At 47.9% G+C, this 84,120-nt stretch carries 75 protein-coding genes; 43 read left to right on the forward strand and 32 right to left on the reverse strand.

Annotated elements, in window-relative coordinates; genetic code table 11:
• Positions 1-91 (forward strand): IS3 family transposase (locus tag ACO0KV_RS09475; RefSeq protein WP_423042293.1); only part of this gene is annotated, 91 nt, incomplete at its 5' end.
• A 181-nt stretch (positions 92-272) separates the two neighbouring features.
• Here ACO0KV_RS09475 and ruvB read toward each other — a convergent pair.
• The 9 genes from ruvB to tyrS all read right to left on the reverse strand — a co-directional run bounded on the left by ruvB (position 273) and on the right by tyrS (position 8,509).
• On the reverse strand, positions 273-1,328 hold the full coding sequence (gene ruvB, locus ACO0KV_RS09480; RefSeq protein ID WP_423042164.1) for a Holliday junction branch migration DNA helicase RuvB: 1,056 nt from the start codon (positions 1,326-1,328) through the stop codon (positions 273-275).
• A gap of 3 nt (positions 1,329-1,331) precedes the next feature.
• Positions 1,332-1,913, reverse strand: a complete 582-nt coding sequence (ruvA, locus tag ACO0KV_RS09485; protein ID WP_423042166.1) for a Holliday junction branch migration protein RuvA — start codon at positions 1,911-1,913, stop codon at positions 1,332-1,334.
• Positions 1,914-2,023: 110 nt separating this feature from the next.
• Complete coding sequence (gene ruvC / locus ACO0KV_RS09490; protein ID WP_423042168.1) at positions 2,024-2,566, reverse strand: crossover junction endodeoxyribonuclease RuvC; 543 nt, start codon at positions 2,564-2,566, stop codon at positions 2,024-2,026.
• 248 nt (positions 2,567-2,814) lie between these two features.
• A complete protein-coding gene (purH, locus tag ACO0KV_RS09495; protein ID WP_423042170.1) occupies positions 2,815-4,380 on the reverse strand; it encodes a bifunctional phosphoribosylaminoimidazolecarboxamide formyltransferase/IMP cyclohydrolase in 1,566 nt (521 codons plus the stop codon).
• A 73-nt stretch (positions 4,381-4,453) separates the two neighbouring features.
• The gene (locus tag ACO0KV_RS09500) at positions 4,454-4,687 is read right to left on the reverse strand and encodes a helix-turn-helix domain-containing protein (RefSeq protein WP_423014534.1); all 234 of its coding nucleotides are present in this window, start codon (positions 4,685-4,687) and stop codon (positions 4,454-4,456) included.
• A gap of 122 nt (positions 4,688-4,809) precedes the next feature.
• Positions 4,810-5,820: a tRNA dihydrouridine synthase DusB gene (gene dusB, locus ACO0KV_RS09505; protein ID WP_423042172.1), complete on the reverse strand. Its 1,011-nt coding sequence runs from the start codon at positions 5,818-5,820 to the stop codon at positions 4,810-4,812.
• Positions 5,821-6,112: 292 nt separating this feature from the next.
• Positions 6,113-6,763 (reverse strand): histidine phosphatase family protein, encoded by a 651-nt coding sequence (locus tag ACO0KV_RS09510; protein ID WP_423042174.1) that lies wholly within the window; start codon positions 6,761-6,763, stop codon positions 6,113-6,115.
• Positions 6,764-6,785: 22 nt separating this feature from the next.
• Positions 6,786-7,262, reverse strand: coding sequence for a D-aminoacyl-tRNA deacylase (gene dtd / locus ACO0KV_RS09515; protein WP_423042176.1), 477 nt, complete (start codon positions 7,260-7,262; stop codon positions 6,786-6,788).
• Positions 7,259-8,509 (reverse strand): tyrosine--tRNA ligase, encoded by a 1,251-nt coding sequence (gene tyrS, locus ACO0KV_RS09520; RefSeq protein ID WP_423042178.1) that lies wholly within the window; start codon positions 8,507-8,509, stop codon positions 7,259-7,261. The genes dtd and tyrS overlap by 4 nt, the downstream gene beginning before the upstream one ends.
• A gap of 291 nt (positions 8,510-8,800) precedes the next feature.
• On the opposite strand from tyrS, the gene ACO0KV_RS09525 reads away from it, so the two are divergent.
• From ACO0KV_RS09525 to ACO0KV_RS09540, 4 genes are all read left to right on the forward strand, one after another.
• Positions 8,801-10,168 carry a peptidoglycan DD-metalloendopeptidase family protein gene (locus ACO0KV_RS09525; protein WP_423042180.1) on the forward strand — a complete coding sequence of 456 codons (1,368 nt, stop codon included), beginning with the start codon at positions 8,801-8,803 and terminating at the stop codon, positions 10,166-10,168.
• Between the two features lie 61 nt (positions 10,169-10,229).
• Positions 10,230-11,378: an anhydro-N-acetylmuramic acid kinase gene (locus ACO0KV_RS09530; protein WP_423042295.1), complete on the forward strand. Its 1,149-nt coding sequence runs from the start codon at positions 10,230-10,232 to the stop codon at positions 11,376-11,378.
• Between the two features lie 98 nt (positions 11,379-11,476).
• Positions 11,477-12,127 carry a DsbA family protein gene (locus tag ACO0KV_RS09535; protein ID WP_423042182.1) on the forward strand — a complete coding sequence of 217 codons (651 nt, stop codon included), beginning with the start codon at positions 11,477-11,479 and terminating at the stop codon, positions 12,125-12,127.
• Positions 12,128-12,160: 33 nt separating this feature from the next.
• Positions 12,161-13,084: an aldo/keto reductase gene (locus ACO0KV_RS09540; RefSeq protein ID WP_423042184.1), complete on the forward strand. Its 924-nt coding sequence runs from the start codon at positions 12,161-12,163 to the stop codon at positions 13,082-13,084.
• 43 nt (positions 13,085-13,127) lie between these two features.
• Here the strand turns inward: ACO0KV_RS09540 and trhA are convergent, their stop codons facing one another.
• Positions 13,128-13,742: a PAQR family membrane homeostasis protein TrhA gene (gene trhA / locus ACO0KV_RS09545; protein WP_423042186.1), complete on the reverse strand. Its 615-nt coding sequence runs from the start codon at positions 13,740-13,742 to the stop codon at positions 13,128-13,130.
• Positions 13,743-13,794: 52 nt separating this feature from the next.
• On the reverse strand, positions 13,795-14,694 hold the full coding sequence (locus ACO0KV_RS09550; RefSeq protein WP_423042188.1) for a LysR substrate-binding domain-containing protein: 900 nt from the start codon (positions 14,692-14,694) through the stop codon (positions 13,795-13,797).
• 472 nt (positions 14,695-15,166) lie between these two features.
• Between ACO0KV_RS09550 and ACO0KV_RS09555 the strand changes: the two genes are divergently transcribed.
• Positions 15,167-15,718 (forward strand): cob(I)yrinic acid a,c-diamide adenosyltransferase, encoded by a 552-nt coding sequence (locus ACO0KV_RS09555; RefSeq protein WP_423042190.1) that lies wholly within the window; start codon positions 15,167-15,169, stop codon positions 15,716-15,718.
• Between the two features lie 19 nt (positions 15,719-15,737).
• On the opposite strand, the gene ACO0KV_RS09560 is transcribed toward ACO0KV_RS09555, so the two are convergent.
• Complete coding sequence (locus ACO0KV_RS09560; RefSeq protein WP_423042192.1) at positions 15,738-16,244, reverse strand: DciA family protein; 507 nt, start codon at positions 16,242-16,244, stop codon at positions 15,738-15,740.
• A gap of 70 nt (positions 16,245-16,314) precedes the next feature.
• On the opposite strand from ACO0KV_RS09560, the gene ACO0KV_RS09565 reads away from it, so the two are divergent.
• Positions 16,315-17,277 carry a M23 family metallopeptidase gene (locus ACO0KV_RS09565; protein ID WP_423042194.1) on the forward strand — a complete coding sequence of 321 codons (963 nt, stop codon included), beginning with the start codon at positions 16,315-16,317 and terminating at the stop codon, positions 17,275-17,277.
• A gap of 20 nt (positions 17,278-17,297) precedes the next feature.
• Here the strand turns inward: ACO0KV_RS09565 and ACO0KV_RS09570 are convergent, their stop codons facing one another.
• The gene (locus ACO0KV_RS09570) at positions 17,298-17,444 is read right to left on the reverse strand and encodes a hypothetical protein (RefSeq protein WP_423042196.1); all 147 of its coding nucleotides are present in this window, start codon (positions 17,442-17,444) and stop codon (positions 17,298-17,300) included.
• Between the two features lie 3 nt (positions 17,445-17,447).
• Here ACO0KV_RS09570 and secA point away from each other — a divergent pair, with 3 nt between their 5' ends.
• The 8 genes from secA to ACO0KV_RS09610 all read left to right on the forward strand — a co-directional run bounded on the left by secA (position 17,448) and on the right by ACO0KV_RS09610 (position 28,168).
• Positions 17,448-20,207 (forward strand): preprotein translocase subunit SecA, encoded by a 2,760-nt coding sequence (gene secA, locus ACO0KV_RS09575; protein ID WP_423042198.1) that lies wholly within the window; start codon positions 17,448-17,450, stop codon positions 20,205-20,207.
• A gap of 280 nt (positions 20,208-20,487) precedes the next feature.
• On the forward strand, positions 20,488-21,726 hold the full coding sequence (gene argJ / locus ACO0KV_RS09580; protein ID WP_423042200.1) for a bifunctional glutamate N-acetyltransferase/amino-acid acetyltransferase ArgJ: 1,239 nt from the start codon (positions 20,488-20,490) through the stop codon (positions 21,724-21,726).
• A 24-nt stretch (positions 21,727-21,750) separates the two neighbouring features.
• Positions 21,751-22,629 carry an ATP-binding protein gene (locus ACO0KV_RS09585; RefSeq protein ID WP_423042202.1) on the forward strand — a complete coding sequence of 293 codons (879 nt, stop codon included), beginning with the start codon at positions 21,751-21,753 and terminating at the stop codon, positions 22,627-22,629.
• Positions 22,622-23,056: an NUDIX domain-containing protein gene (locus ACO0KV_RS09590; RefSeq protein ID WP_423042204.1), complete on the forward strand. Its 435-nt coding sequence runs from the start codon at positions 22,622-22,624 to the stop codon at positions 23,054-23,056. Before ACO0KV_RS09585 ends, ACO0KV_RS09590 begins: the two co-directional genes overlap by 8 nt.
• Positions 23,057-23,505: 449 nt before the next feature.
• Complete coding sequence (alr, locus tag ACO0KV_RS09595; RefSeq protein ID WP_423042206.1) at positions 23,506-24,624, forward strand: alanine racemase; 1,119 nt, start codon at positions 23,506-23,508, stop codon at positions 24,622-24,624.
• 67 nt (positions 24,625-24,691) lie between these two features.
• Positions 24,692-25,984, forward strand: coding sequence for a D-amino acid dehydrogenase (locus ACO0KV_RS09600; protein WP_423042208.1), 1,293 nt, complete (start codon positions 24,692-24,694; stop codon positions 25,982-25,984).
• Entirely contained in the window at positions 25,981-26,556 is a 576-nt protein-coding gene (locus tag ACO0KV_RS09605; protein ID WP_423042210.1) for a hypothetical protein, read from the forward strand. The genes ACO0KV_RS09600 and ACO0KV_RS09605 overlap by 4 nt, the downstream gene beginning before the upstream one ends.
• Before the next feature lie 52 nt (positions 26,557-26,608).
• On the forward strand, positions 26,609-28,168 hold the full coding sequence (locus tag ACO0KV_RS09610) for a sigma-54-dependent transcriptional regulator (RefSeq protein WP_423042212.1): 1,560 nt from the start codon (positions 26,609-26,611) through the stop codon (positions 28,166-28,168).
• Between the two features lie 16 nt (positions 28,169-28,184).
• Here the strand turns inward: ACO0KV_RS09610 and ACO0KV_RS09615 are convergent, their stop codons facing one another.
• The 7 genes from ACO0KV_RS09615 to ispB all read right to left on the reverse strand — a co-directional run bounded on the left by ACO0KV_RS09615 (position 28,185) and on the right by ispB (position 35,045).
• Entirely contained in the window at positions 28,185-28,367 is a 183-nt protein-coding gene (locus ACO0KV_RS09615) for a DNA gyrase inhibitor YacG (protein ID WP_423042214.1), read from the reverse strand.
• Between the two features lie 18 nt (positions 28,368-28,385).
• Positions 28,386-29,141, reverse strand: a complete 756-nt coding sequence (gene zapD, locus ACO0KV_RS09620) for a cell division protein ZapD (RefSeq protein ID WP_423042216.1) — start codon at positions 29,139-29,141, stop codon at positions 28,386-28,388.
• A 143-nt stretch (positions 29,142-29,284) separates the two neighbouring features.
• The gene (coaE, locus tag ACO0KV_RS09625; RefSeq protein WP_423042218.1) at positions 29,285-29,926 is read right to left on the reverse strand and encodes a dephospho-CoA kinase; all 642 of its coding nucleotides are present in this window, start codon (positions 29,924-29,926) and stop codon (positions 29,285-29,287) included.
• Entirely contained in the window at positions 29,926-30,789 is an 864-nt protein-coding gene (locus tag ACO0KV_RS09630) for a prepilin peptidase (RefSeq protein WP_423042220.1), read from the reverse strand. The genes coaE and ACO0KV_RS09630 overlap by 1 nt, the downstream gene beginning before the upstream one ends.
• Positions 30,789-32,015, reverse strand: a complete 1,227-nt coding sequence (locus tag ACO0KV_RS09635; RefSeq protein ID WP_423042222.1) for a type II secretion system F family protein — start codon at positions 32,013-32,015, stop codon at positions 30,789-30,791. The genes ACO0KV_RS09630 and ACO0KV_RS09635 overlap by 1 nt, the downstream gene beginning before the upstream one ends.
• A gap of 15 nt (positions 32,016-32,030) precedes the next feature.
• Positions 32,031-33,758 carry a type IV-A pilus assembly ATPase PilB gene (gene pilB / locus ACO0KV_RS09640; RefSeq protein WP_423042224.1) on the reverse strand — a complete coding sequence of 576 codons (1,728 nt, stop codon included), beginning with the start codon at positions 33,756-33,758 and terminating at the stop codon, positions 32,031-32,033.
• Between the two features lie 306 nt (positions 33,759-34,064).
• Complete coding sequence (gene ispB, locus ACO0KV_RS09645) at positions 34,065-35,045, reverse strand: octaprenyl diphosphate synthase (protein WP_423042226.1); 981 nt, start codon at positions 35,043-35,045, stop codon at positions 34,065-34,067.
• A 276-nt stretch (positions 35,046-35,321) separates the two neighbouring features.
• On the opposite strand from ispB, the gene rplU reads away from it, so the two are divergent.
• The 4 genes from rplU (at position 35,322) to proB (ending at position 38,682) form a co-directional block, all read left to right on the forward strand.
• Entirely contained in the window at positions 35,322-35,633 is a 312-nt protein-coding gene (rplU, locus tag ACO0KV_RS09650; protein ID WP_186911318.1) for a 50S ribosomal protein L21, read from the forward strand.
• A gap of 44 nt (positions 35,634-35,677) precedes the next feature.
• Positions 35,678-35,935 (forward strand): 50S ribosomal protein L27, encoded by a 258-nt coding sequence (gene rpmA / locus ACO0KV_RS09655; protein ID WP_186911319.1) that lies wholly within the window; start codon positions 35,678-35,680, stop codon positions 35,933-35,935.
• 265 nt (positions 35,936-36,200) lie between these two features.
• A complete protein-coding gene (obgE, locus tag ACO0KV_RS09660) occupies positions 36,201-37,313 on the forward strand; it encodes a GTPase ObgE (protein WP_422991098.1) in 1,113 nt (370 codons plus the stop codon).
• A 250-nt stretch (positions 37,314-37,563) separates the two neighbouring features.
• Complete coding sequence (gene proB / locus ACO0KV_RS09665) at positions 37,564-38,682, forward strand: glutamate 5-kinase (protein ID WP_423042228.1); 1,119 nt, start codon at positions 37,564-37,566, stop codon at positions 38,680-38,682.
• A 98-nt stretch (positions 38,683-38,780) separates the two neighbouring features.
• Here proB and ACO0KV_RS09670 read toward each other — a convergent pair whose 3' ends face one another.
• Positions 38,781-39,350: a CNP1-like family protein gene (locus ACO0KV_RS09670; protein WP_423042230.1), complete on the reverse strand. Its 570-nt coding sequence runs from the start codon at positions 39,348-39,350 to the stop codon at positions 38,781-38,783.
• A 3-nt stretch (positions 39,351-39,353) separates the two neighbouring features.
• Positions 39,354-39,929 (reverse strand): RNA pyrophosphohydrolase, encoded by a 576-nt coding sequence (locus ACO0KV_RS09675; protein ID WP_423042232.1) that lies wholly within the window; start codon positions 39,927-39,929, stop codon positions 39,354-39,356.
• 225 nt (positions 39,930-40,154) lie between these two features.
• On the opposite strand from ACO0KV_RS09675, the gene ACO0KV_RS09680 reads away from it, so the two are divergent.
• The 4 genes from ACO0KV_RS09680 to ACO0KV_RS09695 all read left to right on the forward strand — a co-directional run bounded on the left by ACO0KV_RS09680 (position 40,155) and on the right by ACO0KV_RS09695 (position 43,414).
• Positions 40,155-41,894, forward strand: coding sequence for a proline--tRNA ligase (locus tag ACO0KV_RS09680; RefSeq protein ID WP_423042234.1), 1,740 nt, complete (start codon positions 40,155-40,157; stop codon positions 41,892-41,894).
• A 252-nt stretch (positions 41,895-42,146) separates the two neighbouring features.
• Entirely contained in the window at positions 42,147-42,734 is a 588-nt protein-coding gene (locus ACO0KV_RS09685) for a lytic transglycosylase domain-containing protein (protein WP_423042297.1), read from the forward strand.
• Positions 42,731-42,991 carry a hypothetical protein gene (locus ACO0KV_RS09690; protein WP_423042235.1) on the forward strand — a complete coding sequence of 87 codons (261 nt, stop codon included), beginning with the start codon at positions 42,731-42,733 and terminating at the stop codon, positions 42,989-42,991. The genes ACO0KV_RS09685 and ACO0KV_RS09690 overlap by 4 nt, the downstream gene beginning before the upstream one ends.
• A gap of 132 nt (positions 42,992-43,123) precedes the next feature.
• The gene (locus ACO0KV_RS09695) at positions 43,124-43,414 is read left to right on the forward strand and encodes a hypothetical protein (RefSeq protein WP_423042237.1); all 291 of its coding nucleotides are present in this window, start codon (positions 43,124-43,126) and stop codon (positions 43,412-43,414) included.
• A gap of 191 nt (positions 43,415-43,605) precedes the next feature.
• On the opposite strand, the gene ACO0KV_RS09700 is transcribed toward ACO0KV_RS09695, so the two are convergent.
• Positions 43,606-43,986, reverse strand: a complete 381-nt coding sequence (locus ACO0KV_RS09700) for an SWIB/MDM2 domain-containing protein (protein WP_423042239.1) — start codon at positions 43,984-43,986, stop codon at positions 43,606-43,608.
• Between the two features lie 248 nt (positions 43,987-44,234).
• Complete coding sequence (gene ffh, locus ACO0KV_RS09705; protein WP_423042241.1) at positions 44,235-45,602, reverse strand: signal recognition particle protein; 1,368 nt, start codon at positions 45,600-45,602, stop codon at positions 44,235-44,237.
• 390 nt (positions 45,603-45,992) lie between these two features.
• Here ffh and ACO0KV_RS09710 point away from each other — a divergent pair, with 390 nt between their 5' ends.
• From ACO0KV_RS09710 to ACO0KV_RS09725, 4 genes are all read left to right on the forward strand, one after another.
• A complete protein-coding gene (locus ACO0KV_RS09710; protein ID WP_423042243.1) occupies positions 45,993-46,982 on the forward strand; it encodes an ABC transporter substrate-binding protein in 990 nt (329 codons plus the stop codon).
• 68 nt (positions 46,983-47,050) lie between these two features.
• Positions 47,051-47,869, forward strand: coding sequence for an ABC transporter permease (locus ACO0KV_RS09715; RefSeq protein ID WP_423042245.1), 819 nt, complete (start codon positions 47,051-47,053; stop codon positions 47,867-47,869).
• A 4-nt stretch (positions 47,870-47,873) separates the two neighbouring features.
• Positions 47,874-48,677 (forward strand): ABC transporter ATP-binding protein, encoded by an 804-nt coding sequence (locus ACO0KV_RS09720; RefSeq protein ID WP_423042299.1) that lies wholly within the window; start codon positions 47,874-47,876, stop codon positions 48,675-48,677.
• A gap of 472 nt (positions 48,678-49,149) precedes the next feature.
• Entirely contained in the window at positions 49,150-49,569 is a 420-nt protein-coding gene (locus ACO0KV_RS09725; protein ID WP_423042247.1) for a flagellar protein FlaG, read from the forward strand.
• 106 nt (positions 49,570-49,675) lie between these two features.
• Here the strand turns inward: ACO0KV_RS09725 and ACO0KV_RS09730 are convergent, their stop codons facing one another.
• Genes ACO0KV_RS09730 through ACO0KV_RS09740 form a run of 3 tightly spaced genes read right to left on the reverse strand, consistent with a single transcriptional unit; the run spans position 49,676 to position 53,977 of the window.
• Entirely contained in the window at positions 49,676-51,178 is a 1,503-nt protein-coding gene (locus ACO0KV_RS09730) for a hypothetical protein (protein WP_423042249.1), read from the reverse strand.
• Entirely contained in the window at positions 51,175-52,425 is a 1,251-nt protein-coding gene (locus ACO0KV_RS09735) for an ATP-grasp domain-containing protein (protein ID WP_423042251.1), read from the reverse strand. Before ACO0KV_RS09735 ends, ACO0KV_RS09730 begins: the two co-directional genes overlap by 4 nt.
• Before the next feature lie 31 nt (positions 52,426-52,456).
• Positions 52,457-53,977, reverse strand: a complete 1,521-nt coding sequence (locus ACO0KV_RS09740) for a pyridoxal phosphate-dependent decarboxylase family protein (protein WP_423042253.1) — start codon at positions 53,975-53,977, stop codon at positions 52,457-52,459.
• 358 nt (positions 53,978-54,335) lie between these two features.
• On the opposite strand from ACO0KV_RS09740, the gene ACO0KV_RS09745 reads away from it, so the two are divergent.
• Positions 54,336-54,683, forward strand: a complete 348-nt coding sequence (locus ACO0KV_RS09745; RefSeq protein ID WP_423042255.1) for a GlpM family protein — start codon at positions 54,336-54,338, stop codon at positions 54,681-54,683.
• A 75-nt stretch (positions 54,684-54,758) separates the two neighbouring features.
• On the opposite strand, the gene ACO0KV_RS09750 is transcribed toward ACO0KV_RS09745, so the two are convergent.
• The gene (locus tag ACO0KV_RS09750) at positions 54,759-56,921 is read right to left on the reverse strand and encodes a S46 family peptidase (RefSeq protein WP_423042257.1); all 2,163 of its coding nucleotides are present in this window, start codon (positions 56,919-56,921) and stop codon (positions 54,759-54,761) included.
• A 329-nt stretch (positions 56,922-57,250) separates the two neighbouring features.
• Here ACO0KV_RS09750 and ACO0KV_RS09755 point away from each other — a divergent pair, with 329 nt between their 5' ends.
• The 7 genes from ACO0KV_RS09755 (at position 57,251) to ACO0KV_RS09785 (ending at position 66,532) form a co-directional block, all read left to right on the forward strand.
• A complete protein-coding gene (locus ACO0KV_RS09755; RefSeq protein ID WP_423042259.1) occupies positions 57,251-58,060 on the forward strand; it encodes a cytochrome C assembly family protein in 810 nt (269 codons plus the stop codon).
• Positions 58,057-58,305: a PP0621 family protein gene (locus ACO0KV_RS09760; protein ID WP_423042261.1), complete on the forward strand. Its 249-nt coding sequence runs from the start codon at positions 58,057-58,059 to the stop codon at positions 58,303-58,305. The genes ACO0KV_RS09755 and ACO0KV_RS09760 overlap by 4 nt, the downstream gene beginning before the upstream one ends.
• A gap of 21 nt (positions 58,306-58,326) precedes the next feature.
• Positions 58,327-60,078, forward strand: a complete 1,752-nt coding sequence (locus tag ACO0KV_RS09765; protein WP_423042263.1) for a sensor histidine kinase — start codon at positions 58,327-58,329, stop codon at positions 60,076-60,078.
• 2 nt (positions 60,079-60,080) lie between these two features.
• Positions 60,081-61,577: a sigma-54-dependent transcriptional regulator gene (locus tag ACO0KV_RS09770; protein WP_423042301.1), complete on the forward strand. Its 1,497-nt coding sequence runs from the start codon at positions 60,081-60,083 to the stop codon at positions 61,575-61,577.
• A 593-nt stretch (positions 61,578-62,170) separates the two neighbouring features.
• A complete protein-coding gene (locus ACO0KV_RS09775; RefSeq protein WP_423042265.1) occupies positions 62,171-65,089 on the forward strand; it encodes a ribonucleoside-diphosphate reductase subunit alpha in 2,919 nt (972 codons plus the stop codon).
• A gap of 120 nt (positions 65,090-65,209) precedes the next feature.
• Positions 65,210-66,322, forward strand: a complete 1,113-nt coding sequence (locus tag ACO0KV_RS09780; RefSeq protein ID WP_423042267.1) for a ribonucleotide-diphosphate reductase subunit beta — start codon at positions 65,210-65,212, stop codon at positions 66,320-66,322.
• An 87-nt stretch (positions 66,323-66,409) separates the two neighbouring features.
• Positions 66,410-66,532: a hypothetical protein gene (locus ACO0KV_RS09785; protein WP_423042269.1), complete on the forward strand. Its 123-nt coding sequence runs from the start codon at positions 66,410-66,412 to the stop codon at positions 66,530-66,532.
• A 176-nt stretch (positions 66,533-66,708) separates the two neighbouring features.
• On the opposite strand, the gene ACO0KV_RS09790 is transcribed toward ACO0KV_RS09785, so the two are convergent.
• Positions 66,709-67,710, reverse strand: coding sequence for a hypothetical protein (locus ACO0KV_RS09790; protein ID WP_423042271.1), 1,002 nt, complete (start codon positions 67,708-67,710; stop codon positions 66,709-66,711).
• 28 nt (positions 67,711-67,738) lie between these two features.
• On the opposite strand from ACO0KV_RS09790, the gene ACO0KV_RS09795 reads away from it, so the two are divergent.
• Entirely contained in the window at positions 67,739-68,299 is a 561-nt protein-coding gene (locus ACO0KV_RS09795; protein WP_423042273.1) for a YggT family protein, read from the forward strand.
• Positions 68,300-68,306: 7 nt separating this feature from the next.
• Here the strand turns inward: ACO0KV_RS09795 and ACO0KV_RS09800 are convergent, their stop codons facing one another.
• Positions 68,307-69,314, reverse strand: a complete 1,008-nt coding sequence (locus tag ACO0KV_RS09800) for a LacI family DNA-binding transcriptional regulator (RefSeq protein WP_423042275.1) — start codon at positions 69,312-69,314, stop codon at positions 68,307-68,309.
• A gap of 191 nt (positions 69,315-69,505) precedes the next feature.
• Between ACO0KV_RS09800 and ACO0KV_RS09805 the strand changes: the two genes are divergently transcribed.
• Positions 69,506-70,780 carry an amidohydrolase family protein gene (locus tag ACO0KV_RS09805; RefSeq protein WP_423042277.1) on the forward strand — a complete coding sequence of 425 codons (1,275 nt, stop codon included), beginning with the start codon at positions 69,506-69,508 and terminating at the stop codon, positions 70,778-70,780.
• Between the two features lie 131 nt (positions 70,781-70,911).
• On the opposite strand, the gene hemL is transcribed toward ACO0KV_RS09805, so the two are convergent.
• Positions 70,912-72,192 (reverse strand): glutamate-1-semialdehyde 2,1-aminomutase, encoded by a 1,281-nt coding sequence (hemL, locus tag ACO0KV_RS09810; protein WP_423042279.1) that lies wholly within the window; start codon positions 72,190-72,192, stop codon positions 70,912-70,914.
• 130 nt (positions 72,193-72,322) lie between these two features.
• Complete coding sequence (gene thiD / locus ACO0KV_RS09815; RefSeq protein ID WP_423042281.1) at positions 72,323-73,138, reverse strand: bifunctional hydroxymethylpyrimidine kinase/phosphomethylpyrimidine kinase; 816 nt, start codon at positions 73,136-73,138, stop codon at positions 72,323-72,325.
• A 164-nt stretch (positions 73,139-73,302) separates the two neighbouring features.
• On the opposite strand from thiD, the gene ACO0KV_RS09820 reads away from it, so the two are divergent.
• The 6 genes from ACO0KV_RS09820 (at position 73,303) to ACO0KV_RS09845 (ending at position 83,945) form a co-directional block, all read left to right on the forward strand.
• On the forward strand, positions 73,303-73,455 hold the full coding sequence (locus ACO0KV_RS09820) for a rubredoxin (RefSeq protein WP_423042303.1): 153 nt from the start codon (positions 73,303-73,305) through the stop codon (positions 73,453-73,455).
• A 118-nt stretch (positions 73,456-73,573) separates the two neighbouring features.
• Positions 73,574-73,975 (forward strand): response regulator, encoded by a 402-nt coding sequence (locus ACO0KV_RS09825; protein WP_423042283.1) that lies wholly within the window; start codon positions 73,574-73,576, stop codon positions 73,973-73,975.
• A 27-nt stretch (positions 73,976-74,002) separates the two neighbouring features.
• Positions 74,003-74,368, forward strand: coding sequence for a response regulator transcription factor (locus ACO0KV_RS09830; RefSeq protein WP_423042285.1), 366 nt, complete (start codon positions 74,003-74,005; stop codon positions 74,366-74,368).
• A 77-nt stretch (positions 74,369-74,445) separates the two neighbouring features.
• Positions 74,446-75,030 carry a chemotaxis protein CheW gene (locus ACO0KV_RS09835; RefSeq protein WP_423042287.1) on the forward strand — a complete coding sequence of 195 codons (585 nt, stop codon included), beginning with the start codon at positions 74,446-74,448 and terminating at the stop codon, positions 75,028-75,030.
• A gap of 56 nt (positions 75,031-75,086) precedes the next feature.
• Positions 75,087-77,420: a methyl-accepting chemotaxis protein gene (locus ACO0KV_RS09840; RefSeq protein WP_423042289.1), complete on the forward strand. Its 2,334-nt coding sequence runs from the start codon at positions 75,087-75,089 to the stop codon at positions 77,418-77,420.
• Positions 77,421-77,510: 90 nt separating this feature from the next.
• Positions 77,511-83,945: an Hpt domain-containing protein gene (locus ACO0KV_RS09845; RefSeq protein ID WP_423042291.1), complete on the forward strand. Its 6,435-nt coding sequence runs from the start codon at positions 77,511-77,513 to the stop codon at positions 83,943-83,945.
• Positions 83,946-84,120: the final 175 nt, after the last annotated feature.

Raw genomic sequence — 84,120 nt, forward strand, 5'->3', positions numbered from 1 at the left:
CTATATTCGATACTATAATCATGACCGCATCAAAATGAAATTAAAAGGGCTGAGTCCTGTGCAATACAGAAATCAGCCCTTAGTAGCATAGCAATTAAACTGTCCAACTAAATGGGGTCAGTTCATTCGGGTGCTTTTTTTTTGGACTTTTTTTGACTTCCTTTAGATTTTTATTGGAGTTACTATCAAGTCTTGCTAGTGCCAGACCGTGCAGTGATAAGACCTGCTAGCTAGGTCAACGCATTGATCTGGCTAGCGATAGACGAGTATCGTTAATCGCTTGTATTCGCGGTATTTGGCGGCGAAATGCCGAAGTGTTCGTAGGCAAGCGTGGTCGCAATCCGACCGCGTGGCGTACGTTGCAGGTAGCCTTGTTGGATCAGATAGGGCTCGAGCACATCTTCAATCGTGTCGCGTTCTTCGCCGATCGCAGCGGCAACGTTGTCTAAGCCGACCGGACCGCCGCCAAATTTAAACAAAATCGCTTCCAGTAGCTTTCTGTCCATCAGATCAAAGCCAACTGTGTCGACGTCTAACATTTTCAATGCGGCATCGGCGATGGCTTTGGTGATATCCCCATTCCCTTTAACCTCTGCGTAGTCTCTGACGCGGCGCAACAAACGGTTAGCTATTCGTGGCGTACCACGTGCGCGGTTTGCGATTTCACGGGCACCATCTTCGTGGATAGGTGCATTAAGTAACGAGGCGGAACGCGTGACGATACGCGTCAATTGCTCAGGGGTATAAAACTCTAGGCGGGCAACAATACCAAAACGATCCCGTAATGGATTGGTCAGCATCCCAGCGCGCGTCGTCGCGCCGACCAGCGTGAAAGGTTGTAAATCGAGTTTAACTGAACGGGCGGCTGGCCCCTCGCCGATCATAATATCGATCTGATAATCTTCCAGCGCGGGATATAAGATTTCTTCCACAACAGGTGACAAACGATGTATTTCATCGATAAACAGGACATCGTTTGCTTCTAAATTCGTGAGCAAGGCAGCCAGATCACCGGCGCGTTCCAACACCGGACCTGATGTCTGGCGAAGATTGACGCCCATTTCGCGGGCAATAATATGTGCCAATGTGGTTTTACCCAGACCAGGCGGCCCGAATAATAAGGTGTGATCGAGCGCTTCTTTACGCTGGCGTGCTGCGGTGATAAAAATTTCTAGCTGCGCACGGATTTTTTCTTGTCCGACATATTCATCCAGTTGCTTGGGACGCAGTGCGCGCTCTATTGCTTCTTCATTGGACGACACGGGTGTCGCCGAGATAATCCGGGTCTCGGTGACTTCAGAAAACAGATTATCGGTTTGGATGCTCATCGCTTACCCTTTTGACAGTGCTTTAAGAGCCAGTTTGATACCATCAGACACACCGCTACCGGCTGGCACGGACTTCATTGCAATGGCAGCTTCTTTCTCGGAATATCCGAGTGCTAACAAGGCATTTAAAATATCACCGCTATGATCGCCAGCAACGATGGCAGCACTTGCGCTGAACAGGTCTGGCCCCAATTTTCCTTTGAGTTCCAGCAACAGGCGTTCTGCCGTTTTTTTACCGATTCCTGGAATGCGTGTCAATCGGCCTGCTTCTTGTAAGGTAATCGCTTGCGATAAGTCCGCAACGGACATCCCGGATAGGATCGCCAGCGCAGTTCGGGAACCAACACCACTGATCTTAATTAACTGACGAAATGTTGCCCGTTCTTCTGCGCTACCGAAGCCAAACAGCACATGGGCATCTTCACGAATCGCTAAATGCGTCAACAGGGCAACCTTTTCACCAAGCGGCGGTAAATTGTAGAAAGTGCTCATGGGCACATCGACTTCATAACCGACACCTTGGCAATCAATGAGTAATTGCGGAGGATTTTTTTCGAGGAGCGTGCCTGCAATGCGACCAATCATGAGACGGCTTTCATACTGTATGAATAAACAGTGATAATAAACGATTCTCTTGAACTTGACGAGAATCATTGTGACCTTGATGTTGACGGTTTTACGATCGACTTAGCCAATTAGCCGATCAAGCGCCCACCTTTGACACGTAGACCTTTTTTCGCTAGCTCCGGAGCAATCGCACTGAGCGTCGCTAAAGCCTCGCCGCTATGTGCGTGACAGATTGCGACACCTAGGGCATCCGCCGCATCAGGACTGGGCTTGCCTGAAAGCTTCAACAGGCGTTGCACCATATCCTGTACCTGCTCTTTCTTTGCTCGGCCATGACCAACAACCCCTTGTTTCACTTGGAGGGCCGTGTATTCAGCCACTGACAAGTCAGCTCCAACCAATGCACAAATCGCCGCGCCGCGTGCTTGCCCCAGTAACAAGGTTGACTGTGGATTTACGTTCACGAATACGATCTCAATGGCCGCACAGTCAGGTCTGTAAGTGCTAACAACTTCCGAAACGCTGGCAAGGATGGTTTTAAGACGCGCCGGTAACGAGCCTTCGGCTGTTTTGATTGTGCCCGAAGCAATGTAGGTAAGCTGATTACCTTGTTTTTGAATGACGCCAAAACCGGTGGTACGTAAGCCGGGGTCTATGCCGAGAATTTTCATTGTAGGTATTTTTTCCAGCGTGGGCTGGATGTTGGGGAGTGTGATGCGATGGGGGAATGATAGCCCAAACTTGGGTGCTCGGGCGGTTTAGTAGGGAGGGGGCTGCCGGCCTCGGTTTGTCATTCCTCTGCTTGCGGGGATCAAGCGGATTTCTTCAATTAATTCAGTGAGAAATATCATCAACACAAAAAAATGGCCCCCAATATTGACTGGGGGCCATTGCTTACCGGATTCGCTGACTTCGCAGATTAATGACGGAAGTGACGTGTGCCTGTATAGACCATAACAACGCCGCGTTCATCGGCTGCGTCAATGACTTCCTGGTCGCGCATAGAGCCGCCTGGGTGGATAACGCAGGTGGCACCTGCGTCAACAACCACGTCGAGGCCATCGCGGAACGGGAAGAACGCGTCAGACGCTACAGCGGAACCTGCCAGTGTCAGGCCTGCGTTTTGTGCTTTGATGGATGCAATGCGTGCCGAGTCGATACGGCTCATCTGGCCTGCGCCAACGCCCAAGGTCATGCCATTGCCGCAGAACACGATCGCATTGGATTTGACGTACTTGGCAACGCGCCATGCAAACATCATGTCCGCCATTTGTTGTGGCGTTGGTTGTAGTTTCGATACTACGCGCAGTTCTTCTTGCAGAACGTTTTTAGCATCGGGGGCTTGTACCAGCAGACCACCACCAACGCGTTTTACGTCGTATTGATTGACGGCGTTACCCAACGAAATTTCTAGCAAACGCACGTTTTGCTTTGCTGCAAAAATTGCTTTTGCTTCGGCAGTGAAACTTGGTGCGATCAGGACTTCAACAAACTGTTTAGCAACGATTTCAGCTGCTTTGCCATCGAGTTCACGGTTGAAAGCGATGATGCCGCCGAAGGCAGAAGTTGGATCGGTCTGCAGCGCTTTGCTGTACGCTTCAAAAGGTGTAGCGCCCAGAGCAACGCCGCATGGGTTCGCATGTTTGACAATTACGCAAGCGGATTCGTTGAATGACTTCACACATTCCCATGCTGCATCCGCGTCGGCGATATTGTTATAAGATAGTTCTTTACCTTGCAATTGCTTGTAGTTTGCCAATGCGCCGTCAATTGTTTTCAAATCACGGTAGAAGGCTGCGGATTGATGTGGGTTTTCACCGTAACGCATTTCTTGCACTTTTTCAAAATGCAGATTCAGTGTTTGTGGGTAAGCGCTACGTGTGGTGTGGGCTTTATCTTCGCCGAGGCTAGTCAGATAGTTCGTGATTGCACCGTCATACTGCGCTGTGTGGGCAAATACTTTTTTAGCTAACGTAAATTTAGTATCGTAGCTGACAACATTGTTGTTGGCTTTCATTTCAGCCAGGACAATGGCGTAATCGCTAGGGTCAACAATGACGGTCACGTCTTTGTGATTTTTAGCTGAGGAACGCAACATGGTCGGGCCACCGATATCGATGTTTTCGATCGCATCTTCCAGTGAGCATTCTGCTTTAGCAACAGTTTGCTGGAATGGATATAAATTCACCACCACCATGTCAATGGTTGGGATGCCATGTTGTTCGAGCGCAGCGACATGCTCCGGAAAATCACGACGTGCCAGAATGCCGCCATGTACTTTGGGATGCAATGTTTTGACGCGGCCATCGAGCATTTCAGGAAAGCCGGTGTAATCGGCAACTTCAGTCACTGCAAGGCCATTGTCAGCCAGTAATTTAGCTGTCCCGCCAGTGGACAGTAACTTGACACCGAGTGCCGACAATTCACGTGCAAAATCGAGCACACCAGTCTTGTCTGAGACGGATATGAGGGCTTGTTTGATCATGATGAGAATGAAAGAGTAAGGAAATCGGTGTCAGGAAAAGACATATCTATGCGATGAATCGGCTTAAAGCAAATTACAGCAAACCGTGATGCTGCAATTTCTTGCGCAAGGTATTGCGGTTAATGCCTAACATGTCGGCGGCCTGGGATTGGTTGCTGTCAGCGCGCGTCATGACCATTTCAAGCATTGGTTTTTCTACGGCTAAAACGACCATATCGTAAATGTTGGATGCAGGTTGTTCACCCAGATCACGGAAATATTTTTCCAGATTTTTGTGGACGGCGTCTTGGATGCTATCTTTGCTCATATTTTTATTGTCACTATGTGGTTATGCAGGGCAGCGAAAAAGTCCGTGGTCTTCGGACGATCTGGCGCCATTGTTGTTATGCATTGTTGTTACGGTCTTGCTTCGGTGTTACAACGAGTGCACTAGGCGGCCATTTTTTCTTCAAAGGGGCGGTATTGTAACCGTTCCCCAGCCATACGATCAAAAAAATGACTTACCGCAGCTAATTGCTCGTCGCAAGAGGTCAGTAAATTCATCTGCTGTCGGAATTCCTCACCGCCGACGAGATCCTGTACGTACCAGCCAATGTGTTTGCGCGCTGTACGGACACCAAGATACTCACCGTAAAACATGTAATGCTCTTTTAAATGACTATCCATCAGGTGCCTGACTTCACTGATCAGGGGCGGAGGTAAGTGTTCACCTGTTCGTAGGTAATGGTCGATTTCCCGGAAAATCCACGGTCGACCCTGGGCAGCGCGCCCTATCATGATGGCATCAGCGCCAGTATATTGCAAAACGTATTTGGCTTTTTCTGGCGTCGTAATGTCACCATTGGCAACAACCGGAATATTGACAGCAGCTTTGACGGCTGCAATCGTGTCGTATTCTGCATCGCCTTTGTAGCCATCGGCACGAGTGCGCCCGTGGAGTGTCAACATTTGTATGCCTGCTGTTTCTGCCATGCGTGCAATGTTGAGTGCATTTTTATTGGCACGATCCCAGCCGGTACGAAACTTCAGTGTTACCGGCACATCGACTGCTCGTACGACCGCATCAAGAATTTGTCCGACGAGACTTTCGTGTTGCAAGAGGGCGGACCCACACCAGGCATTACACACTTTTTTGACCGGACAACCCATATTGATATCGATGATTTGCGCACCTTTATCAACATTGAATTTAGCGCAATCAGCCAACATGACCGGATCAGCGCCAGCAATTTGCACCGCCTTCGGCTCCATTTCACCTTCGTGGTTGGTGCGTCGGGTCGATTTTTCGGTTTCCCACAGTTTAGGATTTGAGGCTGCCATTTCAGAAACAGCATAGCCCGCACCTAATTCTTTGCATAATTGCCGAAATGGCCGATCTGTTACGCCAGCCATAGGAGCAACAAAAATATTATTACGCAAGACGTAGGGACCGATTTGCACGATGAGGATCTGGGGAAATTTGGAGAAGCGCTATTCTACCTGAAACTTGCCTAAATAATTGGCAAAATTCTCGACGGTTGGTAGGAATATTTATTTCTATCAATTGTTATTTTTGATAGGTTTAGACTTGCAATTCTAGATATTTTTTAAAATGTATGTATTGATAGGTTTTTACCGTGATGCAAACAACGTATTTTTAAAAAGTGAATCTTTAAAATTGATTCATTAAACATAGTAGGTTGATGATGAGAGAATGCCAGGTGCGAAGTTGGCTTTCTTTATGTGGCATTCTTTATTTATTTTGATTAATTTCATCGATCGCATCCGCGTCCAGATGCGCAATATCTCCCCATGAAATCAATTGCAGCTGACCATCGACATACGCAAAACGATTAATGCTGGCGTTATAAATTGTCACTTCTCGTGGTGCCTCTAAAGGCAGATCTTTGGCTGCACGGTACGCACATTCCAACACGCCGCCATGCGCAACAATCGCTATTTTTTTTCCGGCAAATTGCTTTGCATAATGGTCGATATGTGTGATGACACGCAGATGGAACTGACGTACCGTTTCGCCTTTATTTTCGCCTAGAGGAAACTCTGCATCAGGATCATGGGATTTCCACGCCGCATGTTCAACGGGAAACAGATGCGGCAGGTCGCTATAAAGCTGCCCCTCAAAGCCACCGAAACAACGTTCACGTAAGCCTGCATCGAGGCGTGTATTGACGCCCTGCAAACGGGCAATCTCACCAGCGGTCTGCACTGCCCGTTGTAGGTCACTCGAGATGACGGCATCTACTCTTTCATTTTGCAGTGCATAAGCAAGGGCTTTTGCCTGACGGGTACCTTCGGCGTTGAGAGGAATGTCCAGATGACCTTGCAGGCGTCTGACCGCATTCCAGGCTGTTTCGCCGTGGCGTATTAATAGAATTTCTGTCATGAGAAGATGTTGTTGGTGCGACTTAGGCTGTTGATTGAGGGGGGAGCGACGGCACCGGCCGTTTAGTTTCTAGCCAGAAGGTTACTGGACCATCATTGGTCAGTGAGACTTTCATCTCCGCGCCAAAGCGACCGCTGGCAACCGTTGAATGCTGGCGTTGCGCTTGCCGGAGGAAGTAGTCGAACAGTTCTTTGGCGACAGCAGGTGGAGCTGCCGGCGTGAACGAGGGACGAGTGCCGGAGTTGGTATCTGCAGCAAGTGTAAATTGCGGTACCAGCAATAAGCCACCGCTGGTGTCTTTGATGCTCAGGTTCATTTTACCCGCGGCATCTGAAAACACGCGATAGCTGAGCAGTTTGGTCAATAACGCATCCGCTTCTTTTTCAGTGTCGCCGCGTTCAGCGCAGACCAGTACCATTAAACCAGCATCGACCGCACCGATGGTGATTCCATCGACAACGACACTGGCCTGAGTCACACGTTGTAATAAGGCGATCATGCTGCCAATGTCACGCGAGCAAATTTACGCTTGCCGACTTGTAGCACAAATGTACCTGCATCAAGCTTTAAGCCCTTGTCGCTGATGACGTTACCATCAACACGGACGCCACCTTGCTCAACCATCCGCAGCGCTTCGGAGGTGGATGCACACAAATTAGCTTGTTTGAGTAATTGTGCAACACCTACCGGTGCACCATTGAGGCTGACTTCTGGAATATCGTCAGGAATGCCACCTTTAGACCGATTCACGAAATCCGCTAGGGCATCGTCGCCAGCTTGTTTGCTATGGAAGCGCGCCACAATTTCTTGTGCCAGTGCGACTTTGATATCGCGTGGATTTTGTCCTTCAGCGACTGCTTTTTTGTAGCCTGCGATTTGTTCGATCGAAGTGAACGATAACAAGTCGTAGTATTTCCACATCATTTCATCAGAGATACTCATTACCTTGGCAAACATGGTGTTGGCAGGCTCTGTGATGGCGATGTAGTTATTTTTCGACTTAGACATTTTTTCAACGCCGTCCAGACCTTCCAGCAATGGCATGGTCAGAATACATTGCTGTTCTTGTCCATAATCTTTTTGTAACTCGCGGCCGACCAGCAGGTTGAATTTCTGGTCGGTGCCCCCAAGTTCCAGATCAGCGCGCAATGCCACCGAATCGTAACCTTGCATTAATGGATATAAAAATTCATGAACAGAAATCGGTGTGCCAGCTTTAAAGCGTTTGGTGAAGTCATCTCGTTCCATCATACGGGCGACCGTATATTTGGACGACAGTTGGATCATGCCGCGCGCGCCGAGTGGGTCGCACCATTCAGAGTTGTAGCGGATTTCTGTTTTTGCAGCATCCAGCACCAGACTGGCTTGCTTGAAATAGGTCTGGGCGTTGGCTTCGATCTGTTCGCGGGTCAGCGGTGGACGTGTGGCGTTACGACCAGATGGGTCGCCAATCATGGAGGTAAAATCGCCGATCAGGAAAATCACGGTATGGCCCAGATCTTGCAACTGCCGCATCTTGTTGAGAACAACGGTGTGGCCTAAGTGCAAATCTGGTGCAGTGGGATCCAGACCAAGCTTGATGCGCAAAGGCTTGCCAGATTGTTCACTACGTGCGAGTTTTTGGGCAAATTCAGATTCAATGAGTAATTCGTCAACACCGCGTTTCGTTACTGCAAGTGCATGTAGAACCGCGTCAGAAAGTGGCAGTAACGCCGGGGAGGAATTGGAATTTTGTACAGAAGTCATATTTTATTTGCATCACATTTTTTGTAACACCGCTGGTCAGGGTTCATATTCTGAATCGATAATCAGCGTTTGCCAAATTCTGGGTGTTGGTTTAATTGATGGGACTACGCTAAGTTGTTTTATAATCCCGTCTTTGTTTGTCACCGATGTGTGCTTCTCTATGTATAGAACTGCACCATCAACTGGTGGTCATCATCATGTGTTGAATGCGATGTCGCGGACATTGCACCACAAACCATCACGACAGCAACCACGAATTTTCGATTAAAACAGTTAATTTTAACTTATTGCATGCGTCCATTAGATAAATTCCTTCATTTCGCTTCTGGTAGAAGGCAGCTTTTCGGATCCAGTCGCGTTTCACGTGCGGTTTCCCTCTCTGCTCTTTTCTTTGCCGTTTGTGCAATTGGCGCCGCTGCCGTTGCGCCGTTGGCACCAGATGCTGCAGATTTACCAATCAAAAAACTCACTCAAGAACTGCCATTGCCAAAGCTTGACGAGCAGATCGCAGCCATTGAAGACACTGAACAGCATTTTGTTCGTGAAGAAACGGTGCGCCGTGGCGATACCCTCAGCGCCTTATTGTTACGATTGGGTGTTGAAGATTCAGACGCTGATAAATTTATCAAGACTGACAGTGTTGCCCGTAGCTTGTTGCAATTGCGCACGGATAAAGCAGTTCGTGTCAAAACCAATGACGAAGGGGAGCTCGAGTGGTTGCAGACCACGGTCGTTGATGGCAATGATAAGACAGCCCGTACCATAGAAATTACCCGCGACGCGAATGGCCATTTTAAGGCCGTTGATGCTGAAGCCAACCTAGAGCGCCGTGTTGAGATGGCCTCTGGAAATATTGTTTCTTCTTTGTTTGCTGCGACTGATGATGCCAATATTCCGGATAGTATTGCATCTCAGATTATTAGTATGTTTGAAACAAACATCGATTTCCGTAAGCTGCAGCGCGGGGATCAGTTCAATGTGGTCTATGAGAGCTTTTGGCAAAATGGTCAAAAAGTAAAAACAGGTCGCGTGTTGGCAGGTGAATTCACCAATGCTGGCAAACCGTATCAAGCCGTATGGTTTGACGAGGCGGGCGGTCAGGGTGGCTACTACACTTTTGATGGTAAATCACTCAAAAAAGCATTTTTGAAATCGCCGTTAGCGTTTACACGTATTTCCTCTGGTTTTTCCATGCGTTTGCATCCGATTTCTGGACAATGGAAGCAGCATAAGGGTGTCGACTTTGCTGCAGCGTTGGGTACGCCAATTCGTGCGACGGCCGACGGTGTTGTGGATTCTGCCGCGATGAGCAGTGGTTATGGCAATCTTGTCGTGATTAAACACTGGGGTGGTTACAGCACTGCTTATGCACACATGATGCGTTTTGCTCCTGGTATCCATAAGGGCTCTCATGTGTCCCAAGGCGAAGTGATCGGTTTTGTTGGTATGACTGGCTGGTCAACAGGGCCGCACGTACATTACGAGTTCCGTGTCAATAATGATGCCCGTGATCCGTTGTCTGTGGTGGTGCCAAATGTACAGGCGTTATCTAACACCGAGTTGCCACGCTTTAAGGCTGTTGCCAGCGATATGCATCATCGTTTTGATTTGCTACGTCCGGAACGTCTGGCGCAAAATAGCAAACCTGCTGCCAGTTAAGTAGCCCCCCATTATTGATGGCCGAACAGCATGTTCGGCCTTTTTTATTTGAGCTGTAATGATGCACACTGAAAAATCTACGCCACTGAGCGCAGCACAAATTCCGGTCTACATAGGTATGATGTCAGGCACAAGTCTTGATGGTGTCGACGGGGTATTGGTACGCTTGCCTGTCACCCAGGGCGATACGATGGAGTTACTTGCTTCTGCGTATATCCCCTTTAGCGAAGAGTTGCGTCGTCAGGCGTTGCAATTACAGCAGCCAGGGGAGAATGAAATTCATCATGAGGCGCTGCTGGCTAACGCTTTGGCTCACTCTTATACCACCTGCACTTCGGCATTATTATCAAACTATCCTCATCTTGCAGTACGTGCCATCGGTGTTCATGGGCAAACAATCCGCCACCGTCCTGAACTGGGCTTTACGCGACAGACAAATAATCCGGCCTTGCTGGCTGAATTAACATCGATTGATGTGATCGCAGATTTTCGTAGCCGCGATGTGGCTGCTGGTGGGCAAGGCGCACCGTTGGTGCCAGCGTTTCATCGGGCAATATTTGGTCATTCTGGACAATGCCGTGTCGTTGTCAATATAGGTGGGATCAGCAATATCAGCATACTTGCAGCGGATGGCGCGACCACTGGGTTTGATACCGGACCCGGCAATGTGTTGATGGATTACTGGATTCAGAAGCATCAGGGTGTTAGTTACGATGCCGATGGCGCCTGGGCTGCGCTAGGACAGGTGAATGAGGCATTGCTGAGTCGGTTGATGTCGGAATCCTTTTTGCTTTTACCACCACCTAAAAGTACCGGTCGTGATTTGTTCCATGCTGACTGGCTACAACGGCATCTCCAGCAATTTTCATCAATGAATGCCGTCGATGTGCAGGCCACTTTGTGTGCGTTCACTGCGCACAGTCTGGCGCTGGCAATCATGAGCAATGTGCCACAGACAGAGATGGTCTATGTATGTGGTGGTGGCGCTTACAACGCGACGCTGATGCGTATGCTACAAGGTGCATTGAGAGCAGAAGCGTCTGACGCCGAAGTGCAAAGTACGGCACAATTAGGGGTAGCGCCAGAACACGTGGAAGCATTAGCCTTCGCCTGGCTGGCGCAACAGTTTTGTTTGCGTCAGGCGGGCAACCTGCCAGAAGTGACAGGTGCTAAAGGCTTGCGCATTCTCGGGGCTTTGTATCCTGCCTAAATCAATATCATTACGGTTGTCATTGCGTCGGGCAAGATCACGCGTGGAATACAGTTACACAGATACGCAGCCCGATCATCATTCCATTGAAAGAATCTATGTCTCATTTTATTTATATCGCTGATCCCATGTGTTCATGGTGCTATGGCTTTGGGCCAAAATTAACGATGCTATTGAGTGATATACCCGATGCAAGCTTGGAAGTCGTTGTTGGTGGTCTGCGGGCTTACAATCAGCAAATCATGGAGGACGCACAACGAACGATGATTCGCGGTCATTGGCAACACGTTGCAGAAGCGAGTGGTTTGCCTTTTTCAGATGTCGGCATGACACAACCTGGTTTTATTTACGACACTGAACCAGCGTGCCGCGCGGTAGTCGCCACAAAGATCATTGCAGATCATCTGAGCGGACAACAATTGCTACAGGTATTTCATGCGATTCAAGATGCTTTTTATGCCAAGGGACAGGATATTACGCAGACATCTGTATTGGCTGGGGTCGTTGCGAACACGCTCAATCACATCGATGGTCACGATAGCTTTGATCAAGAGAGTTTTATTGAAACCTTTATGTCCCCACAATGTATGGCCGATACACGTGCTGAATTTGAACAGTGTCAGCGCTGGGGGATCCGCGGTTTTCCGGGATTGTTGATCGTGCATAATGAGGCATTACACATGATTGCCGCTGGCTACACCAAAGTGACAGAGCTACGCGCCGCGATCCATCACGTATTAAGTAATTAGTATTCAAAAAAATAATCAAAATAACGGATTTCTATGATTCATTCATCACTTGTATCCCGCATTCAAATCGCGCCGCAAGGACCGGAGTTTTCGCGTATTGTCCTCGGCTTATGGCGCTTGGCTGACTGGCGCATGTCGCCGCAGGAGCGTGTTACTTTTCTTAAACAGGCACTCGAACTGGGTATCACGACTATTGATCAAGCGGATATCTATGGTGATTATCAAAGCGAGACTCTGTTAGGTGAGGCGTTACAGCTTGCTCCTGAGTTGCGTGACAAATTGCAGTTCGTCAGCAAGTGCGGAATCAAACTGATCTCCACAGCGCGACCTGCACATAGGATACAGCACTACGACACGAGCCGTGCTCACATCATTGCCTCAGCAGAGAATTCCTTGCGCTCGATGCGGATCGAACAACTCGATGTGTTGCTAATTCATCGCCCAGATCCATTGATGAATGCCGACGAAATGGCAGAAGCATTCGAGCATCTGCAACAGAGCGGCAAGGTCAGGTATTTTGGTGTCTCGAACTTTACACCAGCACAATTTGAGCTGCTGGCAGCGCGTTTCCCGTTAGTGACAAATCAGGTTGAGCTATCCTTGTTGCATTTGCCACCGTTGCATGATGGTACGCTGGATTTATGTCAAAAATTACGCATCGCACCGATGATTTGGTCGGCGCTCGGAGGCGGTGATTTGTTCCGTGAATCAGCGACGACAGATCCACAAGTTCTGCGCGTCAGAGAAGTATTGAATGCGTTGTCCGCTGAACTGAATTTGCCAGCGAGTACGATTGCCTTATCGTGGATATTGCAACACCCGTCTCATCCGCTCGTACTGACGGGCTCAGGACGTATCGCTGCGTTGAAAGAAGCTGCTTTAGCCTGCCAGCACACGCTGTCTCGCGAGCACTGGTTCCGTCTGTGGTGTGCATCCGCAGGCAAAGGTGTCGATTGATATTTTGAAATTCGTCGGGCAGCCATTGAGCTGCCCTGACGATTTAAGCGACGTAAAACAAGACGGCGAAATACTGGCACATGCTGCCGGCAAGGACAAACAAATGCCAGATGCCGTGTCCGTGTTTCAGTTTCTCATCTGTCGCATAAAAAATAATACCAACAGTATAAAATACGCCACCGAGTGCCAGCCAGATAAATCCATTTTGCAATATCGCCATTAACGGCACGATCACCGCAACCGCGAGCCAGCCCATAATCACATAGATCGCTAGCGACATCCAACGCGCGCCTTTGGCGAACAAAATTTCCTGTACGATACCAATAACAGCCAAGCCCCATTCTAGCCCAAAGATGACCCACCCAGAATGTTCGCGCAGCGTGACTAAAGTGAATGGCGTATAGCTACCGGCGATCAGTAAGTAGATCGCACAGTGGTCTAGCTTTTGGAACACATTCTTCGCTTTGCCGCGTAGGCTGTGATACAGCGCAGAAATGGCATACAGCAAAAACAGCATCGCACCGTAAATACTGAAACTCACGATCTTCCAAGGATCGCCAAGGCGTGCACCAACTGTGATCAGTACCGCTGCGCCACCAATTGCTAGTGCAGCGCCAGCGAGATGGCTGATGCTATTGAATTTTTCTCCGTAATACATAAAACACCTAACATTTTTTTCATTGATGCCCTCCGTAATTTGGAATGAGGACTTATGGCTGAGAATACGTTGTCTGGAAGGTAGACTGCATCCAGTTGATAAATATTTCTACTTCACGACGTAAGACAGGCTGTGCTTCGTGCACGAGATGATAAGCGTGAGGCGGCGTTGCTAATTGAGTATCAAATAATCGCACTACTTCGCCAGACTTGATCATGTCTTCCGCAAAATGTTGTCGGGTTAAGCCGACCCCATGTCCATGCTTAATCGCTTCAAGCAACAAGCCCAGATCATCAATACGTAAGCCGTTGGCTGGTTCTGGCCAATCTAGTCCAGCAACGTCAAACCAAGGTTGCCATGGTTCTAGGGCTGAGCGCAGTAGGTTGGCATGTCGCAAATCTGCTGGCGTTTTGATCGGTGCAATCGTTTTTAAATATGCGGGACTTGCCACCGCAAAGCTTGGCTCAACAAACAGTTTCTTTGTGACCAGATTGGGATATTCGCCAGCGCCAAAACGGACTTCCACATCACTTTCTGACAGACTCAGATCGTAGAGCGGCACAAACAAGTAGACTTCAATTTCAATGTCGGGATACTTGGTGGAAAAATCTGCCAGGCGAGGCATAAACATATAGCGTGCAAATGTTGGCGGTAACGTGACTTTCACGCGCATCTGGTTTTGAGTAATTTTGTTTGGCAATGGAAAATCAGACAGGGTTCGGAGGGCATTCCTGACGACATCAAGGTAGCGGCGTCCGAATTCGGTCAAGGTCACACTGCGTCCCTCGCGCACAAATACACGTTCACACAAATGTTCTTCCAGCAGACGGATACGGTGCGATAGGGCGGAAGGGGTAATACAAAGTTCTTCAGCAGCGATTGCAAAAGAACCAAAACGTGCAGCTGCTTCAAAGGCGGAGAGCGCATGTACTGGGGGAAGTCTTGTTGCCATTCTTAGTCCTGATTTTATGCTTTATTATTACCTGATTTGCCTAAAAGCAATCATTTACTGGGGTTTATTCATGTTTTTTGCACCCATTGCGTAGCCTGGTGGCTATGTCTAGATTTATCAGAAAAGCCATCTTGTGAATGACGTAATCAATGCTTGGGTAGGGATATGTTTTTGTGCTTTATCGGGAGTCGCCGACAAGAGCACCAAGAAATTGCCGCCACCGACGTTACCGATGATATGCCATATGATAGCTTGATTTGGCCTGAGAATCGCTGTTTCCTTAGTATCTTGTGTTAAACATTCTTTTGTTCCGTACGTGTTTGGTGTGCCTTGGCAATAGATACATTGATCATTGCTTGGTGTCGCAGCTTTGTCACTTCGTCTCTTTTTAACTGGCTGATTCTGACTAGGGTTAGTGCATTGAGTTGGTTTTTGCCTTATGCTCAACGACTTCTTTTAATTGAAAATGATTATGGGTAATCGACTCTCAAAAATAGCGACACGCACCGGTGATGCGGGTACGACCGGACTCGGCGACGGCAGTCGGGTGGATAAAGATGCATTGCGTGTACACGCGATGGGTGATGTAGATGAACTCAATTCGCAGATTGGTGTGTTGTTGTGCGAAGCGTTGCCACCAACAATGAAGCATGAATTGGCGTCGATACAACATGATTTGTTTGATATGGGCGGTGAATTGTGTATTCCTGGCTATACCATGATTACTGATGCGCAGGTCGCACGACTAGACGCGTTGTTAGAGAAATATAACGCCGATTTGCCACCGCTTAAAGACTTCATTTTGCCTGGAGGCTCTCGGGCGGCAGCGATTGCCCATGTGTGTCGTACTGTGTGTCGCCGCGCCGAGCGTGCGATTGTCAGCGTGGGTAAAAGCGAGCCAATCAATGACCATCCACGCCAGTACATGAACCGCCTGTCAGACTTGTTGTTTGTACTTTCGAGGGTGCTCAACCGCGTCGATGGCGGTAATGACGTTTTATGGGAAAAAGACCGTAGCCGTTGATATTGAATGACGTTTGGGCTTAGTTGTCAGTGCCCGAATGTCGCTGAAGTAAGCGCATCAGTGCCGCGCGCAAGTCGGCATTTTGCGCGTTGTTTTCGATATTCTTTTCCAGATTACTCAATGCCTGTAGTGCCGTTTTGGGGATTGATAATTGTTTTACTGGTAATGGTTTTTCGATAACACGCTTCACTTGTACTTTGATGCGGATTGCGTTAATCTGCCAGCCTCGTTGCTGTAATTGTAATTGTAATTTTGGACATTGTTGCTTGAGTTTAGTTGCAATTGCCGCATTGGCCGCGCCTAGTACCAGTTCGCCGTCGGCGACTTGCATCACTTCACAGTATTCGAAAAGTGAAGAGAAGATTGTTTCGCAATCTTTCTGCAAGGCTAAATTACGCTGAATCGCTGGGAGCAGAGGAGCAAGTTTGTCGTTTGCGCGTAAAAAATCACTCGCGCCGCTAGCCATTGACACGGCGCGGCCACGTTTAATATGAATACGATGTGGGGGTGGTAATGATGCAGACATGGCGCACACATTACCACAAAGCGCGTATTTTCACGCAGGTTAAACACGCCATTCCAGAGGGAAATGACAGATGCAGATTATCTTGATGCATTCTCGCTTTACCCAGGCTAAATCGGTCACATTATCGACCCGTCATGTCTTGGTCGCAGTCATCGGGTTTATTATTTTGATGGCCATCAGTGGCGCACTGATGGCGACGTTAACGTTGCGCTTGGCAAGTTCTGATTTGCCCATTCTCCGCAATATTCTGCCAACGACTGTTCCCTCACCAATCTCTGGTGATCTTAATGCCAAAGACCGTTATGTGAAAGAAAACCTCACTACGATGGCTGTGAAGTTGGGTGAGATGCAGGCGCAGCTCATGCGACTCGATGCCTTGGGCGAGCGGGTGCAAGGCTTGGCTGGCGTGAAGCCGGAGGAATTCAATTTCAAAGACGCACCGGGCCGAGGCGGGCCTGAAATCACGACGGCACCATCGCATGAATTGAATATGTCTGAATTGCAGTCGGCGTTGGATGCGTTTCAAAAAGATGTTGACCATCGGTCTGACTATTTGAATGTCGTTGAGACCAATTTGATGAGTTTTAAGATTCAATCAAAATTGTTGCCTACAAGTCAACCAGTTAACGTTGCTTACAATGCATCTGGATTTGGCTGGCGTCTCGATCCGTTTACAGGTCATAGTGCTTTCCATGAAGGGATTGATTTTCCTGCGCCAACGGGTACGCCGATTGTCGCGGCGGCGGGTGGTGTCGTGATCGCTGCTGAATTCCACCCGCAGTTTGGCAATATGATAGAGATTGACCATGGTGGCGATCTGATTACGCGCTACGCTCACACGTCTAAAGTCTATGTCAAACTGGGTGATATCGTTAAGCGTGGTCAGCACATCGCTGATATTGGTTCAACGGGCCGCTCGACTGGCGCGCATCTGCATTTTGAGGTCAGGATCAAAGATGTCCCTCAAGATCCGAATAAGTTTCTCACCGCTGGCGCTAATCAAGCCAAACTTGCCGCACTTAAGCAAAAATAAGCTTGTTTTTACTTAATTAGTCACCAAATCACCAATGCTGTAGGGATTTGATCAGGCTTTTCATGGTGAAGACCGAACAGCATGGTAAAATCGTGAGTTATCCTATATTGTTGCTGTGCAAGCAATTTTTTGCCGCGGCGTTTTTCAGAATTTAACTTTCCGTTCATAGCATGTCATTCCTGACCAAGATATTCGGCAGCCGTAATCAACGGCTTTTGAAGCAATACCAAAAGACGGTGCGTGAGATCAACGCATTGGAACCCCAGCTGGAAACTTTGTCAGACGAGGCTTTGCAAGCTAAGACTGCTGAATTTAAAGCACGTGTGGCTGAAGGAGCAACGCTCGATAGTATATTGGTAGAAGCCTTTGCAGTTTGTCGCGAGGCCAGTAAACGCGTGCTGAAAATGCGTCACTTTGACGTTCAGATGATCGGCGGTATGGTTTTGCACTACGGCAAAATCGCTGAAATGGGGACCGGTGAGGGTAAAACCCTGATGGGTACTCTGCCAATCTACCTCAATGCCCTGTCTGGTAAGGGTGTGCACGTGGTGACGGTCAATGATTACCTGGCAGAACGCGATGCGGAATGGATGGGACGTTTGTATGCCTGGCTGGGGCTGACAACAGGGATTAATCTGTCGCAACTCGACCATGACTCTAAACAAGTCGCGTATGGCTCTGATATTACGTACGGCACAAATAACGAATTCGGTTTTGATTACCTGCGCGACAACATGGTTTTTGAAGCCAAAGACCGCGTCCAGCGTGGTCTTAACTTTGCTGTGGTCGATGAAGTTGACTCGATTCTGATCGATGAAGCGCGTACGCCGTTGATTATTTCTGGTCAGGCTGAAAACCACACCGAGTTGTATTACAAAATCAACGAAGTACCGAAACTGCTGACATTGCAGATCGGCGAAGAAACACCAGATGGCACGGGCAAGATAGAAGTGCCTGGTGATTACACCAAAGATGAAAAAGCTCATCAGGTCTTATTGACAGAGGCTGGTCACGAAAAAGCAGAGAAAATCCTGACGCAAATGGGCTTATTGCCTGAAGGTGCGTCTTTGTATGACCCTGCGCATATCACCTTGATTCATCACTTATATGCCGCTTTGCGCGCACATGCTCTGTATTTCAAAGACCAGCACTATGTTGTGCTGAACGATGAAATTGTCATTGTTGATGAATTTACTGGTCGTATGATGACGGGTCGCCGCTGGTCTGATGGCTTGCATCAGGCCGTGGAAGCCAAAGAAGGCGTGCGGATTCAAAACGAAAACCAGACACTGGCTTCGATTACTTTCCAGAACTACTTCCGTATGTACTCCCGTTTGTCGGGCATGACTGGTACAGCGGATACCGAAGCGTATGAGTTCCAGGAAATTTATGGCTTGGAAACTGTCGTCATTCCACCAAATCGTCCTTCACAGCGTAAAGACCGTCAAGATCAGGTCTACAAATCCGCTGAAGAAAAATATGGCGCGATGTTGAAAGACATTCAGGATTGTTTTGAGCGTGGTCAGCCAGTATTGGTTGGTACGACATCGATCGAAAATTCTGAGTTATTGTCTGGCATTTTGACTAAAGCAAACTTGCCACACAACGTGCTCAATGCAAAACAACACGCTCGTGAAGCGGAAATTATTGCGCAGGCAGGTCGTCCTCAGGCAATTACTATTGCAACGAACATGGCTGGTCGCGGTACCGACATTGTGTTGGGTGGTAACGTTGCTAAGCAGGTACAACTGATCGAAGCAAACGATGCATTGACTGAAGTTGATCAAGCGGCACAATCACAGAAATTGCGCGACGAATGGGCATCATTGCACGATCACGTCGTACAGGCAGGTGGTTTGCACATCATTGGTACTGAACGTCACGAATCACGCCGTGTTGATAATCAATTGCGTGGTCGTTCTGGTCGTCAGGGGGATCCTGGTTCGAGCCGCTTCTACTTGTCACTTGATGATCAGTTGCTGCGTATTTTTGCTGGTGATCGCGTTCGCGCCATCATGGACCGACTCAAAATGCCAGAAGGTGAGCCAATTGAAGCAGGTATTGTTTCTCGCTCCATCGAATCTGCGCAGCGCAAAGTAGAAGCACGTAACTTCGATATCCGTAAGCAACTGCTGGAATACGATGACGTCGCTAATGATCAGCGCAAAGTGATTTACCAGCAACGTAATGAATTGCTTGAGGCGCATGATATGACGGAACTGATGTCATCGCTGCGTCACGGTATGTTTGCCGATCTCGTCCATATCCATGTGCCACAAGAATCAGTTGAAGAGCAATGGGACCTTCCTGGCTTAGAAAAAGTATTGTCGGCAGAGTGGAACATCGATTTGCCGTTAGTTAATATGGCGGCCTCAGAACCAAGTCTGACTGGCGAAGACATTCTGGAGCGTGTACAGCAAGCCGTGAATCTGGCGTACGAAGCGAAGGTGGCGATTGTTGGTAAAGAATCGTTTGCAGGGTTCGAGCGTAGTGTCATGCTGCAGAGCATTGATACCCACTGGCGTGAACATCTGGCTGCATTGGATCATTTACGTCAGGGTATCCACTTACGCGGTTATGCTCAGAAAAATCCTAAGCAAGAATACAAACGTGAAGCGTTTGAATTGTTTGCACAAATGCTCGATATGATCAAAAACGACGTGGTGCGTACGGTCGTTACAGTGCGTATCCAATCACGTGAAGAAATTGAAGCTGTTGAAGAGCAAATGGCTTTGCCCCAAGTTGAAAACGTTCATTTCCAACATGCTGACTTTGATGCAACTGCATCTCCAGAAGAAATCATGGCGCCAGCGGCATTTAATGCCACTGAACAGCCTGAACTGAGTTACGCATTGAAGGTTGGTCGCAATGATCCTTGCCCCTGTGGAAGCGGTAAGAAATTTAAACAATGTCACGGTAAGCTTGCTTAACGTTCATTAACGTGAAGATATGAAAGGGGGGAAGAAATTCCTCCCTTTTTTTATCTGAATTCCAGATTTTGCGCGATATTGTTGAACGTGTTGTTGCTGCATCTTGTGTGTTATTCATCATAGAGTCGGCCTCGCCTCGGATCGCCAGCGATCCGGCTGGACTTATCATGGCAGGAAAGTGTCCTTGCGCCAGTCTTCAATATTTTTCGTTTCAGGGGTAATCGCGTTGCAACAAAAATGTCCTACAATGGCGGCTTGATTTCAACGCAAGGAAGTTACCATGGCCGTCAATTCCCCACTCCCTGTCGCTGCTGATTTAAAACCAGTTGCCGGTATTCGTCTTGGCTATGCTGAGGCAGGTATTCGCAAAGCGAATCGTAAAGATGTATTGGTCATGGAGTTAGCTCCTACTGCCACTGTTTCCGGTGTATTTACGACTAACCGTTTCTGCGCAGCACCGGTGCAGGTATGCAAAGCGCATCTTGATGGTTTGCACATGGCCGCGGGTCCGATCCGCGCACTGGTTGTCAATACAGGGAATGCCAATGCTGGTACGGGTGATGCAGGATTGGCCGCCGCCAATGCAACTTGTGCGGCACTGGCTGAATTGCTGGGTTGTGAAGCCTCACAGATTTTGCCATTCTCAACGGGTGTGATCTTGGAGCCTTTACCAGTTGATCGCTTAGTGGCTGGGTTGCCACAGGCAATTGCCAACCTCAAAGAAGATAACTGGTTCTTCGCCGCCGAGTCCATTATGACCACGGATACGCAGCCTAAAGCCGCATCGGTGACATTACAAGTTGGTAACCACAGCGTAACAATGACGGGTATCAGTAAGGGCGCTGGCATGATCAAACCAAACATGGCAACCATGCTTGGTTATCTGGCACTGGATGCCAAAGTTGCCCAGCCAGTGCTGGATCACCTGATCAAGCAAGCTGCAGATAAATCATTTAACTGCATCACAATTGACGGCGACACATCAACCAATGATTCGTTCATGTTGATTGCAACCGGTGCTGGTACGCTGGAAGTGAATGAGATTGATTCTCCTGAGTATGAGATTCTCGCCAAAGCGGTCATCGATTTATCGCAAAAGCTGGCGCACATGATTATCCGCGATGGCGAAGGTGCAACGAAATTTATTTCTATCGCCGTAGAGCAAGGGCGTGATTTGGAAGAATGCCGCAAGATCGCGTATTCGATCGCGCATTCACCCTTGGTGAAAACAGCATTTTTCGCTTCTGACCCAAATCTTGGGCGCATTCTCGCGGCGATAGGTTACGCTGGCGTGACGGATCTAGATGTCAGCAAACTCGATCTTTACCTAGATGATGTATTGGTCGCCAAACATGGTGGACGTAACCCAGAGTACCGTGAAGAAGATGGTCAGCGCGTCATGAAGCAAAGCGAGATCACCATCCGCGTTAAACTTGGCCGTGGCGACGTGGAAACAACGGTATGGACATGCGATTTGTCACATGATTATGTAACAATTAACGCGGATTACCGTTCCTGATTGAATGATTTGAAGTAGACAACTATGACCCAGCTTGATCAATTTTTAGCACGTGCGGAACACGTTCTGACTCGTTTAGAAGCCTTGTTGCCAGGATCGATTGCAGCGCCAGATTGGCAGCTGGGGTATGCTTTTCGTTGGCGCAAACGCGGTGGGCAGGGATATTTGCAGGTGGTGCGCCATGCTTCGATGATTAGCTTGGACGATCTGCATAACATTGGTCCACAAAAAAAACAGATTGAACAAAATACGCTGCAATTTGTACACGGTAAGCCCGCTAATAATGTGTTACTGACAGGTGCCAGAGGGACAGGTAAATCCTCGCTGATCAAAGCCTGTCTGAATCAGTTTAGTGAGCAAGGTTTGCGCTTAATCGAAGTGGATAAGGCGGATCTGGCAGATTTGCCAGATATCGTTGATCTGGTGGCAGAACGTCCGGAACGTTTCATTATTTTCTGTGACGATCTCTCGTTTGAAGAAGGCGAAGCCGGCTACAAAGCCCTGAAAGTCGCGCTGGATGGCAGTATTGCCGCACAATCAGACAATGTCTTGATTTATGCGACCTCTAATCGTCGTCATCTGATGCCTGAAAAAATGTCCGACAATGCTAGCTATCATCATGCAGATGATGGTGACCTCCATCCCGGTGAGACGGTGGAAGAAAAAATTTCTCTCTCTGAGCGGTTCGGTTTGTGGGTATCGTTTTATCCATTTAAACAAGATGATTATCTCGATATCGTCAGCCATTGGTTACGTAGTTTTTCGTGTAACGATGAACAGATTGCTGCGGCCCGCGCTGATGCATTACGTTGGGCGCTGCAACGTGGTTCCCGTTCGGGTCGGGTGGCGTGGCAGTTTGCGCGTGACTATGCCGGAAAATTAATGGACATCCATCATGCCTGAGGTCGCCGCAAAAAATATTCAACCGGTGGATGTGGCTGTCGGTATTCTGATGAAACCAAATGGCAATGTTCTTCTTGGTCAACGCCCAGCAGGTAAACCCTATGAAGGATATTGGGAATTTCCTGGTGGTAAAGTTGAAGCAGGCGAGGCAATTGTTGATGCGCTCAAGCGTGAATTTGTCGAAGAACTTGGGATTCAGATCATCAGTGCTGAACCGTGGTGTGGGGTAGAGCATATCTACCCGCATGCGCATGTCCGCTTGCATTTTTACATTAGCCGCGATTGGGAAGGCGAACCGCAAAGCCTCGAAGGTCAGGCTTTCGCGTGGCAAGGTGACGTTGGCGTCACGCCTTTGTTGCCAGCGACAATTCCTTTGTTGGAGTGGCTTGGATTGTTACAAAATGATGTCAGTAACGTGCCCCTCTAGTACCGTCAATTGCTCTTTGGTGAAAATTAGTCATACCAACCTGATACCTCCTCTCGGATAGTGGCATCTGTGCTGCACTTTAGCGTGCTTTTGCTGCTGTCAACTCAGATTATTTTGTGTATTGTTAACGCAACTCCCTCCGTAGTTCTACTTATTGCCGGATGCTTTTCGGGCTGAGACTATCCTTGTTCATTTTAAAAATGTTATGTATTAAAAACGATACAGTGTATTATTTTAAATACACCGTTCATTTTTCAATACGCTGTAGAGGGAATACTCGGTAATTGAAGGTCGTGCTGTAAATTTGCCTGTATCGAATTCCATACAGCTTATGAGCGGTCATGGATTCTTTTTTTGTAAGTCATTGAATTTGCTTAATAAATATTAGTGGCACGGGCATTGCTAAGGGAAAGGAAACTTTTCTCTATAGCGATGGAGTGCTAAAAACTATGCAACAACTAGCAGAAAGAACCGGCGCTGTCCTGCGGATTGACTTGCAGGCCGTTCGATACAACTACCGATTACTGCGACATCGCCTGGGCTCGGCTCAGTGCGGCGCGGCAGTGAAGGCCGACGGCTATGGTCTGGGGGCAGAGCCCGTAGCAAAAGTGCTGTACCAGGAAGGCTGCAGACACTTTTTTGTGGCCCATCTTGAAGAGGCCATTGCCTTGCGCCCTGCGCTGCCGATCGACGCGCATCTGATTGTGATGCACGGTTCCCCTGTCGGCTGTGAGTCTGAATTCATTACCCATGGCTGTATGCCAGTATTGAATAGTCTTCAGCAAATTGAGGATTGGGCAGCTTTGGCCGCGCAGCGACAACAGCGCTTACCAGCGATTGTTCAAGTCGATACCGGTATGGCGCGCATGGGTTTATCCTCGCACGAGATTCAGATCTTGCAAAGCAATCCGGCGTTGTGTGCTGGAATCGATGTGCAGTATGTCATGAGTCATCTGGCTTGCGCTGAAGATCAGACCAATCCGATGAATCGTCAGCAGTTGGATACGTTTAATGCCTTGCGCGCTTTGTTTCCCGGAAGTAAAGCAAGTCTGGCAAATTCGGCTGGTATTTTTTTGGGTAGTGAATTTCATTTTGATCTGGCACGCCCTGGTGCTGCGCTCTATGGCGTTGCTCCAGTGGCAGGACAGGAAAATCCTTTACGTGCCGTTGCTCACTTGCAGGGGCGCTTGATCCAGACCCGCGAAATTCCAGCGGGAACGGGGGTTGGTTATGGTTCGACCTGGCGCAGTAAAGAAACGAGTCGCATAGCAACGATTGCTGTTGGCTATGCTGATGGTTGGTTACGTAGTTTAAGTAACCGTGGGGTGGCGCATATTGCAGGATTTGCAGCACCAATGGTGGGGAATGTTTCTATGGATACCATTACTCTGGATGTGAGCAATATCGCTCCAGTGTATTTGCAACCAGGCACATTCGTTGATCTGATATCGGCAACCAATACAGTGGATGACGTCGCTGCGAAAGCGAACACCATTGGTTACGAAATTCTGACCAGTTTGGGTACCCGTTATTATCGCGAGTACACAGACATCGCCCAAGCGACTTAGCCGTAGCTTAAGAAGACACCTACATCAATCACCAGCATATTCAGATCAAGCATTCAGGAGAATTAAAATGAAAGTTATCCTACTCGGCGCAGGCGTTATCGGAACAGCATCCGCTTACTTTTTAGCAAAAGCAGGTCACGAAGTGACCGTCATTGAACGTCAACCAGGTGCAGCGCTGGAGACGAGCTACGGCAACGCCGGCGAAGTCTCACCAGGCTACTCTGCACCATGGGCAGGCCCAGGCGTACCACTTAAAGCAATCAAATGGCTGATGATGAAGCACAGCCCATTGGCTATTCGTCCTACTTTTGATCTCAATACATGGCGTTGGGTAATGCAGATGCTGATGAACTGCACGACGGCACGCTATGAAACAAACAAAGGACGTATGCTGCGTATGGCTGAGTACAGCCGCGATGTATTACAGCAATTGCGTGCCGACACCGGCATTTCGTATGATGAACGTACTCAAGGTACCTTGCAGTTGTTCCGTAATCAGGCGCAACTTGATGGCGCCCAAGCTGATATCGACATTTTGAAGCGCTATGACGTTCCTTACCAAACCTTAGACAAAGCAGGCTGCTTGAAGGTGGAACCAGCGTTGAAGAACGTGCAAGACAAATTTGTTGGTGCTTTACTTTTGCCTGGTGATGAAACAGGCGATTGTTTCAAATTTACGCAGAACCTTGCCAAACTTGCTGAAGGTCTTGGCGTGACATTTAAATATGGCGTCAGCATTGAGCGATTAGTGCGCGAAGGCGACACCATTACTTCTGTGATTACATCAGAGGGCGAAATGAAAGCGGATCGCTACGTCTTGGCCTTAGGTAGTTATTCCCCAATCGTCTTGCGTGAACTGGGTATTAAAATTCCTGTTTACCCAATCAAAGGCTACTCAATTACTGTACCGATTACCGATGCACAACGGGCACCGGAATCAACCGTGATGGATGAAACTTACAAAGTGGCAATCACACGTCTCGGTGACCGCATCCGCGTAGGCGGCACCGCCGAAATCACAGGTTACAACCTGGATTTACGCAAAGATCGCCGCGACACCTTGGAATTCTCAGTCACTGATTTGTTCCCCGGTGGCGGCGATGTGAGCAAGGCTGAATTCTGGACTGGATTGCGTCCTATGACGCCAGACGGCACGCCCGTAGTCGGCCCTACCCCTTATCGTAATTTATTCCTCAACACAGGTCATGGCACGTTAGGTTGGACTATGGCTTGTGGTTCTGGACAATTCATTGCGGATCTTGTTTCAGGCAAGCGTCCGGCAATTTCTACTGAAGGTTTATTTATGGATCGATATGGCAGCATTAATCGTCCAGTCATTGTCCCCAAGGAGTTGGCATGAGCCAGTTTGAACAGTTGCTATCCTCAACCCAAGTATTTGCAGATGCGAATCTGAATACCCGTTTTTACGCCGCCATCGAAATTTTGGCGCAGACCATGATGGTGATGCCACGTGCGGCGACGGTCAGTAGTCTGGCGGCTGCAACCGGCAAAACACCGCGTCTGATTCGCTCCATCCTGACCACCTTAAGTAAAGATGGGCTGGTTGGGCGCGACGTGAAAGAAAAAGATGCTTGGCATTGCCGTGATTGCAACGGCTTTATTACTTTAGCTGATGTGTACCGCTGCTTTGCTGATGCAGAAGAACGCGCATTGGCTAAGGCGGCAAAACAGAATGCTGTGGCGATTGAAGAGAATGCCAATGAGACCGAGGAAGTGGATGTGAATCCATCCCGTAGCTCAAGTCAGCACAGCGTTGATTTGCTGATGATGCAAGTTAAAATGACGGTCAATCGGGCTGTTGTGCAACAGTTGCAGCAGTTTGATCTGAGTCGTTTGCGCGGTCTGGCGACGACGGCTGCTTTCCGTAGCCAATATGCGCGTCCACGTGGTTATATTCCAGAGCCTTACTAATGTTGAAACGCACCACTTAACAACGCCACACTAAGTCAAATAAAGTCACTTAATGCGCATCAATATTCAGTTCAAGGACCGCGTTGGCATCGCGCATGAGATTTTAGCCGTACTGGCCAAGCGTGGGTTAAACGTGGTAGCGGTCGAGGTCGATCCACCGCACATTTATATTGATAGTCCTGAGCTGCTGGAATACATGCTGCCCGACCTGCAGGAGGATTGCCGCAAGGTCAAAGGGGTGGGTAATATACAGGTGCTCGATGTGCTTCCTGGTATTCGCCGCCGCTTGCATCTTGACACGGTCATGGCTGCGATGGAAGACCCAGTATTGGCGATTGATGGTAGTGGTCGCATCATGATTGCTAACGCCGCTGCATCAGCGGTAGCAGGCACCGATGATGCTACCTTGTGCAGTCTGACCTTGAGTCAGATTCTGGATGATCCAGAGATTGAGCGTGAACTGATCGACGCTGGTTTCCGCCTTCCTAGCCGAGAAGTTACGTTGAAGGGCGAGCCGTTTTTTATGGAAGTGACGCCAGTCTCAGAACCTCTCATCCTTGAATTAGCTCCATCGGGGCGCTCAGTTGGTGCTGTCTTAAGCTTTCATACGCCGGCGCGGATTGGTGGCCGTTTGCACGCTTTACAGAACTCGGCGGGTAATGGGTTTGAACTCATTATTGGCGAGTCAGAACAAATTCGTTCCTTAAAAATTAAAGCAGCCCGCGTCGCTGTCGTTGATGCCCCGCTACTCATTACTGGCGAAACAGGTACAGGTAAGGAACTGCTTGCGCAAGCCTGCCATGGTATGAGTCCCCGAGCAAATGCCCCCTTTCTTGAACTGAACTGCGCTGCCTTGCCAGAAAGTTTGGCTGAGAGTGAATTATTTGGTTATATGTCGGGCGCATTTACTGGCGCGCAACGCGGCGGTAAGCCAGGCTTGTTTGAAATGGCGGACGGTGGTACGGTGTTCCTTGATGAAATCGGAGAGATGTCGCTGTACTTACAAGCGAAACTGTTGCGATTCTTGAATGACGGTAAATTCCGACGCATTGGCGGCGATAAAGAAATCAAGGTCAATGTGCGCATTATCAGCGCCACGCACCGCAATTTAAGAAAAATGGTGCAAGAGGGTTTATTTCGCGAAGATTTGTTCTATCGCTTAAATGTGCTGCATCTGGAAGTGCCCGCATTGCGTGACCGTCCTGATGATATTTTGCCTCTGGCTCGCCATTTTATTGAGCGTGCATGTACGCAATCACAAAAACCGGTGTGTCGCCTGAACTCATCTGCTTGTGCTGTACTGGTATCGAACCGCTGGCCAGGTAATGTGCGACAACTGCAGAACGTGATCTTTCGCGCTATTACCATGTCAGATCAGCGCGTTCTTGATGCTGCGGATCTGGATTGGGCAGAGGGCAGCATCAGTGCAGACGAAGTCAATCTCGACACCACCGAAAATTGGGAATTGTCAGTCAATGCTTTTGAGCAATCCTTGCTGGAGCGACTCTATCCGCAATATCCATCAAGCCGCAAACTCGCGGCAAGGTTACAAACATCGCACTCGATGATTGCAACAAAACTACGTAAATATGGAATTCCGGCCAAGCGTTAAAGCACTTGTTCAGAGCTTAATGCAGCTCTTCGCCTTCAGGATCTTCAGGTAGATTGACTGCTGGAATCGTGTATTTTTCTTCTGCCCAAGCACCCAAATCAATTTGCTTGCAGCGGTCAGAGCAAAATGGACGATAACGGTTTTCAGTCGTCCACTCGACTTTGTTTTGACAAGTAGGACAGTTTACAAAGGTAGCCATGTTCAGGTGTTTCAGAGGTCAGAAATTACAGAGGGTCAGATCAAACGGGATGTCATTTTCAAACGCTTTGGGTTTCATATCGCCATCCTGCGACATATAACGTATCCACAACATATATTTGTTGGCTGAAATTTCTGGAATAGCGCCTAGTTCACGATTTACACCGACACGCAATAACTGATAAACCTTGCCTTGTAGCATTTGTTGGTAACTACCTGCTTGCGCGATGACCTTCGTTGTCGAGCCTGATTCGCGCAGCAAACGCAGAACGACATTGATAGCATCAAACAAGGGAGCAATCGGGGCAAACCATGCAGAAATATCGGCAAAGCGTTTTTCTGCTGAGTTTTTCTGCCAGGCATAATAACTTGGTAGATCAAACTCGCACGCACCACCAGGAATAATCGTGCGGCCGCGAATACTCATTAGCCATTCGTTATCACGGATATTTTGTCCAGTTTTTCCAGTACAGGCGATCAGCGAGGTACTGGCGCGATCAACGTCTTCCAGCACTTTATCGAGCATTTCCGCTTGAACGTTCGGATTCGATTTAAAACCAATGAGGGTGTGTTTCTGACGTTCTAGTTCTTGCAATAAATCAGATTTAAGGTCAGCACGACCTGCCACTTCCAACATTTCGAAAATGGTTGCGAGTGCAACATGATGTTGCAGCGGATCGGATTGATGGAGGAAAAATGTAAATTTTTCATACAGGTCTTCCAACCGCAGAAGCGTGCGAATACGCTCGTTGAAAGGGTATTCGTAAACAATCAAAATAGTGTCCCTGTTTTAAATTTGTTCAAATCTGAACTTCACATGATTCTGAACCATACGCTTGAAAATTACAAACATCATGTAAAGTTTTTTTGTCTCTGACGTGTTAAAAGCAGATCGATCAACCCTTTAGAGGCTGATATTCATTGTTCAGCCGAAATCGTCATGTTCTTGGCTAGCTTGAGGTATTGCTCATGCAGTTCCTTGACCCGCTGTTTGACAACACTCAGATCTGCTTCATTTTCGATAATATCATCCGCGGCGGCAAGACGTTGCTCTCTGCTTGCTTGTGCCCGCATGATAGACTGAACTTGTTCGAGGCTTAAGTTATTTCTTTTCATGACCCTAGTAATCTGAGTCTCCTCCATGCAATCGACAACGGCGATGCGGTTGACGCGCTGGCGCCAGTTCCCTGACTCGACCAGCAAGGGTACCGCGAAAATCGCATAGGGACTGCTTGCGTCGGCAGCTTGTTTTTCACATTGTTGACGTATCAGCGGGTGCAGAATCTGTTCCAGCTTTTTTTTGGCTTTGCTGTCATTAAAAACTAGTTCACGCATCCAGCTTCGGTTCATGGCACCCGTTTCGGCAATGGCCGCATTACCGAACGTCTGACGAATAGCGGGGATAGCTAATCCCTCGGGAGTGGTCAACTGGTGTGCGATGGCATCGGTATCAATGATCGCAATCCCTAATTGCTGAAACATATCTGTGACTGTGGTTTTACCGCTGCCGATACCTCCTGTCAGGCCAATCGCAAATGGCGAAGAGCGATGCGAAGACATCAGATATAACCCAGATATAGTTGCGTTAATTGCTTTCCCCAGATCAGCGCGATCAACCCTGCACCGGCGAGGTAAGGGCCGAATGGTAATGGTGTATCTTTACCCAATTTAGCGAGCACTATCATCGTTAGTCCGACGGCTGCACCAACGATAGAGGAGAGCAAGATAATGACTGGCAACATGCTCCATCCCATCCATGCACCCAGCGCCGCCAATAGTTTAAAATCGCCATACCCCATGCCTTCTTTACCAGCGATCAGCTTGAATGCCCAATAAATTGACCACAAGGATACATAACCGAAGGCTGCACCAATGACAGCCGATGGCAAAGAAGAGAACGTGCCGTTAAGATTGACCAGCAAACCCAGCCACATCAGACTCAGTGTCAAGTCATCTGGCAACAGATGCGTATCTGCGTCGATCATGGTCAAGGCAATCAGCATAAAGCCAAAAACCATGGCAGACAGACCCGCGATACCGCTTCCAAAATGCCAAATCATACTCGCCGAGAGAAAGCCAGTAGCCAGTTCGACTAATGGGTAGCGGATAGAAATAGGTGCCTTACAACCACGGCATTTACCGCCAATTGCTAGATAGCTAATGACAGGAATGTTTTCCATGGCGCTGATCTGATGCCCACAATGGGGGCATGCCGAGCGGGGGATAACGAGATTGTATGGCGTTGTATGAGGTAGCTCTTTTCCTGTTTCATGGGCAACAAAATTTTCAGCTTCATGTTGCATCATCTTCGGAAGCCGATAAATCACAACATTTAAAAAGCTACCAATCAGCAACCCGAAAATCCCAAAAATGATCGTACAAAAGGTGTTTTCGGGTAGCTTTAAAAAAAGTTCCTGTAGCATCAGACAACGGATCCTAATTTAAAAATTGGCAAATACATCGCCACAACCAAGCCACCGATGACCACACCCAAGATGACCATGATGAGTGGTTCCATTAAACTCGAGAGTGACGCGACTGCTTCATCGACTTCTTCTTCATAAAAATCAGCTACTTTACCCAGCATGCTGTCGAGGGCACCAGACTCTTCACCGATGGCAACCATTTGCGTCACCATGTTCGGAAATAAATTCGTGTTTTGCATAGCAACAGTGAGGCTGGTACCTGTGCTGACCTCTGTCTGAATTTTAATGGTGGCATCCAGATACACGGCATTGCCCGAGGCGCCGCCAACAGAATCAAGAGACTCTACCAACGGTACACCCGCCGCAAACATGGTCGACAGTGTTCTGGTCCAGCGGGCAATCGTCGCTTTTCTGATGATGGCGCCAAAAATAGGTAATTGCAGCAAAATACGGTCCATCGCACGTTGCATTTCTAGCGAGCGCCGCCATGTCTGAAAGAAGAAGTACAACGCACCAAAAATCGACCCAAAAATCAGATACCAGTAACTGACGACAAAATCAGAAATGGCCATCACAACCAGGGTGGGCGCTGGTAAATCAGCACCAAAGCTGGAAAAAACCTGTTTAAATGCAGGTACCACGAAAATCATAATCACAGCGGTAACCGCAAACGCGACAGAAAGAATGGCAATCGGATAGGTCAGCGCCGATTTGATTTTCTTTTTAATAGCGAGCGTTTTTTCTTTATATATCGCAAGACGGGTCAGTAAGTCTTCGAGAATACCCGCTTGTTCACCAGCGCCGACTAGGTTGCAAAAAAGTGGATCAAAATAGAGCGGGAACTTACGGAAGGCCTGATTCAGACTGGTACCGGTTTCTACGTCACCACGGATATCCTGCAACAATTTTGAAACAGAGGGGTTGGCATTGCCTTTTGCCACAATATCGAAAGATTGTAAAAGCGGTACACCAGCTTTCATCATGGTCGCTAATTGGCGCGTGAACAAGGTGATGTCAGCATCAGTGATCTTTTTCCCTGAGCTGTAACTCTTTTTCTTCAGTTTGGTCACCAGAATACCCTGGCGACGTAACGTGGCGTTTACAATCGCCTCACCGCCGGCCCGTAGCTCACCCTGCACCGTTTTGCCAAATTTATCTTTACCTTCCCAAGCATAGATTACTTCTTTTACTGGTTTGATGGTCTTGGCGGAATTAGTTGCCATGTGACTGCTCTCCGATTATTCGTTGGTACATCCAAGTACTTCTTCTAGGCTGGTGAGGCCTTGTTTAACTTTCATCAGACCTGACTGGCGTAGGTTCCTGACGCCGTCGCGCTGTGCTTGCTCTTCAATTTCCATTGCACTACCGCTGGCGAGAATGATGCGTTCGATAGCGTTAGTGATGGGCATGAGCTGATAAATACCAACCCGACCTTTGTATCCATTACCACTGCAACGTTCACAGCCGACTGGTTCATAAGGTTTCCAGCTACCATCAAGCTCTTCTTCTTTAAAACCAGCCTGAATGAGAACTTCATCCAGAATTTCTGCGGGACGCTTGCAACTACACAGGCGGCGGGCCAGCCTTTGTGCGGTAATCAAAATCACTGATGATGCAATGTTAAACGGTAACACGCCCATGTTCATTAAGCGTGTCAGGGTAGAAGGTGCATCGTTGGTATGTAAAGTTGAAAATACCATGTGACCTGTTTGCGCCGCTTTGATAGCGATATCTGCTGTTTCAAGATCACGAATCTCACCGACCATGATCACGTCAGGATCTTGACGCAAAAATGACTTTAGTGCAACGGCAAACGTTAAGCCAGCTTTATCGTTAACGTTAACTTGGTTCACCCCTGGCAAGTTAATCTCTGCCGGATCTTCCGCCGTTGAGATATTGATGCCTGGCTTATTGATCACGTTGAGGCAGGTGTAAAGTGATACCGTTTTACCAGAACCGGTAGGCCCGGTAACGAGTACCATGCCGTAAGGACGCTGGATCGCGTTTAACAAAATTTCTTTCTGATCCGCATCGTAACCAAGTGCATCAATACCCATTTGTGCTTGCGATCCATCAAGGATACGCATAACGATTTTTTCGCCAAATAGAGTTGGTAATGTGCTGACACGAAAATCGATCGATTTTTTTGCGTTCAGTTGCAGCTTCATACGACCGTCTTGAGGTACGCGCTTCTCTGAAATATCTAATTTTGAGATAACCTTGATTCGCGACGACAGCTTGTCTTTGATGGCTAACGGCGGTTGGGCTATTTCGCGCAGTTCACCGTCAACTCGGAAACGGATTCGGTAGAATTTTTCAAATGGTTCAAAATGCAGATCGGATGCGCCCATGTTAATCGCGTCAATCAGCATTTTTTGCAGAAATTTGACGATCGGGGCGTCATCGACCTCATTTGCCTGCGCATCGGCAGCCGCTTGACCGGTATCGTCTTCTTTGAACTCAAATTCGAAATCATCGCCAGCCAGGTCGTTGAGGCTTTGCTCCGATGTTTTGCTGATTTTTTCGAGTAACTTGGTCAGAATGTCATGTTGGACCATGACCAGTTCAATCGCCAGATTCGTCTGAAATTTGACCTGATCAATGGCAGAATTATTGGTCGGATCAGAAACAGCCAGTGTCAGCTTGTTCCCTTTCTTGGCGATTGGCACCATGCGTTGCGACTGCATCAGTTTCTGGTCAACCAGTTTTTCCGGTAGATTGCTCTCGTCGATGGCGCTCAGATCCAAGAGTGGATAGCCGAATGTTTCTGAACAAAAACTAGCAAGATCGCGTGCAGTAATGAACTCGCTCAGCAGTAGGCTATCGATGAAGGGTAGCTTTTCTGTTTGTGCTTTTTTCAAAGCAATGTCGGCTTGCGCATGATTGAGCATATTGCCTTGCATCAGGGCGCGGGCTAGTCCAGAGGTCAAAACGGGTGATGCAGAAGGTGGTGGGGCTGCTGACATAGTGACTCTAAGTGAAGGTTGCCAAAACAATCGTTGCTTCGCGATAATGCAACTGATGGGGGACTTTGTAAAGATATCCTACTTTTTTTTACATGTTCATACACTTCACGAAAAAGAATGTTGTCTTTATCTCTGCAATGGATACATTTTTTTATCCAGTCAACATCTTGACATGGTATGGCTGATGGTGGAGTGCGTCAATGACACTGTACTGAACGCATAATTGAGAACATTAGTACATGTGATGAGACAAATGAAGACTCCCGGCGCCATATGAAATGCGGCCGGAAGTGATTGAAAATAATTTTAGTGATTGCGGTGAACGGCAAAGTGGCTTAGCGCCAATAATGCTGTTTTATAGGGAGATTCTGGCAGAGATTGCATTGCGGAGGAGGCGCGTTCAGAGGCAAGTACGGCCTGCTTTGTCGTGTAATCTAGGGCGCCAGAGTTCGTAATCGCAGTCAGAATGGCATTGAATTGTGATTCGTCACCCTGCTCAATACACAGTCGTACCAATTCTTTTTCTGCATTAGATCCATATTTCATCAGGTAAATCAGTGGTAGCGTTGGCTTGCCTTCGCGCAAATCATCACCAACATTTTTACCAATGTCTGCCGCGTTACCGGAGTAATCCAGGACATCATCAATCAACTGGAACGCCGTTCCTATGCAGCGTCCATATTCGGCAGCCGCGCTGATTTGCTCTTCGCTAGCACCTGCAATCAGGGCACCAATTTCTGCTGCTGCTTCAAATAATTTCGCGGTTTTAGAGCGGATGACCTGTAAGTATCGTTCTTCCGTTACATCCGGATCATGCATATTGAGCAATTGTAAAACTTCGCCTTCAGCAATCACGTTGGTTGCGTCAGCTAGAATCTGCATGACACGCATACTGTTGATTGACACCATCATCTGGAACGCACGGGAATAAAGGAAGTCACCGACGAGGACGGATGCTGCATTGCCAAACAACGCATTCGCCGTTTGGCGACCGCGACGCAGAGAGGACTCATCAACGACGTCGTCATGCAGTAATGTTGCTGTATGGATAAACTCAACGATCGCTGCTAGTTCATGGTGATGCTTGCCTTGATAGTTGTAGGCATTGGCGACCAGTAGGACTAACACTGGGCGAATACGCTTTCCCCCAGCACTGATGATATATTCAGCGATCTGATTGACGAGGGCAACGTCGGAGTGAAGCTGCTGGCGAATAACTTGGTTAACCGCCGACATGTCCGTGGCAATCACGTCGGTAATAGGGTTCTGTTGTACGGTGGCAGACAAGGGGTAATCCTGCTATTTAATCCAAGACGCCGAGATTATACGATGTTGTGATCAAATTTGCTCTGCTTAACAAAGCTAAAAAGCAGGTGTTTTCATGCTTTAACTCAACTGGGTGCGATTTTTATACATTTGAAATTGTTTTTCTGCTGAAAAAATATGCAAATTATTTTTGACGACATGCTTAAGTCTATGTATAATTTGGGGTTTTCCCGAATTCCTAAGTAAAGTTCTGATGCAAGGAAAGAAAATCCTTTTATTTATTCGATGAGGTTTCACATGTACGCGGTCATAAAAACCGGAGGCAAACAATACAAAGTTGTCGCTGGTGAAAAACTTAAAGTAGAACAGATACCTGCAGACATTGGCTCCGAATTCACCATTGATCAAGTACTCGCTATGGGTGCTGGAGAAACCATCAAGTTTGGTACTCCGTTGGTTGCAGGTGCTACGGTGCTGGTTAAGGTAATAGATCACGGTCGTCACGACAAAGTGCGCATTTTCAAGATGCGTCGTCGTAAGCATTACCAGAAGCGTCAAGGCCACCGCCAAAACTTTACTGAACTGCAAATCGTATCTATCAACGGTTAATCGTCAGATTACCTGTTTATTACCAGTATCCAAGGAGCTATTAAATGGCACACAAAAAAGGCGGCGGCACCACGCGCAACGGCCGTGACTCAGAGTCAAAACGCTTAGGCGTTAAAGTTTACGGCGGCCAAGCAATCAATGCTGGCGGTATCATCATTCGTCAACGCGGTACACGTGTACACGCTGGTGAAAATGTTGGTATGGGCAAAGACCACACTTTATTCGCTCTGATTGACGGTAAAGTACAATTCGCAATCAAAGGTGCTAATAAGCATCAATACGCGATTGTTGTTGCAGCTTAAGTTTTGAATTAATTCAAAACCAGGCGCAAGCCAATACGACAAAAGGCTCTGCCATTGGTAGAGCCTTTTTAGTTTCGAGAGATCCTGTATAAATCGGTTGCTCTCCCATTTTTGGACGCGAGCGCGTACATAAAATTAAAACTTTGCATTTGCTTCTGCCTGACTAAAATAACTTTTTCAGGTTTCTATTGCACTTGTTTTGATTCGACAATGGAATCCCCTCTGGGTAGCAACGATTTATACAAGCTTTTTTAGGTGCTTAAAAATGAAATTTATTGACGAAGCCAGAATTGAAGTCATCGCCGGTGATGGCGGTAATGGTGTTGCCTCATTCTGTCGTGAGAAATTCCGCCCATTTGGTGGTCCAGATGGTGGTGATGGCGGTCGTGGCGGCAGTATTTGGGCGGTTGCTGATCGTAATATCAACACACTGGTTGATTATCGCTATTCCAAATTACACAAAGCAAAAGACGGCGAAAATGGCCGTGGTGCTGATTGCTATGGTAAAGGCGCGGATGATATTTTTCTGCGTATGCCTGTTGGTACCTTGATTGCTGATCGCAATACTGATGAAGTAATCGCTGACTTAACTGAACACGGCCAACAAGTAGAGTTGGTCAAGGGCGGTGAGGGTGGTTGGGGTAATATCCACTTTAAAACATCGACCAACCGTGCGCCCCGTCAGCGTACTGAAGGCAAAGAAGGCGAACGCCGTGAACTGCGTCTGGAATTAAAAGTATTGGCCGACGTCGGTCTGTTAGGTTTGCCGAATGCAGGTAAATCAACGTTCATTACGGCGGTGTCCAATGCGCGTCCTAAAATTGCTGATTATCCATTTACGACCTTACACCCGAATCTGGGTATGGTACGTGTCAGCCACGAAAAGAGCTTTGTCATTGCCGATATTCCTGGGCTGATCGAAGGCGCGGCCGACGGAGTTGGTCTGGGTGTGCAGTTCTTGAAACATTTGCAACGTACTGGCTTATTGCTACACATTGTTGATCTGGCACCATTTGATGACAACGTTGATCCGGTCAAAGATGCGAAAGCTCTGATCAAAGAATTACGTAAATACGACGAAAGCTTGTACGACAAACCACGTTGGTTGGTGTTGAACAAGCTCGACGTGTTGAGTGAAGACGAGCGCAAGAAAAAAGTCAAAGATTTCGTCAAGCGTTTTGGCTGGAAAGGCCCGGTATTTGAGATTTCCGCACTGAACCGCGAAGGTTGTGAAGATCTGGTGATGGCAATCTACAAAGATATCGAAGAAAAACGCACTCAGGAACAACGTTCCCAAGAGACGCAAATGAAAGAAGAAGCACAAGGCATCTTGTCGATTGATCCAGATGATCCACGTTTCAAGGTCTGGGAAGATTAATTCATCAATCAGCGACTTTTATTGCAGTTGATGTGTGATTTCTAAAAAGCCTGCATAGCATTGCTATCAGGTTTTTTTTTCGCTTATTGATCAGATGAATTTGTTGTTAAAGAATGTCATTAAAGTAATTATTCGAGATATTTGGCAATGAAAATTTAATATACCTAAATTAAATTTAGAATATTCATCAAGTATCAACATAAAGTATAATTTAAAGCTTTCTTGCCTCCTACAAGGTTTCATTTTCACTATGCATTCTGTGATTCAGCAAGCCAAGCGGCTGATTATCAAAGTGGGTTCGTCGCTAGTTACCAATGATGGTAAGGGGCTCGATAGCTCTGCGATTCAAAAATGGGCAGCACAGATCGCTGCTTTACGGGCAATGGGCAAAGAAGTGGTGCTGGTCAGTTCTGGCGCCATTGCAGAAGGCCGTCAGCGTCTAGGCTTTGACAAGCGACCGACGGGAATTCATGAACTACAGGCCTGTGCTGCGGTCGGTCAGATGGGGTTGGCACAAATTTACGAAAGCAGTTTCCGCGCGCACGGTCTTGGTACCGCACAAATTTTACTGACGCATGCCGATCTGGCTGATCGCGAGCGCTATCTGAACGCGCGTTCAACGTTATTTACATTACTGCGTTTTGGTATCGTTCCTATCATTAACGAAAACGATACGGTGGTGACCGATGAAATTAAATTTGGTGACAACGATACGCTCGGTGCACTCGTCGCCAACTTAATTGAAGCAGATGCCTTGATTATCCTGACGGATCAGCGCGGGTTATATACCGCGGATCCACGTAAAAATCCGGATGCGCAGTTCGTCCATGAAGCAAAAGCGGGTGACCTGTCATTAGAATCGATGGCGGGTGGTGCTGGATCCAGTGTCGGTAGCGGCGGTATGCTGACGAAAATTCTGGCCGCCAAACGAGGCGCAAAATCCGGTGCCCATACCGTTATTGCCTGGGGGAGAGAAGAGAATGTGCTTGTGCGTTTGGCACAAGGAGAGGCCATTGGGACGCAATTAATTTCCGAGATGGCGCCCCTAGCAGCCCGTAAACAATGGATGGCAGATCATCTGCAAACGGCTGGTCAGATCACATTAGATGCAGGTGCAGTTCAAAAGCTGACCAAGGAAGGCAAATCCTTGTTGCCGATTGGTGTACTGGAGGTATCCGGCGAGTTTGGGCGGGGCGAGTTGGTGACTTGCGTCGATGAGGCCGGACGGACAATCGCTCGGGGTTTATCCAATTATGGTAGCGCTGATGCCCGCAAAATTAAGCGTAAGCCTTCCGCTGAGATTGAAGTTATTCTGGGCTTTGTGGAGGAACCCGAATTAATCCACCGTGATAATCTGGTGATTGTTTAAATAATTGCATGCCATCAGTTGAATCATCGCTGTTCGAAATAATAAAGGGGAGCAAGTTAAGTTGCTCCCCTTTATTTATGTGGTGACGACTGACCGATCTAGCGCGAATTCACTGAGGATGAACCTTGCCCTTGGAGTCGGTTCACTAGATAGGGTGCTTTGCCTGCAACGGTCGTTCCATCGCAAAAAAACTCCGTAAATAAAATATGGTGCTGTTTATTGACACCAGTATTGGAGATCCGGTCCCATTCGTTGCGGCGTGAGCGCGACCAGGTGCCGTCAGCCCGACCGAACGCATAGAGCTTATGCTCGTAAGTTTCACACCGGATCGCTTCATAACTGATGTTTTTTGCCCCAGAATTATTACTTGCTATCAGCGTATAGCGCACTGTGCCATCGCTGGCGACGCTGACTGAAGGCTTATCGATGGCAAACGATAAATTGCTACCTTTATAAAAAAAGACCAGATTTTCCGGCTTTGGTGCTGGCGGTAGTTCCAATGCCACCTCTGTCCAGGTTTTTTCCGTCTCATCAGGTGGAGATGCCGTTTGCGTTGCCTGTCCAGCATGACAAAGGGTAGCGCTGCTAAGCAATGCAGCGCTCACCCACAGAGATTGTCCAAGCAATCGCTTAAAGGAACTGAGTGAGATTTGTTTGAAATAGTGCATAAGCTATTTATGTTCTTCCTGTTCAATAGTTGGCGCTTCGATGTTCTTCTCCGCCGCTTTGCCCACGTTTCGTGGAGAACGATGCCGTGTACCGCCAGAATTATCGCTTCTGTGAATGTAACGCGACAGTTCTTGCAATGCGAGCTGGTATACCCCGCGCTTGAACTCAATGACAACATCGAGCGGAACCCAATATTCGTGCCAGCGCCATGCGTCAAATTCAGGGTGATTGCTGGCGCGCAGATTGACGTCACAATCGCGTCCTACCATTCGTAACAAAAACCAAATCTGTTTTTGGCCACGGTAGTGCCCACGAATTTCACGTTTTATAAAATGATCTGGGACCTCATAACGGAGCCAGTCACGGGTGCGGCCGATAATTTTGACATGCTCCGGCAGCAGGCCTGTTTCTTCTTCCAATTCTCGAAACATCGCCTGCTCAGGAGATTCGCCATACTTAATCCCGCCTTGTGGAAATTGCCAGGAGTGCTCGCGCACACGCTTTCCCCACCAGACTTGATTGTTGGCGTTAAGCAAAATTATGCCAACGTTAGGGCGGAAGCCTTCACGATCTAGCATATCTAACCTCAAAACTTTCTGTGGCTAAATGGCTTGTCTGTGCAATTGAACCTGTTGTAAAGCGCCGTTACGTCAAAAAGTGAGCCCAATTTTTAGCGGGCAACAGCCAGTCTGGCGAACAAAACGCAGTTTCCTTCATCAAATATGCAAAGAGTGGGCGCATTAGCCAGCTAATCCTTTAAAATTGAGTTGATTATAACCTTCCATTTAAAAAGAATCACTGTCATGCGAGCTACTCGATTTTTTATTTCTACACTTAAAGAAGCCCCTGCCGATGCCGAAGTCGTCAGCCACAAACTGATGATGCGCGCTGGGATGATTAAACGTCTTGGTTCGGGCATCTACAATTACATGCCGATGGGCTTGCGTGTCATCCGTAAAGTGGAAAATATTATCCGCGAAGAAATGAACCGTGCCGGCGCGATCGAAATGCTGATGCCCGTCGTCCAGCCTGCAGAATTGTGGCAAGAGACCGGCCGCTGGGACAAAATGGGGCCTGAGCTGATGCGTGTGAAAGATCGCCATGGTCGCGATTTTATTATCCAACCAACATCAGAAGAAGCGATTACCGACGTTGTGCGCTCGGATATTCGTTCCTATCGTCAGCTGCCTGTGAATTTTTACCACATTCAGACAAAATTCCGTGATGAGCGCCGCCCACGCTTTGGTCTGATGCGTGGCCGTGAATTCACCATGAAAGATGCGTACTCTTTTGACCGTAATGTAGAAGGTCTGAAGCAGTCGTACCAAATCATGTTTGATGCTTACACTCGTATTTTCCAGCGTTTTGGCTTGCAATTCCGCGCAGTGGCTGCTGATAACGGTGCCATCGGCGGTTCTGGCTCCCATGAATTCCACGTGATTGCCGAAACCGGTGAAGATGCCTTGGTATATTGCCCAACCTCCGATTACGCCGCCAATATGGAAGCAGCTGAAGCGCTCGCGCTCAGTGCGGAGCGTCCCGTAGCAACTGCGGCGCTGACCAAAACAGCAACACCAGGCAAAGCCAAATGTGAAGATGTAGCGCAATTCTTGAGTATTCCTCTGCAGAACACCGTTAAATCCATCGTTCTGACTGTTGAAGACGAAGAAAAAGGCGAAGCTGGTAAACAAGTCTGGCTATTGCTCTTGCGCGGTGATCACGAACTCAATGAAGTGAAGACAGCGAAAGTACCTGGCCTGGCCAACAATCGCATGGCGACCGAAGTCGAGATTATCGAATGGTTCGGTACGAAACCAGGTTATCTGGGGCCGATCAACACCAAAAAAGCAGTGCATATCGTGGCAGACCGTACCGTTGCGAACATGGCTGATTTTGTGGTCGGTGCAAACGAAGCGGACTTTCACTTTACCGGCGCGAACTGGGTGCGTGATATTCCCGAAGGCTTGGTGGCAGATTTACGTAATGTTGTAGATGGCGATCCTTCACCAGACGGCAAAGGTGTATTGGCGATTCAACGTGGTATCGAAGTAGGTCATGTGTTCCAATTGGGTACCCGTTATTCTCAAGATATGAAGGCAACCTTCCTCGATGAAAACGGTAAGCCACAACTGTTGCAAATGGGGTGCTACGGAATAGGCGTGACGCGTATTTTGGGTGCGGCGATCGAACAGAATTTTGATGATAAAGGCATTATCTGGCCGACGTCGATCGCGCCGTTTGAAGTCGTGATCTGCCCAATGGGCATGGACCGCAGCGAAGCCGTTAAAACCGAGACAGAGAAGTTGTATCAAGGTTTGCTGGCCGCAGGCGTAGATGTGATTCTGGATGACCGTGGTGAGCGTCCTGGTGCGATGTTTGCTGACTGGGAATTGATCGGTGTACCTCACCGTGTGGTGATTGGTGATCGCGGTCTCAAAGATGGCAAGTTGGAATACGTTGGACGCCGCGATGCAGAAGCGACCATCGTTCCGGTCGAAGAGATGCTGGCATTTGTTCAGGCTAAACTGGCACCTGCTGCCTGAATTTTGTCTGAACGCTAGCTGCGGCCTGCTTGACAGTGATGGAATGACGAAGTTGAGGGGTGGGGTTGGATGTATATCATCTAAGGATGACCCAATTACTCTCTTCGTTATCCTCCGCGAAGGTGTAGTGTCTGGTGGTATGTCAATGCTCGTTCGCGTGCAATGAATTTAATTGATAGCAATACGCACATCCCTTCTTCTGCGAAATAATTGAAAGTGAAGTTGATCTCAGCCCGTTTTTTCTTTCTGCTAATGAGCACCGTCGTGCTCAGTTTTTGCAATGTATCCGAGGTGCTGGCTGGCAACCAGAAAGAGGAAGCTCTCGCCGATTCTGTGCGATTAGCCTTATCTAAAGCTGTGTCGGATGCCAGTCCACCCAAACCAATTTTTAAGAACATTGATGAGCGTATCAAATATCTAGACTGGCTTGGCGAAATGTCAGTACGTTTAAAACGCCGCATTCCTGATTATCAGACGCGTATAGAATTGCTCGAAACTATTTGGTACGAGTCCAAACGCGCCGGTCTTGATCCCGCTATGGTGATGGGTTTAATGCAGGTCGAATCGGCATTCCGTAAATATGCCACGTCGGTGGTCGGCGCCCGCGGCTACATGCAAGTCATGCCGTTCTGGTCGCGCTCGATTGGTGACGGAAATGCCAAAATGCTGTTTAAGATGCAAACCAATCTACGTTATGGCTGCGCCATTTTACGCATGTATATCGACATGGAAAAAGGCGACTTATATTTAGCGTTAGGACGTTACAACGGCAGTCGGGGCAAACCAGAATATCCGAACGCCGTGCTAGCGAATTGGAAGAATTGGGAATATAAAAAATGATGACAACGGATGCAATACGACATTTTTCATTTAACAACGAAAATAAGTTATTGCAACCATTGATTATTGTTTTACTGATGGTCGCCCATGTCGCAATTGTCGAGATTGTTCTCTCACTACGTCACGCCACTCTGGATGAGAATAGGCAAGGTGAGTCTCGTGAAACGCGATTGATCTTGCTTTATCACTCGTATCCTTCACATCTGCCATCTCTCCAAGCTCTTCAACAACGAGTACCACCTCTGATCATCTCGTAACACGCCAGCTAGCAACATCGTCGGCTAACGCCGTGGATCAGCCACAGCAAGTCCCCACCCAATCATCCGCGACGCCTCCCGCCCACCTCTGAATAAAACAGCGTAGATCTGCCCTCAGCATCCAGAGTCACGGTGATTAACCGAGATATCCGGCGTATTTATAAAGATCTCGATCAGGACCTCAGAAAGGACTTTCCAAACAGAATTGCGCAAGAGTTTGTCGCAGCCAAGGGTTCCTATGAAAGCTTCAGAAAAAATGTCACTGCAGCAGCGAAGGCGCATGAACTGGTTGAAAAAACGTATACAACGTCCGATGGCACCCTGGTGACTAAGGTGACCTCTGGCTTAGGTTCTTATTGTGTGTATCATCGCCTAACCCAGTCGGTGGTGTCACTATCATTGAACGTGAAGGGAAGGGGATGAGGGTTGTGAACTGCTAAGGGCAACGAGGTTGGTGACGTACACGAGTAAATGAATTTTTAGGACATCAGATGAGTGTTGCCATATCCAAACAAAAATGCCCGCGCGATGCGGGCATTTTTGTTTGGGATGGGATGATTAACTACGTCCCATTAAGTCTCCCAAAGCAACTTTGGTTCACTGGTACTGAAAAATCAGGACAGGTGACCAGAAATGAGTTTAGTCATTTCAAACATGGATACTTGCTTCTTGCCGCCGAAAACAGCTTTCAGTTTGTCATCCGCGTTGATGTTGCGTTTGTTTTCTGCATCTTGCAGGTTATGCTTCTTGATGTATTCCCATACTTTTTTAGTGACTTCAGTACGAGGAATTGCCGCTGCGCCGATGACTGCTGCCAATGTTGGAGAAATCGTCATTGGTTTCATGAACGCTGCGTTTGGCTTACGTGCTGCTGCTGGCTTAGCTGCGGCTTCTTTTTTAGGCGCTGCGGCTGCTTTAGCTGCTACTGGCTTTTTTGCCGCTGCGGCTGGTTTTGCTGCTGTTTTAGCTGCTGGTTTTTTTGGTGCTGTTGCCATAAATAGCCTCCTTCACAAATTTCGTGGACGGAGCTTTGATCATTGTTGAAAAGCTCCTGCATTGCGTCACTTTACGCATTGCTAATAGTGGTGGGGTTTTTACGGTGATGCAAGTGTTTTTTGTGGGTTTTTGATGAAAAAAGGCGAGAAATCTAGCTTCGTTGGATTTAAGTGCAAAAAAACGCCGTATCTGAAGGGTTTTCCCTCTGATACGGCGTTTTTTGTCGACCGATTTTGCAGATGGAAAATCAGCGTTTTCCGGGCATCATTCCCTTCATGCTGCGCAACATTTTCATCATGCCGCCACCACGCAGTTTTTTCATCATGCTTTGCATTTGTTCAAATTGGGCAAGCATTCGGTTGACTTCTTGGATTTGAACGCCTGCACCAGTGGCGATACGGCGTTTGCGGGATGCCTTGATCAATTCGGGCTTGGCGCGCTCCAAAGGTGTCATGGAATTGATCATGCCTTCCATTCGGCGTACCTGTTTTTCAGCCTGATCCATATTGGCACCCGCTGCCGCTTGTTGCATTTGCGCTGGCAATTTATCCATTAAGCCTGACAATCCGCCCATGTTTTTCATTTGCGATATCTGCATCTTGAAATCATTGAGGTCGAATTTGCCACCGTCTTTGAGCTTAACCGCCAGATTCTGCGCGGCAGCAACGTCCATGCCCTTTTGAGCGGACTCCACTAACGCCAGAATATCACCCATACCCAGCACGCGATTGGCCATGCGGGTAGCGTCAAAGGCTTCCAGACCATCGAGTTTTTCAGCGACACCAACGAATTTGATCGGTTTGCCTGTGACATGGCGGACGGACAATGCGGCACCACCGCGTGAGTCACCATCCAACTTGGTCAGTACAACACCTGTCAGTGGCAGGGCATCGTTAAATGCTTTTGCCGTGTTGACCGCATCCTGACCCAGCATCGCATCAACGACGAACAGGGTTTCGATAGGATTGACGGCGGCATGGACGGCTGCAATCTCTTGCATCATGGCTTCATCAATACCTAGGCGGCCCGCGGTATCGATGATCAGGACGTCGTGATAGTGTTTTTTTGCAAAATCGAGTGCAGCGAGGGCAATGTCAACTGGTTTCTGATCCGGTGTCGACGGAAAAAAGTCGGCACCGACTTGTTCCGTCACCGTTTGTAGCTGTGCAATCGCCGCAGGACGGTAAACGTCAGCAGAAACGGTCAATACTTTTTTCTTCTTCTGTTCACGTAAAAATTTAGCCAGTTTGCCGACGGTCGTGGTTTTACCTGCACCTTGCAAACCTGCCATCAAAATGATGGCGGGTGGCTGACAAGCAAAGCTGAGTTGTGACGCTTCTTCGCCCAGATCAGCCCCCATCAACGCTGCTAGCTCTTTTTGAACCACGCCAACCAGTGCTTGGCCCGGTGTCAGAGAGGAAATAACCTCTTCACCCAAGGCTTTTTCTTTGACGCGGGCGATCAGATCACGGACGGCAGGTAAGGCAACGTCGGCTTCGAGCAACGCCATGCGGACTTCTCGCAGCATTTCTGCGGTATTGGATTCGGTCAGGCGAGCTTCGCCGCGCATGGTCTTGACGACTTTGGCGAGGCGTTGGGTAAGGGTATCAAGCATAGCGAAGAATAAATTTTCTTTTAAAAATAGACATGATTGCCGTGGCTAAGCGAATGCACCGTCTAGGCGCACCCATCAAGCTGCAAATTAATCAGGCATTTTACCCGATCATGGACGCTTGCCGTCGCAAATCGCTTGCTCAAGGGTGCTTTTTAATGGAGTGATGCGTGATGTGACGTAAGACAGACAATGCATTTTTGCAGAAGTACAAACTTTACATCGAGTTCAGCTATGATAGTGCGTCAATAAAAATGCACGTGACCGAAGCGCGATTTATATCGCCATCGTTGTCGTGGTAAATATCCGTCACCACGAGCAACACCATAAGCAACACTATAGGTAACGTTGACAGCTGAGCGCTAGGTCCAATAATAAACAAAGGAGATACAAATGATCACGAAATTCATCAGAAAATTTGCCGTTAGTGCTGTGATACTCGGGGGTATAGCTGTGTTTGCAACTCAGGTCGAGGCGCAGGAAACAGTGCGTTTAGGTAATCTCAAATTTGCACACTACGGCGCCGTTTCATATATCAAAGAAATCGCGCCAAAATGCGGCATCAAGGTGGATGAACGGGTGTTTCCGAAGGGGCTTGATGCCATGCAGGCGGTAATTGCCGGTGAGCTGGACGTGGCCGCGGTTTCTTCAGAGGCAGTGATTTCAGCCCGTGCCAGCGGCACGCCGATTTATCTGGTCGCTGGTTTTGCGAAAGGTGGCGTGCGTCTGGTTGGTCGTAGTGATTTGCCTGTAAAAACGGTGAAAGATTTAAAAGGCAAAAAAGTTGGCGTCACGCGTGGCGGTATTCAGGATATTCTGCTGGCCGCTGAATTGTCACAAAATGGGCTGACGTATTCCGATCAGCCTGGTAAAGATGTGCAAATTATTTATCTGGGATTCCCAGATCTGAATCAGGCCTTAATGGGTAAGAATATCGATGCCATGATGCAATCGGAGCCATATTCATCGCAGGCAATCAGTAAAGGTTTTGGTAAAGAGATCATTAAGCCTTATGACACCGCCATTGGCGAGCCAGTTCGTACCATGGTGATGACAGAAAAATTCTATAAAGAGCACCGCCCACTTGCTGACAAGTTTATGCGCTGTTTTGTTGAATCGACCAAAATGTTTATTGATAACAAGGCATTGGCTGAAAAGTATGTTCGTGAAAACATGTTTAAGGGCCAGGTCAGTCATGAAGATTTTATCAATGCGATCGAGAACTCGCCCTATACCTATGACATTACGGCGGAGCACATTCAGACCACGACCGACTTAATGCAGAAATATGGCGTCGGAAAAATGACCAAACCACCAGTGGCCAAAGACTGGGTAAAAACCGATCTGTTAGACCAGGCAAAGAAAAGTCTGAATATTCAATAAGAATGACGTATGGGGTTGCGTCTCTGACGGAAGTCTTTTTCTAGTTGTCAACATAGTAGGAAGTGATTATGAAATTGAAGTGGCGTGAAATGGGGTCTGGGCTAGTCGTCCCCATTATTTTGATCGCGGTCTGGCAATTTGTAACGGCGATGGAGTGGGTGAATCCCCAAGTGTTGCCATCACCTTGGGCTGTCCTCAAAAAATGGCTTGAATATGCGTCGCCGCTGACTCCCTATGATCCTGCTGCTGGTAGCTGGATGATGTGGGTGTTCTCAGGAGAGTTGTTGCGCGATACGATGGGGACGATGTATCGCGTGATCATTGGCTTTGTTGTCGGTGCAGGACTTGCATTGCCTTTAGGGCTCGTGATGGGGTCCAGCTCCCGTGTGTATGCCTGGTTTAACCCCTTATTGCAGGTATTGCGTCCGATTCCGCCGATTGCTTATATTCCTTTGTCAATTTTGTGGTTTGGCTTAGGTAATCCACCGGCGATTTTTTTGATTTCTATCGGAGCGTTTTTTCCCGTATTAATGAACACCATTGCTGGCGTACATCATGTCGATAGCATCTACATCCGCGCGGCACGCAACCTTGGTGCGAGTCAGTCAACGATGTTTATCCGAGTCATCTTGCCTGCTGCGGTGCCGTATATTTTGTCGGGAGTACGAATTGGTATCGGGACGGCTTTTATTGTCGTCATTGTGTCAGAAATGATCGCCGTCAATAACGGATTGGGGTTTCGGATTCTGGAAGCTCGTGAGTATTTTTGGTCTGACAAAATTATTGCCGGCATGATTAGTATCGGCATGCTCGGCCTCGCAATTGATGTTGCGATGAATAAGCTCAATAAACATTTATTGCGTTGGCACCGCGGATTGGAAAATTAAGATGATGAATCCTATGTCTACGCAAATCAAGATAAGTGGAGTCAATAAGATATTCACGACGGCTGACAAAGAAGTGATTGCATTACGCGACATTCATCTAGAGATTCCTGAGGGGCAGTTTGTATGTTTGTTGGGGCCGTCAGGCTGTGGCAAATCGACGCTGTTGAACGCTATCGCTGGTTTTGCTTTACCTACCAGCGGTACGATTGTTGCTAATGATGTGCAAGTCAAACAGCCAGGGCCAGACCGTGGCATGGTATTTCAGGAATATGCGTTATTTCCTTGGATGACGGTAGAGAAAAATATCGCTTTTGGGCTTGAGATTAAAGGTATGAATCCCGCTGATATCGAACGCCGAGTGAGTGATTTGTTGCACATGTTAGGGTTGCAGGATTTCAGACAACGTTATCCCAAAGATTTATCCGGCGGCATGCGTCAGCGGGTTGCCATTGCACGCGTGCTGGCACTGGATTCGCCGATTATGCTCATGGATGAACCATTTGGTGCGTTGGATGCTTTAACCCGACGCAATTTACAGGATGAGTTATTACGTATCTGGTCAGAACTCAAAAAAACCATCATCTTCGTGACGCATAGTATCGAAGAGGCGATTTATCTGGCTGACAGGGTAGTTGTGATGACGTATCGTCCCGGCACGGTGAAGAAAGATATTCTCATCGATTTGCCGCGCTTACGTGATCCGTCGACAACAGCGTTTAACAACCTCAAGCGTGAACTGAGTTTGTTAGTCATGGAAGAGCAGCAGCGACATCATCATGATGAAATGAAACTGGGTGCTGTTGATTGATCTTGTCAGCGGTGTGCGTGTTGTGAAAAGACATGATCAAAGTGAGTGTAGATTGATGTAAGTAGATACATCCCCCAGTACCGTTTGCAACCCTATATAAAATATGGACAACAAGCGTGTTTTTATTATTTCGAGGGGGAGTATCTTGCTTATACGATATTTGTTATCTTGCGTTACAAGTAAGCTATCATGATCAAATAAGCAGCAACCACAATCGCCCTGATTTGCGTTACAGTGCGATCAAGCTCATTTGCTTTACCCTCGTGCCGCAACGTGTAGGGTCGAGAGCTAATTATCACTAATGGCTTGCTGGCAAAATTTGTCAAAAAATACCAATCAATCTACAACAACGGGTTGTCGTCAGATTTTGTGCTCTGATTTCGCACGATATTGACGAAAATCGCTCAATAAAATTCGCATTTGACGGACTTTTTGTCTAATATAAAAAGTAGGAAAGTTTAAGGAGTTTTTGATGGACGTTGGCACGCTTGGTCTTTCTGGGCAAACAACTGCGGCGGTACCGTTTGTATACGTGCAAAGCGGTTCGGGCATTGATACGTCGGTTGGTGCTGCTTCACTGCCTACGTCATCGTTACAGGCGCAGGGTGCTTCTGTATCTGCGAGTTCCTCCAACCCTAGCATGATAACCTCGACGTCAGCTTCTGAGTCAGCATCACTACAAAAAACAGCCGCTTCCCTGAATCAGAATTCTCAGCCGCAGTTTGGTAGCATCGAATTCACTGTTGACCAGCAGTCCAATAAAATGGTACTCAAAGTTGTCGATCAAGAAACTAAGCAGGTGTTGCTGCAAATTCCTTCTAAAGAAGCGTTGATTCTGTCTGAAACCATCGGTAACGGTGGTAGTGGCAGCTTAATTCACGAATCAGCTTAAATTTACCGACACCGATTACGCCAGATTACATTGGCTGTAATTGGTATAAATCGTTTCTATTTCTCGTTGGCAGTACTAGAAGCGTGTCGCGCTTATATCGCGCATTTCAACCAACGGACTGGCGTGGTAAACGGTCAGTAATTTCTACAATGCAATCGAGTGCCGCCAGCGCATCATGGATCATTTTTTCTGCCATTAACTCATCTTGTGCTGCAATAAGCATTGGTGCACTGATACAGAGCCGTACAGCACTGACAGGAACGCCAGACCGTTCGCCACATAACACGGGTTGACCGAGTTGAAAACGGTGCTGTTGCAATGAGGTTATGGGGGGATGCTGAAGCTGTTGATAGACTGTGACTGCTTCGCTCCGTGTCAGCGGTCGGGGCGTCCGATTATTCAAGCATTGATAGATGATAAACGGGAAAATGGTTTGTTCCTCATCCCAGCTTCCTTGGCTGGCAATCGCACTCCGGTCCAGTGCCGGATTTGGTACTAGCTCAAAATGAGGATCCTGGTGTAGGCGATTGCTGATGGCATCTTTAAAACGTCTTAAAAAAAACTGTAGTTGCGTCTCTTTTAATTGTGAAAATAGGCGTAATTCTGCCATCGCGGCTTCCCATCGTAACAGCAGACCAAAATTTGTACCTGCCCTTAGATGGCGTGTTGCTGGATAACCTGCCGGCCATTCACTGGCATGGGAATAAGCACGCACACCTTCGTCTAAAACCAATTGATTGCATGCTCGAGAAAATGTCGCTGGAATCAATAACGCGCCAGAAAATGTTGGGCCACCCAAAAATTTTGATCCGGTTAAGGCGACACAAAAATCCTCTGCCAGATAAGCACGAATCGTCTTTGGAGAGAGACGGAATTGACAAGCATCGACAATGACATAGATTTGCTCAGGCCATTGTTGACGCAGTTTTTTGATGGCAGCAATCCTTGGAAAAATCATGCCAGTTTTGCAGACATCCGTCAGGATCAACAATATGCGTTTATTTTCTTTTGCCGCACTTTCTGCCGCCGTAGTCAGCTCCGCTTCGACGAAATCTGCCTCACATGGGTATCCACTCAGATTGCGTGCTGTCAACGTCTTTAAGTCACCTTGCCATCGACCGACATGGCCTGTTCCGGCCGACCCGCCAGTGCACGTAGAGTCGCTACTGAAATGTTTTCCTGTTAACGCGGCGGCTAACCCACTGCCGGTTTCTGCAGGATCGATCATCAAAGTCAGATCTGGTTGCAGCCATTGAGCGAGGAGTAAGTGGATATCGGTACCTGAGGCTGCTAAGAGTGCGTCTACGTGATGGTTTTCAGTGATGCCGCAGAGTGACAATAGTTCGGATCGCAAGGCGACAATCTGCTGCGAATAAACTTCTTCGAGACTTGCATTCTGGAGTAGCGCAGCACAGCGATCCCGTAAGGCGTGGGCTGCCGCCATGCCGCGTTCAGAAATGGTCGACGCCGTCGATGAACCCAACGCTATTAATCCAGCATCGGGTAGAACACTGCACCCATATTTATTCAGACCTGTCTGTGGGTCCGGCACGATTCTTGAATCACCGCCTGAGGCTAATAATTCTGTTGTCGACGGAAACGCGATCATGGATGCTCGGCAACGTCATTCGTTATTGGCAAACGGGCATTTTCGAGCATTTGGCGAAATGCATCAAACACCTTTTGCATCGCTGGTTTTTTATAAGGATACATATCAACCGGATCCATGGCATGGACGACCATCGCGTTGTCGACTTCAAAAATCAACAGATTGCCGTCTTGTGTTTCTGCGCAATCAATACCGAGATATTGCATCCCCATTCGCTCATAGATTATGCGCAATGCATCAGTATGCCGCTTGGCGAATTGCTCATCAAAGTGTGCCATGCATTCTGCTTCTTCGGCGCGTTTTTCAGGGCTTTCACTCATGCCAGCGTTTAGGTAGTGAATCATCCAGTGTGATGAAATCGCAAAATGGCAGACGAATGGCTTACCTTCAATCAGCGCCACGCGATATTTGCGGAACAAGCCATCAGCACTGCGATAATCAACGAAACGCGATAGGTAAAAATAGTCAGCACCAACGCGCTCGAGATAAGGGATTAGGTCAGTTGGCGTATCTATCTTGTCGAGATCTTTACCTGCGTGGGATCCCAACGGGCGTACGATGAGCGGAAAGTGATCGTCGGGTAGCAAGCTTGAAATGGCAATCATGCCGATACCTAGTTGCCCCAATGTTGCACGGTCTGTGCGGACGGTGACTGGCATGTCGATCCCAGTGCAATGGCTGAGTGCAGCGCATACACCATCACGTGACAGGCGGGCAATATGTTCAGGTCGGTTAATCACCGGACGTGGCCAATTGGCCGTCATTAATCCAACCTGATGCAGTAGAGGTTGGTTTGCTTCAGACTCGGCGATGCCGACGAGCATGACATCGTGATCAGGAACCGTATCAGGCCAGTCTTCATCGAGCGTCAAATATAAAATATCCAGCGCAACGTCGGAGTCTTCAATTAAAAATTCAATCGGCGTATTTGCCATCAGATCACCAGGACCCATGAGCACAAGCAGTCGAATACCCAGCTCGGATCGTTGCGCTGGCAAAGAGTACAAAGCTTGTGTCTTGATTGCTTGCGCTTGCATGGCCAGTGCCAGATCATGATGACCAGTGAGTTGCAAATACACTGAACAATCCATCAACGCATGGGCATCATGAACGTTTTCTTCCGCGCGCTTGAGAAGTGCTTCACCAATTGGCTGCATATTTTCATTGGCAAATGCACTCCGCATCAGCGGCGCTACACCAATCAATGGTCCAAATGCCTGGGATGCATAGTGAAGACGATCAGACATATTCTTCCTTCTCGGTAATTGAGGTGTTCAGTTACTTAGTCTCTGCTGCACAACGTTCCCGACCCAAGGTAATCACACCATTGAGCATCGTATCGATCGCGCGTTGGTCTGTACGATGATTAACGATTGCTACTCGGATGGCCAGTTGCCCTCGAATCGTCGTTGTCGATGGTACTGCAAGCCCTGATTCATGCAAATCTGCAACGATATCGCGATTGAGGTCATCCAGATTTATTGTCGCTGCCTCGTTTGTCGATTGACCTCGATAGCGGAAGCACACAACATTGAGTGCCACTGGCGCCATTAATTCTAACGTAGGGTGTTGTGCAATCTGTTGTGTCAGATAGTGCGCCAGATCACAGGTCTGAGAAATAATTTTACCGAGCTTTTCAGTGCCATAGACCTGCAGTGTGAACCAGGTTTTTAGCGCGCGGAAACCACGAGATAAATCCGGACCAAAATCACAAGGCCACGGTGATCCGCCTGCAAGGCCGCGGGTTTCGCGACGTAAATAGGCAACAGGTGCGGCAAAGGCGTCCATATGCAGAGTGCTATCACGTACTAGTAAAAAACCAGCATCATATTGAACCTGCCCCCATTTATGGAAATCAAACGCGATCGAATCGGCGCGCTCTATCCCATGAAGTAGCGGTGCTACTTGTGGCGACATCATCCCCAGTGCGCCAAACGCACCATCAATGTGGAACCAGCATTTCTCCTGCGCAGCAATGTCAGCAATATCATTGAGTGGATCAACCGCGCCGACATCCACACTGCCAGCGGTACCCACAATAAAGAATGGTTGCAAACCAGCCGCGCGATCAGCCTCAATCGCCGCGCGGAGTGCCGCCGTATCCATCTGGAAGGCGTCATTACTTGGGATACGACGCAAGGCCGTCGTACCAAAACCCGCAAGATCCATCGCCTGCGCAACACAGCCATGTGCCTCGATTGAGGTATAAGCGGTCAGTTGTTTTTCTGCGGCTTTTACACCGTCCTGACGTACGTTCTTGCCTAGCGCGACAGTACGCGCAACTAGCACTGCCATCAGATTTGCCATCGACGTGCCTGTAACAAAGACGCCGCTGGCGCTGTCGGGGAATGAGAATAATTCTCGCATCCAGCGAACGATTTGACGTTCTACTTCAACAGGCATTTGATCCCGCCCGCCGGTATTCGCATTCAGACCTGCTGCCAGCATTTCTGCCAGCATCCCGACAGGTGAGCCGCCGCCCTGTACCCATCCCATAAATCCAGGATGACTATTGCCAGGTCCGTAAGGCAGGATATCTTCCATGAAGGTTTGGTGGGCACTCGCCAGACTTTGTGGCTGGTGCGGGAGTGAGACCTGAAACTTGGCACGCGACGTTTGTGGGATTGGCTGCCAGACAGGGCGTTCGCGCAAGTGTTCAATAAAATTGAGCATATCATCGAGCATCTGATGACTTTGCGCACGAAATACGGTCCAGTCTTCTGGATCGAGGCTCTGGTGGGGTGCTTGGGGGTGATCCAAGGTGGGATCCATCTTGGGATCGGTGAGTGGCTTATCCATCGATTTGACATCAAAAAACAATGTCTGATTATCTCACTTGCTATAGATTTTGAGCAAACTTTCCATTTTTTCAAAAAAAAGGAGTAGGAGGCTTGGATATATTTGAGGTGGAGGGACTTTTGTCTGTCATTTTTACGAGGGTAGGAATTTAGCGTCTTTTTTAATGAAGGCGAACACTCCTCTCCATAGCATGTGAAAGGTGTGACGATGGGGGGAGAGGGTGGTTACAAGTGACGGAGTCTGGACTAGGCCAGAATAAACCAGGATGAAGCCCACTAATCAAACAGGCCAGTGTCTCTCTGCTAGACTGCCGATCTGTTTTTGTTTTTGATTCTGATGAGTTTGAGCGATTTTTACCATGATTTCTTTATTGTTGAAATGTTTAACGGGTGCATTGGCGGTGTTGCTGATTGTCTTGGCATCGACATCCCGTTATTTTGTGTTGGCAGGATTGGTGCCGTTGTTCCCGAGATTTGCCCTGATTGCGCATGTCGTCGTCGGTACCAACCGTTCACCGACGGAGTTGCAGACGACGGCGTTGTTTGGGTTATGTTCGTTGATTCCTTATGCCGCTTATCTGGCGACGGTGTATGTGCTCAGTACTCGTACATCTTTAACGATCACTCTTTCTTCAGCGGTGATGACCTGGTTGTGTATAGCGGGTCTCATGTTGTTGGTCTGGTTCCGCGTCTTTCCGCCACAGTAAGGCACTGAAACATAGCGCAAAAAAAACGCCGGACTTTCATCCGGCGTTGTCGACGTCGTCAAGGATGACAGCTGATTACTCAGCGTGCATTTCTTTGATCAGACGGTCATATTTTTCGACATGCTTCATGTTCCACAAGATATAACGGATATCAACCTGAATGGAACGTGTGTTTGCTTTGTTGAAATCCCAGTCGGAGATGATGGAGTCTAGCGTGCCATCAAATGCCAGACCGATCAGTTCTGCTTTTGAATTCAATGCAGCTGAACCAGAGTTGCCACCGGTAATATCAAGGGTCGCCAGATAAGCGACTGGCACGGTTTTCAGTTTTGCATCAACGAATGTGCCAAAATCCTTAGCCTTAATCGCAGCGAGTTCATCGGCTGGCGCATTGAATTCACCGCTACCTGTTGCTTTTGGCGGAATACCATTGACGGTAGTGAATGCAGACCATGCCAGACCATCGGCAGTGCCATGATCACGTCCAGCCACGTTACCAAAAGTCACACGCAGCGTGCTGTTAGCGTCAGGATACACAGCTTTTCCCTTGCTTTGCATGAAGGCGATTTTTGCTTTCATGTAGTTGCCGTAGGCTTGCTGAATATTACCTGCCAGTTCTTCATCTTCTGCTTCGCGCTTCATGAAACCATCGTACATTGCCACTGCTGCTTTGATAAAACTATCATTGCTGGCTTTAAAATCCGCCGGTGAGCTATTGAGCCAAGCAGTACGTGTTGCTTTGTCGTTGAGTTTGCTGCCTGCGTAAAGTTGGTCCAACAAGGTTTTCAACTCTGCTTCAGACATACCATCTTTAATACCGATGGCGGCATCAAAGTCAGCATTGTGTTCGCTCTTAGGCTGCGCAACGTATTGTGTCAGGTTATGCAGCACCAGCGCCTGATCAACGTTTTGCGCATAGCTACGTTCAACAGATTCGACACCCGCTTTGATACGTGGCAGATCACGGGTCTGGTAACCGGATTTACGTTCTGCGTCTGGTTTTGTGGTCTCGTTGGCCAGACGGTACAAGACACGAGCAGAGTTGAGCAGACGTGGGAAAGAACGGTCTAGATAAAAATCGGCTTTGTCTGTTGCATCGCGCTTGGCGATTAATTGTTCTACCTGTGCAATATCGGCTGCATATTCTTTGGTGCGGGCAGGATTGTTATTGACCCAGGCTTTCAGTTCTTCATGTTCTTTTGTTTTGCGTGCTAGGAAATCGCTGCCAGCATAGCTGTCGAGCATACCTTGACGGTTTTTGTAGTAATTATTGATGCCAGCAACTTGGCTCGCGTATTTCAATTTAGCATCTGGGTCATTCGCTGTTTCTTTAGCGATGATTGCCAGTGATTCGCCAGAAGACTTCACAAACGCTGGGTAACTCCAGTCAAACGTATGCGCGACTTCAGAGGGCAAACGGTGGCGGTTGGTGCGGCCAGGGTAGCCCAGTGCCATCACAAAATCACCCTCTTTAACGCCTTCTTTTGCCAGTTTCAGGTAAAACTTAGGAACATAAGGAACGTTATCTTTGCTGTAATCCGCTGCTTTACCATCTTTGCTGACGTAAGCGCGGTAGAAGCCGTAATCACCAGTATGGCGTGGCCACATCCAGTTGTCGGTATCGCCACCAAACTTACCTACGCCTTCTGGTGGTGCATGCACCAAACGCACGTCGCGAATTTCCATTTGTTTAATCAGATAAAACTCGAGACCGCCGTAGTAAGGATAGACATTGCAACGATGTCCTGCCTCTTTTTCGCACTCAGCAACGATCGCTTTGGAGTTTCTTTCAATTGCGTCAACACGTTTTTTGCCGGTCAGTTTAGCGACATGTTTATCAATAACCTTGTTGCTGACATTAAGCACATCTTTGGTGACAAAAACGCGTGAGCCCGGTGATGCCGGCAGCTCTTCATCTAGCGTTTTCGCATAAAATCCGTTTGCCAATAAGTTATTTTCTGGTTTTGAGTTATACGCAACGCTGCCGTAGACGCAATGGTGGTTTGTAATGACCAAGCCTTGCGGGGACACAAATGACGCTGAACAACCGCCGAGACTAACAATCGCCCCCATCGGGAATTCGGTCAATTTTGTCAGTGATGCCGGATCCAGTTTGAGTCCATCCGCTTTTAATTGTTTAGCGACTTGTGGTAACTGTTGTGGCATCCACATACCTTCGTCGGCATAGGCGCTGTAGCAGGTGCTTAAGACTGCCAGGGTGAGGAGTGTCTTTTTCATCGTTATTGTATAAATTGAAGTGGTTGACAAGGGTGGATAACAAACAGATCTCTACAAACATTAACCGTTGGTAACAGTTTTTTTTGTTTATTTATACTTTCTGCAAGTGTCGTTTTTAGTACCTTAATCGTTTAAAAAGTTCAAAAAAACTCAAAAAAACTCTTAAATTGGTTAATTACTTTCAACACATCTTACAGAATATCGAAGAATGCACCTTTGAATGCACCTTTTATCAGCCAAAGTGATGAACTGATGCGTTTTTTATTTGATGGAAGTCAAGACTGATATCCAAGTTTAAAAAAAAGAGCTATATGGTGTAAACTTGAGTGATGCAAATCTATTTATCATTTTTAGCTGCGGCACTTTATCTGGCGGTGCTGTTTATTCCTTCGCGGTGGCGCACGCTTGGCGCCGGTTTGAGCGTGTTCGCTTGGCTGCTGCATGGCGCCACATTGTGGGGAAGTGTGTTTTCCAGTGATGCCCTGCGCGTCGGTTTTGCAGTGATGTTATCGTCCGCTTTATGGGTCACGGTCTCGGTTTATTTGCTCGAAAATCGTAATTTTTCCCTCGAAGGCTTAAAGTTTCTGTTACTACCCCCAGTTGCACTGGCAACAGTGTTACCGGCATTATTTCCAGGGGCATTGATTTCATTGGCGGGGAAAACAACGATGTTCCCTTGGCATGTTGCTGTGGCCTTGCTTGCCTATGGAACACTGACGATCGCTGCGTTCCATGCGTTGATGATGACTTTGCAGGATAAACATCTGCATAAACTACGCGCGAAACCCCTGAGTCCTCGTTTAAACCAGATCGTTGATAATCTTCCACCCTTAATGAAAATGGAGAAAATCCTCTTCAGATTGATTTCATTAGGCTTCGTCTTATTAACAATGACAGTGCTGTCTGGCGTCATTTTTTCTGAACAAGTGCTGGGTGTCGCCTTTAAGTGGGATCATAAAACTATCCTCTCGTTATTTTCTTGGCTTTTATTTGCCGTTTTGCTGGCAGGTCGTCACTGGCGTGGATGGCGCGGCAAGACGGTATTAAGTTTTACTTTATCGGGATTTTTGACTTTGTTGCTGGCTTACGTAGGTAGTCACTTTGTGTTGGAAGTCGTGTTACACCGGAGTCTGGCATGAAGTTACTTGTGTGGTTGATTTTGATCGTTTTAGTCGTTCTTGCCATCCGCAAGAAAGCCAAGCCACCGTCGACACCATCTGACACTGCTCAAGAATGGCGTGGTGCAACCGCAGATTCTGATGCACAGCCAGCGACGGAGAGTATGGTGTGTTGTGCGCATTGCCAACTCTATTTACCAGCTTCCGAGGCGATTGTACGTGGCAGTCAGTCTTATTGTTCGACTGCGCATGCTGACTTGCATTAGATCAAAAAGTACCGCGTGAATATGTCGGTCATTTTTGCTCACTTCTCAGATCCTACCCCTTCATTCTGGCGTTCTTTGCAAACGCTCAATGTGTCGCGCGTCATCATCGCGCTCTGTTTATTGTTCTTGCTTAATCTGCACAGCCTCAGAGGCGTCTGGATTTATACGCATGTTCTGGCGCAAGATATCTGTCTGGTTTATCTGCTGACGAGCATTTGTTTTACTCTCTTTAAAATATTCAATAGACAGCATTTTGCCGTGCAATTGCTGGCACAGATAGCGTGGGATATTTTTATTATTTCCCTGATTTATATTGGCTCGGGCGGTGGTAAAGGTGGATTAAGTGTCCTATTTTTGTTTCCGCTCGCTGGTGTTGCTATTCTGACGCCATTGTTATGGGCATTTTTCTTTTGCTCCATCGTCAGTTTGTTGTTATTAATTGAAGGTGCTTACCGGTCATTTGAGTTAAATGACGGCAATATCATCTCTCAGGCGGGTCTATTCGGCGCCTCTTTTTTTGCTGTGGCCTACGTCGTCAATCGCTTGGCTAGCAATTTAATCAGCCAAGAAAAATTAGCAACACAACGCGGTAACGAGTTGGCAATGCAGCAGGCAATTAATCGGCTTGTGATTGCTGACATGGGGGACGGTGTACTTGTTCTGGACCATACTGGTCGACTGTTTGAAATTAATCGCGCTGCTGAACGTATGCTCGGTGGAAACTTAACCAAAGATATGATTGGGATTAAGCTATCTAACATTGTTGCATTACGAACATTGATGGAAGCATTGTCTGACATGCATACGCATCAGGCTGAAAATGCCATTGGGCTCAACGAAGATAACACCACCTTTGTATCGATTCCTTGCTACGTAGACGATACTAAAACGATGCTCAAACAGAGTATAGAAAGCAGTAGTTTTGGTGGCCGTAATGAACGCCAACAGTTCGTCACGCACCTGAAATTACGTGTGATGTTAGTGAAAGATGTCAACGTATCGAAGCGCAATGAGTCCGCTGGCGAATACGTCATTCTCTTTATGCAAGATGTGTCCGATATTGAAAACCAAGCACAGCAGCTAAAATTGGCATCGATGGGGCGGCTGACGGCGAGTATTGCGCACGAGGTACGCAATCCTTTATCCTCGATTTCTTATGCAGCTTCGTTACTCAACGAAGATATCGAACATATCGAAGACAACAAAATTCAGGCAAAGCGCCTACTTAAAATTGTCGATGATAACGTTACTCGCCTCAATCAGTTGATCGAAGATATTCTCAAATTATCGCGTAAGGCGCGCAATGATATTGCGCCATACTCATTGATGAGTGCCGTTACAAAGTGCGTACAGGATTTTGTTGAGACGCAAAAGTTGCAGAGTGATCTCATTGTTGTCAGTCAGGACATTGATTTTCAGGTTCGTTTTGACCCTGGACATTTGATCGAAATTATCACCAATCTGATGTCGAACGCCGTACGCTATGCCAGTGGCAGACCCGCCAGTATCCGTTTATATGCGTTTTTAAATGGCGCTGGTCGTCAGGAGTTACATATCCAAGACGATGGGCCACCGATCAGCTACGATGTCAGAGCGCATCTATTTGAGCCGTTTTATACTACCTCAAGAATGGGAACGGGACTGGGGCTGTATATGGCGCGCGAATTATGTTTGAATAACCACGCTTTGCTCGATTACGAATATCGTCTGGATCATGATAGTCCAGAACCAAGTGGCAGGTTTGTCATTAATTTTTCTGAATTTAATCCATGACCATGAGTGCTGCAAACACCACGTGCCCCCGGATTCTCGTCGTTGATGACGAAGCGCATCTACGTGAGTTATTGGAAATCACCCTCATCAAAATGGGGCTTGACGTCGATAGTGCTGAGAACCTTGCACAAGCCCGTTCTTATCTGACAAAAAAACCTTATTCACTGGTATTGACGGATATGCGCCTGCCTGATGGCTCGGGTATGGAGTTAGTGGCGGAAGTCAATGCGACCTATAAGAGCACACCTATTGCGGTGATTACCGCTTTCGGCAGTGCGGACAACGCGGTAATCGCACTGAAAGCGGGCGCATTTGACTATGTGTCGAAGCCAGTTGCCTTGGAACAGTTACGTAAGTTAGTGCGTTCTGCGCTGGAGATGCATGAGGTTGCCGTTAAAGGTGCTCAGGTTGTTGAGACGACGCAAATACTACCTGCTTCGTTTTTAATTGGCCGGTCTGAACGTATGCAAACGGTACGTGATCAGATTGCCCGCCTCGCGCGTAGCATGGCACCCGTCATTATTACGGGTGAGTCAGGTAGTGGTAAAGAGCTGGCCGCAAGAGAAATTCATTGCCGTAGTGCGCGTGCACAACAACCTTTCATCGCAGTAAATTGCGGTGCGATACCGGAAGCTCTAATGGAAGCGGAGTTTTTTGGTTATCGTAAAGGTGCATTTACGGGAGCCGCGGATGATAGGGAAGGTTTTTTTCAGGCCGCCAACGGTGGCACGCTGATGCTCGATGAAGTTGCAGATCTGCCGCTGGCAATGCAAGTGAAGTTGCTGCGTGCGATTCAGGAGCGGAGCATTCGCAAAGTTGGTGCAACAGCAGAAGAAGCGGTCGATGTCAGGATTGTCAGTGCGACTCACCAAAATTTATCGCAGTGCGTTGCAGAAGGGCGCTTCAGGCAAGATTTATATTATCGTCTTAATGTGATTGAACTCCATTTGCCGCCATTGCGTGAGCGGCTTGACGATATCGGGGACTTAGCAACAGCATTGCTGAGCAAACTGTCGGCTGAGTCAATCCGCATTTCAGAATCTGCATTGGTGGCGTTGTCTGGCTACACGTTTCCGGGTAATGTCCGTGAGTTAGAAAATATTCTTGAACGCGCCATTGCTTTCGCCAACGATGCTTGTATCGAAGTCGATGATTTGGCATTGCAAGGAGCAAAAAAAGTCCCTGTCTCAGCGTTACCACGGATTGACTCTGTCATCGCTGCCAAGTCTGATGAGGCAAAAGAGTTGCTGCCTATATCCACGATGCCCGAGATGCAGATAGAGATGTCGGTACAATTAGGCATCGCCCCCGTTGATGCATTCCCTTGCCCAGCATTTCCGTTTTCTTTGCCTGAATTTCTCGACAGTATCGAATCAGAGATGATACGCAGAGCGCTACAGCAAACCGGACATAACCGCACCCAGGCTGCAGACTTGTTGGGCGTCAGTTTCCGTCAACTACGTTATCAAATCCAGAAATTAAAAATTCAGGAACAGTGATAAACATTCATAAACATTCATAAACATTCATAAACATTCATAAACATTGATAAACAGCGATATTGCGTTGTCATTTGGTCACAATGAAGTGTAGCCGCAACGGCGAACGTGAACAACGATCAAACCTACCCTGCGTGACATCTTTTGGCGTGTCAGATTGAATTTAACGGTGAGACAGCATCCTAATGGTCGGTACCGTGACTTTTTTCGTTAGTGCTCACTTACACCATTTGCTAAGGATTTCTGTGGCTTCTTGAAAGTCAATTCCCCTGACGCTTAATTTTGTAAAAAATAAATTTTTTTTTACACTGAAATAGCGGTTGCATATGGTGTGGTGGGGTACTAGAATTAGGGCTAATCAAAATTTGCGCACTATATGTAGTGGTTTTTTTCTTGTTTTACCTTTCTTGCTTCTTTCTCCCTTTTACATTTGCAATTGATTTAAAAAATAAGAAATAGCATAACTTTTAGCTGGTTTTAGCGGAGTTTAGCTATTTGTAGTGATGCGCAACACCTGATCGTAACCCGTGCGCAGCGATGGTTTGTCCAGCAGACTCGCGGCGTATCAAGATATAACTGACACTGGAGGCTCAATGCACTCTTCAACTGAAACATCAACGACATCCCTTATCGAAACTGGCGTCTTAAGCGGCGTGGCAGGTTCTCCGACTGGTACGACTACAATCAATTATGACGATTACAGAATCATCCGTCGTAACGGTTCCGTGGTTGGATTCGAACCTTCCAAGATCGCCATCGCGATGACCAAGGCTTTTTTGGCAGTCAATGGTGGGCAGGGCGCAGCTTCCGCACGTATTCGTGAATTGGTTGAGCAATTAACATCAACGGTCGTGGCTGCGTTATTGCGTCGTCAGCCGACGGGTGGCACCTTTCACATCGAAGATATTCAGGATCAGGTTGAACTGGCATTAATGCGTTCGGGCGAACACGATGTGGCGCGTGCTTATGTGCTGTATCGTGCAAAACACCAAGAGGAGCGTCGTTTGCAACGCGAAGCACAACATGCATCCCAGGCACAACTGCCAAAGATTCATGTTTTGATCGATGGTGAGCGTGTTGTACTGGAAATCGACAAAGTACGTTCCCTGATTACTGCTGCTTGTGTTGGTTTGGATAAATTGGCGGATGCCGAGGCGATCCTTACTGAAACACTAAAAAATCTGTATGACGGTGTACCCGTCGAAGAGTTACACAAATCGGCAATCCTGGCTGCACGTGCTTTGATGGAAAAAGAACCAGCATATAGCTTGGTCACCGCACGCTTGTTGTTGCATACGATCCGTAAAGAAGTATTCGGTAAAGAAGTGGCACAGCAAGATGCCGCCGCAGAATATGTTACTTACTTCCCACAATTCATACAAAAAGGGATTGCCGCTGAATTGCTCGACTCAAAATTAGCTGAGTTTGATCTGGAACGTCTGGCAAAAGCCTTGGTATCCGACCGCGATCTGCAATTTAGCTACATTGGCTTGCAAACTTTGTACGACCGTTATTTCTTGCACGTTCGTGGTACCCGTATTGAAATGCCGCAGGCGTTCTATATGCGTGTAGCGATGGGTCTGGCGTTGGAAGAAAAAGACCGTAATGGACGTGCAATCGAGTTTTACAACTTGCTGTCGAGCTTTGATTTCATGAGCTCAACACCGACACTGTTCAACTCAGGTACACAGCGCTCACAATTGTCCTCATGCTACCTGACAACGGTGGCAGATGATCTGGCCGGTATTTATGACGCCCTGAAAGAAAATGCGTTGCTGGCGAAATATGCTGGTGGTCTGGGTAATGACTGGACGCCAGTCCGTTCCCTCGGCGCCCATATTAAAGGTACCAACGGTAAGTCACAGGGTGTTGTGCCTTTCCTGAAAGTCGTCAATGACACCGCAGTGGCAGTGAACCAAGGTGGTAAGCGTAAGGGTGCAGTATGTGCTTATCTGGAAACCTGGCACATGGACATCGAAGAATTCTTGGATTTGCGTAAGAACACAGGTGATGACCGCCGCCGTACGCATGATATGAATACCGCCAACTGGATTCCTGATATGTTCATGAAACGCGTCATGGAAAAAGGTGACTGGACACTGTTCTCTCCATCTGACGTGCCAGACTTGCATGATAAATTTGGCAAAGCGTTTGAACAAGCCTATCTTGGCTACGAAGCAAAAGCGGCTTCTGGCGAATTGGAACTGTCCAAGAAAATCCCTGCGCTCGATCTGTGGCGTAAGATGCTGTCGATGTTGTTTGAAACTGGCCATCCATGGATTACATTCAAAGATCCTTGCAACATCCGTTCTCCACAGCAGCACGTGGGCGTCGTTCACTCTTCAAATCTGTGTACAGAAATCACACTCAACACCAATGAGTCTGAGATCGCAGTCTGCAATCTGGGTTCTGTCAACATGCCAGCGCACATGAAAGACGGTAAGCTCGATCACGCTAAATTGCAAAAAACAATCCGTACTGCGATGCGTATGCTTGATAACGTCATCGACATTAACTACTATGCAGTACAGAAAGCACGCGATTCTAACTTGCGTCATCGTCCTGTTGGCATGGGTATCATGGGCTTCCAGGATTGCTTACATATGATGCGCGTACCATATGCATCGATGGACGCTGTGCAGTTTGCTGACACATCGATGGAAGCAGTGTGCTATTACGCTTACCTAGCATCGACAGAATTGGCTGAAGAGCGCGGTACTTACAGCTCATACAAAGGTTCGTTGTGGGATCGCGGCATTCTGCCGCAAGATTCGCTCAAAATGCTGGCGGACGAGCGTGGTGGTTATCTGGAAGCAGATTTCTCCGAAACAATGGACTGGACAGTGGTTCGCAATCGCATTAAACAGCACGGTATGCGTAATTCCAACTGCGTGGCGATTGCACCAACTGCGACGATCTCTAACATCATCGGCGTTTCAGCTTGTATCGAGCCGACGTATCAGAATCTGTATGTAAAATCGAATCTGTCCGGTGAGTTTACAGAAATTAACGAACATCTGGTCCGTGATTTGAAATTGCGTGGCTTGTGGGATGAAGTCATGATCGCAGATCTGAAGTACTTTGACGGTAGTCTTGCACGTATCGACCGCATTCCGGAAGATCTGCGTGAATTGTATGCGACAGCATTTGAAATCAGCCCATCGTGGTTGGTCGAAGCTGCCTCACGTCGTCAGAAATGGATCGATCAGGCACAATCACTGAATATTTATATGGCAGGTGCTTCTGGTAAAAAACTGGACGAGACTTACAAGCTGGCGTGGTTACGTGGTCTGAAAACGACTTATTACCTGCGTACGATTGGTGCGACCCACACCGAGAAATCAACCTCTAAAACAGGCGCGTTGAACGCTGTTGCCGTTGATGGTGGAAGCACTGGTTTTAATGCAGCACCAGCAGCATCAAACGTTGCGGCTGCACCGGAAGCTGAAGGCGCAGCATGCTATCTGCGTCCAGGTGATGCAGGTTTTGAAGAGTGTGAAGCCTGTCAGTAAGCGCTAAATAATGAGCACGGGGCGACCACAGATGGTTCAGCCCCAATGCTCTTTCAGGAATTTTCGTAGTGATATCGCTGAGCGACTTATACGAAAACCAATTTTGTAAGGAATAAATAAATGTTATCTTGGGATGAAGAAGTAGCTCCTGCAGCGCCGGTATTGAAGGCGACTCCACAACCACAACCTGGCGCTGTTAGTGAAGAAGATATTGCGCGTCGCGTTAATGCTGCCGACAAACGTATTATTAATGGTCAGACAGACGTAAATCAATTAGTACCATTCAAATATAAGTGGGCGTGGGATAAATATCTGGCAGGTTGTGCAAACCATTGGATGCCACAAGAGATCAATATGCAGCGTGATATTGAATTGTGGAAAAGCCCAAATGGTTTGACAGAAGATGAACGTCGTCTGGTAAAACGTAATCTGGGATTCTTTGTGACAGCTGATTCATTAGCTGCAAATAATATCGTGTTGGGAACATATCGGCACATCACTGCACCAGAATGCCGTCAATATTTACTGCGTCAGGCGTTTGAAGAAGCGATCCACACTCACGCCTATCAATATATCGTTGAGTCGCTTGGTCTGGATGAAGGTGAAATCTTTAACGCCTACAATGAAGTCGAATCGATCCGTGATAAAGATCAGTTTCTGATCCCATTCATTGATGTATTAACGAATCCTGAATTTAAGACTGGCACAACGGAAGCAGATCAGACATTATTACGCTCACTGATCGTATTTGCGTGCTTGATGGAAGGGCTGTTTTTCTACGTTGGCTTTACACAAATTCTTGCGTTAGGTCGTCAGAATAAAATGATGGGCGCGGCTGAACAATATCAATACATCTTGCGTGATGAATCGATGCACTGTAATTTTGGGATCGATTTAATCAATACAATTAAGATGGAAAATCCACATTTGTGGACCGCAGGGTTTCGCGATGAAATTAAATCGTTGTTTTTGCGTGCGGTGGAGTTGGAATATCGTTACGCAGAGGATACAATGCCGCGTGGAGTGCTCGGATTAAATGCGCCTATGTTTAAAGGATATTTACGCTTCATCGCAAATCGCCGCGCACAGCAAATTGGTCTTGATGCTTTGTTCCCGCAGGAAGAAAATCCTTTCCCGTGGATGAGTGAAATGATTGACCTAAAAAAAGAACGCAACTTTTTTGAGACGCGCGTGATTGAGTATCAAACCGGCGGAGCCCTGAATTGGGAGTAACAAGCTGAAGTCAGCGCCCCGGGTTCCTGAAAAGGAATACTCACGGTTTGCACGAGATGTAAAACTCGAGAGGCCTCACCAAACTGAATGGACAGTCTTAGATTAAATTACTTTGAACTGTTAGTGCCGCAATTCCTGGCTGTGCTGGGTCTTGCGGCTTTTGGTCGTGCTCTGCGGGTTCTGCAAAAAGATACCGACGCCGGCATGTAATGCGGGCGTTTTTTTTGGTTTACCACTTTCATTCAACATATGAAGAGTAAATCATATGGCTAAAGTGCTGCATTTACTGAGGCAATGCAGCAGTTCAGCCGGTGCCGGATTCATTAGCGCAAACAGCAGTCATGTTTGTGCCGATGAATAATCCGCTTGAAAGGATAGAGCGGATTTTAATTTTCACCTGATTTTTTCCATCTCGATCGAAGGAGAAACAAAATGGCAACAGCACCAAAATCGTCCCCAGACGAAGCAGCAAAGAAGCCTGCTAAAAAAGTAGCTAAACCAGCAGCTAAGACAACTAAAGCTGCAGCAAAGCCAGCAGCTAAAGCAACTAAGGCAGCGGCTAAGCCAGCAGCTAAAGCAACTAAAGCAACTAAGGCAGCGGCTAAGCCAGCAGCTAAAGCAACTAAAGCAACTAAGGCAGCGGCTAAGCCAGCAGCTAAAGCAACTAAGGCAGCGGCTAAGCCAGCAGCTAAAGCGACTAAGGCAGCGGCTAAGCCAGCAGCTAAAGCAACTAAGGCAGCGGCTAAGCCAGCAGCTAAAGTAACTAAGGCAGCAGCAAAGCCAGCAGCTAAAGTAACTAAGGCAGCAGCAAAGCCAGCAGCTAAAGCAACTAAAGCAGCAGCTAAGCCAGCAGCTAAAGTAACTAAAGCAGCAGCAAAGCCAGCAGCTAAAGCGACTAAGGCAGCAGCAAAGCCGGCAGCAAAAGCAGCGAAGGCAACCAAAGCCGTAGCGAAGCCAGCAGCTAAAGCAGCGAAGGCAACTAAAGCCGTGGCTAAACCAGCAGCTAAAGTAACTAAAGCAGCAGCTAAACCAGCAGCTAAAGCGACTAAGGCAGCAGCAAAGCCAGCAGCTAAAGTAACTAAGGCAGCAGCAAAGCCAGCAGCAAAAGCAACTAAGGCAGCAGCTAAGCCAGCAGCAAAAGCAACTAAAGTAGCAGCTAAGCCAGCAGCGAAGGCAACTAAAGTAGCGGCTAAGCCAGCTGCGAAAAAAGCAGCAGCTAAACCAGCGGCAAAAAAAGCGACAGCAAAAGCAGCGACACCTGATGCTAAATCAGTTGTTAGCGCCAATGCAGCATGGCCTTTCCCTACAGGCAATCGTCCAGCATAATTGTCGATATGCTTTGACGCCTGATTGAATTCAGGCACAATACCCACTGCGTGATTCGTCACCCGGTGGGTTTTTTTTTAAGGACAACTTGTGCTGCGCGATATTTTATCTTTTGTTATTGATACGGTAACTGGTCTGTTAGCTGGTTTTTTGTTGCTGCGCTTCTGGATGCAGGTGCAGCGTGTCAGACCGCCGATTGGTTTGGCGCAGGCCATTTTTCAATTAACCGATTGGATTGTGCATCCTATCCGTCGAGTTGTACCTGGCTTTCGAGGTTATGACTGGGCGAGCTTGATTGCGGTTTTCTTAGCGGCGTTCGTATCGATCGCCATCGACTTTTGGTTGTTGGCGCGATTCCCTATTGTGGTGATCGCAATTCTGGCGTTGTTTCGTGTTATTCAATGGATCGTCTATGGTCTGATGGCCTTACTGCTTTTGGAGGCGATATTTAGTTGGGTGAATCCACAGGCACCCTTTGCGCCGTTTATCCGTGCGTTAAATAGTCCAGTGCTTTCACCGCTTCGTAAATTTGTGCCACCGTTCGGCGGACTGGATTTCTCGCCAATGGTGGCACTGATCTTGTTGCAAGTCATCAATCGTGTACTGTCTGCGCTGCAAGAGGAATTGCTGACCAAGGTGACTTTTTTTTGATGTAGCGTTAGGTCAGTTCAGGAGGTGATGTGGACTGCCGAACGATTAATTGTGATCTGAGCATTTCACGTCGCATCGGTGCTTCTGGGTGGGCAATGCGGTCGACTAAGATCTGCGCTGTCAATTGACCAATAGCGTGCTTTGGCTGGGAGATGGTGGTGAGTGGTGGCGTACTGAAAGAAGCCAAAGCAATATCATCATAGCCAATCACTGACAGTTGCTGCGGAATCTTTACATTGACTTGATTGGCTGCGCAGATACCACCGATCGCCATCAGATCATTGCTGGCAAAAATGGCCGTTGGTCGGTCTTCTTTGGAAAGCAATTCTTGAAAGGCGTTAAATCCTCCCTGACTCGTAAAGTCACTGTGAATCAAGTAGGCTGGATTAAAACTGATTTCCGCTTCCTGTAGAGCGCGAAGATAACCTGTGACCCTGCCACCACTTGGCAGTAAGGTTTCTGGACCTGCTACACAGGCAATTTTTTTGTGTCCCAGTCCGAGCAGATAACATGTGGCATCGTAGCCGCCTTGTACGTGATCCGCTTCAATCAAATCAGCAACAACACCTGCTACTTCACGGTCTACCAGGACTTTAGGAATACCTTCGTTCGCTAATAGTTCGGTCAGATCTTCATCCGTGCCGGATGACACCAGAATCAGTCCGTCTATCCTTTTTTCCATTAATACGCGGATATAAGCGGCTTGCTTTTTCGGGTCATCATAAGAGTTACATAAAATGATGTTGTACCCGAGCTTGAACGATGCATCTTCGATGCCTTGAATTACCTCCGCAAAATAGGGATTGGAGTTATTCGGAATCATCATTCCCAAGGTATGAGTACGGTCATTTTTTAAACTGCGAGCGACTGCGCTGGGGATGTAGCGGAGCTCCTGAATGACAGACAGTACTCGCTCTCGCGCATCTTCGCTCACGACGCGCGTATTATTGATAACATGAGAAACGGTCGTGGTGGAGACCCGGGCTTTTTCTGCGACTTGCTTCATTGTTGCCATAAAATTCCTGCCTTTCTGTGGCTAGATTATGCCGTAGGAACGACGAAGCGGTTAAATTTTTTGCATAAGTTCTTTGACTATTCGTCGGTTAAAGGTGTTAGCTCAGCATATCTTTGCGCTAGAGCAGGTTACACTTCAGATGGGGCAATAGGTACTTCAGAGTGCCTTATCTTTGAGATAGGAAAAGCGGTATGAATGATCTTCTTATACGCAATGCAAATTTAACCGATGGTAGAACCGGAATAGACATCCTCATCCGGCAAGGACGCATTGAGAGTCTGGATCGGCAGATAGACGCATCGGGCTTGCCCGAATTAGATGCCCAAGGAAATCTGCTGACCACTCCCTTTGTTGATGCGCATTTCCATATGGATGCGGTTCTCAGTTATGGTTTGCCAAGAGTAAATCAATCGGGCACCTTATTAGAAGGCATTGCTTTGTGGGGTGAGTTAAAGCCGACGTTGACACAGGAGGCATTGATTTCGCGGGCAATGCAATATTGTGAGTGGGCTGTTGCCAAAGGCTTGCTGGCAATACGTTCGCATGTTGATGTGTGTGATGATCGCTTGCTTGCTGTCGAAGCATTGTTGGAGGTGAAACGTCAGGTTGCGCCCTATCTCGATGTGCAATTAGTCGCTTTTCCTCAGGATGGTTTGTTGCGCAATAAAAATGCGTTGAGCAATTTGCAAAGGGCGATTGCCATAGGAGTTGATGTCGTTGGTGGTATACCGCATTTTGAGCGAACCATGGCCGATGGTGCGGAGTCAGTTCGCATCTTGTGCGAGTTTGCAGCAGAAAAGGGCTTACGGGTGGATATGCATTGCGATGAATCGGATGATCCACTTTCACGTCATATCGAAACATTAGCGTTTCATGCGCAACGGTTAGGCTTACAAGGACGGGTTGCTGGCTCGCATCTGACGTCCATGCATTCGATGGATAATTATTATGTTAGTAAGTTACTGCCGTTGATTCAGGAGGCAGGTGTCGCGGCGATTGCGAATCCGCTGATTAATATTACCTTACAAGGGCGACACGATAGTTATCCAAAACGTCGCGGTATGACCAGGGTGCCAGAGATGATGGCAGCTGGCATTGATGTCGCATTCGGTCATGATTGCGTGATGGACCCATGGTATAGCCTCGGTTCTGGAGATATGTTGGAGGTGGCGCACATGGGACTACATGTCGCTCAAATGACGGGGCAGTCAGCGATGCGTCAGTGCTTTGATGCTGTCACTTCTACGCCTGCCAGAATCATGGGATTAGAGCACTATGGGTTGGCGCCAGGATGTTATGCTGACTTTGTGATTCTGGATGCAAGTGACGCGATAGAAGCACTGCGCTTACGTCCGGTACGACGATATGTGATACGTCGCGGAAAAGTGATCAGTGAAACGCCAAAGCCGGTTGCGACACTTTCCTTACCAAGAGGGCAGTTTGCGGTGGACTTCAGAACATCGTAATGATATTGATTGAATCAAGAGTGGATGAATAATAAAGGGCTGACGAAGAAAGCTTACTTCGTCAGCCCTTTGAATTAACAGTCAGATCTTAGGACTGAATGTGGATATTATGTTGATATTGACTGCGATCCTCAGAGTTGCGCAAATGCTTGTTTTGCAGCAGCAATGGTCGCTTCAATGACAGCGTCGTCATGTTGAATAGAAACAAAGCCAGCTTCAAATGCGGAGGGAGCCAAGTAGACACCGGCATCCAACATCAGATGGAAGAAGCGATTGAACTTTTCTTTGTCCGTTGCCATCATTGCAGCATAGGATGTCGGCACTTCAGCCGCAAAATATATCCCAAACATTCCACCAACGGCATCTGCACAGAACGTAACACCTGCTTCTTTAGCCGCTGCGCTTAAACCGTCGACCAGCTTGCGTGTCTGTGCGGTTAATTTTTCATAGAAGCCATCTTCCTGAACGATTTTTAATGTCGTCATCCCGGCGGCAACTGCAACAGGATTACCCGAAAGAGTGCCGGCCTGATAAACGCCGCCCAGTGGCGCCATGTGACCCATCAGATCAGCCCGTCCGCCAAACGCCGCTACTGGTAAGCCGCCACCGATGACTTTGCCCATGCACACCAGATCAGCCTGAACCTGATACAAGGCTTGTGCGCCGTGCAGTCCAACGCGGAAGCCACACATCACCTCATCAAAAATTAATACGCTGCTATGCGCGGTACAAAGGCGTCGCATGGTTTCTAAAAATGCTGACGTGGCACGAATCAGGTTCATATTTCCTGCTACTGGCTCGACAATCACACACGCAATCTGATCGCCAATAGAAGCAAATACTTCTTCCAGTTGCTCACAGTTGTTATAGTCAAGAACCAGCGTGTGCTTACTGAAATCCTCAGGAACACCTGCTGAAGTAGGATTGCCAAACGTCAGCAAACCGCTACCTGCTTTGACCAACAAAGAATCGGCGTGTCCGTGGTAGCAACCTTCGAACTTGATAATTTTGTCGCGCTTGGTAGCGCCGCGCGCTAGGCGGAGTGCGCTCATGGTCGCTTCTGTTCCGCTCGATACCAGGCGTACTTGTTCAACGCCTGGAACCAGTTTGCAGATTTCTTCTGCCATCAGAACTTCACCTTCGGTCGGCGCACCGAAGCTTAAGCCACGTGCCGCGGCGGTTTGCACTGCGCTAACCACTTCCGGATGCGCATGACCGACAATCGCCGGACCCCAGGAGCCGATATAGTCGATATAACGGCGATCGTCTGCATCCCAGAAATAGGGACCGCTGGCACGACTGATAAAGCGTGGAGTTCCACCCACTGAGCGGAATGCACGGACCGGGGAGTTGACACCGCCCGGAGTCGTTTTTTGCGCGCGGGTAAAGAGTATTTCGTTATTATTAGTCATATGGTGCGATCAGAGTATAGGTGTGAATGACGAGGTGCCAGAGACGAACATTGTCGGGATCGGAATCGGGCAGTTGCACGCATCTCACGTCGATGTAGCTTTGTTGAAATGGTGTTCTGCCGTGCCTGTGCTATGTATCTTCTCTTGCCCAAAAAAAACGATCAGGAATAAGTTTCCCCATTCCTAATTGCTGCGCATGCGCGATCGTTGCCTGAGCAAATTCTTGCGCTTCGAGTACCGCTTCGGGAATTTCCAGTCCATTCGCCATCAATGCTGCAATGGCTGCCGAGAGCGTCGTACCTGCACCGGCAAACGAACCCGGAATCCGTGGCCAGACATCCCTTCTTACGATGCCTGACTCATTGAACAGCGTATTTGCAACTTCTCCGTTCGTGCACGGAGTGCCTGTGACCAGCACATACTCACATCCTGAATCAATCAATGTCATGGCATCTGCGGTCAGATCTTCGCTGTCAATATTTTCCTTCCAAGTTTCTGACAGTCTTGATAATTCGACCGCAGAAATTAATAGCAACGTTGCTTGTGGAATAAGTAATTCGCGAATAGCCAAAGTTAAATCTTCAGCATCACTTATTTGTTCGGTGACAGCGCTGTTAAATGGATCCAAGATTAACGGCATTTCAGGATAATCTGAGACGATCTCGGCAATCGTTGTTACATTGTCTACACTTCCGATCTGACCAATTTTGATGGTTACAATCGGCATGTCCTCGAGTATAGTCCGTGCTTGTTCGTCTACTAGATCGGCGTCTAATGGATGTACGCTATCAACTTGTGCTGTGTCACCGGTAAGGATGGCCGTGACGATCGGTAGTCCATGGCAGCCCATGGCCGCAAATGAGGCGAGATCAGCGAATAGGCCAGTGGCAGTCACAGGGTCTGATGCACCGAAACTTAGAATGAGCGGAGAAATTTGGTTTTGCACGTTGGGTAGATTAATATAGCCAGCTTTAATAGATTTGTATCGTTTCAAATGATGGGATTAGCGTTGTTTTTAAAATCTCATTCATTAGTTCTAATATTTTACTTGATTGAAGGGTTTTAGTCGTGAGTGATAACACTGGTAACCAACAGCAGTTTACAACATGGATGTGTTTAATTTGTGGATGGGTCTATGATGAAGAACAAGGTTTGCCCGATGAAGGAATTCCGCCAGGGACCCGTTGGCACGATGTTCCAATGAACTGGACCTGCCCTGAGTGCGGTGCGCGTAAAGAAGATTTTGAAATGGTTGCGATTTAACCGCGGATTTGCATTTTTTTGTTTTTATTAAATGTTTATTCACGGAAAATAAGCGCCGATACATAATTTTTTGCTACAGTGCTGAATCGAGATAATTCTGCTGAAAAGAGATGATTTTATGTCAATAGTGGCGGGCAGCGAAAACCTGAAAATCATGGTGATTGACGACAGTAGTACGATTCGTCGATCGGCTGAGATATTTCTTGGGCAAGCCGGTTATAAGATCGTATTGGCCGAGGACGGTTTTGATGCCTTGGCAAAAATCAATGATTCTCATCCGGATTTGATTTTTTGCGACATTTTGATGCCGCGGTTGGATGGTTATCAAACTTGTGCGCTGATTAAAAAAAGTGCGAAATTTCGCGATACGCCCGTCATCATGCTCTCATCTAAAGATGGGTTGTTTGACAGAGCGCGCGGCGCGATGGTGGGGTCAGACGAATATCTGACCAAGCCTTTTACAAAAGATAGTCTGCTGAAAACTGTGCGGAATTACACTTCCGATGTGCATAGTAAATAGTTCAGTTTTACGTGAGATAGGAAAAAAATGGCTATTCAGAAAATTTTAGTAGTAGATGACTCCCCAACGGAGCGCTATTTCCTGACTGATGTTTTGGTAAAGAACGGTTTTTCTGTATCAACCGCAGAGAGCGGCGAAGAGGCATTGACCAAGATCAAAGCAGATAAACCGCAATTAATTTTGATGGACGTGGTAATGCCAGGTCAAAATGGTTTCCAGATTACGCGTGCAATCGCGAAAGATCCAGAAACCCAAGACATTCCCGTTATTATTTGTACCAGTAAAAATCAGGAAACAGACAAAATCTGGGGCCTGCGTCAGGGCGCGCGTGATTATCTCGTTAAGCCAATTGATCCGCAAGAATTGTTGGCAAAAATCGCTGCTCTAGGTTAAAGATAATGATCTACCTGCGCTTATTGAGCAGGTAGATGTTTTTGCGTGACTATTTTTAGAAATTCCCGGATAACTTCATGACCCAGAATTTGAGTGACGCTGTGACGGCTAATCAGGACGTTAGCAAACCTGACAGCGGTGTGCGACGCACCCGTTTGCGTGAGTTTCAGGCGCAGTTGGTTGAGCGTATGCAAGCGGCTCAACGAGGCGAGTTTGTTCAGGTAAATCAATTGGGCATTATGGTCGGGCAAGTACGTTATTTGCTTGAACTGCGTGAGTCCGGAGAAATTGTCAGTGCGTCATCGCTGACGACTGTGCCCCTGACTAAAGATTGGTATGTTGGCTTGGCGAACATCCGGGGAAACTTAACAAGCGTCGTTGACTTACCTCGGTATCAAGGCCGTGATATGACGCAACTCGATAGCAGTTGTAGGATTGTCGCGTTTGCCTCAGTTTTAGCATTTAATAGCGGATTACTGGTATCCCAGGTGCTCGGCTTACGTAATATCGCTGAAATGGAAGAAGTCACTTCTCCAGAAGATACGTCGGATATACCTGCCTGGGTACAGAGTCAGTACCGTGATCGTGAAGGGAATGTCTGGTATAAGCTCAGCCTGGCTGCACTCGTACAAGACCAGGGTTTTTTACAAATAGGTTTATAGTCAGATTGCATTTCAAGCAACACTAAAAGCTTGTCACTCGTTTAGGAGACTTAGTAATGGAATTTAAGCTACCGTTCTTGTCCAAAGGGAAAGATGATCCGGAAATAGACGGGGCAGAAGTTGCGGCAAGGTCGTTCGGTCATGTTGATTCCACGCAGGTTGAAGAAGCGAACAACATCAAAACCCTGAGTCCTGAACCGGAAACTACTACGGCGCCGCAGCGGATTGAAGCGGTTGTCGCCCAAGATCAACGCGCAGATGCGACCTTCATTGGTGACGCACTGGAAAAAGGCGGCGATATCCGTTTGCCAATTATTGGTAAAATGTCCCTGCAACAGCAGATGCGTGTCTTGTCGATGACGATGGGCTCAGCATTGTTGGTGGGCGCGTTCTTTGTTTGGCTCAATGCGAGTCAGTCTGCCCTGATTTCGACGCAGGTCCAGATTTCGGGTGACATGTTGATGCACTCACAACGTATCGGTAAAGCTGCACCGAATGCGATTCAGGGTAACGTTGAAGCCTTTAAGCAATTGGAAGATAGTCGTAAAGAGATCAATTCCGATTTGAACATCCTGCTCAAAGGTGGTACCTATCAGGGGCGTAACGTTGATAAAGCCAGCTCCGCCCAGGAAAGTGCGTTGCTCGATACATCAAAAACGTGGCAAAACTCGAACAAAGCGGCTGAAACTATCTTGGCGCGCCGTAAAGAGCTGACAGGCTTCGGTGAAACGCTGCAAAAACTGAATTCTTTATCACCAGTCCTATTGGAATTGACCGAACAAATTTCAACCTTAAAAGTACAAGGCGGTGGTTCAGCACGTGAAATTTCTGCATCGGGTCAGTTAGTTATGTTGACCCAGCGTCTGGGGCGCAGCGCGAATGAATTCTTGACTTCTGAGGGTGTTAATCCTGAAACGGCTTTCTTGTTGGGCAAGGACACAAATACTTTCCGTGATCTCGTTGATGGTTTTCTCAAAGGTAGTGATGTGTTGCGTCTGGCGATGACCAAAGATGCGGATACGCGCGATAAGCTGGAAGAGTTGCAAAAATCCTTCGAAGACTATCGTGCTTCAGTATCAAGTATTTTGGGTAATCTGCAGAATTTTATTGCTGCCAAACAATCCGAACAGTTAGTGTTTACTGAGAACGAAGATTTAAAAACGAAATTTGCAAAACTGCAAAAAACGTACACGTCAGAGCAAGATTCGATCAGTTTGACGTTCTGGCTGTTACTGTTGTCTGGTGCGATCGCGCTGTTGGCCGCGGTAGGTATCGCCTTAGTTCTGCTGCAAGATAGTCGTAACCGAGCAAAAGAAGCGAATGAACGTCGTCAGGAAGCTGCCTCACAGATGTTGCAAGCGCAAAAGCAGGAAGAAGAAGCAAAAGCTGCTAATGACCAGAATCAGGCCGCGATTTTGCGTCTCATGAATGAGTTACAGGAAGTGGCGGATGGTGACTTGACTGTGCAAGCAACGGTTTCTGAAGATATTACCGGCGCGATTGCCGACTCCGTTAACTACACGGTGGAAGAGTTGCGCGGACTGGTTGGTCGCGTTACCAAGACAGCAGAGCAGGTTACTTCAGCGTCGAACGAAGCGCAGGATATTTCTAACAACCTGCTGCAAGCATCGGAACAGCAATCCCGTGAAATCACCGACGCTGGTCAGGTTGTTCTGACGATGGCGGCAGAAATTACAGACGTCTCCCGTTCAGCGAATGAGTCAGCGGAAGTTGCGCGTCAGTCGGTCGCGGCGGCAGAGCAGGGTGCGCATGCGGTGGAAGATGCGATCAAGGGTATGAACGAGATTCGTGAACAGATTCAGGAAACGTCTAAGCGGATTAAGCGACTGGGTGAATCTTCCCAAGAGATTGGTGAGATTACTGAACTGATTTCTGACATTACCGAACAAACCAACGTACTGGCGCTCAATGCTGCGATTCAGGCCGCGTCAGCGGGTGAAGCCGGACGCGGGTTCTCGGTCGTTGCGGAAGAGGTGCAGCGCTTGGCGGAACGTTCAGCTGAAGCGACAAAACAGATTGGTGCGTTGGTACGTACGATTCAGACCGATACCCATGATGCGGTTGCCGCGATGGAAAAATCAACGCAGGGTGTGGTTGAAGGAGCACGTTTGTCGGATGCGGCTGGTACTGCGTTGTCGGAAATTCGTAGCGTTTCTAACCGTCTCGCAGAACTGATTCAAGGTATTTCTCTTGCTACTGAACAGCAAGCGACATCGGCGAATGGCGTTGCTCAAAATATTCAACACATTTTGACTGCCACCGAGCAAACGCAAAACGGTACGCAACAAACGGCAGACTCCATTAGGCAATTGGCTATGTTGGCGGAGGAATTGAAAAACTCCGTTTCACGTTTCCGTGTGGCTGCCTGATTTTCAGTTTTTGGAGCCTGGTATAGCGGTTCCATCCTATGTCGAGACGATGAACCGTGTTTCATCGTCTCTTGAGTTTGCGGAGCACGAATGACATCCGATTTTTCCAATTCGTCACATCTGCCTCAGGATCAGTTTGATACTGGACCACTGTCCTGGGTGATGGCGGAAGTGCGTGAAGCAGTGAACAGTGGTGGCAAGATGCTGAAAGATGCACTTGCTCAGGATGCTGAAGCCAGATCAACCTCCATTTTCCACGCTAAAAGCTATTTGCATCAGGCACACGGTGCATTGCAGATTGTCGATATTGATGGTGTTTCTGTCGTTACAGAAACCATAGAGGAATTACTAGAGCACCTACAATCGGGGCAATTAGAAATGACGACGACCAACGTCGACGTGATTCTTGATGCATTTCATGCCGTGTTGCGTTATCTGGAAGATTTATTATCCGGCGCTGCCCATCAGCCAGTCAGACTTTTTCCCTATTATCGCGCCCTACTAGAATTAAAAGGTGCGGAACGCATCCATCCTGCCGATCTGTTTTTTCCGGCATTGGTGTTGCAAAATAAAGTGCCTGAATTAGCTGCAAAATCGACTAACGCGCCGGCTTCGTATACTGGTCAGCGTCAGAAATTTGAAAAGTTGCTCCTCACCTTGTTGACCAACAAGGATAAAGATCAGCAGCAGGATGCAGCGCAGTCGATGCGGGATGTTGTGCATGAAATTGGTATCACTCAGACAAATGCCCAGTCCAAAGCCTTTTGGGCCGTTATGTGCGCGTTTGCTGAAGCTTTCGCTCATGGCAGTATTGATGATCAACAATATGCGAAGCAGATTTTTGGTCGTATTAATCTACAAATTCGTCGTTTGGTCGAGGGAGTTACCACCATCCCTGAGCGCTTATTGAGAGATGCTTTATTTTTTCTTGCTCAAGCGCAGTCAACGACCCCATTCGTTGAAAGTATTCGTCAAGCATATCAACTTGATAACAAAATTCCCGTCGATTACGATCAGAAAAATTATAGTCAGATTGCTGCTGGGGTTCAAAGTACAGCAAAGGAGCAATTATCTGCAGTCAAAAATCTGTGGGGACGTATTGCCAATGGTGAAAATGGTTTAGCGGAGAAGTTTTCGCAAAAAATGAAAGATTTGGCAGATACCGGTGCGGGACTGAATGCGCCTGCCTTGTCTAAGCTTTTGCGTGAGCTAAGTGGTATCGCGCGTCATGTTGCTCATTCAGATGACAGAGAAAAACTGGGGATTGAACTCGCAACAAGCTTGTTATTTGTAGAAACTTCGCTTGATCAGATTTCTCGCTTGCCTGCACATTTTTCAGAACGCGCAGATGAAATTACTGCGCGTCTATTGTCGATTGTTTCTGGCGAAGAGCCACAATCGCAAAAAGCCTGGATGGGTGAAATCTCACGCGAGGCGCAACAACGTCAGACCATGGGTGTTCTCGTCAACGAGATGCAGAGCAGTTTGCGTCAGGTAGAAAAAAATCTCGATGAGTATTTCCGCGACCCTTCTCAACACGGGTCCTTAGCAGCGGTAGAAGGAGTTTTGCACCAGATCGGCGGTGCATTGGCGATCCTCGATCAGGATGACGCTATGCAGGCCGTCGAGCAGACGCGTAACTTGGTCAACACATTTGCTGATCCTATTGATGAGCATGATCAAGAGGCTAGAGATAAGCGCCAGGCCGCACAACATAAGGTTGCACAAAATATCGGTGCATTAAGTTTCTTCATCGAAACCTTACAGGCGCAGCCTGACTCGGCCAGAAAAAAATTCAGCTTTGATGCAGATGCAGGAATTTTCTGCTCTAATCTCCTTGAAGCGGCGGCCCATAAAGAACTGTTGCCAACGGTTGATGAAGTCCTCAGTCAAGTTGATGTCCACGAGACATCAACTGAGAGCGTACATCATAATGCCGTCGCCACCGCTGAAGAGGAGCTCGTCCAGCAGCAGCAAGAATCAGCACGTTTGGCAGTTTCATTGTCTGAACATCCGGACGATAAGGATATTGAGGCGCAACTTAAAGACTCTTTAGAATCAGAGCGATCTGTTGCCACCTTGCTTGACGATACGACTGCCAGCGAGCGTGCGAAGACAGCGATTGAATTACTGAATAAAACGACGACTGAGCACTCCTCCGAGCGTTCCACCGAGAATCTGCAGCACATCGTTGCCGCAACTGGTTCCGTGAATGGACATCAGTCACCTGTAGTTGACCTTGCATTGCCTCAGAGTGACGAAGCGATTGATGCTGAACTCTTAGAGATATTCCTGAGTGAAGCTGAAGAGGTATTGGCGTTTGTACAGAATATTCTGCCTTTATCTAAACACGATAGCGAAAATCAGGATTACCTGACCAGTCTACGCCGCTCCTTTCACACCTTGAAAGGCAGCAGCCGGATGGTTGGCCTGAATGTGTTTGGCGAAACTGCATGGAATGTGGAGCAGGTGATGAATCTGTGGTTATCTGAATCACGTTCGGGTAATGAACATTTGTATGGATTGCTGGAACACACCGCAACCGAAATGAGCTTGTGGGTTGAAGAGCTCAAGCAGCACGGTCACTCTTCCCGTAATGGTGACGCCATTATTGAGGCGGCACAACGTTTGAAGGCTGGTGATGATTCTCAGCCTATCGCTGCTGAACCTGTATCTGCCGCAAAAAGTGAAGATGTCGTTCACGACATGTCAGCGGAAGAAGACCTATCTCATATCGCTGACACGCTTTCCGACTATGGCACTGAGTCAGAGACGGTCATTGCGCATAATTCAGTGTCCGAACACACAGGCATGCTGCCTACGCTTGATACCAGCATTGATAAACTCGCAGTGACGGCAGTCAGCAAAGAAGAATACACTCCTACTGATATTGGGCTCGATAATCTGCGTTTTGATCTCGACGAATCTCTTGTAACTTCAGTACAGTCAGCGCATATTGATTCCCTAAGCCAGTCTGCTACGTCAGAAACGTCAACTGAGCCTGCTGATGCATCTACATCAGCCGCGGATGCACAGACATTCGTTGACAGTGATCCCGGACTTGCAGCGCTGGATGCTCTGGAAGTCGAAGAGTTTAGTCTTGACTTATCACCAACGCCAAGTATGGATGAGCTGCTGGCCGCAGCATTAGGAACAGCAGCCTCGACCTTGCCAGACATCACAGCATCAGCGTCCCATGTTGCACAGATTGATGTGCCACAGAGTGAACTTGATGCGCATTTGGATAGCGCGCATCATGACCATGCAATCGCAACAGAGCTGACTTTAGATCACGTTGTGGACAGTGTATCGGATCACACTTCCGTTGAACATGGCGCTGATGTCCTTGATGTCGCGGACATCAAGGACATTATTGGCTCCACAGAAGTCACCGAGCCGCATGCTGAAACTCCCCCTGAGGAGTCGCTTCAACAACCCGTCACTAGTGCCAAGATTCTGGAGTTCCCGGATCTGATTAAGCCAGTGCCTACACCAACTGTTGACGATAATATTAAGCGTATCGGTGACCTTGAAATCAGTTTGCCTTTGTATTCTATTTACATGGCGGAAACCGATGAGATCGTACGCTTTTTGTCGCAGGATTTTGCTGAATGGCGTCATGAGTCACACCGTAATGTGACAACCCACGCCATTCATGCCAGCCACACGTTAGCTGGCAGTTCTGCGACGGTCGGTTTAAAACCATTGCAAGAGTTGGCACATAGCCTGGAGTTGGTATTGCAGCGTCTCGAACGTCATCCCGTCGTTCTGAATCCACCTGAGTTCGACGTGCTGGAACATGCGCTCGATACGGCCAAACGTATGCTGCAAAAATTTGCACTGGCTGAAATGGCTGCGTATGCTCCTGACATGGTCCGGCAATTAGAGCATCTGATGCAGGAAGTGATTGTTCGTTCTGATGCCGGCGCTGATGAAGAATTCATTACGTCAACCAATGAAAAGTTGGATCTCAATGATTGGTCCGCTGAGTCTGAAGTCACGTCAGAGATGATGCCTGCAACGCGGCCAGAGCATGACCTCACGGCGCAGTCTCTCGTCACGTCAGCACTGCCGGAAATCTTGGATCAGCGTTTGCAAATCAGGGATGATCTCGATCTTGATTTGTTGCCGGTTTTCTTGGAAGAGGGCCAGGATCTGTTGCCAATGGTTGGACAGTTGTTGCGTAATTGGCAGGAAAATCCAAGCGACACAGCGATTCCACAATCGATTGCCCGTCTGATGCACACGATCAAAGGTAGCGCGCGAATGGCCGGTGCGATGGGCTTAGGACAGCATATTCATGATATGGAAACCCGTATTGAGAGTCTGATGCATGTAGGTAGCCAAGTTCGCCAGCCATTGTTGGAAGATTTACTTGCACGACACGATGTCAGTATGCAGCTCTTTGATCGCTTGCAACATCCTGATGCCTATAGCGCTTTGCCCGTCATGCAAGAATCATTAACGGCAGCGCAAGAACTGGATCAGTTCCAGGAAGATCTGGCAGAAAAAGAGAAAGAAACTCTACTACCGACCAATGAGATGGTCAGCCTCAAACCGTTAATGCCACTGAACACGGCAGGACAAAAAACGGTAGCAACCCCAGCAGCGACACCAGTAACACCAATGATGCCTGGTGCGCCAGTCCCACTGGTGCGTGTGCGTGCGGACGTCTTGGATCGACTGGTCAACCAGGCCGGTGAAGTGTCGATTTCCCGCTCACGGTTAGAGAATGAAGTGAGTACCTTACGTGCGTCATTGGGTGAATTGACGGAAAACGTAACCCGTCTGCGTGATCAGTTGCGTGAAGTAGAAATTCAGGCAGAAACGCAAATCACCTCACGCATGGCGCACTCGGCCGATCGTGAATTTGATCCGCTCGAGTTCGACCGTTTTACGCGGCTGCAGGAACTGACGCGGATGATGGCAGAGAGCGTGAGCGACGTTGCCACTGTGCAGACCAACTTAAACCGCACGATTGATGGCGCTGCAACCAACCTGCATACGCAGGCACGTTTAACACGTGAGTTGCAACAGGATCTGATGCGCGTCCGGATGATTCCGTTTGCCAGTGTGTCTGAACGTCTCTATCGTGTTGCTCGTCAGACTGCCAAAGAAATTGATAAGCGGGTGAATCTGGATATCCGTGGCACGAACGTCGAGATGGATCGTGGTGTTCTGGAAAAAATGGTGGGTCCATTTGAACATCTATTGCGTAACGCGATTGTGCACGGTATTGAATCCCGTGAATCCCGTCGTCAGCAAGGCAAAGATGAAACTGGCGAATTGCTGATCGAAGTGCGTCAGGAAGGTAACGAAGTCGTTATCCGCTTTAACGATGATGGACAAGGTCTGAACCTCGTCAGCATTCGCGAAAAAGCGCAGTCGCTTGGTTTGTTGCTGCAGGATGAAACTGTCAGCGATGCTGAAACAGCAAACATGATCTTTGAACCAGGCTTCTCGACCGCGACTGAAGTGACAGAATTAGCCGGACGTGGTGTTGGTATGGACGTGGTACGTTCAGAAGCAGCAACCTTGGGTGGTCGCGTAGAGGTGAGCAGTACGCCAGGAAAAGGTGCTGAATTTACGATCCACTTGCCCCTCACATTGGCCGTAACACAGGTAGTACTGCTGAGCTCTGGTGGACGTACGTTTGCCGTACCATCGGTCTTGGTCGAGCAGGTGCAGCATCTGAAGGCCAATGCCTTGGCGAATGCGTATAACGATGGTGCTGTCATGTGGCAGGATCAACGGGTCTCTATGCATTATTTATCAGCATTGCTGGGTTATCGTGAAGACGTACCTACCGCACAGCAATACACACCGTTGCTGATCATGAAGAGTGGTTCTGAACGCGTCGCTATTCACGTCGATGATATCGTCGGTAATCGCGAGGTGGTTGTCAAAAACATTGGGCCGCAATTGTCTCGGATGGCAGGTATTGCGGGTGCGACTGTTCTCGGTTCTGGTGATATCGTACTCATTATTAATCCGGTGCCGCTGGCACAACGGGTGGAGCATGAGCATGCGCGTCTGGCACAACAAGGTGTTGATTCAGTGAGTGTTGGCGCAGTAGCCGATTTGCATCCGTCGCAGCAACAAACGTCAGTCAACACTGAAGCTGTTCAGGGGCTGCGCACGCAGCATACTGTGATGGTGGTCGATGATTCACTGACTGTGCGTCGTGTAACGCAACGTCTGCTGAGTCGCGAGGGCTATCAGGTTATTCTGGCTAAAGATGGTATTGACGCGCTGGAGCAATTGCAGTCAGTCACGCCAGACATTATGTTAGTTGACATTGAAATGCCGCGAATGGATGGCTTCGATCTGACGCGTAACGTACGCAGTGATGCACGTACCAGTCATATTCCTATCATTATGATTACCTCACGTACTGCGGATAAACACCGTAACTACGCCAAAGAGTTAGGGGTGAATGAGTACTTCGGTAAACCTTATCGTGAGGATGACTTAATGGCTGCGATTGTCCGCTTCATTAGTACGGATCAGCCGGTAAATGTCTAAGCGGTATTGGCACACCATGTACGCTTGAAGTAAAAAAGCAGGGTATTTTGAACTGCACCCCAAAAGTTGGACACCCGTCCTAACTTTTGGGGTGTTTTCATGAGTAAATACACAAAGCAATTCAAACTGGCCGTTGTTAAACGGTATCAAGAAGGTTCAGCGGGTTATCAAGCCG

It is taken from the genome of Undibacterium sp. RuRC25W (genome assembly GCF_049339825.1).
Taxonomy (GTDB): domain Bacteria; phylum Pseudomonadota; class Gammaproteobacteria; order Burkholderiales; family Burkholderiaceae_D; genus Undibacterium.

Excerpts from the sequence above, each read along its gene's own strand:
- ACO0KV_RS09700 (WP_423042239.1), bottom strand. The coding sequence starts at position 43,986 with ATGGCAACAGCACCAAAAAAACCAGCAGCTAAAACAGCAGCAAAACCA.
- ACO0KV_RS09740 (WP_423042253.1), bottom strand. The coding sequence starts at position 53,977 with ATGGATAAGCCACTCACCGATCCCAAGATGGATCCCACCTTGGATCAC.
- ACO0KV_RS09745 (WP_423042255.1), top strand. The coding sequence starts at position 54,336 with ATGATTTCTTTATTGTTGAAATGTTTAACGGGTGCATTGGCGGTGTTG.
- ACO0KV_RS09760 (WP_423042261.1), top strand. The coding sequence starts at position 58,057 with ATGAAGTTACTTGTGTGGTTGATTTTGATCGTTTTAGTCGTTCTTGCC.
- rpmA (WP_186911319.1), top strand. The coding sequence starts at position 35,678 with ATGGCACACAAAAAAGGCGGCGGCACCACGCGCAACGGCCGTGACTCA.
- ACO0KV_RS09780 (WP_423042267.1), top strand. The coding sequence starts at position 65,210 with ATGTTATCTTGGGATGAAGAAGTAGCTCCTGCAGCGCCGGTATTGAAG.
- ACO0KV_RS09600 (WP_423042208.1), top strand. The coding sequence starts at position 24,692 with ATGAAAGTTATCCTACTCGGCGCAGGCGTTATCGGAACAGCATCCGCT.
- ACO0KV_RS09765 (WP_423042263.1), top strand. The coding sequence starts at position 58,327 with ATGTCGGTCATTTTTGCTCACTTCTCAGATCCTACCCCTTCATTCTGG.
- ACO0KV_RS09845 (WP_423042291.1), top strand. The coding sequence starts at position 77,511 with ATGACATCCGATTTTTCCAATTCGTCACATCTGCCTCAGGATCAGTTT.
- ACO0KV_RS09840 (WP_423042289.1), top strand. The coding sequence starts at position 75,087 with ATGGAATTTAAGCTACCGTTCTTGTCCAAAGGGAAAGATGATCCGGAA.
- coaE (WP_423042218.1), bottom strand. The coding sequence starts at position 29,926 with ATGTCTTCGCATCGCTCTTCGCCATTTGCGATTGGCCTGACAGGAGGT.
- ACO0KV_RS09530 (WP_423042295.1), top strand. The coding sequence starts at position 10,230 with ATGCACACTGAAAAATCTACGCCACTGAGCGCAGCACAAATTCCGGTC.
- ACO0KV_RS09630 (WP_423042220.1), bottom strand. The coding sequence starts at position 30,789 with ATGCTACAGGAACTTTTTTTAAAGCTACCCGAAAACACCTTTTGTACG.
- ACO0KV_RS09835 (WP_423042287.1), top strand. The coding sequence starts at position 74,446 with ATGACCCAGAATTTGAGTGACGCTGTGACGGCTAATCAGGACGTTAGC.
- ACO0KV_RS09825 (WP_423042283.1), top strand. The coding sequence starts at position 73,574 with ATGTCAATAGTGGCGGGCAGCGAAAACCTGAAAATCATGGTGATTGAC.
- ACO0KV_RS09560 (WP_423042192.1), bottom strand. The coding sequence starts at position 16,244 with ATGTCTGCATCATTACCACCCCCACATCGTATTCATATTAAACGTGGC.
- ACO0KV_RS09675 (WP_423042232.1), bottom strand. The coding sequence starts at position 39,929 with ATGCTAGATCGTGAAGGCTTCCGCCCTAACGTTGGCATAATTTTGCTT.
- ACO0KV_RS09730 (WP_423042249.1), bottom strand. The coding sequence starts at position 51,178 with ATGATCGCGTTTCCGTCGACAACAGAATTATTAGCCTCAGGCGGTGAT.
- proB (WP_423042228.1), top strand. The coding sequence starts at position 37,564 with ATGCATTCTGTGATTCAGCAAGCCAAGCGGCTGATTATCAAAGTGGGT.
- tyrS (WP_423042178.1), bottom strand. The coding sequence starts at position 8,509 with ATGACTTCTGTACAAAATTCCAATTCCTCCCCGGCGTTACTGCCACTT.
- ACO0KV_RS09720 (WP_423042299.1), top strand. The coding sequence starts at position 47,874 with ATGAATCCTATGTCTACGCAAATCAAGATAAGTGGAGTCAATAAGATA.
- ACO0KV_RS09775 (WP_423042265.1), top strand. The coding sequence starts at position 62,171 with ATGCACTCTTCAACTGAAACATCAACGACATCCCTTATCGAAACTGGC.
- ACO0KV_RS09635 (WP_423042222.1), bottom strand. The coding sequence starts at position 32,015 with ATGGCAACTAATTCCGCCAAGACCATCAAACCAGTAAAAGAAGTAATC.
- ACO0KV_RS09535 (WP_423042182.1), top strand. The coding sequence starts at position 11,477 with ATGTCTCATTTTATTTATATCGCTGATCCCATGTGTTCATGGTGCTAT.
- ACO0KV_RS09725 (WP_423042247.1), top strand. The coding sequence starts at position 49,150 with ATGGACGTTGGCACGCTTGGTCTTTCTGGGCAAACAACTGCGGCGGTA.
- rplU (WP_186911318.1), top strand. The coding sequence starts at position 35,322 with ATGTACGCGGTCATAAAAACCGGAGGCAAACAATACAAAGTTGTCGCT.
- alr (WP_423042206.1), top strand. The coding sequence starts at position 23,506 with ATGCAACAACTAGCAGAAAGAACCGGCGCTGTCCTGCGGATTGACTTG.
- ACO0KV_RS09820 (WP_423042303.1), top strand. The coding sequence starts at position 73,303 with ATGTGTTTAATTTGTGGATGGGTCTATGATGAAGAACAAGGTTTGCCC.
- ACO0KV_RS09770 (WP_423042301.1), top strand. The coding sequence starts at position 60,081 with ATGAGTGCTGCAAACACCACGTGCCCCCGGATTCTCGTCGTTGATGAC.
- ACO0KV_RS09565 (WP_423042194.1), top strand. The coding sequence starts at position 16,315 with ATGCAGATTATCTTGATGCATTCTCGCTTTACCCAGGCTAAATCGGTC.
- dtd (WP_423042176.1), bottom strand. The coding sequence starts at position 7,262 with ATGATCGCCTTATTACAACGTGTGACTCAGGCCAGTGTCGTTGTCGAT.
- ACO0KV_RS09690 (WP_423042235.1), top strand. The coding sequence starts at position 42,731 with ATGATGACAACGGATGCAATACGACATTTTTCATTTAACAACGAAAAT.
- ACO0KV_RS09615 (WP_423042214.1), bottom strand. The coding sequence starts at position 28,367 with ATGGCTACCTTTGTAAACTGTCCTACTTGTCAAAACAAAGTCGAGTGG.
- secA (WP_423042198.1), top strand. The coding sequence starts at position 17,448 with ATGTCATTCCTGACCAAGATATTCGGCAGCCGTAATCAACGGCTTTTG.
- purH (WP_423042170.1), bottom strand. The coding sequence starts at position 4,380 with ATGATCAAACAAGCCCTCATATCCGTCTCAGACAAGACTGGTGTGCTC.
- ACO0KV_RS09735 (WP_423042251.1), bottom strand. The coding sequence starts at position 52,425 with ATGTCTGATCGTCTTCACTATGCATCCCAGGCATTTGGACCATTGATT.
- ACO0KV_RS09500 (WP_423014534.1), bottom strand. The coding sequence starts at position 4,687 with ATGAGCAAAGATAGCATCCAAGACGCCGTCCACAAAAATCTGGAAAAA.
- obgE (WP_422991098.1), top strand. The coding sequence starts at position 36,201 with ATGAAATTTATTGACGAAGCCAGAATTGAAGTCATCGCCGGTGATGGC.
- ACO0KV_RS09670 (WP_423042230.1), bottom strand. The coding sequence starts at position 39,350 with ATGCACTATTTCAAACAAATCTCACTCAGTTCCTTTAAGCGATTGCTT.
- ACO0KV_RS09555 (WP_423042190.1), top strand. The coding sequence starts at position 15,167 with ATGGGTAATCGACTCTCAAAAATAGCGACACGCACCGGTGATGCGGGT.
- ACO0KV_RS09540 (WP_423042184.1), top strand. The coding sequence starts at position 12,161 with ATGATTCATTCATCACTTGTATCCCGCATTCAAATCGCGCCGCAAGGA.
- argJ (WP_423042200.1), top strand. The coding sequence starts at position 20,488 with ATGGCCGTCAATTCCCCACTCCCTGTCGCTGCTGATTTAAAACCAGTT.
- ruvA (WP_423042166.1), bottom strand. The coding sequence starts at position 1,913 with ATGATTGGTCGCATTGCAGGCACGCTCCTCGAAAAAAATCCTCCGCAA.
- ACO0KV_RS09585 (WP_423042202.1), top strand. The coding sequence starts at position 21,751 with ATGACCCAGCTTGATCAATTTTTAGCACGTGCGGAACACGTTCTGACT.
- ACO0KV_RS09710 (WP_423042243.1), top strand. The coding sequence starts at position 45,993 with ATGATCACGAAATTCATCAGAAAATTTGCCGTTAGTGCTGTGATACTC.
- ACO0KV_RS09750 (WP_423042257.1), bottom strand. The coding sequence starts at position 56,921 with ATGAAAAAGACACTCCTCACCCTGGCAGTCTTAAGCACCTGCTACAGC.
- ACO0KV_RS09525 (WP_423042180.1), top strand. The coding sequence starts at position 8,801 with ATGCGTCCATTAGATAAATTCCTTCATTTCGCTTCTGGTAGAAGGCAG.
- ACO0KV_RS09785 (WP_423042269.1), top strand. The coding sequence starts at position 66,410 with ATGGACAGTCTTAGATTAAATTACTTTGAACTGTTAGTGCCGCAATTC.
- ACO0KV_RS09590 (WP_423042204.1), top strand. The coding sequence starts at position 22,622 with ATGCCTGAGGTCGCCGCAAAAAATATTCAACCGGTGGATGTGGCTGTC.
- ACO0KV_RS09715 (WP_423042245.1), top strand. The coding sequence starts at position 47,051 with ATGAAATTGAAGTGGCGTGAAATGGGGTCTGGGCTAGTCGTCCCCATT.
- ACO0KV_RS09550 (WP_423042188.1), bottom strand. The coding sequence starts at position 14,694 with ATGGCAACAAGACTTCCCCCAGTACATGCGCTCTCCGCCTTTGAAGCA.
- ffh (WP_423042241.1), bottom strand. The coding sequence starts at position 45,602 with ATGCTTGATACCCTTACCCAACGCCTCGCCAAAGTCGTCAAGACCATG.
- ACO0KV_RS09610 (WP_423042212.1), top strand. The coding sequence starts at position 26,609 with ATGCGCATCAATATTCAGTTCAAGGACCGCGTTGGCATCGCGCATGAG.
- ACO0KV_RS09805 (WP_423042277.1), top strand. The coding sequence starts at position 69,506 with ATGAATGATCTTCTTATACGCAATGCAAATTTAACCGATGGTAGAACC.
- hemL (WP_423042279.1), bottom strand. The coding sequence starts at position 72,192 with ATGACTAATAATAACGAAATACTCTTTACCCGCGCGCAAAAAACGACT.
- ACO0KV_RS09830 (WP_423042285.1), top strand. The coding sequence starts at position 74,003 with ATGGCTATTCAGAAAATTTTAGTAGTAGATGACTCCCCAACGGAGCGC.
- ACO0KV_RS09755 (WP_423042259.1), top strand. The coding sequence starts at position 57,251 with ATGCAAATCTATTTATCATTTTTAGCTGCGGCACTTTATCTGGCGGTG.
- trhA (WP_423042186.1), bottom strand. The coding sequence starts at position 13,742 with ATGTATTACGGAGAAAAATTCAATAGCATCAGCCATCTCGCTGGCGCT.
- ruvC (WP_423042168.1), bottom strand. The coding sequence starts at position 2,566 with ATGAAAATTCTCGGCATAGACCCCGGCTTACGTACCACCGGTTTTGGC.
- pilB (WP_423042224.1), bottom strand. The coding sequence starts at position 33,758 with ATGTCAGCAGCCCCACCACCTTCTGCATCACCCGTTTTGACCTCTGGA.
- ACO0KV_RS09605 (WP_423042210.1), top strand. The coding sequence starts at position 25,981 with ATGAGCCAGTTTGAACAGTTGCTATCCTCAACCCAAGTATTTGCAGAT.
- ACO0KV_RS09680 (WP_423042234.1), top strand. The coding sequence starts at position 40,155 with ATGCGAGCTACTCGATTTTTTATTTCTACACTTAAAGAAGCCCCTGCC.
- ACO0KV_RS09570 (WP_423042196.1), bottom strand. The coding sequence starts at position 17,444 with ATGAACGGAAAGTTAAATTCTGAAAAACGCCGCGGCAAAAAATTGCTT.
- ruvB (WP_423042164.1), bottom strand. The coding sequence starts at position 1,328 with ATGAGCATCCAAACCGATAATCTGTTTTCTGAAGTCACCGAGACCCGG.
- ACO0KV_RS09510 (WP_423042174.1), bottom strand. The coding sequence starts at position 6,763 with ATGACAGAAATTCTATTAATACGCCACGGCGAAACAGCCTGGAATGCG.
- ACO0KV_RS09685 (WP_423042297.1), top strand. The coding sequence starts at position 42,147 with ATGAGCACCGTCGTGCTCAGTTTTTGCAATGTATCCGAGGTGCTGGCT.
- ACO0KV_RS09800 (WP_423042275.1), bottom strand. The coding sequence starts at position 69,314 with ATGGCAACAATGAAGCAAGTCGCAGAAAAAGCCCGGGTCTCCACCACG.